Origin of the sequence: Euzebya rosea, from assembly GCF_003073135.1 — a bacterium.
GTDB lineage: Bacteria > Actinomycetota > Nitriliruptoria > Euzebyales > Euzebyaceae > Euzebya > Euzebya rosea.
The window spans coordinates 1-114,713 of the sequence record NZ_PGDQ01000007.1 but is presented as its reverse complement, the minus strand read 5'-3'; the positions used below and the strand labels follow the sequence as shown (position 1 = coordinate 114,713).

The 114,713-nt window shown below is 71.1% G+C and carries 100 protein-coding genes and 1 pseudogene (1 of these 101 running past the window's edge); 51 read left to right on the top strand and 50 right to left on the bottom strand.

From position 1 onward, the window contains the following. From CUC05_RS11530 to CUC05_RS11510, 5 genes are all read left to right on the top strand, one after another. On the top strand, positions 1-1,040 hold the 3' portion of the coding sequence (locus CUC05_RS11530) for a WS/DGAT/MGAT family O-acyltransferase (RefSeq protein WP_108666262.1). The gene continues 385 nt to the left of window position 1, outside the view; 1,040 of the gene's 1,425 nt are visible here — the last part of the coding sequence; its start codon lies beyond the left edge, outside the window; it ends in the stop codon at positions 1,038-1,040. A 76-nt stretch (positions 1,041-1,116) separates the two neighbouring features. Further along, entirely contained in the window at positions 1,117-2,046 is a 930-nt protein-coding gene (locus tag CUC05_RS11525; RefSeq protein ID WP_108666261.1) for an exopolyphosphatase, read from the top strand. A gap of 107 nt (positions 2,047-2,153) precedes the next feature. Continuing rightward, a complete protein-coding gene (locus tag CUC05_RS11520) occupies positions 2,154-3,545 on the top strand; it encodes an acyltransferase family protein (protein WP_108666260.1) in 1,392 nt (463 codons plus the stop codon). Between the two features lie 26 nt (positions 3,546-3,571). After that, complete coding sequence (locus CUC05_RS11515) at positions 3,572-5,212, top strand: M14 family zinc carboxypeptidase (RefSeq protein WP_108666259.1); 1,641 nt, start codon at positions 3,572-3,574, stop codon at positions 5,210-5,212. 80 nt (positions 5,213-5,292) lie between these two features. After that, entirely contained in the window at positions 5,293-5,745 is a 453-nt protein-coding gene (locus CUC05_RS11510) for a MaoC family dehydratase (RefSeq protein WP_108666258.1), read from the top strand. A 14-nt stretch (positions 5,746-5,759) separates the two neighbouring features. On the opposite strand, the gene CUC05_RS11505 is transcribed toward CUC05_RS11510, so the two are convergent. Together CUC05_RS11505 and CUC05_RS11500 are read right to left on the bottom strand one after the other, a co-directional pair. Further along, the gene (locus CUC05_RS11505; RefSeq protein WP_108666257.1) at positions 5,760-6,716 is read right to left on the bottom strand and encodes a CHAD domain-containing protein; all 957 of its coding nucleotides are present in this window, start codon (positions 6,714-6,716) and stop codon (positions 5,760-5,762) included. A 60-nt stretch (positions 6,717-6,776) separates the two neighbouring features. Then, a complete protein-coding gene (locus CUC05_RS11500) occupies positions 6,777-7,394 on the bottom strand; it encodes a TetR/AcrR family transcriptional regulator (RefSeq protein WP_170127994.1) in 618 nt (205 codons plus the stop codon). 62 nt (positions 7,395-7,456) lie between these two features. Between CUC05_RS11500 and CUC05_RS11495 the strand changes: the two genes are divergently transcribed. Then, positions 7,457-7,678 carry an amphi-Trp domain-containing protein gene (locus CUC05_RS11495; protein WP_170127993.1) on the top strand — a complete coding sequence of 74 codons (222 nt, stop codon included), beginning with the start codon at positions 7,457-7,459 and terminating at the stop codon, positions 7,676-7,678. A 27-nt stretch (positions 7,679-7,705) separates the two neighbouring features. Here CUC05_RS11495 and CUC05_RS11490 read toward each other — a convergent pair whose 3' ends face one another. From CUC05_RS11490 to CUC05_RS11480, 3 genes are all read right to left on the bottom strand, one after another. Continuing rightward, positions 7,706-8,983 carry an O-acetylhomoserine aminocarboxypropyltransferase/cysteine synthase family protein gene (locus tag CUC05_RS11490; RefSeq protein WP_108666255.1) on the bottom strand — a complete coding sequence of 426 codons (1,278 nt, stop codon included), beginning with the start codon at positions 8,981-8,983 and terminating at the stop codon, positions 7,706-7,708. Between the two features lie 40 nt (positions 8,984-9,023). Further along, positions 9,024-10,091, bottom strand: coding sequence for a homoserine O-succinyltransferase MetA (gene metA / locus CUC05_RS11485; RefSeq protein WP_108666254.1), 1,068 nt, complete (start codon positions 10,089-10,091; stop codon positions 9,024-9,026). Positions 10,092-10,185: 94 nt separating this feature from the next. Then, positions 10,186-11,973 (bottom strand): HD domain-containing phosphohydrolase, encoded by a 1,788-nt coding sequence (locus CUC05_RS11480; RefSeq protein WP_108666253.1) that lies wholly within the window; start codon positions 11,971-11,973, stop codon positions 10,186-10,188. 116 nt (positions 11,974-12,089) lie between these two features. Here CUC05_RS11480 and CUC05_RS11475 point away from each other — a divergent pair, with 116 nt between their 5' ends. Together CUC05_RS11475 and CUC05_RS11470 are read left to right on the top strand one after the other, a co-directional pair. After that, positions 12,090-12,875, top strand: a complete 786-nt coding sequence (locus CUC05_RS11475) for a hypothetical protein (protein ID WP_108666252.1) — start codon at positions 12,090-12,092, stop codon at positions 12,873-12,875. Between the two features lie 74 nt (positions 12,876-12,949). Continuing rightward, on the top strand, positions 12,950-14,359 hold the full coding sequence (locus CUC05_RS11470; protein WP_108666251.1) for an NAD-dependent malic enzyme: 1,410 nt from the start codon (positions 12,950-12,952) through the stop codon (positions 14,357-14,359). Positions 14,360-14,375: 16 nt separating this feature from the next. Here the strand turns inward: CUC05_RS11470 and CUC05_RS11465 are convergent, their stop codons facing one another. Continuing rightward, positions 14,376-15,440, bottom strand: a complete 1,065-nt coding sequence (locus CUC05_RS11465) for a pirin family protein (RefSeq protein WP_108666250.1) — start codon at positions 15,438-15,440, stop codon at positions 14,376-14,378. 146 nt (positions 15,441-15,586) lie between these two features. On the opposite strand from CUC05_RS11465, the gene CUC05_RS11460 reads away from it, so the two are divergent. Genes CUC05_RS11460 through CUC05_RS11450 form a run of 3 tightly spaced genes read left to right on the top strand, consistent with a single transcriptional unit; the run spans position 15,587 to position 18,578 of the window. Then, positions 15,587-16,594, top strand: a complete 1,008-nt coding sequence (locus tag CUC05_RS11460) for a FecCD family ABC transporter permease (protein ID WP_205712278.1) — start codon at positions 15,587-15,589, stop codon at positions 16,592-16,594. Further along, positions 16,591-17,655, top strand: a complete 1,065-nt coding sequence (locus CUC05_RS11455; RefSeq protein ID WP_108666249.1) for a FecCD family ABC transporter permease — start codon at positions 16,591-16,593, stop codon at positions 17,653-17,655. Before CUC05_RS11460 ends, CUC05_RS11455 begins: the two co-directional genes overlap by 4 nt. Continuing rightward, positions 17,652-18,578, top strand: coding sequence for an ABC transporter ATP-binding protein (locus CUC05_RS11450; protein ID WP_108666248.1), 927 nt, complete (start codon positions 17,652-17,654; stop codon positions 18,576-18,578). The genes CUC05_RS11455 and CUC05_RS11450 overlap by 4 nt, the downstream gene beginning before the upstream one ends. On the opposite strand, the gene CUC05_RS11445 is transcribed toward CUC05_RS11450, so the two are convergent. The 3 genes from CUC05_RS11445 to CUC05_RS11435 are packed head-to-tail and all read right to left on the bottom strand — an operon-like array spanning position 18,548 to position 21,360. After that, positions 18,548-19,342, bottom strand: a complete 795-nt coding sequence (locus tag CUC05_RS11445) for a siderophore-interacting protein (protein ID WP_108666247.1) — start codon at positions 19,340-19,342, stop codon at positions 18,548-18,550. The genes CUC05_RS11450 and CUC05_RS11445 overlap by 31 nt on opposite strands. Further along, positions 19,339-20,877 carry an iron-siderophore ABC transporter substrate-binding protein gene (locus tag CUC05_RS11440; RefSeq protein WP_205712277.1) on the bottom strand — a complete coding sequence of 513 codons (1,539 nt, stop codon included), beginning with the start codon at positions 20,875-20,877 and terminating at the stop codon, positions 19,339-19,341. Before CUC05_RS11440 ends, CUC05_RS11445 begins: the two co-directional genes overlap by 4 nt. A gap of 39 nt (positions 20,878-20,916) precedes the next feature. After that, entirely contained in the window at positions 20,917-21,360 is a 444-nt protein-coding gene (locus CUC05_RS11435; RefSeq protein WP_170127992.1) for a CBS domain-containing protein, read from the bottom strand. A gap of 73 nt (positions 21,361-21,433) precedes the next feature. Between CUC05_RS11435 and CUC05_RS11430 the strand changes: the two genes are divergently transcribed. From CUC05_RS11430 to CUC05_RS11420, 3 genes are read left to right on the top strand one after another with little or no spacing between them, the layout of a single operon-like run. After that, complete coding sequence (locus CUC05_RS11430) at positions 21,434-21,646, top strand: hypothetical protein (RefSeq protein WP_157965464.1); 213 nt, start codon at positions 21,434-21,436, stop codon at positions 21,644-21,646. 32 nt (positions 21,647-21,678) lie between these two features. After that, a complete protein-coding gene (locus CUC05_RS11425) occupies positions 21,679-21,906 on the top strand; it encodes a helix-turn-helix domain-containing protein (protein WP_108666244.1) in 228 nt (75 codons plus the stop codon). Positions 21,907-21,908: 2 nt separating this feature from the next. After that, positions 21,909-22,397, top strand: a complete 489-nt coding sequence (locus CUC05_RS11420; protein ID WP_157965463.1) for a Clp protease N-terminal domain-containing protein — start codon at positions 21,909-21,911, stop codon at positions 22,395-22,397. Positions 22,398-22,426: 29 nt separating this feature from the next. On the opposite strand, the gene CUC05_RS11415 is transcribed toward CUC05_RS11420, so the two are convergent. The 3 genes from CUC05_RS11415 to CUC05_RS26030 form a co-directional block, all read right to left on the bottom strand. Next, positions 22,427-23,416, bottom strand: a complete 990-nt coding sequence (locus tag CUC05_RS11415; protein ID WP_108666242.1) for an NAD(P)/FAD-dependent oxidoreductase — start codon at positions 23,414-23,416, stop codon at positions 22,427-22,429. A 58-nt stretch (positions 23,417-23,474) separates the two neighbouring features. Continuing rightward, a complete protein-coding gene (locus CUC05_RS11410; protein WP_108666241.1) occupies positions 23,475-24,149 on the bottom strand; it encodes a hypothetical protein in 675 nt (224 codons plus the stop codon). A gap of 82 nt (positions 24,150-24,231) precedes the next feature. Continuing rightward, entirely contained in the window at positions 24,232-25,491 is a 1,260-nt protein-coding gene (locus CUC05_RS26030; RefSeq protein ID WP_108666240.1) for a methyl-accepting chemotaxis protein, read from the bottom strand. Positions 25,492-25,574: 83 nt separating this feature from the next. Between CUC05_RS26030 and CUC05_RS11400 the strand changes: the two genes are divergently transcribed. Continuing rightward, entirely contained in the window at positions 25,575-25,886 is a 312-nt protein-coding gene (locus CUC05_RS11400) for a GNAT family N-acetyltransferase (RefSeq protein ID WP_108666239.1), read from the top strand. Here the strand turns inward: CUC05_RS11400 and CUC05_RS11395 are convergent. Further along, positions 25,870-26,547: a DedA family protein gene (locus tag CUC05_RS11395; protein WP_205712276.1), complete on the bottom strand. Its 678-nt coding sequence runs from the start codon at positions 26,545-26,547 to the stop codon at positions 25,870-25,872. The two genes, CUC05_RS11400 and CUC05_RS11395, sit on opposite strands and share 17 nt — an antisense overlap. Before the next feature lie 113 nt (positions 26,548-26,660). Here CUC05_RS11395 and CUC05_RS25605 point away from each other — a divergent pair. Then, positions 26,661-27,887, top strand: a pseudogene (locus tag CUC05_RS25605) (DUF2142 domain-containing protein); the annotation flags it as partial. 265 nt (positions 27,888-28,152) lie between these two features. Here the strand turns inward: CUC05_RS25605 and CUC05_RS11385 are convergent. Further along, a complete protein-coding gene (locus CUC05_RS11385) occupies positions 28,153-29,133 on the bottom strand; it encodes a ketopantoate reductase family protein (protein ID WP_108666237.1) in 981 nt (326 codons plus the stop codon). Between the two features lie 4 nt (positions 29,134-29,137). Beyond that, positions 29,138-29,689: a DUF427 domain-containing protein gene (locus CUC05_RS11380; protein ID WP_108666236.1), complete on the bottom strand. Its 552-nt coding sequence runs from the start codon at positions 29,687-29,689 to the stop codon at positions 29,138-29,140. 71 nt (positions 29,690-29,760) lie between these two features. Between CUC05_RS11380 and CUC05_RS11375 the strand changes: the two genes are divergently transcribed. Beyond that, a complete protein-coding gene (locus tag CUC05_RS11375) occupies positions 29,761-30,168 on the top strand; it encodes an MmcQ/YjbR family DNA-binding protein (RefSeq protein ID WP_170127991.1) in 408 nt (135 codons plus the stop codon). 36 nt (positions 30,169-30,204) lie between these two features. Here CUC05_RS11375 and CUC05_RS11370 read toward each other — a convergent pair whose 3' ends face one another. From CUC05_RS11370 to CUC05_RS11360, 3 genes are read right to left on the bottom strand one after another with little or no spacing between them, the layout of a single operon-like run. Next, entirely contained in the window at positions 30,205-30,984 is a 780-nt protein-coding gene (locus CUC05_RS11370) for a sulfite exporter TauE/SafE family protein (RefSeq protein ID WP_108666235.1), read from the bottom strand. Then, the gene (locus CUC05_RS11365) at positions 30,984-31,376 is read right to left on the bottom strand and encodes a DUF302 domain-containing protein (protein WP_108666234.1); all 393 of its coding nucleotides are present in this window, start codon (positions 31,374-31,376) and stop codon (positions 30,984-30,986) included. The genes CUC05_RS11370 and CUC05_RS11365 overlap by 1 nt, the downstream gene beginning before the upstream one ends. Before the next feature lie 59 nt (positions 31,377-31,435). Continuing rightward, the gene (locus CUC05_RS11360) at positions 31,436-32,830 is read right to left on the bottom strand and encodes an MBL fold metallo-hydrolase (RefSeq protein WP_108666233.1); all 1,395 of its coding nucleotides are present in this window, start codon (positions 32,828-32,830) and stop codon (positions 31,436-31,438) included. 76 nt (positions 32,831-32,906) lie between these two features. Between CUC05_RS11360 and CUC05_RS11355 the strand changes: the two genes are divergently transcribed. The 8 genes from CUC05_RS11355 (at position 32,907) to CUC05_RS11315 (ending at position 43,076) form a co-directional block, all read left to right on the top strand. After that, positions 32,907-33,176: a metal-sensing transcriptional repressor gene (locus CUC05_RS11355; protein ID WP_108666232.1), complete on the top strand. Its 270-nt coding sequence runs from the start codon at positions 32,907-32,909 to the stop codon at positions 33,174-33,176. Between the two features lie 329 nt (positions 33,177-33,505). Continuing rightward, a complete protein-coding gene (locus CUC05_RS11345) occupies positions 33,506-33,826 on the top strand; it encodes a DMT family transporter (protein WP_108666230.1) in 321 nt (106 codons plus the stop codon). 80 nt (positions 33,827-33,906) lie between these two features. Continuing rightward, on the top strand, positions 33,907-35,652 hold the full coding sequence (locus CUC05_RS11340; RefSeq protein WP_108666229.1) for a cell wall-binding repeat-containing protein: 1,746 nt from the start codon (positions 33,907-33,909) through the stop codon (positions 35,650-35,652). 59 nt (positions 35,653-35,711) lie between these two features. Further along, the gene (locus tag CUC05_RS11335; protein ID WP_108666228.1) at positions 35,712-37,061 is read left to right on the top strand and encodes an SWIM zinc finger family protein; all 1,350 of its coding nucleotides are present in this window, start codon (positions 35,712-35,714) and stop codon (positions 37,059-37,061) included. Continuing rightward, entirely contained in the window at positions 37,058-38,563 is a 1,506-nt protein-coding gene (locus CUC05_RS11330; protein ID WP_108666227.1) for a DUF5691 domain-containing protein, read from the top strand. Before CUC05_RS11335 ends, CUC05_RS11330 begins: the two co-directional genes overlap by 4 nt. Continuing rightward, on the top strand, positions 38,560-39,660 hold the full coding sequence (locus tag CUC05_RS11325; protein ID WP_108666226.1) for an ATP-binding protein: 1,101 nt from the start codon (positions 38,560-38,562) through the stop codon (positions 39,658-39,660). The genes CUC05_RS11330 and CUC05_RS11325 overlap by 4 nt, the downstream gene beginning before the upstream one ends. Continuing rightward, positions 39,661-41,850 (top strand): DUF5682 family protein, encoded by a 2,190-nt coding sequence (locus CUC05_RS11320; RefSeq protein ID WP_108666225.1) that lies wholly within the window; start codon positions 39,661-39,663, stop codon positions 41,848-41,850. Next, a complete protein-coding gene (locus CUC05_RS11315; protein ID WP_108666224.1) occupies positions 41,847-43,076 on the top strand; it encodes a VWA domain-containing protein in 1,230 nt (409 codons plus the stop codon). The genes CUC05_RS11320 and CUC05_RS11315 overlap by 4 nt, the downstream gene beginning before the upstream one ends. 6 nt (positions 43,077-43,082) lie before the next feature. On the opposite strand, the gene CUC05_RS11310 is transcribed toward CUC05_RS11315, so the two are convergent. Both CUC05_RS11310 and CUC05_RS11305 read right to left on the bottom strand, forming a co-directional pair. Beyond that, positions 43,083-43,754, bottom strand: coding sequence for a hypothetical protein (locus CUC05_RS11310; RefSeq protein ID WP_108666223.1), 672 nt, complete (start codon positions 43,752-43,754; stop codon positions 43,083-43,085). A gap of 56 nt (positions 43,755-43,810) precedes the next feature. Continuing rightward, the gene (locus tag CUC05_RS11305) at positions 43,811-45,784 is read right to left on the bottom strand and encodes a CASTOR/POLLUX-related putative ion channel (RefSeq protein ID WP_170127990.1); all 1,974 of its coding nucleotides are present in this window, start codon (positions 45,782-45,784) and stop codon (positions 43,811-43,813) included. 106 nt (positions 45,785-45,890) lie between these two features. Between CUC05_RS11305 and CUC05_RS11300 the strand changes: the two genes are divergently transcribed. Together CUC05_RS11300 and thrC are read left to right on the top strand one after the other, a co-directional pair. After that, on the top strand, positions 45,891-47,105 hold the full coding sequence (locus CUC05_RS11300) for an MFS transporter (protein ID WP_205712275.1): 1,215 nt from the start codon (positions 45,891-45,893) through the stop codon (positions 47,103-47,105). Between the two features lie 45 nt (positions 47,106-47,150). After that, a complete protein-coding gene (thrC, locus tag CUC05_RS11295; protein ID WP_108666220.1) occupies positions 47,151-48,563 on the top strand; it encodes a threonine synthase in 1,413 nt (470 codons plus the stop codon). Between the two features lie 21 nt (positions 48,564-48,584). On the opposite strand, the gene CUC05_RS11290 is transcribed toward thrC, so the two are convergent. Beyond that, positions 48,585-51,755 carry a cell wall-binding repeat-containing protein gene (locus CUC05_RS11290; protein ID WP_108666219.1) on the bottom strand — a complete coding sequence of 1,057 codons (3,171 nt, stop codon included), beginning with the start codon at positions 51,753-51,755 and terminating at the stop codon, positions 48,585-48,587. Positions 51,756-51,920: 165 nt separating this feature from the next. Here CUC05_RS11290 and CUC05_RS11285 point away from each other — a divergent pair, with 165 nt between their 5' ends. Further along, a complete protein-coding gene (locus tag CUC05_RS11285; protein ID WP_157965462.1) occupies positions 51,921-52,442 on the top strand; it encodes an SRPBCC family protein in 522 nt (173 codons plus the stop codon). 13 nt (positions 52,443-52,455) lie between these two features. Here CUC05_RS11285 and CUC05_RS24685 read toward each other — a convergent pair whose 3' ends face one another. Continuing rightward, complete coding sequence (locus tag CUC05_RS24685) at positions 52,456-52,623, bottom strand: hypothetical protein (RefSeq protein WP_157965461.1); 168 nt, start codon at positions 52,621-52,623, stop codon at positions 52,456-52,458. Continuing rightward, positions 52,620-53,120 (bottom strand): glutathione peroxidase, encoded by a 501-nt coding sequence (locus CUC05_RS11280; protein WP_108666217.1) that lies wholly within the window; start codon positions 53,118-53,120, stop codon positions 52,620-52,622. The genes CUC05_RS24685 and CUC05_RS11280 overlap by 4 nt, the downstream gene beginning before the upstream one ends. A gap of 185 nt (positions 53,121-53,305) precedes the next feature. Here CUC05_RS11280 and CUC05_RS11275 point away from each other — a divergent pair, with 185 nt between their 5' ends. The 3 genes from CUC05_RS11275 to CUC05_RS11265 all read left to right on the top strand — a co-directional run bounded on the left by CUC05_RS11275 (position 53,306) and on the right by CUC05_RS11265 (position 56,170). Further along, the gene (locus tag CUC05_RS11275; RefSeq protein WP_108666216.1) at positions 53,306-54,247 is read left to right on the top strand and encodes a DUF808 domain-containing protein; all 942 of its coding nucleotides are present in this window, start codon (positions 53,306-53,308) and stop codon (positions 54,245-54,247) included. A 26-nt stretch (positions 54,248-54,273) separates the two neighbouring features. Next, complete coding sequence (locus CUC05_RS11270; RefSeq protein ID WP_108666215.1) at positions 54,274-55,545, top strand: hemolysin family protein; 1,272 nt, start codon at positions 54,274-54,276, stop codon at positions 55,543-55,545. A gap of 61 nt (positions 55,546-55,606) precedes the next feature. Next, positions 55,607-56,170 (top strand): nuclear transport factor 2 family protein, encoded by a 564-nt coding sequence (locus CUC05_RS11265; RefSeq protein WP_108666214.1) that lies wholly within the window; start codon positions 55,607-55,609, stop codon positions 56,168-56,170. A 69-nt stretch (positions 56,171-56,239) separates the two neighbouring features. Here CUC05_RS11265 and CUC05_RS11260 read toward each other — a convergent pair whose 3' ends face one another. Together CUC05_RS11260 and CUC05_RS11255 are read right to left on the bottom strand one after the other, a co-directional pair. Continuing rightward, the gene (locus CUC05_RS11260; RefSeq protein ID WP_108666213.1) at positions 56,240-57,613 is read right to left on the bottom strand and encodes an NAD-dependent succinate-semialdehyde dehydrogenase; all 1,374 of its coding nucleotides are present in this window, start codon (positions 57,611-57,613) and stop codon (positions 56,240-56,242) included. A gap of 135 nt (positions 57,614-57,748) precedes the next feature. Continuing rightward, positions 57,749-58,828 carry a cell wall-binding repeat-containing protein gene (locus CUC05_RS11255; RefSeq protein WP_170127989.1) on the bottom strand — a complete coding sequence of 360 codons (1,080 nt, stop codon included), beginning with the start codon at positions 58,826-58,828 and terminating at the stop codon, positions 57,749-57,751. A 219-nt stretch (positions 58,829-59,047) separates the two neighbouring features. Between CUC05_RS11255 and map the strand changes: the two genes are divergently transcribed. Further along, positions 59,048-59,818: a type I methionyl aminopeptidase gene (map, locus tag CUC05_RS11250; RefSeq protein ID WP_108666211.1), complete on the top strand. Its 771-nt coding sequence runs from the start codon at positions 59,048-59,050 to the stop codon at positions 59,816-59,818. 21 nt (positions 59,819-59,839) lie between these two features. Here the strand turns inward: map and CUC05_RS11245 are convergent, their stop codons facing one another. Both CUC05_RS11245 and CUC05_RS24680 read right to left on the bottom strand, forming a co-directional pair. Beyond that, a complete protein-coding gene (locus CUC05_RS11245; RefSeq protein ID WP_108666374.1) occupies positions 59,840-60,790 on the bottom strand; it encodes a class II glutamine amidotransferase in 951 nt (316 codons plus the stop codon). A 160-nt stretch (positions 60,791-60,950) separates the two neighbouring features. Further along, positions 60,951-61,748 carry a hypothetical protein gene (locus CUC05_RS24680; RefSeq protein WP_157965460.1) on the bottom strand — a complete coding sequence of 266 codons (798 nt, stop codon included), beginning with the start codon at positions 61,746-61,748 and terminating at the stop codon, positions 60,951-60,953. 102 nt (positions 61,749-61,850) lie between these two features. Here CUC05_RS24680 and CUC05_RS11240 point away from each other — a divergent pair, with 102 nt between their 5' ends. Next, positions 61,851-63,467, top strand: a complete 1,617-nt coding sequence (locus tag CUC05_RS11240; RefSeq protein ID WP_157965459.1) for a CocE/NonD family hydrolase — start codon at positions 61,851-61,853, stop codon at positions 63,465-63,467. Between the two features lie 24 nt (positions 63,468-63,491). On the opposite strand, the gene CUC05_RS11235 is transcribed toward CUC05_RS11240, so the two are convergent. From CUC05_RS11235 to CUC05_RS25120, 5 genes are all read right to left on the bottom strand, one after another. Then, on the bottom strand, positions 63,492-64,733 hold the full coding sequence (locus tag CUC05_RS11235) for an alkaline phosphatase family protein (protein ID WP_108666209.1): 1,242 nt from the start codon (positions 64,731-64,733) through the stop codon (positions 63,492-63,494). Between the two features lie 20 nt (positions 64,734-64,753). After that, positions 64,754-65,398, bottom strand: a complete 645-nt coding sequence (locus CUC05_RS11230) for a hypothetical protein (RefSeq protein ID WP_108666208.1) — start codon at positions 65,396-65,398, stop codon at positions 64,754-64,756. A 93-nt stretch (positions 65,399-65,491) separates the two neighbouring features. Further along, positions 65,492-67,000 (bottom strand): serine/threonine-protein kinase, encoded by a 1,509-nt coding sequence (locus CUC05_RS11225; protein WP_108666207.1) that lies wholly within the window; start codon positions 66,998-67,000, stop codon positions 65,492-65,494. A 115-nt stretch (positions 67,001-67,115) separates the two neighbouring features. After that, positions 67,116-67,817, bottom strand: coding sequence for an NAD(P)H-hydrate epimerase (locus CUC05_RS11220; protein ID WP_205712273.1), 702 nt, complete (start codon positions 67,815-67,817; stop codon positions 67,116-67,118). Continuing rightward, positions 67,814-68,929, bottom strand: coding sequence for an RNA polymerase sigma factor (locus CUC05_RS25120; RefSeq protein ID WP_114476313.1), 1,116 nt, complete (start codon positions 68,927-68,929; stop codon positions 67,814-67,816). Before CUC05_RS25120 ends, CUC05_RS11220 begins: the two co-directional genes overlap by 4 nt. A gap of 127 nt (positions 68,930-69,056) precedes the next feature. Here CUC05_RS25120 and CUC05_RS11210 point away from each other — a divergent pair, with 127 nt between their 5' ends. Continuing rightward, positions 69,057-70,001: a hypothetical protein gene (locus CUC05_RS11210; RefSeq protein WP_108666205.1), complete on the top strand. Its 945-nt coding sequence runs from the start codon at positions 69,057-69,059 to the stop codon at positions 69,999-70,001. Between the two features lie 22 nt (positions 70,002-70,023). On the opposite strand, the gene CUC05_RS11205 is transcribed toward CUC05_RS11210, so the two are convergent. Both CUC05_RS11205 and CUC05_RS11200 read right to left on the bottom strand, forming a co-directional pair. Continuing rightward, on the bottom strand, positions 70,024-70,578 hold the full coding sequence (locus CUC05_RS11205) for a hypothetical protein (RefSeq protein WP_108666204.1): 555 nt from the start codon (positions 70,576-70,578) through the stop codon (positions 70,024-70,026). Positions 70,579-70,581: 3 nt separating this feature from the next. Then, positions 70,582-71,052, bottom strand: coding sequence for a heme-binding beta-barrel domain-containing protein (locus tag CUC05_RS11200; protein ID WP_205712272.1), 471 nt, complete (start codon positions 71,050-71,052; stop codon positions 70,582-70,584). A 330-nt stretch (positions 71,053-71,382) separates the two neighbouring features. Here CUC05_RS11200 and CUC05_RS11195 point away from each other — a divergent pair, with 330 nt between their 5' ends. The 11 genes from CUC05_RS11195 to CUC05_RS11145 all read left to right on the top strand — a co-directional run bounded on the left by CUC05_RS11195 (position 71,383) and on the right by CUC05_RS11145 (position 85,567). Further along, positions 71,383-72,168, top strand: a complete 786-nt coding sequence (locus tag CUC05_RS11195) for an ABC transporter ATP-binding protein (RefSeq protein ID WP_108666203.1) — start codon at positions 71,383-71,385, stop codon at positions 72,166-72,168. Positions 72,169-72,218: 50 nt separating this feature from the next. After that, positions 72,219-73,049 carry an ABC transporter ATP-binding protein gene (locus tag CUC05_RS11190; protein ID WP_108666371.1) on the top strand — a complete coding sequence of 277 codons (831 nt, stop codon included), beginning with the start codon at positions 72,219-72,221 and terminating at the stop codon, positions 73,047-73,049. Next, the gene (locus tag CUC05_RS11185) at positions 73,046-75,031 is read left to right on the top strand and encodes an AMP-dependent synthetase/ligase (protein ID WP_205712270.1); all 1,986 of its coding nucleotides are present in this window, start codon (positions 73,046-73,048) and stop codon (positions 75,029-75,031) included. The genes CUC05_RS11190 and CUC05_RS11185 overlap by 4 nt, the downstream gene beginning before the upstream one ends. Further along, positions 75,028-75,915, top strand: a complete 888-nt coding sequence (locus tag CUC05_RS11180; RefSeq protein ID WP_108666202.1) for a branched-chain amino acid ABC transporter permease — start codon at positions 75,028-75,030, stop codon at positions 75,913-75,915. Before CUC05_RS11185 ends, CUC05_RS11180 begins: the two co-directional genes overlap by 4 nt. A 5-nt stretch (positions 75,916-75,920) precedes the next feature. Then, positions 75,921-77,045, top strand: coding sequence for a branched-chain amino acid ABC transporter permease (locus CUC05_RS11175; protein ID WP_108666201.1), 1,125 nt, complete (start codon positions 75,921-75,923; stop codon positions 77,043-77,045). A gap of 104 nt (positions 77,046-77,149) precedes the next feature. Continuing rightward, on the top strand, positions 77,150-78,601 hold the full coding sequence (locus CUC05_RS11170) for an ABC transporter substrate-binding protein (protein WP_157965458.1): 1,452 nt from the start codon (positions 77,150-77,152) through the stop codon (positions 78,599-78,601). A 121-nt stretch (positions 78,602-78,722) separates the two neighbouring features. After that, positions 78,723-79,964: a glucose-1-phosphate adenylyltransferase gene (glgC, locus tag CUC05_RS11165; protein ID WP_205712268.1), complete on the top strand. Its 1,242-nt coding sequence runs from the start codon at positions 78,723-78,725 to the stop codon at positions 79,962-79,964. A 201-nt stretch (positions 79,965-80,165) separates the two neighbouring features. Continuing rightward, entirely contained in the window at positions 80,166-81,860 is a 1,695-nt protein-coding gene (locus CUC05_RS11160) for an alpha-amylase family glycosyl hydrolase (RefSeq protein WP_157965457.1), read from the top strand. 102 nt (positions 81,861-81,962) lie between these two features. Further along, a complete protein-coding gene (locus CUC05_RS11155) occupies positions 81,963-83,336 on the top strand; it encodes an ABC transporter substrate-binding protein (protein WP_108666198.1) in 1,374 nt (457 codons plus the stop codon). A 69-nt stretch (positions 83,337-83,405) separates the two neighbouring features. After that, positions 83,406-84,593 (top strand): carbohydrate ABC transporter permease, encoded by a 1,188-nt coding sequence (locus CUC05_RS11150; protein WP_108666197.1) that lies wholly within the window; start codon positions 83,406-83,408, stop codon positions 84,591-84,593. A gap of 119 nt (positions 84,594-84,712) precedes the next feature. Beyond that, complete coding sequence (locus tag CUC05_RS11145; RefSeq protein WP_420810903.1) at positions 84,713-85,567, top strand: carbohydrate ABC transporter permease; 855 nt, start codon at positions 84,713-84,715, stop codon at positions 85,565-85,567. Positions 85,568-85,607: 40 nt separating this feature from the next. Here the strand turns inward: CUC05_RS11145 and CUC05_RS11140 are convergent, their stop codons facing one another. The 11 genes from CUC05_RS11140 to CUC05_RS11090 all read right to left on the bottom strand — a co-directional run bounded on the left by CUC05_RS11140 (position 85,608) and on the right by CUC05_RS11090 (position 100,837). Beyond that, positions 85,608-87,338 (bottom strand): glycerol-3-phosphate dehydrogenase/oxidase, encoded by a 1,731-nt coding sequence (locus CUC05_RS11140; protein WP_108666367.1) that lies wholly within the window; start codon positions 87,336-87,338, stop codon positions 85,608-85,610. A gap of 91 nt (positions 87,339-87,429) precedes the next feature. Continuing rightward, positions 87,430-88,896, bottom strand: a complete 1,467-nt coding sequence (locus CUC05_RS11135; RefSeq protein WP_108666196.1) for a pyridoxal phosphate-dependent decarboxylase family protein — start codon at positions 88,894-88,896, stop codon at positions 87,430-87,432. 27 nt (positions 88,897-88,923) lie between these two features. Beyond that, positions 88,924-90,852: a M14 family zinc carboxypeptidase gene (locus tag CUC05_RS11130; protein WP_108666195.1), complete on the bottom strand. Its 1,929-nt coding sequence runs from the start codon at positions 90,850-90,852 to the stop codon at positions 88,924-88,926. Between the two features lie 152 nt (positions 90,853-91,004). Beyond that, positions 91,005-92,945, bottom strand: coding sequence for a M14 family zinc carboxypeptidase (locus tag CUC05_RS11125; RefSeq protein WP_170127986.1), 1,941 nt, complete (start codon positions 92,943-92,945; stop codon positions 91,005-91,007). Between the two features lie 92 nt (positions 92,946-93,037). Continuing rightward, positions 93,038-93,526: an HNH endonuclease gene (locus CUC05_RS11120; protein ID WP_108666366.1), complete on the bottom strand. Its 489-nt coding sequence runs from the start codon at positions 93,524-93,526 to the stop codon at positions 93,038-93,040. A gap of 247 nt (positions 93,527-93,773) precedes the next feature. Further along, positions 93,774-94,418 (bottom strand): TetR/AcrR family transcriptional regulator, encoded by a 645-nt coding sequence (locus tag CUC05_RS11115; protein WP_108666193.1) that lies wholly within the window; start codon positions 94,416-94,418, stop codon positions 93,774-93,776. A gap of 49 nt (positions 94,419-94,467) precedes the next feature. Further along, on the bottom strand, positions 94,468-95,808 hold the full coding sequence (locus CUC05_RS11110; RefSeq protein ID WP_108666192.1) for an ABC transporter ATP-binding protein: 1,341 nt from the start codon (positions 95,806-95,808) through the stop codon (positions 94,468-94,470). Continuing rightward, positions 95,805-96,806 (bottom strand): ABC transporter ATP-binding protein, encoded by a 1,002-nt coding sequence (locus CUC05_RS11105; protein ID WP_108666191.1) that lies wholly within the window; start codon positions 96,804-96,806, stop codon positions 95,805-95,807. Before CUC05_RS11105 ends, CUC05_RS11110 begins: the two co-directional genes overlap by 4 nt. Continuing rightward, entirely contained in the window at positions 96,803-97,954 is a 1,152-nt protein-coding gene (locus CUC05_RS11100; RefSeq protein ID WP_108666190.1) for an ABC transporter permease, read from the bottom strand. The genes CUC05_RS11105 and CUC05_RS11100 overlap by 4 nt, the downstream gene beginning before the upstream one ends. A gap of 1 nt (position 97,955) precedes the next feature. Beyond that, positions 97,956-98,987, bottom strand: coding sequence for an ABC transporter permease (locus tag CUC05_RS11095; protein WP_108666189.1), 1,032 nt, complete (start codon positions 98,985-98,987; stop codon positions 97,956-97,958). 137 nt (positions 98,988-99,124) lie between these two features. Further along, positions 99,125-100,837, bottom strand: coding sequence for an ABC transporter substrate-binding protein (locus CUC05_RS11090; RefSeq protein ID WP_108666188.1), 1,713 nt, complete (start codon positions 100,835-100,837; stop codon positions 99,125-99,127). A gap of 375 nt (positions 100,838-101,212) precedes the next feature. Between CUC05_RS11090 and CUC05_RS11085 the strand changes: the two genes are divergently transcribed. From CUC05_RS11085 to CUC05_RS11075, 3 genes are read left to right on the top strand one after another with little or no spacing between them, the layout of a single operon-like run. Next, the gene (locus tag CUC05_RS11085) at positions 101,213-102,178 is read left to right on the top strand and encodes an AAA family ATPase (protein ID WP_108666187.1); all 966 of its coding nucleotides are present in this window, start codon (positions 101,213-101,215) and stop codon (positions 102,176-102,178) included. A 34-nt stretch (positions 102,179-102,212) separates the two neighbouring features. Further along, positions 102,213-103,463 carry a DUF58 domain-containing protein gene (locus CUC05_RS11080; RefSeq protein ID WP_108666186.1) on the top strand — a complete coding sequence of 417 codons (1,251 nt, stop codon included), beginning with the start codon at positions 102,213-102,215 and terminating at the stop codon, positions 103,461-103,463. Next, entirely contained in the window at positions 103,460-105,781 is a 2,322-nt protein-coding gene (locus tag CUC05_RS11075) for a transglutaminase TgpA family protein (RefSeq protein WP_108666185.1), read from the top strand. Before CUC05_RS11080 ends, CUC05_RS11075 begins: the two co-directional genes overlap by 4 nt. Here the strand turns inward: CUC05_RS11075 and CUC05_RS11070 are convergent. Then, on the bottom strand, positions 105,771-106,724 hold the full coding sequence (locus tag CUC05_RS11070; protein WP_240606247.1) for an aldo/keto reductase: 954 nt from the start codon (positions 106,722-106,724) through the stop codon (positions 105,771-105,773). The genes CUC05_RS11075 and CUC05_RS11070 overlap by 11 nt on opposite strands. Before the next feature lie 141 nt (positions 106,725-106,865). On the opposite strand from CUC05_RS11070, the gene CUC05_RS11065 reads away from it, so the two are divergent. Then, complete coding sequence (locus tag CUC05_RS11065) at positions 106,866-107,732, top strand: LysR family transcriptional regulator (RefSeq protein ID WP_170127985.1); 867 nt, start codon at positions 106,866-106,868, stop codon at positions 107,730-107,732. Here CUC05_RS11065 and CUC05_RS11060 read toward each other — a convergent pair. The 3 genes from CUC05_RS11060 to dinB form a co-directional block, all read right to left on the bottom strand. Then, positions 107,729-108,097 (bottom strand): DUF3040 domain-containing protein, encoded by a 369-nt coding sequence (locus CUC05_RS11060; protein WP_157965456.1) that lies wholly within the window; start codon positions 108,095-108,097, stop codon positions 107,729-107,731. The genes CUC05_RS11065 and CUC05_RS11060 overlap by 4 nt on opposite strands. 177 nt (positions 108,098-108,274) lie before the next feature. Further along, complete coding sequence (locus CUC05_RS11055) at positions 108,275-109,069, bottom strand: enoyl-CoA hydratase/isomerase family protein (RefSeq protein WP_108666182.1); 795 nt, start codon at positions 109,067-109,069, stop codon at positions 108,275-108,277. 90 nt (positions 109,070-109,159) lie between these two features. Continuing rightward, the gene (gene dinB, locus CUC05_RS11050; RefSeq protein ID WP_108666364.1) at positions 109,160-110,323 is read right to left on the bottom strand and encodes a DNA polymerase IV; all 1,164 of its coding nucleotides are present in this window, start codon (positions 110,321-110,323) and stop codon (positions 109,160-109,162) included. A gap of 127 nt (positions 110,324-110,450) precedes the next feature. Between dinB and CUC05_RS11045 the strand changes: the two genes are divergently transcribed. Both CUC05_RS11045 and CUC05_RS11040 read left to right on the top strand, forming a co-directional pair. Next, positions 110,451-112,013, top strand: coding sequence for a sensor histidine kinase (locus tag CUC05_RS11045; RefSeq protein WP_114476312.1), 1,563 nt, complete (start codon positions 110,451-110,453; stop codon positions 112,011-112,013). A gap of 105 nt (positions 112,014-112,118) precedes the next feature. Further along, positions 112,119-113,453 carry a hypothetical protein gene (locus tag CUC05_RS11040; protein WP_108666180.1) on the top strand — a complete coding sequence of 445 codons (1,335 nt, stop codon included), beginning with the start codon at positions 112,119-112,121 and terminating at the stop codon, positions 113,451-113,453. Positions 113,454-113,615: 162 nt separating this feature from the next. Here the strand turns inward: CUC05_RS11040 and CUC05_RS11035 are convergent, their stop codons facing one another. Continuing rightward, a complete protein-coding gene (locus CUC05_RS11035) occupies positions 113,616-114,593 on the bottom strand; it encodes a hypothetical protein (protein WP_108666179.1) in 978 nt (325 codons plus the stop codon). Positions 114,594-114,713 lie beyond the last annotated feature (120 nt).

Genomic DNA, 114,713 nt, shown 5'->3' with positions numbered 1-114,713 from the left:
GGATGGTCGCCATCTACAGCAAGAACCACCACGCGACGATCGACGGCGTCTCGGGCGTGGACATCCTCGGCGTCGTCTTCGACCTCGAGCCCACGCCACCGGTGCCGGGGCACCGCGAGGCCATGAAGGGCGAACGACCCCCGTCGGACGCGGAGATGCTGCTGCGTTCCGCGCAGGGCCTGGTCAAGCTGCCCGGCCGGGCGGGCCGGATGGCCGTTCGTGCCGCCGGGGCCCTGCCGCTGCTGGGCAGGATGGCCGAGCAGGCCGCGCCGTCGAGGATGCGGTCCCGCATGGGGGAGGGGTTGCTGGGCAAACCGCACCTCCAGGCACCGCCCTCACCGTTCAACGGGACGATCTCGCCCCACCGCCGGTGGGCCTACGCCTCGATGCCCCTCAAGGACATCAAGCGGCTCAAGGACGCCTACGACTGCAAGGTCAACGACGTGGTCATGGCGCTGACCGCCGGTGCGCTGCGCCGCTGGCTGGCCCGCCACGATGCGCTGGGGGACCAGGCCCTCCAGGCGATGGTGCCGATCTCGATGCGGACCTCCGACCAGAAGGGCGACGCCGGGAACCAGGTCAACGCCCTCATCGCCCTGCTGCCGACCGACGTCCCGGATGTGGAGGATCGCCTGCGGAGCGCGTCGTCGTCCATGGACGTGGCCAAGGGCGGCAACGCCGTCCCGGCCAGCGTCCTGCGGGACTTCACCCAGTTCGCGTCCCCGGCGCTCGCGGCCAGCGCGGCCAGGACCATCGCCAGGCTGGGCTGGGCCGACCACATGCGCACCCCGTTCAACGTCGTCGTCTCCAACGTCCCGGGCCCACCCGTGCCGCTGTACCTGGGAGGGGCCCGGATGGAAGGCATCTTCCCGGTGTCGGCGATCTACGACGGCATGGGCCTGAACGTGACCCTGTTCAGCTACCGCGACGAGCTGCAGTTCGGCCTGGTCGCCGACCGCGACATGGTGCCCGACCTCTGGGAGATGGCCGACGACTTCACCGCGGAGATGGCGGAGATGGCGGCGCTGCTGGAGGGTTGAGCACGCGGGCTAAGGGCCGGACCGAGCTTGCCGACTGGAAGGACGACCGGACCCCGACCACTGGTGCCCAACCCCAATGTCCTACCGCCTCGTCACCCGTTCGGACTTCGACGGCCTCGTGTGCGCCGCGCTCCTGGAGGAGCTCGGCCTGATCGACGACATCCTCTTCGTCCATCCCAAGGACATGCAGGACGGCGTGGTGGAGATCACCGACCGGGACATCACCACCAACCTGCCCTTCGTCGAGGGGGCACACCTCGTCTTCGACCACCACCTGTCGGAGACCCGACGGGTGGGTGACCGGGCCAACCACATCATCGACCCGGATGCCCCGTCGGCAGCTCGTGTGGTCTTCGACCACTACGGCGGCACCGACGCCTTCCCGCGGATCAGCGGGGAGATGATGCGCGCCGTCGACCAGGCCGACTCGGCCCAGTACTCCCTGGAGGAGATCCTGCATCCCACGGGCTGGACGCTCCTCAACTACCTGATGGATGCCCGGACCGGCCTGGGTCGCTTCCGCACCTTCCGGATCAGCAACTACCAGCTGATGATGGAGCTGATCGGCGCCTGCCGCGAGCTGACCATCGAGCAGATCCTGCAGCTCCCCGACGTGGCCGAACGCGTCGAGCTGTACACCGAGCAGGCCGAGGCATTCGCCGACCAGCTGCGGCGTTGCACGACGGTGCGTGGCGAGGTGGCCGTGCTGGACCTCCGGCAGGAGGAGACCATCCACGCCGGCAACCGCTTCATGATCTACGCCCTCTTCCCCGACACGACCGTCTCCGTGCACGTGCTGTGGGGCAAGGGCCAGCAGAACACGGTGCTCGCCGTCGGAAAGTCGATCCTGAACCGCACCAACGACGTGTCCATCGGCGACCTGATGCTGGCCCACGGCGGCGGCGGTCACCGCAACGCCGGCACCTGCCAGGTCGCCCACGAGGACGCCGTGGCGACGCTGGACACGATCGTCGACGCCCTCAACGGCGCGGTCGTCCCCGCCTGACCGGCTGACCACTCGGGGGTGACCCCGAGACGACCCCGGGGTGGGTCGGGGACGATACGGGGGCTGCCCCCGATTCGCCCGGCAGCCCCGCGGGCGACGCTCGGGTCATGTCAACGACCGAGTCGCTCCAGCCGGCCGCCACAGCCACCCCGTCCACTCGCCACGAGGCGACCACTGACCCCCGACCGACCACTCGACTCCGCTGGGTCGACGCCGTCCGGGCCGCCTCCCTCCTCGTGGTCGTCCTCGGCCACTACCTGATCGCCGTGGTGGTCCTGCGGGGCGACGACCTCACCGTGTCGGCCCTGCTCGACATCGCCCCCTGGACCCACCCCGTCACCTGGGTCGTCCAGGTCATGGCCTGCTTCTTCGCCGTCGGCGCCGTCGTCGCGGCGCCACGCCTGGCCGACGCGCTCGGGTCGCCGGGGTCGGCCCACCGGCCGGCCTTCGGCGACGTCTGGCGGGACCATGTCGCAGGGCGAGCCCGCCAGCTTGTCGTGCCGACCCTGCCGCTGCTGGCCCTCTGGACGATCGGCGGTCCCCCCCTCGGTGGGAGCTTCGGTGTCGACATGGTCGGGGTGGCGTCCCAGGCCGCCCTGGTGCCGTTGTGGTTCCTCGCGGTCTACCTGCTCGTGCAGGCGCTCCTGCCGACGGCGGTTGGCATGGTCCAACGACACGGGGTCGTCCGGCCGGTCGCCGCGCTCCTCCTCGCTGCGGCAGCCGTCGACTCCCTGCACCTCGCAGGCGTGCCGTTCGCCGGCTGGCTGAACTTCCCCATCGTCTGGATGATTCCCTCCACCATCGGGGTCGCCGTCGGGCTGGGATCGCTCGACACCCGAGGACTGTGGCGGGCCGGCGCCGCAGCGCTGCTGGTGGCGTTCGGGCTGGTCGTCGTGGCCGGCTACCCCGTGCCCGTCGTCGGCGTCACCGACGCGGCGAGGTCCAACAACTCCCCGCCGAGCCTGCTGCTCGCGGTCCATGGCCTCTCCTACGCCTGCATGGCCCTGTCGGTCGGGCCGCGCCTCGAGGGGTGGCTCGGCCGGACTGCGCCTCGTCGTCGGGTCCTGGAGGCCGCCGGCAGGTGGAGCATGGCGGTGTACCTGTGGCACATGACCGGGCTGGTCGTCCTCGTGGCGCTGGCCGTTCGCCTCGTCCTGCCCGTCATCGACGCCGTGCTGGCCGTCGAACCCCTGACCACGACCTGGTGGCTGGTCCACCCCGTCCAGATGGTCGCCGCCCTGGCCGTCACCGTCGCCCTGATCGCCGTGGTCAGCGGGCCCACGACGCGGCTGGTGCGTCTGTCCGCTGCCCGTCCGCTGCCCGGCACGTCCCGGACGCTCGTCGCCACGGCGCTGGCGAGCGGGGGGATCGCCGACGTCGTCCTGCACGGGACCGCCGAGGGGCGCGTGTGGGGGCCGTTCGCCCTGCTGGCCGCGACGGTCCTGCTGCACGGCGCCACGGCCGAAACACGATCGTCACGAAACATGGGAAGGACCTGAGCAGGGATGCGGCGAACCTCGCGGCCATGCACTCCCTCACCCGTCGTTCGTTGCTCCTCGGGGCGGCCGCATCCAGCGCGGTCGCCCTGCTCCCGCCGACCGGCGCTGCCGCGCTGTCCCGCGACCTCGTCTCCCGGGCCAGCCGGACGGAACCGACCGCGCTCGTCAGGGTCCTCCTCACCGATGCGTTCCGGGACGTCATGGCAGAGTTCGACCTGACCGAGCACGTGCACGACGGGCACGTGGAGGTCGTCGCCTGGCCGGGGGACCGGGCCCGGCTGCGTGCCGCCGGCATCACGTGGGAGGAGGTCGAGCCCGACCTCGGCGCCCGCTTCGTGGCCGATCGGCTGGTCGAGGCCGCCCACGCCCGGAGGCGTCCGCAGGAACGCACCGGGTACCGCGTGCTGGAGGAGTACATCGGCGACATGGACCGGTTGGTGCAGCTCGCCCCGGACCTTGTCAGGCCGCTGGTCCTGGACAGCCCGCTGACGCACGAGGGCCGGACCATCCACGGCCTGGTGATCGGCGCCGACGTGGCGGTGGCCGACACCGACGGCCGCCCCCAGGCGATGATGTGCGGCCTCCACCACGCCCGCGAGTGGCCGTCGGGCGAGCTGACCATCATGTTCGCCGAGGCGCTGGTGGAAGGATGGCTCGACGTCGACGCCGAGGTCACCGGCCTGCTCGAGCAGCTGTGCGTTTTCGTCATCCCGGTCAGCAACCCCGACGGGTTCGTCCGGTCCCGGGAGACGGTGCCCTACGTCGAGGAGGCCGCGTTCGTCGAGGGGCTGACCCTCCTGGCCCAGGAGGGGCCCTACCACCGCAAGAACCTGCTGAAGCACACCCCGCTGCCGGGCGCGTTCGAACCCCAGCAGGGCGTCGACATCAACCGCAACTACCCCTACAGGTGGGGCGGTGTCGGCGCGTCGGCGACCACGACCAGCCAGACCCACTTCGGCCCCGGGCCCGGATCGGAACCGGAGATCGAGGCCCTGACGTCGCTGTTCCGCTCCACCCAGATCCTCGCGGCGATCTCCAACCACACCTCCGGGGACCTCGTCCTGCGACCGTGGGGCTGGACCCCCGCCGAGCCACCGGACGAGGCCGCGCTCGCCGCCCTCGGCGACGACATGGCCGACCCGATGGGCTACACGTCGGGCTCGTGGAACGAGGCGCTGTACCCGGGGACCGGCATCATCGACGACTGGATGTACGGGACCCTGGGGACCTACTGCTACACCCTCGAGCACGGGTCGTCCTTCCATCCCGTGTACGGCGACAACGTCCCCGGCTACTTCGCCGACAACTGGCAGGCCCACCTGAAGATGCTGCACGCCGCCCTCGACCGCGCCCAGCACGCCGTCCTCGTCGGAACGGCCGCCCCCGGCACCGTCCTCACCCTCGTGAAGGACGTCAGCATCCCGATCTCCCGGGCCGTCGACGGCGACACCCGGCACCAGGAGCACCTGGAGGCGACCATGGTCGTCGGTGCCGACGGCACCATCGAATGGCACGTCAACCCCTCGGTCGTGGCCGAGACGCTGGAGGCCGGCGGGCCCCCCGAACCCTACGTGCTGACCGCCGAGGCCCCGGACGGCACGGTCCGGACGTGGACCGGTGTCGCTCGTCGCGGCGACGTCATCGAGGTGCTGCCGGCCGAGGGCTGACCCTGCGGGGTCCCGGCTGGCCGGCCGGCAGACGGGTGTGCGATCCTGCGCCGCACACCCACCGAGCCGAGGAGCGAGCGATGCCCACGACCATGACCCTGACCGAGCTGGCCGAGGCCGGCGAGATGGACCTCGGGACCAGCGACTGGCTGGAGGTCACCCAGGAGATGGTCAACCAGTTCGCCGACGCCACGCTGGACCACCAGTGGATCCACATCGACGTCGAGCGCGCGACGGCCGGTCCGTTCGGTGGCCCCATCGCCCACGGGTTCCTGACGCTGTCGTTCCTGCCGCACCTCGTCGGCCAGATCCTCCAGGTCACCGAGGCCAGCGCCGGCGTCAACTACGGCCTGGACAAGCTGCGCTTCACCAGCCCGGTTCCCGTCGGGGGTCGCGTTCGCGCCAACGGCCGGCTGCTGGAGACCGCCGAGAAGGGGAGCGGGGTCATGGCCACGGTCGAGGTCACGGTGGAGATCGAGGGCAGCGACCGGCCGGCGCTCGTCGCGACCTGGCTGATCCTCCGGTACCCGTAGGCGGGTCGACGGGGTCAGTCCAGCGCCAGCCCGTGGGCGGCCCAGCCGATCACGCGCGATGCGAAGGCGGCGGTCGGTTCGGCGTACACGAGCGGGGCCAGCAGCATCGCGTCGTGGCGCAGCGCGTGCCGCTGGGCGTTGATGGCCCCGGCGGCCTGGGTGGTTCGCGCCGGATCCAGCAGCTGTTCGTCCCGGAGGACGTCGACGAGGACCGCGAGGTCGTGGTCCTCCCCGAGCGCGTCGGTCAGGTCGTGGAGCAGCGACTCGGTCGCCGACATGACCTCCGGCCAGGCCTCCTCCAGCAGCAGCACCTGGTAGCGCAGGTACTTGACCCGCTTCCGCCAGTCGTGCCATTCCTCGGTGGCCTCGTCCGGGTCGTCCTGCAGGGTGTCGCGCAGCGCCAGCCAGCGGTCCCGCCCGCGGCCGTGCACCCGGGCGATGCTCGGTTCGAGGTCTGCGGCGGTCATGCCCGCGGACAGCGGCCAGCGGTCGATGTCCGCGGCAGCGTCCCGCAGGGCCGAGTGGGCCTCGGCCGGCAGCCCGGACTCCGCCGCGGCGGTGCGCACCCGGTGGTAGCGGTCCACCACGGCACGCCGGATGTCCCGGGCGACCTCCTCGGGGCACAGGTCGTCGTCGTCGCGGGACGCGAGCAGGTCGACGGTCTCGACGAGGGCCCAGGCGTCGCGCGCGTCGGCGACGATCCGTGCGGCGTCCCGGAAGGCGGCGTTGATGGGGGAGTAGCCATCGCCGAGGGCGTCACGGCAGAGCCGTGCGACGGCGCGGACCTTCTTGCACCGTTTCCGGGCGTCGTGGACGCCCTCGTCCCACGCATCCTCGCCGTGGGGATCGATCGCGTCGGCCGGGTGGGACATCCCCGTGGACAGGGCGTCGAGGCCGCGGGCTGCCTGCTCACCGGCGATGCGGCGCAGGGCGTTGGCCAGGTCCTCTCCATGCTGGATCGCGAAGGGCATGCGCGTCTCCTACCCCCGCAAGGCGGCGGGCACACCGGGCCGCCCCGGACGCGGTAGGGGTCAGCGCACCCCGGCGTCGGCCGCGTCCAGCAGCTCCTGCCCGTGGTCCAGGGCGGCCAGGGCGATGGTCGCGATGCGGGTCGCCGTGACCCGCCTCGAGGGACCCGGCTGGAGGAGGTGGCTGACGAAGAGCCGGATGGCCAGCTCGGCGACGATGGCCACGGCTGCCCGGTCGTGGTCCGGCCATCGCGCCATCAACATGTGGGTGATCGCCCCGCCAGCCGTCTCGAGGATCTCCGAGGCGTCGGTCGTCACGACCGTCAGCAGGCCGTTGCCCGACTGGCCCGTCAGGACGGCATGGACCAGCGGCGTCTCGTCGGCGTGCTCGAACGCCGAGACGAGGCCGGCCGCAAGCGCCCCGTGCAGGTCGTCCTCGGTGGCCGCAGCCTCGGTGAAGTCCTGCAGGAGCCGCTGGGCGACGACCAGGGCGATGGCCCTGGCAAGTCCCTGCTTGTTGCCGAACTCGTTGTACACCGTCTGCCGGCTGACCCCGGCGGACTCGGCCAGCTTGCTCATCGTGACCTCGTGCCAGGCAAGGCTCTGGGCCATGGCCTCGGCACGGGTCAGGAGCGCGGCACGGGTCGCCGACATCTCCGCAGGATGTGAAGGGTTCTGCATGACCCCACGAACCCTAGCGGCCATCTCGCCGCTGTCGGCCCGTACCGATCTACGCTGTCCGCATGACCACGTTGTTCGAATCGAAGTCCACGCAGCGGATGAGTCGGGAGGATGCGGCGACGCTCCTCCGGGACCTCGCCGACGCGCTCGCCCGCCACAACTCCGTCGGCGTCGAGCAGGACGGACGACGGGTCACCGTCGCCGTACCCGACGAGGTGAGCGTCGAGTTCGAGGTCGAGGTCGGGCCCGACGGGTCGGAGATCGAGCTGGAGATCTCGTGGTGACCCGACGGGCCCGCGGCTGACGTCGTCCTAGCCCTGCGCGGCCTTCAGGGCCTGCTCGAGGTCGGCGAGGATGTCGTCGATGTGCTCGATGCCGACGCACAGTCGGACCATGTCCGGCGTGACCCCGGCGGTGGCGAGCTCCTCCTCCGTCAGCTGACGGTGCGTCGTCGAGGCGGGGTGGGCCGCCAGCGACTTGGTGTCCCCGATGTTGACCAGCCGGGTGAACAGCTCGAGGGCGTCGTAGAACCGCTCGCCGGCCTCGCGACCGCCGGTGATGCCGAACGACAGCAGCGCCGACGGCTTGCCCCCGGTGTACTTCTTGGCCATCTCGTGGTGCGGGGAGGACTCCAGGCCTGCGTACTCCACCCACTCGACCAGCTCGTGGCCCTCGAGGAACTCCGCGACCGCCTGGGCGTTCTCGCAGTGCCGCTCCATGCGCAGGGGCAGTGTCTGGATGCCCTGGATGATCTGCCAGGCGTTCATCGGGGAGATCGCCGCGCCGGTGTTGCGCAGCGCGACGGTCCGTGCCCGACCGATGAACGCGGCCGGGCCGAGCGCCTCGGTGTAGACCACACCGTGGTAGGCCGGCTCGGGGTTGTTGAGCATGGGGAACCGCTCGGCGTTGGCGACCCAGTCGAAGGTGCCGCCGTCGACGATGACCCCGCCGAGGGTCGTGCCGTGACCGCCGATGTACTTGGTCAGGGAGTGCACGACGATGTCTGCGCCCCACTTCAGCGGCTTGATCAGGCTCGGCGTGGCGACGGTGTTGTCCACGATCACCGGGACGCCGTGCCGGTGCGACGCCTCGGCGATGGCCTCGATGTCGGGGATGTTGCCCGCGGGGTTGCCGATGGACTCCAGGTAGACCGCCACGGTCTTGTCATCGATCAGCGCCTCGAGGTCCTCCGCGCTGTCGCTGGCGGCGAACCGCACGTCGATGCCGAGGTCGGGCAGCATGTGCTGGAAGAGCGTGAAGGTGCCGCCGTACAGCTGCGGGACCGTGACCACGTTGTTGCCGGCCTTGGCGATGGTCAGGATCGCGTAGGTGATCGCGGCGCTGCCGGCGCTGGTCGCGAGCGCCGCGACCCCGCCCTCGAGGGCGGCAAGGCGTTCCTCGAGGACCGCCTGCGTGGGGTTCATGATCCGGGTGTAGATGTTGCCCGGGACGGCGAGGTCGAACAGGTCGGCGCCGTGCTTGGCGTTGTCGAACTCGTAGGCCACCGTCTGGTAGATCGGGACCGCCACGGACTTGGTGGTGGGTTCGGTCTCGTAGCCGGCGTGGATGGCGAGGGTTTCGTCGCGCATGTCAGGTTCTCCTAGCTGAGCGGGTGGTCGGTCGGACGGTTCAGAGGGATGCGAGGGGGTTGTCGGGGTCGACCCCGGACATGAACGGCACACCCCGTTCGTGGTCGGTGAGGCGGTACACGAGGCCCAGCCAGTTGTTGAAGATGGCCTTGCCGGTGTCGGTCCAGGTGTTGTCCAGCTCGCCGGACAGCGCGGCCTCGGGGAAGGGGGGCACCGGGTGGCCGGCCTCGACCGCACGGCCGGCCCGGTCGACGTGGTCCCAGGCGAACCGGGCCGCCGCGGGGGTCAGGTAGTGGTCGGGCAGCGGCGGCGCGCCGACGATCTCACCGGCGAGGTACAGGTCCACCTCGCGCTTGAACTCCTTCAGCAGGCTGACCCGGTCGTACTCCGGGTGGCCCTGCAGGTAGACGGTCCGGATGCCGTCGGCGGAGGTCCCCATGTGGAAGTCGCCGTCGAGGGACTCGATGAGGATGCGGACCCCGGCCTCGCGCAGCTCGCGGCTGCTGACGGCGTTCCACCGTGAATGGGGGACGTCGAACCGGCTGTTGGTGTCCAGCAGGAGCGGATGGCCGTCGTCGACCACACGATGGGGGAACACCCCCCAGCGCTTGTTCAGCAGCCTCCGGCGACGCACGCCGTAGCGCTGCTGCACCATCGCGTGGGTCGCGAGGCACGAACAGAGGGTGGAGGTGACGTGTTCGTCGGCCCACGCCATCACCTCGCCGAGGGGTTCCCAGAAGGGTTCGTCGGCCAGGTCGGGGTTGCTGACGTTGGCCCCGGTGACGATCAGCGCGTCAAGCCCCTCCTCGCGGAGCTTGTCGAACGGCTCGTAGTACTCGTCGATCCAGGCCTGCGCCTCGGCGCTGCGGTCCAGTCCCGGCACGGTGAACGGGTGCACGTAGAGCTGCACGATGGCGTTGGACCCGCCGACCAGCCGGATGAACTGCTGCTCGGTCACCTTCAGGGCGGCGTCCGGCATCATGTTGAGCAGCCCGATGTGCAGCTCACGGATGTCCTGGGTGAGGGCGTCCTTGGCGGAGAGGACCGGCTGTCCGGCCTCCGCGAGCGTGCGGAAGGTGGGCAGTCCGGAGTGGGCAACGATCGGCATCGGCGTCCTTGGTCTGACGGGCGCCTGAACCTAGCCCGCCGCCGACCGGGTCACCACAGTGGCGAACGGTGACAACCGTCGGCGGTCGGACGAATCAGCCGCCACCGAGCAGTCCGTCGACCACGCCGCCGACCGTGTCCACGACATCGGTCACCACGTCGGGCACCGTGGTGCCAGCGGGTGCCGGGGCCGGTGGTGGCGGCGCGGGGGCGACCGGGGGTGGAAGCGGTTGTGGGATCGGAACCGGCACGATCGTCTCGACCAGGTCCTCCACGGTGTCGACCACCGTCTCCACGACCGCTGCCACGGTCGGGACCGTCGATGCGACCGGGGGAGGGAGGACCTCCTGCACCTGCTGCACCGTGGTCTCAAGGGTGGTCGCCAACGTCTCCTGTACCTGGGTGACCGGACCCGCCAGCGGGTCGGGCAGCGCCTGGACGACCGGGCCGAGCGGCCCGCCGCTGGGCTCGGGGACCGGCGCGGGCGCCGCGCCGGGCGTGGGCAGGGCGGTCGCCGGTGCGGAGGGTGTGGCCGACGGTGTCGGCGGCATCGTGCTGGGCACGGGGGACGGCTCGGGCGTCGGGTCGGGGGTGACGCTCGGCTCGGCGACCGGGCTCGGGGGGCGGTCGCCGTCATCAGGATGGACGGCCACCGTCTCCAGCAGCCCCGCGGCAGCCGCCGCGATGGGTCCCTCGGCGACCTGGGTGACGTCACGGCCCGCCACGGTCAGGGTCGTTGCGTCGGCGCGCACCACACTCGACTCGTCGACCTGCTCCACGGGCCCTGCTCCGGCGACGGCCGCAACGACGCCGGCCCCGGCCAGCAGGCCGGCGGCGCCGACCCGTCCGAACGCCCGCCCGAGCGTGCGCAGGGGCGTCGCGGCGTCGAGGAGCCCTGCGGCGACCCCGCTGGCGGACAGGCCCGCCGACGGCAAGGCGATGCGGGACAGCCGGTGCACCGGCACGGCGAGGAACGCACGGACGACCGCCGGATCGAAGTGGGTTCCCGCGGAGTCGGCCAGCTCCTGCCGGGCGGACTCGAGCGTCCGAGGGGTGTTGTAGGTCCGCCTGGCCGTCATGGCCTCGAAGGCGTCGGCCACCGCGACGATGCGACCGCCCAGGGAGATGTCCTCGCCCGCCAGGCCGAAGGGGTACCCGGTGCCGTCGAACCGTTCGTGGTGGTGCAGGATCGCCTTGCCCCAGTCGCCCAGCCACGGCACGAGGGGCTCGGCCATGCGGAAGCCGGCCACCGGATGCTGCTGGATCTGTCGGTGCTCGTGCACGTCGAGGCGTCCCGGCTTGGTCAGCACCTCCGGCTCGACGACGAGCTTGCCGACGTCGTGCAGCAGCCCGGCCCAAGCCAGCTTGTCCAGCTGCGTGCCCCGAAGGCCCATGGCCTGTCCCACGACGCGGGTGTAGGCGCGCACCCGCTCGCTGTGCCCCCGTGTCCGGCGGTCGTGGGCGGCGATGGCTGCGGCCAGGACGAGGATGCGCTCCGCCGCCGTGCGTTGATCCGCAGGGGTCTCCGGGGACCGGGCCAGGGTGACCAGGTCCTTGGTGCGGTTGGCTCGCTGGGCCAGGGCGAAGCGGCTCGGTGCCACGTCGGGGAAGGCGGTGTCGATGCGCAGCAGCCACGCGAGCGGGGCGAGCTTCGCGGCGAGACGGGTCACGCCGAGCGCCACCGCGACGCCGACCGCCAGCAGGAGCGCACCGGTGGTCAGTCGTCCGAGGGTGTCGACGGGTGCGGGCAGGACCTGCCGGAGCCCGGTGCACACCACCCATGCCGCGACGGCCGGTCCGACGATGGCGAGGGCGCGCAGTGCCCCCGCAAGGGCGGCCCGTCCACCCCAGCGTTGCCCGTCGTCTGCGTCGCCCGCCGTCATGTCACCGACAGTAGGCGGACGGTGACGTAGGCGGCCATGCCGAAAATCGACTAGTCCCCGCTGTCCCAGAGACAGGGGGGGTCAAGCCGGGCCACGCGCGTGCCGACAGGAGGGGAGTGGAGGTCCTCGAACCGGTCTGGGACGAGCAGCCGGCCGCACGGTCCCGGACGGGCTGGCGTGTCGGCGCGCTGGTCGTCCTCGGGCTGCTCGCGATCGCGGCGACGGGAGTCCTCCCCGGCCTCGCCATGGGAGGTCCGTCCGTCAGGGACACCCTGGTCGTGTACGTGGCCGCGCCTCCGGGCAGCGACTTCGACGCCCTGACCGCCGACGCGGCGCTCCACGAGGCGGACCTCGCCATCGGCTGGATCGAGGCGCAGACCGGCAGGCGGTTCCGCCGTGGACCGGGTTTCGCCGAGATCGTGCGGGTGCCGGTGGGCCCCGACAGCTGGGTGGGCGACCCGGACCGCGCCTACCTCCGGATCCACGAGGCGATCACCGCTCGCGTCGGGCCCGAGGTGTTCCCGCTTGTCCTGGCCGACATCACCACCGACCACGACGGCGCGGTCAGGCGGACCTGCGGCATCGGCGGTCCGGACGGGGTCGTGCTGCTGCTCGGCAACTGTGCCGGCGACGACCTCCGTCGCAGCGCCGTCTGGCCGTCGACCGCCAGCTGGACGATCGCCCACGAGCTGGTCCACGGGCTCGGTGCGGCACGCGACTGCGCGCCCCACAGCACCGGCGACGGGCATGTCACCGACGACCCGTGGGACATCCTGACCGCCGACCGGCCCGCGTCGGCGATCGGACGAGTCGTCACCCTCGACGCCGACCGGGACGACTACTTCGAACACGGGATGCCCGGCTGCCCCGACATCGCCGACAGCCCCCTCTGGGCCGACTGAACCGGTACCGACCCGGACCCGGAGGTCTCGGTGGGCTTTGCGTTGCCCCATGGTCACCGAAGTAGCCTGCGCCGGTGACCATCCCCACCGCCGCGTATTCCGTCCGCCTCCGCGTCCGCCTCGACAACGTGCCCGGCACGTTGGGCCGCCTTGCCATCGCCGTCGGCGAGGTGGGCGGCAACATCATCGCGCTGGAGGGGTTCGAGGCGAAGACCACACACCTCGACGAGGACCTCATCGTCAACTGCATCGACGCCGCACAGATGCAGGCCGTCCACGATGCGCTGCACGGCCTGGACGGGTGCGAGGTCCTGGAGTTCGAGGACCGCACCTTCGGGTTCCACGAGGCCGGCAAGATCGAGGTCACCTCGACCATGCCGCTGCGGGACATGCACGACCTGTCGATGGCCTACACCCCGGGCGTCGCCCGTGTGTGCGAAGCCATCGCGGCCGACCCCGGCATGGCCTTCACGCACACGATCAAGAAGAACAGCGTGGCCGTCGTGTCCGACGGCACCGCCGTCCTCGGCCTGGGCGACATCGGCCCACACGCGGCGATGCCGGTGATGGAGGGCAAGGCGCAGCTGTTCAAGACGTTCGGGGGAGTGGACGCCTACCCGATCTGCCTGGACGTCCCGAAGGGTGACGTCGACGCGATCGTCGAGGCGGTCCAGCGGATCGCCCCCGGGTTCGGCGGCATCAACCTGGAGGACATCGCCGCCCCGCACTGCTTCGAGGTCGAGGCCAGGCTGCGCGAGTCCCTGGACATCCCGGTCTTCCACGACGACCAGCACGGCACCGCCGTCGTGGTCCTCGCCGCGCTCGAGAACGCCCTGAAGCTGGTCGGCAAGTCGATGGAGTCCCTGCGCGTGGCCGTCCTGGGCGTCGGCGCGTCGGGTACCGCCATCGCCAAGATCATGCTCGCGGCCGGGGTGGGCGACATCGTCGGCGTCGACCGGGGCGGCATCATCCACCCCGGTCGCGACGGCCTCAACGCCGCCAAGCAGTGGTTCGTGCAGCACACCAACCGCGATGCGCTGACCGGCACGATCACCGACGCGCTCCGCGGAGCGGACGTCTTCGTCGGCGTCAGCGGACCGGGACTGGTCACCGCCGAGGACATCGCCGGCATGGCCGCAGACCCGATCGTCTTCGCCCTCGCCAACCCCACGCCGGAGGTCCTCCCGTCGGAGGTCGGGCACCTCGCCGCCGTCATGGCCACCGGCCGCAGCGACTACCCCAACCAGATCAACAACGTGCTGGCGTTCCCGGGCATCTTCCGTGGCGCGCTGGACGCCCACGCGCACTCCATCACCGAGGGCATGAAGATCGCCGCCGCCCGAGCCATCGCCTCCTGCGTCCCCGAGGACGTCCTGACCGCCAGCGAGGTCATCCCCAGCGCCCTGGACACCCAGGTCGCCCTCGCCGTGGGCCGGGCAGTGGCTGCAGCCGCCGTGGCCGACGGGGTCGCCCGGGTCCGCTGACGCCGCGGCTGCGCGCTCAGGTGGCGGCGAGCTCCTCCACCCGACCGTCGGCGTGGCGGGCGAACCGCTTCACGTCGTGGCCGTGGTTGGGATCGTTGACGTCCCACGGCCACCCGCCGAACCCGGTCTCGTTGTAGTCGGCGTAGGCCTTCTGGATGTCAGCCTTCGACGTCATCACGAACGGGCCGTACTGCACGACGGGTTCGCCGATGGGTCGGCCCTGGAGGACCAGCACCTCGGTGGTGTGCCCGTCGTCGGTGCTGCGCCCGCCCGGCGTGTCGTCGGCGATGGTGATCGGCACGTCGCAGCGGACGACGGCGCCCTCACCACCCTGCACCTCGGTGTCGCCGATGCGCACGGACCCGTCGCCGAAGACGTAGACGACCCGCACGGAGTCGGGGTGGCCGGCCACCGGCATGGTCCACGTCGACCCCTCCGACATGCCGAGGTGCCAGATGTTGACGTCGCTGTCGGCGCGGGAGGCGTAGGAGTGCGGGGGAGGGGCCGGCGCCCTGTGGCCCTCGACGACCTGTCCGGCGACCACCGTGACGTGCACCGGCCGTCCGGCGTCGTCGAGGAGCGTGTGCTTGGGGATCTCGTGGTCCCACAACATCGAGAAGTGCGGCTCGACCATCTTGTCGCTGGCCGGAAGGTTGATCCAGATCTGGAACAGCTCGGTTTCGTTGTGCCGGTCGTTGCGCAGCAACGGGAACATCTCCGCATGCACGATGCCGGAACCCGCGGTCATCCACTGGACGTCCCCGCGCCCGAAGCGCGCGGCGGCGCCCAGGGAGTCGGAGTGGTCCATGTACCCCCGGCGCATGAAGCTGATCGTCTCGAAGCCCCGGTGCGGGTGCTGGGGGAACCCGGGGACGAGGGAACCGTGGTACATCGACCAGCCGTCCCGGCCGGAGAAGTCCATGCCGATGTTGCGACCGACCAGCGGCGCGCAGGGCCCCAGCTCCTCGTCGCCCTCGGGATAGTCGTCGTCGTGGTGGACGCAGAACAGGAACGGATCGACGGTCTGCCAGACCCGTCCCAGCTCGACCTTCTGGATGACCGCGTCGGATGGGGTGTGCACGGGAGCGCTCCTCGGTGTCGGGTTCGGCTGTGCCGAGTGTGCGCCACGTCATGGCGCCACGCCAGCAATAGTACAAATCCCAACAACAATGTGCAGCGGTGAGGGCGACTTGGACTTAGGTCAACCTTTCCTTACCATCGTTCCCCGTGTCCGTCGCCCTGTCCCGCCGTCAGGTGACGCTCCTGTCCGGGGGCCTCCTGCTGCTCGTCGTCGTCGTCGCGGCCAGCCTCGCGCTGGGCGCTCGCCCCATCCCGCTCGGACAGGTCTGGGGATCGGTCGTCGACCACGATCCCACGTCCAGGGACCAGCTCGTCGTGCGTTCCCTGCGCCTCCCCCGGACGATCATCGGCCTGGCCGTCGGCGGGGCCCTCGGCCTGGCCGGCACCATAGTGCAGGGCATCACCCGCAACCCCCTGGCCGACCCGGGGGTCCTCGGGGTCAACGCGGGCGCCGCCGTCGGGGTCGTCGTCGCGATCAACGTGTTCGGCATCGCCTCGCCCCTCGGGTGGATGGCCTTCGCGATGACCGGCGCCGCGGCCGCGTCGCTGCTCGTGTACCTCCTCGGAGCCCGCGGCAGGTCGTCCTCCCCGGTCACCCTGGCGCTGGCGGGAGCGGCGGTCGCCGCCATGCTCGTCGCGATCACCAGCGCCATCCTGCTCCTGGACCAGCGGACCCTGGACCAGTTCCGGTTCTGGGTGGTGGGGTCGCTCGTGGGGGGAGAGGTCGACGTCCTCACCGCGGTCGGCCCCTTCCTGCTGACCGGCACGGCCCTGGCGTTGCTGCTCGGACCGGTGCTCAACGCCCTCGGCCTGGGCGACGACGTGGCCACGGCGCTCGGCCACCGAGTGCGCACCGGCCGGGCGGTGGGGCTGGTGGCGATCGTCCTGCTCGTCGGGTCGGCGGTCAGCATCGCCGGCCCCATCGGCTTCGTCGGCCTGGTGGTGCCGCACGTGGCCCGCGGACTGGGGGGTCCGGACCATCGCTGGTTGCTGCTGGCCTCGCTCGTGTTCGCCCCGCTGCTCCTGCTCGGAGCCGATGTCGTCGGCCGTCTCGTCGTGCGTCCGGCAGAGCTGCAGGTCGGCGTCGTCACTGCCCTCGTCGGCGCCCCCTTCTTCGTCGCGTTGGTTCGCCGGCGCCGGCTGGTGGAGACGTGACGCCCGTCCTCGACGCAGCGACGCTGGAGGACCGCTCGCGGGTCGCCGTCCGGGTCGGCTCGCTGTCCTGGCGTGTCGAACGGCGCGTCGTCGCCGCGACCCTCGCCCTCGTCGCCGCGCTGGTGGGCCTGTTCACCCTGTCCATGGTCCTCGGCGACTACCCGGTCCCACCGTCGGCGATCCCGGCGGCCGTGCTCGGACGGGGGCCGGAGGAGCTGCAGTTCGTCGTGCACACCCTCCGGCTGCCGAGGGCGCTCGTCGGCATCATGGTCGGGGCGGCCTTCGGCCTGTCCGGTGCCGTGCTGCAGCGCGTGACCGGCAACGTCCTGGCCAGCCCCGACATCATCGGGATCACGGCCGGCGCGTCCGCCGCAGCCGTCGCGCTGATCGTGCTCGGGACCGCCAGCGTCCTGCTCGTCACCCTCGGCGCCCTGATCGGGGGGATCAGCATGGCCGTGCTCGTGTACGTGCTGTCGTGGCGTGACGGCCTCAGCGGCTACCGGATGGTCCTGATCGGCATCGGGTTGTCCTCCGCCGCCACCGCCGTCGTGCAGTACCTCCTCACCCGCGCGGACCTGTCGGATGCCAGCCAGGCGATGGTGTGGCTCACCGGCAGCCTGAACGGCCGCAGCTGGGCTCACGTGGGACCGGTCGCCGTCGCGCTCGCGGTCGTCGTGCCACCGACGCTCCTGGGAGCCCGGGCACTCCGTGCGCTGCAGCTCGGTGACGACGCCGCCCGCCAGCTGGGCACCCGCGTCGAGTGGTCCAGGGCCCTGCTCGTGCTGGCGAGCGTCCTGCTTGCTGCCGTCGCCGTCGCCGCCGCCGGCCCGGTCGCCTTCGTCGCCCTCGCGGCACCCCCCATCGCCGCGCGGCTGTCGCGAACCGGCGGTGTGGCGCTCGTCCCCGCCATGGCGGCCGGTGCCTGCATGCTGCTTTCGGCCGATCTCGTCGCCCAGCACCTGATGGGCGGCCTTCCCGTGGGCGTCGCCACCGCCCTCGTCGGCGCTCCCTACCTGCTGTACCTGCTCGGCCGATCCCACCGCATCGGAGCATCGCGATGACCCCGACACCCGCGTCCACCCACCCCCGCACACTGCCCGACCCGCGTTCTCGCCGTGACCAGGCCGATGCCGCGGATGCAGCGCTGACCGCCACGGGGGTGTCGCTCGCCTACGACCAGCGGCTGGTCGTCGACGACCTGGACGTGGCCGTTCCCCGCGGGAAGGTGACGGTGATCGTCGGGGCCAACGCCTGCGGCAAGTCCACGTTGCTCCGTGGCCTCGCCCGTCTGCTGCGCCCGACCACGGGGACGATCCACCTCGACGGGCACGACATCCACCGGATGCCCACCAAGGCGGTCGCCCGGCGCCTCGGCCTGCTGCCCCAGTCGCCGATCGCCCCGTCGGGCATCACGGTCGGTGACCTGGTCGGCCGTGGCCGGCAGCCCCACCAGCGCTGGTTCGCCCAGTGGAGCGATGCCGACGAAGCGGCGGTGATCGAGGCCCTCGAGGCGACCGGCACGTCCGAGCTCGCCAGCCGTCCCGTCGACGAGCTGTCCGGTGGCCAGCGCCAGCGTGTGTGGATCGCCATGGCGCTCGCCCAGCGGACCCCCGTGATGCTGCTGGACGAGCCGACGACCTACCTCGACCTCGCCCACCAGATCGAGGTGCTGGACCTCCTGCGCGAGCTGAACACGAGCCACGGGCGGACCATCGTCCTAGTGCTGCACGACCTCAACCAGGCCGCGAGGTACGGCGACCACCTGATCGCGATGCGTCACGGACGGATCGTGGCCGAGGGCCCTCCGGTGGAGGTGGTCACCGCCGACCGTGTGCAGGAGGTCTTCGGCCTGCCCTGTCGGATCATCACCGACCCGGTGTCGGGCACCCCGCTGGTGCTGCCGCTCGGGGCAGCCCACCGAACGGGGGCGACGCCGGTCGCCCACGGTGGCTGTCAGGTGGTTGGGGCCGACCTGCGCCAGTAGGCCAGCAACGAGCGGTGGGCACGCCGGACCCCGGCGGCGGCGACGATGTCGCGGACGGCGGCCACCGCCTCGTGCTCGGCGGCCGCCCAGACGAACGCATCCGGGCCCGGGGACTCGTCGGCCAGCGCATCGGGCAGCAGGGTGGTCGATCCGGCCGGCCTGCCCCGGCGGTAGCACCAGCGCACCTCGACGTCCGGCAGGTCGCCGAGCGGTTGGCGGGTCGCGGGGGTGTCGGTCTCGAGGAGCAGGATCGCGGGCGTGCCCGGTGGCCGGGCCCGGAGGACGCCCGCGGCGGCCGGCGTGCCCGTCTCGTCCGCGCACAGCACCCACCTGCTGGCTGCGGGGGGCGGCGCGAACGCGGTCCGAGGGCCCCAGATCGCGACGGGGTCCCCGGGGTTCGCCCGCGCGGCCCAGGCCGACGCGGTCGCCACGCCGCCGTGCAGCACCACGAGGACGTCGATCTCGGCGCTGGCCGGCCGGTGCTCCCAGACGGTGTAGTACGCACCCCGAGGGCGGTCGCCCTCGGGGGTGGCCGCGTACGCCTCCCACGTGAACGAGGTGTCCACGGTCAGCGTCGCCCGCCCCGGGGGCGGCAGGAGCAGGTGGAAGAACGCCTCGGGGCCGGGCAACACGAGGTCGCCGATGGCCGGCCCCGTCAGCGTCACCCGGCGAAGGGCCGGGTGGACGTCCTCGACGCGGCTGACCGCGGTGATCATCGTCTGGATCGGCGTCGCGGCCCCCGGCTGGACGGTGCCCGTGCTCATCCCTGCTCGCAGGGGACTCGGGCGGAGGCCATGAACGCGCACAGCGCCTCGGTCGGCACCGTCCAGGTGTCGTCGGTCCGGACGAGCGAGCCGGTCTGGTCGGTGTAGGCCGGGCGACCCGAGAACAGGACGTCGTAGGTCACCGTGGCCGAGTCCGCGTCGATCGTGACCGCCGTCGGCTGCAGCACGATTCCCCCGACACCGTCCCCGGCGTCGGCGTAGGCCCGGAGGGTGCCCGTCACGGCATCGCCGTCCTCCAGGTGACCCACCTTGTCCTCGACGGGGGCGGAGGAGTCGAACACCAGCTCCCAGACGGCGGCCGCGGCGGCCTCGTCGGGATCGGCGAAGGCCACGGGCTCCGGCGTCTCGTCGACGTCGCCGGTGTCGTCGGTGGGGTCAGCCGACTCCGCAGGGGACGCTGCGCCGAAGGACGATGCGGGCACGGCCGTGGCCGGGTCACCGTCGACCGCCGCCTCGAGCTGCGGGACGAGGCTGTCGAGGAGCGCCGGCAGGCTCAGCAGGCTGCCGAAGGAGAAGGCGCCGGCGGTGACGGTGTCGAGGAAGACCTCTCGGCCCTCCTGGACGGCGGTGAGGGTGTCCCGCAACGGCATGTCGCGGATCGCGGCCTCGGCCTCGGCCCCCGAGGAGACCCAGACGATGACGTCGGTCTCCAGCAGGTCGGCATGTTCGGCGGAGAACGATGCGTAGAACTGGTCACCCGCCAGGTCGTCGTAGGCCTCGGGAGTGACGAACCCCATGTCACCGAGCAGCCGCGCACGGCCGTCCTCGCTGGCGTACGCACCCGGCTGGTCGTCGTAGGTGAAGGCGACGGCGGCGGTGGCTCCCTGGAACTCCGGGTGGTCATCGCGGATCTCCGCGAGGCGGGCCTCGATGTCGTCGACGCGCTGCTGGGCCTCGTCCAGCCGTCCGACGGCCCGACCGATCCGGAGGGCGCGGTCCTGCCAGGGGGTCCCGTACTCGACGAAGTCTGCGGACTGGGCGATCGTCGGCGCGATCGCGCTGAGCAAGCCGTAGTCCTGGTCGGTCATGCCCGAGGAGACGCCGATGATGAGGTCGGGGTCGAGTGCGGCGATGGCTTCGAAGTCGAGCTCGGCGGGGGACAGGACCTCCGGCTCGGCGTCGCCGAGGGCTTCGGTCGCCCACGGCCACACGGCGTGGGGTTGGTCCCCGTACCAGTCACGGATGCCGACCGGCACCACACCGAGGGCCAGCAGGTCGTCCTGATCGTTGAACCCGACCGTGACCACCCGTTCGGGCTCGGACGGGACAACGGTCTCACCGAACTGGTGCTCGATGGTCACGGGGAACAGCGCGCCGTCGTCCTCGGCCGGCCCGGTCGCGGTTGACGAGGAGGACGAGGAGGACGAGGAGGACGAGGAGGTCGTTGCCTCGGACACGGCGTCGGTCGAGGCCGTGGTGACGGCGTCGGGGGACGTTCCGCAGGCGGTCAGGACGATGACGACGAGGGCGGCGGCGGCGTGCACGGGGACGCGGCGGTGGCGGGTTGCGTTCATGCACCCGTTGTAGCGTATGAAGTTAGCCTTACCTAAAATTCAGGGAGCTCGTGACCCAGCGCCGGATCCCAGGTCGGGGTCCGCCGTCAGGGCGGCGAGCAGGCAGTCGGTGGTCGTGATGATGCCGACGAGCCGTCCGTCCTCGACGACCGGAACGGCGCTGATGTGTCGTGACATCATCACGCGTGCGGCGTCGCCGACGCTGGCGTCCGGGCCGATGTGGTGGACCGAGGTGGCCATGACCGACGACACCTCGCGTCCGTGGCCGGACACGTCCTTGACCCCCTCGATGGATCCGCACGCCTCGAGTGACCCCGCGTCGATACGGACGTCGCGATCGCTGACGATGCCGATCAGGACGCCATCCCGCACGACGGGGAGGTGGCGGATGCCGTTGCGCTGCATCGTCGCACGGGCCTCGTGCACCTCGACGGTCGGGTCGACCACCACCGGGTCGCTGGCCATCCACTGCCGCACGGTCATCGCTGCGTCGCCTCCCTCGGCGTCGGTAGGATCGATCGGCTGGAGTATCACCCATCGCCGGGGAAGGACGGGCATGGCGGGGCTGGGAATGGACCTCCACGGGTTGTACGACGCCGCGGAGCGTGTGGAGGTGCATCGCGGCCTCGAGCGGGCCGGGCTCGTGGCGGCGTGCAGCCGGGAGGGCCTCGCCGACCGGGGCTTCCACGAGTGCGATGCCGACCTCGAGCACGAGCTGCGTCGCGCCGTCCTGGAAGCGGGCCGGGAACGGGCCGTCAACCAAGGTTGACACGTCCGCACGGTGTCAACTACGGTTGACGCATGCCCGATGTGATCGTGGTGCCGGACGCGACAGACCCGAACCTCGCCCTCGCGGCGGTGGTCGCGCTACGTCGACGAGCCGACCGGCTCGAGATCGCCGCGGTCGACGAAGCGGTCGCGCAGGGGTGGACCTGGGCCGCGATCGCCGAAGCCCTCGGCGTCAGCCGGCAGGCGGTGCACAAGCGCCATGCGCGACGCGTGGCGCGAACCCGAACCGAAGGAGCCTGACCGTGCTGGCCACAATCATCCGCCGCCTCGGCGACACGAGGACCGTCACCCGGCTGCTGAGCGGCGCCGAGGCCGCCGCCAACGCCGACGGCCAGGAGCTGCCCGACGTCGAGCATCTCGTCCTGTCCGCCTGTGCCCTGCCCGACGGAACCGCCGCCAGGGCCCTCCGTGCGGCTGGGCTGGACCCCGAGGAGCTGCCGGCCGCCATCCGCCGCACCCACAACGCGGCGCTGGGCGCCCCTGCCGACGACGGCGAGCCGACGCGACCGGCCCAGCCCTTCCGTGGGTTGTTCCGGATGTCTGCGGGCGCGGATGCGGCCTTCCGTCGCACCCGCGACCTGCACCAGCAGACCGGTGGCCGGCTGAGGGGCGCCCACGTCGTCCTCGCCGCCAGCGAGCAGACCCGCGGGACCTGGGCGCGCACGGTGGCCATGCTCGAGGTCGATCCCGAGGCCGTCGCCGCAGCCGCTCGCGCCCAGCTCGGCGACTGATCACGAGCCCCGACCACCGGTCGGGACGGTCAGCCCGCCTGCCTGGACACCGCCCGCGCGGTCTGCTCCGCCACGACGTCGGCGATGATGGCCGCCCCGGCCCGCACTCCGGCGGCTGCCGCCGTGATGACCTGCGCCATGGGGTCGGTCACGTTTCCGGCGAGCCACACCCCCGGCACCGACGTCGCACCGGTGGCGTCGGAGGGATACACCTCGCCGATGTCCACCCCGAACGCCTCGATCGGTTCGGCGTGGATCCCGAGCGCGTCCAGGACGGGTGATCGCGCCACCATGCGCTCGTGGGCGACCAGGGCGTCGCACGGCACCACCCGGCCGTCCGCCAGCCTGACGCCGGTCAGGATGTCGTCCTCGATGGCCAGGCCGATCGCCGGACCGCGAAGGACTCCTACGCCACGTGCGGCGAGCGGGTCGAGGTCATCGCCGGCCGCCGCCAGCCCACCCTGGTCGATCAGGGTGACGTCGTCCGTCCACTGCCGCCAGAGCAGCCCGCGGTGCACCCCCGCGGGCGAGCTGGCGAGGACCACGACGCGACGGTCCCGCACCTCCCATCCGTGACAGAAGGGACAGTGCAGGACGTCGCGACCGAACCGTGCATCGAGACCGGGGACGTCGGGCAGCTCGTCCCGCAGGCCGGTGGTGACGAGCAGCCGACGAGCACGCAGGCGCCGACCGTCCTCGAGGGCCACCTCGACGGTGCTGTCAGCCTCCTGGCGAGCCGTGACGGCGCATCCCTCGACGATGCGACCCCCATAGGAGGCCAGCTCCCGCCGACCCAGCGCGAGGAGTTCGGCTGGCGACCTGCCCTCGTGGCCGAGGAAGCTGTGGACGCCGTCGGCGGGGGCGTTGCGGGGACTGCCAGCGTCGACGACGAGCACGGACTGCCTGGCCCTGGCGAGCGTGGTGGCCCCGGCCAAGCCGGCGGCGCCGCCGCCGATGACGAGGACATCCACCGCGGGCAGCGGTGTGGTCGGACCGGAACGCGATGTGGTGGTGGTCATGGGACCACGGTGACGCAGGGATGTCCGTGGCGCACTGGTCCTTGCGTAAGCGGCAAGATCAGTCAGGGGCGACCACCTGGAGGGTGGGCCAGTCGAACCCGAGGCTGCGACGGACCCCCTCGATGCCGACCCCGTCCTCGCCCCGAACCTCGAGGCGGAGCGCACTGCCGTGGTCAGCCCACCCGCCGACGTGCACGGTGCGGACGCTCGCGTCGCGGCCGAGGGCGGCGGCCGTGGCGAGCTGCTCGTCGGTCATGCAGAACCCGACGGTGACGGTGTCGGGGAGGTACCGATCGGGGGGTTCCTCCGCGGGGTCCATCATGCTGATCGGCGCGTCGGCGAGGACGCCGAGACGACGCGAGATCCGCTGCCACTGGTCGAGCTGCAGCGCCCCGGCCCCGATGAGGTGAAGCGGCACGCCGGCGTGGGCCAGCAGGATGTCGGTGACCCAGCGCTGCATGGCCACGGGGACCACCAGGAGCACGGGCCCGCCTCGGGCGGCCCGGGCACAGGCCGTGCCGAGCGCCCAGCCGGCCTGCAGGGCCACGGGACCGCCGAGGGCGGTCACGCCGACGGGCGGCCACCAGGGCCACCAGTCCGGGGGTATGGGGGCTCGGGGCTGCCAGACGTCGACGGTGTATCGGGCGAGCGGACCGGTCCGCTCGGCGCGGTGCTCCAGCTCGTCGAACGCCCTCGCGAGGTGGAGTCGGAGTCCCCGAACGGCCTTGACCATTCGGGGAACGCTACAGCCTGCCTGCGACATCGTCCGGGCGGTGATGGGGCACGGCGGCGACCCGGCCGACGTGGGCCCGGCGTCAGGCCGAGGTGAGGACCGGTGGGCGAGCGGGGGCGACCTCGCCCGGGACGGTGTCGTCGAGCAGACGCTCGCTGGACATCTCGGCCACGAGGCCCTCGGCCCGCGCGATCAGGGCCCCGATGGCGGTGCATGCGTCGCGCTGCTGGGCGATCGCGTCCAGCAACGTCTGCTGGGCGTCGCCCACCTGACCGAGTCCTGCCAACGTGTCCGACATCATGGTGCTCACGGCAGACGTGACGTCGTCCACCTCGGCGACCTTGCCGATCACCTCGACGGTCAGGTCGGCGCTCTGGCGGGCGAGGTCCTTCACCTCGTCGGCGACGACGGCGAAACCACGTCCCGCGGTGCCGGCACGGGCGGCCTCGATGCTGGCGTTGAGCGCAAGCAGGTCGGTCTGGGCGGCGATGCGTTCGATGTCGCCGATGGCGTCGCGGGCCTGCGTGGTCGCGGTCGTGAGGTCGCTGACCCGGTTCACCGCTGCGCTGACGTGCTGACGGGAGACGGTGCTCTGTCGCACGACCTGCTGGGTGATGTGGTCGACCTGCGCCACCGACCCGAGGACGGTCTCCGCCGCCCGGGTCACCTCGGTCAGCTCCTGGACCAGCCGTGCTGCCAGCGCGGCCTTGCGACCGACTTCCTCGTCCTGCCGCTGCTGCTGGCGGAGCTCGTCGCGGTGCCTGGCGGTGGCCACGGCCACCACGCGTTCCTCGGCAGCCTCCTGCGCCTCGGCGACCAGGCGCCACAGCAACATCTGGGCAGCGACCGCACCGAGCACGAAGCCGGCGTGCAGCAGCACCGTCGGCAAGGGGTTGTCACCCGCCGCCATGCCCTGGAAGACGTGCTCCGGCACGAGGAGGCCGAGCACCAGGTGGTGGCCGACCACGAAGGCCAGGGCGATCGCGTAGGGGCGCCAGTCCTGGTACAGCGCGACGAAGGCGAGGACCACGAAGAAGTGGAAGTGGCTGTCGATCCTGCCGGCCGTGAGGTGGACGAGGACCGCGGAGCAGGTCAGTAGTCCCGCAGCGACCGCGGCGGAGCGGGTGAGCTGTCCCTTCCAGAGGACCGCACCTGCCACGAGGGCCAGGATGATGGCCAGCTCGGACACGAGGTGCGAGGGGGCCACGCCCTGCACCACGCCGACGAGACCGAGCGCGGGCACGTGGAGGCCCAGCAGCCGGACGAGCAACCGATGGCGCCGGTCGAAGGTCGTGTCGTCGAGGGTCTGGCTCGGCAGCCAGCTGGCGATGGTCTCCCGCATGTGGGTTCCTTCCGTGCGGCCGGGATCGACAGGCCCATCGGCCGCCCCGTACGAATTCTGAGGAACTGTCGTAGGCTCCACGCATGGCTGAACCGACGGTCACCCACGACGAGGAGCATCACCGGTACACCGTGCTGGTCGACGGCGAGGTGGCCGGGCTGGCCGTCTATCACGACCGGGGCGGTCGACGGCTGTTCGTGCACACCGAGATCGCCGACGAGCACGAGGGCAGGGGCCTGGGGAGCGTGCTGGTGCGGGGAGCCCTCGAGGCCACCGACCGTGACGGCCTGAAGGCCGTGCCGATCTGCCCGTTCGTCGCCGGGTGGCTCGAGCGGCACCCCGAGATGCAGGGCGTGGTCGACGAGGACCGACGCCGGCTCATCGAGTCCGACTGACCTCGCCGTCGGTCCACGGCAGCCGGCCCCGCCGACGCCACACGTACCGACCGATCAGCACGACGGCCACGACGGCAGCCGCCAGGTTCATCCAGTCGGAGTACTGACCGGCCGTCGTCCAGCGCTCGCCGATGGCGGCACCGGCCCAGAGCCACACGGCGTTCCAGATCCCGCTGCCGAGCGCGGTGAGCATCCCGAACCGACGCCGGCCCATGCCCTCGGTGCCCGCGGGCAAGGAGATCACGCTGCGCACGAACGGCACGAAGCGGCCGGTCAGGACGCTTGCCGTGCCGTGACGCCCGAACCAGTCCCCGGCGCGATCCAGGTCGTCGACCTCCGTCAGCGGCAGGCGGGCCAGGGCCGAGCGCGCCCGTCGGTGCCCGAGGCGGCGCCCGATCTCGTAGTAGACGTACGCGCTGGCGGTCGAGCCGATCGTGGCCGCGACCAGCACGCCCCAGAACGACAGGTCCCCGGTGGACGTCAGGTACCCCGCGAAGGGCAGGACGACTTCGCTGGGCACGACCGGCAACACGTTGTCCAGCGCGAGCAGCAACGCCACCCCGACGGGTCCGCCGGAGGCGACGACGTCGACGACCCAGCCGACGAGGCCCGTGAAATCCGACGGATCGGCGGCAGCAGCGAGGAGGGCGGTCGAGGTCACATCGCCACGCCTACCCGGGATCGCCGGCACGGAACCCGCCGTACCGGCTCATCGCCCGACGGGACATGGACCGATGCTGCTCCCTCGGGTCGAGGTGACCGGAGAATGGCGGAATGGACCGCAGGGGGTATCGGGGACCGGCAGGTGTGCTCGCGTGGCTCGGCTACGCGCTGCTGCTCGTCGGGTGGCTGGCCGCGACGCCACCGTTCCAGGCGCCGGACGAGGTCGCCCACTACGTCAGGACGTGGGGACTGGCCGACGGACAGGTGCTCGGGCTGGCGCCGCGGCCCCCGACACCCCCCGATGACGTCGCGGCCGATCCCGAACGCCTGGCCGCCTTCTGGTGGGCCCACGAGACCACGACCTTCGTGTCGATGCCCGAGCACCTCGTGCCGCACGGGCGAGACTGCGCACGCAACGCCGACGAACCCGCGACCTGCATCGACGTGCCACCCGATCCGAGACCGGATCGCCGCAACGCCTCCACCAACACCGGCACCACATCCCCGACATCCGTGGCGGCACCGGCGGCTCTCGTCCGCCTGGGCGACAGCGACACCGAGGCGCTGACATGGGCGCGGATCGGTGAGGTGCTGGCCGTGCTCGTCACGCTCGGGGCCACGCTGGCTGCCCTCGCGCCGCTGGGCCGTCGGGTCCTCCCCGGTGTGGTGCTCGGCCTCACCCCCATGGCCGTGTACCTGGGCGCCGTGCTCAACCCCAGCGGGCAGGAGACCTGGCTGACCCTCGCCTGCCTCGCGCTGTCGTGGCGCATGCTGCGAGCCGACGCCTCGACGTGGTGGGCGGTTGCTGCGGTCGTGCCGGCGCTGCTCCTCCCGCTGGGACGACAACCCGGCGTGGTGTGGGCCCTGCTGGCCCTGGGATCTGCGGTCCTGCTCCAGGCCGATGTGCGGGCCGTCGTCGCCACCCGCTGGCGGTCGCTGCTGCTCTGGGGCGCCGGGTACGCCAGCGGGCTCGTGCTCGGCATCATGTGGAACGCTCGGGCCCTGGTCGACACCCCGGTGGGAACGGACGACGTCGCGCCCGCCGTGGCCGAGTTCCTCGACCGGGTCCCGCTCCTGCTGCGACATGCCGTCGGGGAGTTCAACCTGTTCGAGTTCTCCCTCCCACGGACCATGACCCTCGGGTGGATCCTGCTGGTGGTGGGCGTGGTCGGATGGAGCGCGCTGGGCCCGGCGACGCCAGCGGGAACCGAGCGGGTCCGGGCCCGGTTCACCGCACCGGCGGTCGTCGTCGGCACGCTGGCGTTCGGGGCGGCCTTCTGGGCGTTCAGCTACCAGCACACCGGGTTCGACCTGCAGGGCCGACACCTGCTGCCCGGCCTCGTGCTGGTGCCGGTCGTGGCCGTCCTGGCCCGGCCCCTGCCCTCGTGGGCCGTCAGCCCGGTGGTCGTCGCCTGTGCAGGGGGACAGGCGATCGCGTGGTACCTCACGGCGCGGCGGTTCGGGGTGGGGACCAGCGGCCCCCTGGTGTTCTGGACCGACGCCGCGTGGGACCCGGTGGCGGGATGGTTGCCCTGGCTGGCGGTCGTCACCGCCGGGGTCGTCCTGCTGGCCGGTGCGGGCCTGACGGTACCGTCCGGGGACGTCAGCCCAGCCGGCGCAGCAGCGCCGCCTGGTCCCGCGAACCCACCGGGTCGCCGTCCCGCAGCAGCCTCAGCGTCTCGGCCTGGACCAGGTCGTTGGCCGGGGTGGGGATCCCGTGGAGCCGTCCGGTCAGGACGATCTCCCCGTTGAGCATGGTGACCTCGGAGTCCGAGTGGCCGCGTACGGCGCTCTGCCACGTGGACCCCCCGGGACGCCGGTCGGCCCCGATGTCGGCCCGGGCCACCATCGCGGCTCGACGATGCTGGACCTCCAGGTCCGGGACGATCCCGGCAGCGGCCAGGACCGCTTCGGCCTCGGCGCGCACCACGCCGTAGAGCTCGTCGAAGGATTCCCTCTCGGTGCCGCAGAGGACCTGCAGGGCGTTGCCGACGTTGCCGAGCAGCTTGGCCCACTTCCGGGCGACGATGTCGTCGGTCGCCTCGGAGAGGAACCCGGCCGCGGTCCACGACGCCGCCAGCCGGACGCTCAGGTCGTCGCGACCCGACAGGTACCGCCCGACGTCGAGGACGCCTCGGGGTTCGTTGGCATGGACACGCACGATGCCCGGCTCGAGGTGCACACCGGGGACGTTGATCAGGACGCCCTGGACCCGACGGAACCGGCGAAGTGCCAGGCGTTCGCCCTCGATGCCGTTGTGCATGCAGGCGACCGGGACGTCCGGTCCACCGTGGGCGAGCAGGTCATCGAGCACCGGCTCGACCTGATGGGCCTTCGTGGCCAGGACCACCACGGTGTCCTCGCCGATGGTCGTGTCCGACACGTGGCCGTGGGCTTCGATCGTGACCGTGGTCGAGCCGTCCGGGGCCTCTCGCGTCAGCCCGCCGCTGCGGATGGCGTCCAGGTGTGCCCCCCGGGCGACCACCGACACCTCCTGGCCGGACTCCGCCAACCCCACGGCGAGGGCGCCACCGATGGCACCCGCCCCGACGACGACGGTCCGGATGTCGGTGCTCGTGGTCATCGCCCTACCAGCCCTCGGAGCCGGGTTCGCCCTTGAAGGGCCCGACCACGTCGTCGGTGATCCAGCCACCGTAGAACCCGCCGGCCTGCGGGCGGACCTCCTCGCCGTCCACGGTGCAGCGGACCCGATCCGGGTAGAACGACACCCACCCGGCATGGTCGGCGAACTCCGGATAGGGGGAGGGGTATCGCCAGCCGACCGGCTCGGCCGATCCAGCGAGGGCGACGTACTCGGCCCGTCCCTTCCACTCGCAGTGGCTCGAGCCGGCAGTGGCCTCCAGCGCACCCGCCACGACGCCGTCGGCGGGCAGGTAGAACGCCGGCGGATGGGAGGTCTCCAGCACCCGGACGGTGTGGTCGCTGCGGGCCAGGAGGGTGCCGTCGCCCGCGCGCACCTCGACCGTCCGGTGGTCCGGGACGACGGCCGGTGGCCGTGGGTAGTCCCACACCGACTCCTGCCCGGGACCCGGGTCGACCGCGAACGACGGGCGGGACGACCCCCGGTTGGTCCACTTGTCGCGGGCAGCCTGCAACCAGTCCGGTACGGATGCGCTCATGCCCCGATACTGCCTCGGACCGCGGCGGGCACCACGCGCCGGTTCGGCAGCCTGTGGAACACTCCCGGGCGATGCCCCATCCGCAGATGTTCGACGACGACGATCCCGTGCTGGCCCGAGTCCGTGACCTCGCGCTGGCCCTGCCCGACGCAGCGGAGAAGGTCTCCCACGGCCGTCCCGCCTTCTTCACCACCAAGGTCTTCGCCTACTACGGCGGCGCGGTCAAGGTGGACGGCGAATGGGTGCAGCACGAGCAGAGCGTCATCGTCCTGCCCGAGCCGACGGACCACGAGTCCCTGCGGCAGGACGCCCGGTTCTTCGTGCCGGCCTACCTCGGGCCGTCCGGGTGGATCGGCCTCGACCTCGACGAGGACAGCGACTTCGACGAGGTGGCCGAGCTGCTGGAGGACTCCTACCGCAGGACGGCCGGCGTGCGACGCGTCGCGCGGCTGGACGCCGACCGGTCCACGAACCGCTAGCGGCCCGTCACGGGCGTCATCCAGCGGCCGGTGGGATCAGGCCGGGCTGCCGCCCGACACGACCTGCCACGCCATCAGGCCGCCGACGGCGATCGCGATGCCAGCGAACCCCTGGCGCAACGCATCGTCCGGTGCACGGTCTGCCAAGCGTGCGCCGACGGCGGCGCCCGCGAGGCCACCGAGGCCGAACAGCAACCCCAACGACCACTGGACGGTGTCGCCCGTCGCACGCCCGGCGAGGCCGGCCAACGCGCTGATCAGCACGACGAGCTGGGAGGTGCCGACCGCCATGGACATGCGCATGTCCCTGGTGAGGAGGAGGGCAGGCACGATCAGGAAGCCCCCGCCCACGCCGAGCAGCCCCGTCAGGACTCCGATCCCGCCACCGGCCGCGGCGGTGGCCACGACGCCCCCTCGCGCGTCACGCTCCGCTGACAGGGCGGGGTCCTCGTCGGCCGTCGAGGGCCGGGTGAGCAGCCACACGGCGGTCCCGACGAGCAGCACGACGAACGCCCCGGTGAGCAGTCGTTCGGGCAGGCCGCTGGCCGCCCAGCCTGCAGCGGCGGCCGTGCCCGCGGCCGCCGCGCCGAAGGCCAGTCCCTCCTTGCACGAGCACCGACCGGCCTTGCGGTGCACGACGAGCCCAGCCACGGCCATCAGGGCGACGGCGACCAGCGACGTGCCGGTGGCCTCGCGCGTCGACAGGCCGAGCAGGAAGATCAGCGCAGGGACCGTCAGCAACGACCCGCCGGCCCCGAGCAGGCCAAGTACCGCCCCGACCAGCGCACCGATCGGGACGGCGACGAGGTGATCCACTACTGGGTCAGCCCCTCGAGGGCGCGTTCGAGGCGCTCACGTGCGTCGCTGCCCACGTCGGACAGCGCGTCGCCGGCCATGCGCAGCATGGCCATGGGGTCGGCCGCGACGACGTCCGTGCCGCCGTCGGCGTTTCCACGGAGCAGGACGTTGCAGGGCAGCAGCGCGCCGATGTCCGGGTCGGCCTCGATGGCCTGCCGTGCGAGCGGTGGGTTGCATGCGCCGAGGATCCTGTAGGGACCGACGTCCTCGCCCAGCTTGTCCTTCAGGGCGGACTGGACGTCGATCTCGCTGAGGATGCCGAAGCCCTGCTCGGCCAGGGCCGCGCGGACCTTCTCCTCCGCGTCGGCCGGGGCGATGTCGAGGGTGACGGTGATGGTGTAGTCGCTCATTGCTGGCACTCCTGTGGTGGTGCGTGCGTTCGGTGTGTGTGCTCGAGCCCGGTGGTCGATCAGGCGTCGTCGGAGGTCGTCGGCAGGTCCGCCGCGTTCCATGCGCTCATGCCGCCGAGCAGGTTGGTGATGTTGTCGCGGCCGTGGTGCCGGAGCAGCGCTGAGGCGACCGTCGACCGGAAGCCGCTGCCGCAGACGACGAGGACGTCACGGTCGGCAGGCACCTCGTCGATGCGGGAGGGCAGCTCTGCGCCGGTGATGAACTGGGCACCGGGCGCATGCCCGTCCGCCCACTCACCGGGCTGGCGGACGTCGAGGACGTGGTACCGGTCGAGGTCGTCGGCGAGGTCCTGCACGGTCACGGTCGGCAGGCTGGCCATCGGGCGGCCCGCCGTCCGCCACGAGAACATGCCGCCGCGCAGGTGCCCGACAGGACGGTCGTAGCCGATCCGCAGGAGGTCCCACGTGATCTCCTCGAGCTGGTCGGTGTCGTCGACGACCACGAGCGTACGGGCCCCCTCGGGCAGGACGGTGCCGGCCCAGGTGGGGAACGAGGAGCCGTAGCCGACGTTGAGCGCACCGGGGATGTGTCCGCTCGCGTAGGCCTCCGGCTGGCGCGTGTCGAGGACGATGACGTCGCCGTCGAGGTCCACGTCGTCGACGTTGACCGGCGGCGGCAGGTCCACGGTCCCGACCGGCTCCACGCCCTCGGCGTTGCGTCCACGCATCCGCGGCCAGTACGGCGGCACGGCCGGCAGGTTGTCCAGCCGCAGGCAGTGCTCGACGAACTGGTCCTTGTCCGACACCTCGCGCAGGATCGCGTTGGTCCGGCGCTCGTAGCCGACCGTGGTCACGAGACGTGAGCCGATGTCACCGCCGCAGAGCGACCCGGCGACGTGGGTCGGGTACACGAGAACGTGGTCGGGGAGGGTCAGCAGCTTCTTCTGGATCGTGTGGCAGAAGGACTCGGCCGACGCCTTGGTCTGCTCCTCGGTGCCGAGCAGGTCGGGCCTGGCCAGGTCACCGACCAGCAGGGCTCCACCCGACAGCAGCATCGCCGGCTCGTCGTCGTCGAGCTGGCCGTCGGTCAGGAGGAAGCTGATGTGCTCGGGGGTGTGGCCCGGCGTGTGCAGCACGGTGATGCCGACCTCGCCCATCTCGAGCTGATGGCCGTCCTTGACGGGTTCGTGGTCGTAGCCCAGGTGGTCGGTGTGGCCCGACCCGAGGGCCGTCGCGCCGGAGCGCTCGACCAGCTCGTGCAGGCCCGAGAGGTAGTCGTTGTGCTGGTGGGTGTCGACGACGTAGCGGATGCGGTAGCCCTCCCGGGCCGCCAGGTCCAGGTACGCCGACACGTCGCGCCGGGGGTCGACGACGATGGCGTCGCCCGTCTGCTCCGAGGCGATCAGGTAGGACGCGTGCCCAAGGGACTCGTGGTGTAGCTGTTCCAGCTGCATGTCCTGCTCCGTTCCTTCTTCGAGGTCCGACTGCGTTGGGTGCCAACATACCCCCCGGGGTATATACTGCAAGCCCATGAACACCGATCGGATACCCACCGACGCACGGGACGACGCCATCAAGCGCCTCCGTCGCGCCGCCGGCCAGCTCCAGGCCGTGGCCCGGATGCTCGAGGACGGCGCCGACTGCGTGGCCGTCCTGCGCCAGCTGGCAGCCGGAAAGGCTGCGGCGGAGCGTGCAGGCGTGAAGCTGCTGGCGGCCGGGCTCGCAGAGTGCCTGACCGAGGCTCGCGAGGACGACCTGTCCACCGAGGAGTTCGAGAAGCTGTTCATGACCCTGGCCTGACCGTTCGGTCGGCCACACCCAACCAATCCATCGATGACCGGGAGGTCTCATCCATGTGCGCACCCGCACGATGCTCGAACTGCTCGAAGACGACCTGGAGTGGCTGCGGCCAGCACGTCGATCAGGTCATGCGCGGGGTCCCCAAGGACAACCGCTGCACCTGCACATCCGAAGAACGCGCGCAGGCGCGCCGGTCGGGTTCCCTGATGTCACGGCTGTTCGGCGGGCGATAGGCACGTCGCTACCCTGTCGGTCGAGGGCCGGTCACCGCGGCCCTCCCGACGAGGGGCGCCCGTACCGGCCAGCACGACGGGCGCAGGGAGATCGTCATGCCATGGTTCGTGTTGGTCGTCGCGGGGTTGTTCGAGGTGGTCTGGGCCAGCCTGCTGGAGGAGACCAAGGGGTTCACGCGCGTCGTGCCGACCGTCGGATTCGTGCTGTCCCTGGCGATCAGCATGTACCTGCTGAGCGTCGCCACCCGGACGATCCCGGTCGGAACCGGCTACGCGGTCTGGGTGGGCATCGGCGCCGTGGGGGCCTTCGTGGTCGGCGTCGTGTTCAGGGACCAGGCCACCAACGGACCGCAGGTCGCGGCCGTCCTTGCGCTCGTCGCCTCGATCATCGCGGTCAAGCTCACGGCCGCCGGCTGACACGTCTCACCTGACGTCACCTGACGAAACACCTACGGAACGGGAACTCCCCGGGTCGGTGTGCTTGACTCCCCGGCGTCATGAACTCACCCCGCGTACTCACCGCCGTCCTTGCCGTCCTCTGCCTGCCGTTGCTGGTCGGGCTTCCCGCCACGGCCCAGCCGGGCCCGATCGACTTCGACCTCCGCCAGTGGGAGCCCCTCGGACCCGATGGCGACTGGGAGGTCTCCGCCGATGGGCTGGAGGTCGTCCAGCGGACCAACGCCGACCCGTTCTTCTTCGTCTCCCCTGACAGCGTCATCGACGCCACCATCAGCGGGACGTTCGAGGTGGAGACGACCAGCGACGACGACTACGTGGGCTTCGTCCTGGGCTACACCGGCCCGACCCTCGCCGACGAGCACGACTACGACTTCCTGGTGCTGAGCTGGAAGCAGGCCGACCAGTCCGGCTTCGGCGGCTGCACCGCACGGGCGGGGTTCACCCTCGCCCGAGTCGACGGGCGCCTCCTGGAGCAGCCCGACGAACGCGGCGACGGCAGCGACTTCGTGCTCGACACCTTCTGGTGCCAGGAGCAGGTCAACGACGATCCGCGCTACGAGGTCCTGGCCACCGCATGGGACCCCGACGGTGGCTGGGAGGACAACACCGAGTACGCCTTCGAGCTGACCTACACCTCCACCCGGTTCGAGCTGCGGCTGGACGACCAGCTGGTGATGGCCGTCGACGGCACGTTCCCCGCCGGCAGGTTCGGGTTCTACAACTACTCCCAGCCGAACGCCCGCTACTCCGGGTTCGCCCAGCAGGACACCCCGCCGAGTCCGACGCCGACGCCGACGCCGACCCCCAGCCCCGGTGAACCGGGCACCAGCCGGCTGCCGGGGAGCAGCGCCGGTGACGCCGAGGACGTCGCCAACCAGGTGTGTGAGTTCCTCGTCCCCGACGGGACCGGGACCCAGGTGGCGATCGCCCGCAACGACGACTTCGCCGACGCCCTCGCCGGGTCACAGCTGCCGTTCGTGCAGTGCATCCTCTTCACCGACGGCGGTCCCGACGCCGACCTCGACCCCCGGACCAGGGCGGCCGTCGACCGGGCGCTCGGTGGCGACGGGGTCGTCTACCTGCTCGGAGGGACCAACGCGGTGTCGGTGGCCGTCCAGGACGAGCTGGACACGGCGGGCTACGAGACCCGGCGCCTGTTCGGACCCACTCGCTTCGAGACCGCGGAAGCCGTCGCCCAGGAAACGATCTTCGACCTGATCCAGGAGGGCCTGCCGCCGCGTGACGTCGTGGTCGGGTACGGCCTGAACTGGCCGGATGCCATCACCGCCGGGGCATGGGTCCACGCCCGTGCGGGCGCCCTCCTCGTCCTCACCGACACCGGCACGCTGCATCCCGCAGCTGCCCGCATCATCGACCAGGCGGCTCCCGACCGCACCGTCCTCGTCGGCGGGGAGGGTGTTGTCGGCCCGGCCGTCGAAGCGGTCGTCCCCAACCCCCAGCGGGTCGCGGGGATCAACCGGATGGACACCGCCGTGGCCATCGCCGAGGACCTGTGGCCCGACATCCCGGCATCCGGCGAGGACTTCGTCTTCGTCAACCTCGACCGGGCCGACGCCTGGACCCTCGCCCTCGCCGCAGCCCCGCTCGCCGCAGCCATCGACGGCCCGCAGCTCGGGGTGCGGACCAGCAGCCTGCCGGCGGAGACCGAGCAGTACCTCATCGACTCGGGCCTCACCACGCCGCCCAGCCGGGTGGTCCTCGGCGACCTGTCGTTCATCGACAACGACGTCGTGTCGTCCATCGAGGTGATCACGGGCGGCTGACCGCCCCCGGGCGGCCGGCTCGGAGCGGTGTCGCAGGGGAACCGTAGGATCGCTCGTCGATGGTCGACGAGCGATGGGGACCCCAACGGGTGCGGGACTACGCACCCGATGCCAGCTCCTTCGCGGCCGCGAAGAAGCTGGCTCGGTCGGCTGCGTGGTCGGGCCTCGGACGGCTCGACCAGCTGCTCTGGGGCCGATGCCAGGGCTCGGGCGCGACGCCGTACCGGGTGAGCGTCGACCTGTCGGGGCCTTCCGTGACGTGCACGTGCCCGTCACGGAAGCAGCCGTGCAAGCACGGGCTGTCGTTGTTGCTGGTCTGGCTGGCCGACGTCGACGGGTTCGGCAGCACCACCGACGCCCCCGAGGACGTGCTGGCCGCCGCCCGGCAACGGGCGTCCCGGGCGGTCACCGAGGACCGACGGGCACCCGTCGACCCCGAGGCCCGGGCCCGGCGCGTCGCCAAGCGGCTGGCCCTCATGGACGGCGGCATGGTGGAGCTGCGCCAGTGGTTGGATGACGTCATCGTCGACGGGCTGGCCGCCACCCGGTCCAGGCCCCACGCCTGGTGGGACCTCGTCGGTGCCCGCCTCGTCGATGCCCAGCTACCGGGCCTTGCCGACCGTGTGCGGGCGTTGCCGACGACGATCGCCGGACGGGACGACTGGGCGTCGGTCCTCCTCTCCGAGCTGGGGCGGCTCCACCTCACCGTGGCCGCATGGGAACGGCGGGGCGATCTGCCGCAGGCCGACGCTGCGGACCTCCGCACGTTCCTCGGGTGGGCACGACCGACCGCCGAGGTGCTCGACGGCGAGCGCCTGGCGGGGGAGTGGACGGTCCTCGGCATCGGCACCTCCGACACCGGCCGGGTGGTGGAGCAGCGCACGTGGCTGCACCATCCCGTCGAGGGCCACGTCATCCTCCTCGACTTCGCGGGCGGTACCGCCACCCCGCCCACACCGCAGCTGCTCGGCAGCATCCTCGAGGTCGAGATGGCGATGTACCCCGGACGGCCACCCCGGCGGGTCCGGTTCGCCGACGACCCGGTGACGGTCGGCGAAGCCGACGAGCTGCCGGTGTCGGAGGAGGGCTGGGCTGCCGCACTTCGGTCCGTCGCGGACCTGGCCGCCGATGCGCCGTGGCAGGACCGGTTCCCGTGCACGGTCGCGGGTGTCCGGCTGGTGGACGCCGACGCCGACAGCCCACGCGTCGTCGACCGGGCCGGCGGTGCGCTGCCCGCGGTCGGGCTGGACCCGTGGGCCACGCTCGCCATCACCGGCGGGCGCCCCGCGACCATGTTCGGCGAGGTGCTCCACGACGCCTTCCGACCGCTGACCGTCGCCATCGACGGACGGCTGCTCGCCGTCCCGGTCCTGCAGGACACCGCTCGCTGGCAGGACCGAACGGCATGACCGAGGACTGGCGGTGGAACGACCTGGTGGCCCATGCCACGCTCGGCACCGGTCGTCGTGGGGACCTGCCCCGGCGGACGCTCGTCGGCCTCGACCTGCCCGTCGACGGCACGGTCGAGGATCGGCTCCTGCGGACCGCAGCGGCCGCGTGGGCCGCCCGCCGGACGAGCCTGCGGCCGCAGCCGGTCGGATCCGTCGACCCGCGGTGGGCGGCCCCGACCGAGGAGTCCCTCACCGTGGCCCCCGGCCCGGCGCTCGAGCTGCTCGACGCGATCCTGTCCGGCCTGGTGGCCGGTCCCGACCGGGGGGCACTGCTGACCCGCTGGTTGGCGGAGGCGGCGAGCGCCGGCTGGCGCATCGCCAGCCACCACCTCACCGACGTGCTCGACGAGGTACCGCGCCCGGTTCCCGCCGAGGCGGTCGCCGCCGTCGGCCGGCAGGGCCGCTGGTTGGCGTCGCTGGGCCGGAGCCGCTGGGCCGACGCCCTGATCGATGTCGCCACCGCGGAGGAGCAGCTGGCGATCGGAGGACGCCAGCGCCGCGTGGCGGCCACCCGCCTCTGGTCGGCCGCCCCCGACCGCGGCCACGCGATCGTGTCGCAGCGATGGGGCCACTGGCCAGCGGCCGTGCGCACCGACGTGCTCGAGGCCGTCGATCACCTTGTCGGCCCCGACGACGAGGCGTGGCTCGAGGCGGCCCTCGGTGACGAGACGCCGCGGGTTCGCCACGCCGCCGCACGGGCCCTCGCCACCCTGCCCGGCAGCCGCCGAGCCGACCGCATGGCCGACCGCCTCCCCGGCATGCTGCGGGTCGAGCGGCGTCGGCTGCGGACCGACACGGTGGCCATCGTCGACGTCAGGCCGACGGCCGCCGACCTCACCGATGCGACGGCAGCACCCCCTCCTGTCGGGCTGACGGCCTGGTGGCATGCCCAGGTGCTGTCGGCCGCGCCCCGTCGGGCGTGGGAAGGCGTCGTCGGATCACTCGACGGGGCCGTCGCGGTCCTCGGTGACCACCCGCTGCTGCTGCTCGCGGCGGCTCGCGCGGCCGCCGACCAGCGGGACGACACCTTCGCCGATCGCCTCCGCCCGTTGCTGCTCGCGACCCACGAGGCGCCCCTGCCCCCCGGATCGGTCCTGCCGCCCGGCGGCGATCGGTGGATGGAGGGGCTACGGGACCTCCTCGCGCTCGTCGCCGGGCCGTGGCCGGCGGCGCTGACCGACGAGGTCGTCAGCTGGTGTGCGACCCACCCCCGACCGGGGACGGCGCTGGGGACCATGGCCACCCTGCTGGTCACGCGCGCCGGCCCCACGCTGGACGACCGCCTCGCCACGGCCAGGCCCTCCGGCCCCCACGCCCGGATGGTGGCGTCCGCCATCGACCGCATCCGGCTCAGCCGTTCGTTGCACCGGGCCATCGACACGATGACGTCGGACCGAACGGCGACCGCGGAACCCCACGCAACCACTCCAGACACGATCCCGACCGGAGACGCCAGATGACCGACCGCCCCACGCAGCCACCGACGGCCCAGCGTGCGCACGCCGAGGACGCCTTCGCCGACGAGCTGGCCGCCATCGCGGCAGCAGACGACCGGCCTCGTCCGCCGTCGTGGCAGCTGTCCCCGTGGGCCGTCGCCCTCTACCTGCTCGGCGGCACCCTGCCCGACGGCACCGCCATCGAACCCAAGTACATCGGCCGGCGGCGCCTGGTCGAGGTGGCCATCGCCACCCTCGCGACCGATCGCGCCCTGCTGCTCCTCGGCGTGCCCGGCACGGCCAAGACGTGGGTGTCGGAGCACCTGGCGGCGGCCATCTCGGGCCGGTCGACGCGGATCGTGCAGGGCACCGCCGGCACGCCGGAGGACGCGATCCGCTACGGCTGGAACTACGCCTCGTTGCTGGCCAAGGGACCGTCGGCGGAGGCGATGGTCCCCTCGCCGGTCATGCGGGCCATGCAGGAGGGATCCGTCTGCCGCATCGAGGAGCTCACGCGCATCCCGGCCGACGTGCAGGACGCCCTCATCACCATCCTGTCGGAGAAGTCGATGCCCATCCCCGAGCTCGACACCGAGGTCCAGGCGGCCCCCGGATTCAACGTCATCGCCACCGCGAACGACCGGGACAAGGGCGTCAACGACCTGTCCTCCGCGCTCCGTCGCCGGTTCAACACCGTCGTCCTTCCGCTTCCCGACACCGTGGAGGCGGAGGTCGACATCGTGCGAGCCCGTGTCACCTCCCTCGGTGCGTCACTGGCCCTCCCGGCCGACCTCGACGCCCTTTCGCAGATCCAGCGGGTCGTGACGATCTTCAAGGAGCTGCGGGAGGGACGGACCGTCGATGGTCGCGCGACGGTCAAGACTCCCTCCTCGACCCTGTCGACCGCAGAGGCGATCAGCGTCATGACCAACGGGCTGTCCCTCGCGGCCCACTTCGGTGACGGCCGGGTCTCGGCAGCTGACATCGCCGGCGGGATCCGCGGGGCCGTCGTCAAGGACCCTGTCCAGGACGCGATCGTGTGGACGGAGTACCTCGACACCGTGGTCCGGGACCGGGACGGCTGGGACGACCTGTACGCCGCGTGCCGGGAGCTGGGCTAGGTGCCGACCGACGACGTCGTCGTCTGCGGCGTCCGCCACCACGGGCCCGGTTCGGCACGGTCGGTCCTGACCGTGCTGGAGCAGGTCGCACCCGCGCACGTCGTCATCGAGGGCCCACCGGAGCTCGACGGCATCGTCGGGTGGGCGGGGGACGCGGACCTGGTCCCGCCGGTCGCGGCCCTGGTCTACCGGCCGGACCTGCCGTCGCGGTCGTCGTTCTACCCGATGGCCACGTTCAGCCCGGAGTGGAACGCGCTGCGCTGGGCGGTCCGCAACGACGTGGCCGTCTCCTTCGCCGACCTGCCGGCAACCCACGAGCTGGCCGACAGCTACGACCGCGACGACGAGCCCGAGACGTGGATCGACCCCATCGGACAGCTCGCCGCTGCCGCCGGGTACACCGACGCCGAGCGCTGGTGGGAGGACGCCGTGGAACACCGCCACACCGCGGCGGAGGGGTTCGCCGCCATCACCGAGGCCATCGCCGCCATGCGTGCCGGCCACACCGACGACCCGCACCTGCGACGCCGCGAGGCCGCCATGCGCCGGGTGCTGCGCCAGGTCATGGCGTCCGGGGAGGGGCCGGTCGTCGTGGTCTGCGGGGCCTACCACGCGCCGGCGCTGACCCCCGACCGGTTCCCGACCAGGACCGCCGACACCACGACGCTCAAGGGGCTCCGTCGGCAGAAGGTCGCCGTGACGTGGGTGCCGTGGACGTCGGGACGGCTGGCCGCGGGATCGGGGTACGGCGCAGGGGTCACCTCACCGGGCTGGTACGCGCACTGCTACGCCACCGACGACGACCAGCGGGTCGAACGCTGGATGGTCAAGGTCGCGCGTGCGCTGCGGGACGCCGATCTTCCGGCCCCCACCGCCTCGGCGATCGAAGCGGCGCGCCTGGCCAACAGCCTCGCGTCCCTGCGAGGCCGTCCCCACGCCGGTCTCGTGGAGTGCACCGACGCGGCGCTGGCCGTGCTCTGCGGTGGACGGTCCGAACCGCTGCAGGTGATCCACGACGAGGTCGTGGTCGGCCACGAGATGGGGAGCGTGCCCGACGGGGTCCCCCAGGTCCCGCTCGCCAGGGACCTGGACGCCGCGGCCCGGTCGGCCCGCCTGCGACGGACCGCGGAGGCGAAGACGATCGTCTGTGACCTGCGCACACCAGCTGGTGCCGCCAAGTCCATCCTGCTGCACCGCCTCCTGCTGCTCGGCATCCGCTGGGGTCGGCACGCTGACGCCGGCGGCACGACGGGAACCTTCAAGGAGGGCTGGACGCTGCAGTGGACGCCCGAGCTCGCCGTGGCCGTCATCGCCGCGTCGGTCCACGGCGGCACCGTCGAGCAGGCCGCGACCGTCCGGGCCGTCGAACGGGCACGGAACGCCGAGCACCTCGTCGACGTCGTCGACCTGCTGCACGAATGCCTGCCCGCGGACCTGCCCGAGGCGACTGGTGCCCTGGTGGAGGAGGTCGACCGCCGGGCGGCCACGACCCACGACACGTTGCACCTCATGCGCGCCACCGAACCCCTCGCCAGGGTGTGCCGCTACGGCGACGTGCGCCAGCTCGACACCAGCCGGCTGCGTGACGTGCTCGACAGCTTGGTCCGGCGGATCTGCGCCGGCCTCTCCACCGCCGTGGTCGGGCTCGACGACGACGCGGCCCTGCAGGCCCGCAGGGGCATCGACGCGGTGATCGCCGCCGTCAGGATGCTCGACCATCCCGCGCTGACCGGCATGTGGGTCGAGGCGGTCGCCAAGCTGGTGGACCGGCGCCGGGTCCACGACGGCATCGTCGGGCGCACGGTCCGCTACCTGCTGGACGGCGGGCACCTCCCGGCCGAGGACGTGGCCGCGCGGGTCTCGCGTGCCCTGTCGCCGGCCCGCCCCGCTCGCGACGCGGCCTCGTGGGTCGACGGGTTCCTCGACGGCGACGCCGCGCTCCTGCTGCTGGATCCGACCCTGCTGGGCATGCTCGACGGATGGATCAGCTCCGTCGACGTCGAGGTCTTCGACGACCTGCTGCCGTTGCTGCGCCGCACGTTCTCGCGGTACACGCCGACCGAACGCAACCACATCGGCCAGCGCGTCCGACACGGCACGACCCGTGTGGCGGAGGAACGACCGCTCGACCCCGACGTGGCACCGCGGGCGATCCGCCGAGTGCTCGAGCTCTACGGGGCCGCCACGTGACCCCCGACCACACGCCCGACCAGCCCACGCCCGACCAGCCCACGCACGACCGGGACACAGGCGACCCGGCTGCCCAGGACCGGTTGCGGCGCTGGCGGCTGGTGCTGGGGTCCGACGACGGCGCCGACGGTACCGGGGTCGACCTGGCCGGCCCCGACATCCAGCGCGACAGCGCGCTGGAGGCCCTGTACGGCAGCAACACCCGACGGCAGGGCGGCCTCGGTGGGTCCTCACCGCGGGTCGCCAGGTGGCTCGGGGACATCCGGACCTTCTTCCCCTCCACCGTGGTGCAGGTCATGCAGCGCGACGCCATGACACGGCTGGGACTCGCCGATCTGCTGGTCGAGCCGGAGATGATCGACGCCGTCCAGCCCGACCTGGACATGGTCACCACCCTGATGGGGCTGTCCGGCGCCATCCCCGACCGGTCCAAGCAGGCTGCCCGCCTGCTCGTGCGGGCGGTCACCGACGACCTGGTGGCCCGGCTGGAGTCCACCACCCGACAGGCCGTGAGCGGGGCGATCAGCCGGTCGACCCGTACCCGCCGGCCCCGGCACGGCGACATCGACTGGCCGGCGACGATCGCCGCGAACCTGGCCCACTACCAGCCCGAGTACCGCACCGTCATCCCGCATCGGCTGGTCGGCCACGCACGCCGGCGCAGCCACATCGACCGACGCATCGTGCTGTGCCTCGACCAGTCCGGCTCGATGGCCGACAGCATCGTCTACGCCTCGGTGTTCGGTGCCATCCTCGCGTCGCTGCCGGCGGTCGACGTCCGCCTGGTGGTGTTCGACACGACGGTGGTCGACCTGACCGATCGCGTCGAGGACCCCGTCGACGTGCTGTTCGGCGTCCAGCTGGGCGGTGGCACCGACATCAACGCCGCCCTCGCCTACTGCCAGCAGCTGATCGACCAACCCAGCGACACCGTGTTCGTGCTGGTGTCGGACCTCCACGAGGGCGGGGTCCGCACCGAGATGCTGCGCCGCTTCGGACAGCTGGTCACCTCCGGGGTGACCGCCATCGCCCTGCTGGCGCTGTCCGACATCGGCACGCCCTCGTGGGATGCCGACAACGCCGCGGCGCTGGCCGAGCTGGGGGTGCCGGCGTTCGCCTGCACCCCCGAGTTGTTCGCCGACATGATGGCCGCCGCGATCAACCGCGACGACGTCGGCCGCTGGGCCGGCGACAACGACATCGCCGTGGCCCAGCCGACCGACTGAGGATCCCTACGGGGTGGTCGTCACCTCGTAGTAGGGCAGGCGGATGTTCGACCCGCCCTTGCCGTTGAAGAACCCGGTCGACGCGGCGCTGATGGCCCCGAAGGTGACCTCGGTCCCGATGCCGTCGATGACCTTCTTGTCCAGGGCCGGATCGATGGTGAAGGAGAAGGTGTAGGTGCCGTCGGTGTCGAGCGGCTTGTTGACGGTCCCGCTGCCGATGACGGTCCGCTGGAAGGAGGGAGTCCCCTCGACATGGGCGGACACGGTGAGGGTCACCGAGGAGTCCGCTGCGACGACCGGGCCGAGGAACCCGGTGTACTGGATGGTGGCGGTCAGCGGGGTCCCGTCGGCGCGCAGGACGTAGGTGGCCGGAACGCTGGAGTCGGCCGGGAAGGACAGGGTGTTGCCACCGTTGACGTAGCCCAAGGGGGTGAAGTCGAGGCTGCTGCCGACGTTGTTGTTCCCGACGTTGCGGCCCAGCCAGTAGCTGGTGGTGTCGCAGGTGGTGCCGTCGGACCCCTGGACACATCCGACGTTCATGTTCAGCGTGTGGGTCTTCTTGGTGTAGGTGACGTTCTGGGCCGACGCGAGCGCGGGGGTCAGGACGGCGAGGGCCACTGCGACCACGAGGGTGAGCAGCCGGACGGGGAGGGACGAGCGAGCAGTGAAGGTGGTCATGGCAGGCCTGTTCGCCACGGGTCCCCCCAACTCCTGCTCGACGCGCGCCGCTTCGTTCAGCCCTCGGCGAGGACGATCACGCGATCACCCCGACCGAGCCGCACTTCGGTGGACCGGCCCGGGTTGACCACCACCCCGTGGGCACGTGCCGGGTCGTCGCCGAGGTCGACCAACCGGTACCCGATGGCTGTCTCGCCCCGGGCAGCAGCGGCCGCCACAACGGTGCTGAACGGCGTCGCGACATCCGGCTGGACGTAGTGGTGCGCGGGCCGCAGGTAGATCTCGGACCCCTCGGGGTCGAACAGCTGGGTGAAGACCGTCTCGAGGGCCGGGGTCTCGGAGACCTGGCTCATCAGGAGGCTGATCAACCGCTCGGACACGATGAAGTCATCGGCCGACGTCGTGCGCAGCAGCTCACGGTTGCGGCTGTCGAGGACCTCGGTCACGACCGCGAAATGACAGTCGTGTCGGGCCGCGAGATCGCGCAGGTGAAGCAGGGTGATCATCGTGTCGGTGTCCGCCTCGTCCCGCCCGGCCGCATGGGCATCGGCAAGGATGATGACGTGGTCGATCGCGCCCAGGGCCATCTCCTCGAGGACCGTCCGCCGGGTGATGTCAGCCGTCCGAGTCGTGAGGGTCATCGTGCGCAGCTCGGCACCGAGCTCCTCGAGGGCGGGCTGCACGTCCGGATGGCTGGTCACCACCTCGACCGTCGAATTGTCGGGTACGTAGGCGTCGAGGTTGCGCAGGAGCACCGTCCCCCGGTCGTTCCAGCCGAGGACGAGGGTGCGTTCCGGAGGCATCGACGTCGCGGTCGGTGACTGGATGTGGACCTCGATCGGCGAGGCGACCGGCGCGTCGGGCAGCACGACGCGGTCGTCGTCTGCCGCGATGGCGATCACGACGTCGTCGGCTCCGAGTACGAGGTCGGCAGGGGGGTTGAGGGCGATGGTTCCGTCGACGTGGCGGAGCCCGATGGGGCTGCACGTCTCGAAGGACAGCAGCACCTCGCGCCAGGTGCGCCCGGCCAGCGCGGGGACGGCGGAGAAGTAGATCTCGTCGCCGTCGAAGTCCAGCAGCTCGTGGATGACCACCGACAGGCCCGACTGGCGACAGGTCTGTGCGGTGATCCGCGCGATCAGGTCACCGACGCCCAGGAGCCGCACGTCGTCCCCGCCGATGATCCGCGCAACCTCGCGGTTGGCGGGGTCCTCGATGGTGGCGACGATGTGGTTGCTCCCGGGCGGACGCACCGACGGATCGCTGAGCGCAAGCAGCCCGCGGAGCACGAAGCGGTCGCGATGGTCCTCTTCCGGAGCGACCAGCACCACCGATCGGGCGGTGGCAGGGCTGACGATCGCGAGGTCCGTGATCGACATCGGGTTGCCCGACCGGCAGATGACCCGGGTGTCGCCGAGCAGATCGCCCAGCTGCTCGCGGATCTCGTCCTCCATCTCCACCTTGTCGCGCTCCGCCATGACCACGACCCTCGGCCTGGCGACGTTGGCGTTGGCCACCGCGAGCTCCGACAGGATGACCAGCACCTTCGGCGACCACCCCAGGATCAGGGAGTGGCCGTCCTCCACGACGACCGACCGGCCCTTGCGCAGCTGCTCGAGCCGGCCCTCGATGCCGGTGGTCAGCACGCCGATCAGGGTCGACAGGATGAACAGCCCGCCGATGGTGACGAGCAACATCACCGCACGGAACGCCCAGCCCACGTCCGCCCCGACCGCACCCGCATCGAGGGCACGCATCAGGGATTGCCACACGGCCTCTGCCGCGCCGATCGACTCCGCGTCCTCGGGGTGCAGCCCGAGGAGGACGAGGATGGTCGCGCCCAGCACGACCACGGTCACCGAGAGGACGCCCAGCCAGCCGATCAGGGCCACCGATCCTCGGGACAGCGAGCGGTCGAAGGCGTAGGCCGAGCGGGTTCGTAGCGACCGATGGGGCCGAGCGGGGGGAGCGGTCCTCACCGGGGGCGACGACGGGGGGAAGCGGCGGGCACGCACGACACGGGCGGACATGGCTCTCTCTTCTTCACCTGGGCCCGTCATCGGGCCGAAGGCTGGAAGCTACTCCTCCGTGGCCTCGTCGTCACAGAGCGCATCCGGTCCCGCTAGCCTCGGGCCGGTGACCACCGCCGCCCCTCGTGTCCGGGCGTTGCCCAGCACGGCGCGAGGACTCGCCTTCGTCCTGTTCGCCGTCGCGTTCGGGACCAACGTGTCCACGCCGCTCCTGCTGCTGTACCGCGAACGGCTGGACCTGTCCGCCACCTCGGTCACCATCATCTTCGCCGTCTACGCCGCCGGACTGCTGCCCGCCCTCTTCCTGGCAGGGCCCGCGTCGGATCGGCTCGGACGGCGACCGGTGGTCGTGCCGTTCGTCGTCGTGTCCGTGCTCGCATCGGCCATGTTCCTCGGGGCCTCGGCAGGGCTGTGGGTGCTCCTGCTGGCACGGCTGGCCCAGGGCATGGTCTCGGGGGCCGTGTTCAGCGTCGGCAGCGCATGGATGGGCGAGCTGGTCCCCGACCAGGGGGCGGCGAGCAGGGCGGCCGCGACGGCGCTCAGCCTCGGCTTCGGGCTTGGCCCCCTGACTGCGGGGGCCCTGGCGCAGTGGGCGCCGGCCCCCGCGATCACCCCGTTCGTGGTGCACCTCGTCCTGATGGCGGCCGCGTTGGTCGTCATGCGTGGCGTCCCCGAGACGCTCCTCCACCCACGGGGCACCGGACCGTTGATCGACCTCGGCGTCCCACCGGCAGCCCGTCAGCCGTTCCTCCGGTTCGTCGTCCCCGCAGCCCTGTGCGTCTTCACCTTCCCGTCGGTGGCAGCGGTCACGCTGCCGCTCCGGCTGCAGGCGGCCATGCCCGGGATCGCCCTGGCCGTCACCGGGGCTGCGGCCGGTCTGGCCCTGACCACCGGGGCGTTCGTCCAGCGGCTGGAGAAGCGGCTGGGGCCGGCGCGTGCCGCCCCCGTTGGCGCAGCGGCGGGTGCCCTCGGGTTGTCGCTCGGCCTGGTTGCCGCCGCCGTCGACGCCGCCTGGGTCCTGCTGCCCGCCGCCACGTCGCTGGGGGTCGGGTACGGGCTGACCCTGGCCGCCGGGTTGACCGCCACACAACGGCTGGCCGACCCGGCCGCCCGCGGCGCGCTCGTGTCGACCTTCTACGCCGTGGCCTATCTCGGCTTCGGTGCCCCGGTCGTGATCAGCCTGGTGGGGGAGGGGACCAGCTTCGACAACGGCCTCAAGGGGCTGCTCGCCTGCACGGTGGCGATCACGATCCTGCTGTCGCTGCGGCTGGACCGCGCCACGGTCGACCGTCCCCGGCCGGCCGTGACGCCCACGAGCTGATCCCGGATCTGTTGGAACGGCGCCGGGAACCTACGATCGGCGACCATGAAGTACGTCAGCACCCGCGGCGACGCGACCCCGCAGCCCTTCTGCGACATCCTCCTGGAGGGGCTCGCACCCGACGGCGGCCTCTACCTGCCGGAGACCTATCCGACGGTGGACGACGCCACGCTGACGCGTTGGCGAGGGTTGGGCTACGCCGAGCTCGCCACCGAGGTCCTGTCGTTGTTCGTCGACGACATCCCGCACGACGACCTGCGCCGGATCGTCGGCGAGACCTACACCTCCGAACGCTTCGGGACCCCGGAGATCACGCCGCTGCGGCCCCTCGGGGACACCGGGATCCTCGTCCAGGAGCTGTCCAACGGGCCGACGCTGGCGTTCAAGGACATGGCGATGCAGCTGCTGGGCGCGCTGTTCGAGTACGAGCTCGGCCGCCGCGGGGAGACGCTGAACATCCTCGGCGCGACGTCCGGCGACACGGGCAGCGCCGCGGAGTACGCCATGCGCGGCCGCGAGGGCATCCGTGTGTTCATGCTGACCCCGAAGGGCCGGATGAGCCCGTTCCAGCAGGCGCAGATGTTCAGCCTCACCGACCCCAACATCCACAACATCGCCGTCCACGGGGTGTTCGACGACGCCCAGGACATCGTCAAGGCCGTCTCCAACGACCTGCCCTTCAAGCGCGCCCATCGCATCGGCACGGTCAACTCCATCAACTGGGCACGGCTGGTCGCCCAGGTCGTCTACTACGTCGCCGGCTACCTGCGAGCCACGACCGACAACGACCAGGTCGTCAGCTTCACGGTCCCCTCGGGCAACTTCGGGAACGTCTGCGCCGGCCACGTCGCCCGGTCCATGGGCATCCCGATCGACCGGCTCGTGGTCGCCACCAACGAGAACAACGTGCTTGCGGAGTTCTTCGCCACCGGGACCTACCGGGTCCGCAGCGGCGCGGAGACCCACGAGACGTCCAGCCCCTCGATGGACATCTCCAAGGCGTCGAACTTCGAGCGGTTCGTCTTCGACCTCGTCGGTCGTGACGGTGATCGGGTCCGCAGCCTGTTCGGTGATGCGCTGTCCACGGACGGTGCCTTCTCGGTCTCCGCCGAGGAGTTCGACCGGATCGAGTCCTTCGGCTTCCTCGCCGACACCAGCACCCACGCCGACCGGGTCGGCACGATCCGCAGCACATGGGAGCAGCACGGGTCCCTGGTGGACCCCCACACCGCCGACGGCCTGACGGTCGCGGCTCGTCACCGGGTCGACGGCGTGCCGATGATCGTGCTGGAGACCGCCCTGCCGGCCAAGTTCGCCGACACCATCGTGGAGGCCATCGGGACCGAGCCCGAGATCCCCGAACGGCTTGCCGGCCTGCTCGACCTGCCCCATCGGGTCCGGGTCATGGACGCCGACGTGGCGCAGGTCAAGGACTTCGTGGCCGCCACCTGCGCCTAGTCCCTCGCTCCAGCAGCCCCGTCACCCGCCGCCGGGGCAGGTGAGGTGGCGTTGCACGACGGTGTCGGACAGCTCGGCGGTGTCACCGAGGACGATGGCTGTCGCCGGCCGGGTGCCGCAGCCCAGCAGCCGGGCGCTGCCGATGGCGAGCCCGTCACGGTTGAGGGGCAGGAGGGGCCGGGCGTCGGTTGCGGACAGCGAGCTGCCGGCGAGTCCCCACGCCCAACCGTCGTCGGCCCAGCCGTCGTGGACGTGCAGCTGCCGTCCGGCGCTGGCCTGCGACACACCCAGCAGCTCGCTGCTGATCAGCGCGGCGGTCTCGTCGCGCGTCGTCCCGCCGATCCGGCTGACCGTGCTGCCGTCGGGCAGCGCCGCGGCCACCGCGGGCGACAGGGCAGCGTCGCCGCCGAGGACGCTGATCGGGCGTCCGCCGGTGTGGGCATCCAGCCAGCCGGCGGTGGACGGATGCAGCCCCGCACGGTCGGTCAGGAGGATCGGCCAGCCATGCAGCGCGGCAGCCGACGACGCGCCGATCGCGTCTGCCCATGCGCTGGTCGGGTTCTCCGGCGTCCCGTACGCCCTGGCGAGCAGGTAACGATCGGGCGTGCCGAGCAGCTGGGTCACGGTGGCAGCCACCTCGACGGCGGTTTCGATGCGGGTGGGACCGGCGATGCGGCGGGTCACGAAGCCGAGCGCCCGGACGTCGTCCGCCACCGCCTCCGACAGCGCAGCCGTGCCGCCGAGCAGCCGCACGTCGGCCCCATCGACCATCAGCTCCCGGAGGGCTGCGGCCACACGGTCGTCGAGCCCGTCCGGGCCGGTCAGCAGCAGCGGACCGGCGGCTGCCAGGGCCGATCCGGTCGTGGCGTCGGCGAAGTCGACGGTGGTCGCCAGGGTGGCGCTCGTGGCGCTGGCCCCGTCGACGCTGGCGCGGGCCGCGAGGATCGACAGGGCAACGGGGTCCTCCGCGCCCAGCCGCTGGATGCCCGACCCGGGACAGCCGGCCAGGACGACGTCGAGGGGGCCGTCGCTGTCCACGACGAGCTCGACCGCGCAGGTCACCCCAGCACGGGTCGGGTCGATGGTCACCGAGGCGATGTTGGTCGCGGTGATCTCCAGCCGGTCGGCCGGCGGTGTCGCTTCACCCTCGGCCTGCTCGACACCGCGTTCGATGTAGCTGATGGGGCCGGCGTTGCCACCCACGAGCGCCCCTCCACCGGGGCTCGTGTCCGCCGCCGTGCGCCGGCCGGTCCCGTGGGCAGCCGAGTGCACCTCGATCGTGCCGGTCGGTGCGGCGTCGGGGTCCGCCAGGCGCAGCCGGGACAGCCAGTAGGCGTGGTCGGCGAGGACGTCGAGGGCGTCCTCGCTGGGGTCCAGGACGTAGCGGATCGTCGCCGGGTCACGGTCGACCTCGGCGTCGCCCATCCAGTCCGCACCCGGGGTGTACTCGTCGTTGCCGGCCAGGGTCAGGTGGTCGGCGGTGGTGAACAGGTCGTAGACGTGGGCGATCCCCGCCTCGACCAGGCCCGCGTGGGCCTCCTCGGCGTCGCCGATGTTCACCAGCTCGTCGGCGGCAGCGTTCCACGCCAGCAGCGGTGTGTTGTGCAGGGACGCCAGCTGGTCGGCCACGGTGCCGGGCGCGCCGACGACGGAGAACCCGAGGGCGAACAGGTCGGGGTAGCGGGCCATCAGCCGGTAGGTCCCGAACCCGCCCATGGAGTAGCCGGACACCGCGACACGATCGGCATCGATGGTGTGGTGGCGGGCGGCGTCGGCCCAGACCTCGAACGTCTCGGCCTCGGGCACGCCGGTGTAGAAGCCGTCCGGGCCTCGACCCTCGGGGGTGATGACGATGTGGCCCTCGCCCCGTTCGCCCAGCTGGACCTGGTTGTTGGTCGACAGGTACTGGTTGTGGTTGGCCGACAACGAGTGCAGGAGCAGGGTCAGCCCCCACCCGTCCGCCGGCGGGTCGCCCTCCGGGACGTGGATGGCGTAGGGCTGCAGCTGTCCGACGTATCGCCCGTGGCAGCTGGTACCGGGGGTGCTCGGTGTGCTGGAGATGGCGAAGCAGACGTTGTCGGGTTCGATCCCCTGTCCGGCGACGTAGCGGCTGGCGTGGATGCGGTTCATCGGGCCGCTGGTCGGGAGGGTGGACTCGTCGGTGACCCCGGCCGCGCCGAGGTTGCCGAAGTCGACGCTGGTGGAGAAGGGGGAGAGGTCCCGGGCGGTCAGCTGCAGCGACTGCTGTCGCTCGCGCCACCAGGGGGCCAGCGCGCGGGCGCCGACGGCGGTGTCGGCCATGGTGACACCGGCGATGAAGGGGGTCGGTTCGTCCAGCCGGGGACCGACGTTGACCAGCGCGCTGCCGAGGACGCTGCCGCCGCCGGGGGTGTCCTCGGTGGCGGGCCCGGGCTGCGGGGCCAGGTAGGTGCCTGCTTCGACGTCCCACAGTCCCACGCCGACCGTGACGGGGACCTCGACTGCCCCCGGGTTCCATGCGGCGTCTGGGATCCGCAGGTCGAGCTGCCGGCGTTCGAGGTCGACGGTGACCGTGGGGGAGGGGCTGAGGGCCTCGCCGGTCGCGGCGTCGAGGAGCTCGGCGGTCCCCCCGTGCGTGGTCAGGAAGACCTCGGCGAGGGAGGCCGCCCCGGCGCCGTGCGGCCAGTCATGGCTGCCGGTGTCGCCGAGCGCGATGGTGACGGCGGTCAGGGCCGGGTCGACGAGGGTGTTGAGGGTGACCCGCAGGGCCGTGGCGTCGGCCACGCGGGTGATCCGCAGCTCGACGAGGTCTGCGGCGTTGTGCCGGTAGGCCTCGGCGGTCGGATAGGTGAAGGTGCCTGCGGAGGGGGAGTAGAGGTTCGTCGAGACGCCGTAGGGGTCCTCGGGATCCGGGACGCCGGTGGCGCCGTGGTCGTCGAACAGGAAGTCCTGGTACAGCCACTCCCCGTCGCGGTAGGCATGTGCGCCCGAGATCAGCAGCGGATCGGCCTGCCACGGCCCGGTGTTCTCCAGCTGCGGTGCGCGTGGGGGCGGGAGGTGGAGGGCGTCGGGCCCGGGCCGATGGCCGGTCACGACCGACGGCACCCCGCTCCCAGCCGCCGTCGAGGCCGTTGCGGGCCCCGTGGTCGCCACGGCCATCGAGACCGCGATCGCGATCAGCAACGCCAGCTGCCCCGTCCTGACTGCACTCATGACTGCGCCTCCTCAGCGGACCCGTGGCCCGCATCCGCGTCCGGCTCTGGACGCGGAGGCGCTCACGCTAACCCAGGGTGTGCAGATCGCGTCCCAGCGTGGCCACGAGCTGATACCGGGTCTCACATGTGTCGGGTCGGGCGGGTCGGGGGTACATGGAGCGCCATGACTTGTTTCGCACAGCGCGTGATCGCCAACGACGTCCTCGACGTCGAGCACGACCGGGTCTTCGACGTCCTCGCCGACCCCGACTGCCTGGCCACCCTGACGCCGCTCGTGGCACGGATCGACACCAACGGCGATCGGTGGACGTGGCAGCTGGTGGAGGTCTCGGCCCTGGGTGTGACGGCCACGGCCCGGTTCACCACGCTGATGGACATCGGCACCGACGCCATCCGGTTCCGTCCCGCCCCCGACGTCGACGAACGGGCGTCGGCGACCGGCCACCTCGAGGTCACCCCGGAGGCCGACGGTCGGACCAGGGTCGCCATCGACCTGACCGCGACCGTCGAGCTGCCGCTGCCCCGCATGATGTCGCGGCCGGTCACCGCCGTGATGTTCGCCACGATGCGTGGGGGTGGCAGTCGGTTCGCCGACAACCTCCTGGACCACCTGGGCAACCCGGGCCGTCGGGGCATGGAGGTCCGGGCGGCCGACCCCGTGTCGGGCCGCACGGTCGCCGCCTAGCTGGACACACCATCTAGCCGACGGGCTCGTCGAACAGCTCGCAGTCGGGGTTCTCGCAGCGGAACCCACCGTCGGGATCGGCGACCTCCTGGGGCAGGGTGGTCACGCCGCACGCCGGGCAGACGGGCGCCCGGCGTTCGTGGCGACGAGGATCCAGCCCGTGGTCGTCGGCCACGCTCACGTCTGCGCGTCGGGCAGCACGGCTTCGATGGCGGACAGGACACGTTGGTCCAGCGGTTCGACCTTCGGGCCGAAGCGGTCCACGATCGAGCCGTCGGGGGCCACGAGGAACTTCTCGAAGTTCCAGCGGATGTCCCCGTCGTGTCCCTCGGCATCCGCGGCTGGGACGAGCGCCTCGTACAGCGGGTGCCGCTCCGCACCGTTGACGTCCACCTTCTCCGTCAGCGGGAAGTCCACGCCGTAGGTGGTGCTGCAGAACTCGAGGATCTCCTCCGGCGTCCCCGGTTCCTGCCCCATGAACTGGTTGCACGGCACACCGACCACGCCGAACCCACGGTCGCCGTAGCGGTCGGCCAGCGCCACGAGGCCGTCGTACTGCGGGGTCAGGCCGCACCGGGAGGCCACGTTCACGATCAGGGTCGCCCGGCCGCGCTGCTCGTCGAGCACTGTGGCGGGGGAACCCTCGAGGCCGGCGATGGCGATGTCGTAGACGTTCATGGCCGGCACGCTAGCCCGGTTCGGTCGGGCCGTCAGCCGGGGCGTGCGGCGTCCTGGCGGCTGTCCGGACGCCGGACGGGATGGAATACTGCGGGCCAACGCCCCCCGACGATCCCAACCCCGGGAGCCACGATGTTCGTTGCCTGCCGCGAGTCCCACCGTTCGACCACGGGCGGGGTTGGCTGATGGCCGGTGGACTGGTCGGGCTCCTCGACGACGTGGTGACGCTCGCCAAGCTGGCCGCGACGTCCCTGGACGACATCGGCGCCGCCGCGGGTCGCGCAACGTCCAAGGCGGCGGGTGTGGTGATCGACGACGCTGCGGTGACGCCGCAGTACGTGCACGGCCTCGCGGCCAACCGTGAGCTGCCCATCATCAAGAAGATCGCGAAGGGGTCGTTCCGCAACAAGCTGCTGTTCGTCGTCCCGGTCCTGCTGCTCCTCAGCGAGCTGCTCCCGGTCCTCCTCACACCCCTGCTGATGCTGGGCGGGGCCTACCTCTGCTACGAGGCGGTGCACAAGATCTGGGCGGTCGTCGCCGGGCACGACCACGGCGAAGCCACCACCGAGAAGATGAAGTCCGAGGACGAGGTGGTGTCCGGCGCCATCCGCACCGACCTCATCCTGTCCGCGGAGATCATGACGATCGCGCTCAACGAGGTGGCCGACGAGCCGCTGGTCAGCCGGGGCCTGATCCTCGTCGTCGTCGCGATCGGCATCACCATCCTCATCTACGGCGTCGTGGCGCTCCTCGTGCGCATGGACGACGTCGGCCTGCACCTGGCCGAGACCCGCGAGAACGGCATGGCCACGTTCGGCAGGCGGCTGGTGGGCGCCATGCCCAAGGTCCTGTCGGCGCTGGGCATCATCGGCACCGCCGCCATGTTGTGGGTGGGCGGCCACATCGAGCTGATCGGCCTGGAGGAGCTGGGGCTGACCGCCCCCTACGACCTCGTGCACGGCTGGGAGGAGTCGGTCCACGAGGCCGTCGAGGGCGGGCTGGGTGGTCTGCTGGCCTGGCTGGTGAACACCGCCGGATCCGCTGTGCTCGGCCTGGTCTTCGGCGCCGTTCTCGTCGGTGGCCAGATGACCTGGGCCAAGCTGCGGGGCGAGGCACCGAGCCACTAGGCGCAACCCGCCGCATACTGGCGGCGATGAACTCCATATGGCTACAGCTCGGGCTGGTCGGCGTGCTGGTCACCCTCAACGCCTTGTTCGCCGGCAGCGAGATGGCGCTGGTCAGCCTCCGTGAGGCCCAGCTCGCGAAGCTCGAGCAGCAGGGTGGGCGGGGCGCGCTGCTCGCCCGGCTGGCCCGGGAACCCAACCAGTTCCTCGCGACGATCCAGATCGGCATCACGCTTGCCGGCTTCCTGGCATCCGCCACGGCGGCGGTGTCGCTGGCCGAACCGCTCCAGGCCCCGCTGGAGGCCGTCCTCGGTGCGGCCGCCCGGCCCGTGTCCATCGTCCTGGTCACGGCAGCGCTGACCTTCCTCACCCTGGTGTTCGGCGAGCTGGCGCCCAAGCGCGTCGCGCTGCAGCGCACCGAGTCGTGGGGACTGCTCGCGGCGCGTCCCCTTGCCGGACTCGCCACCGTCACCCGACCGGTGGTGTGGCTGCTCGGCATCTCCACCGACCTCGTGGTGAAGCTGCTCGGGGCAGATCCCGCACAGCAACGCGAGGAGCTCACCGAGGACGACCTGCGAGACATGGTCGCGGTGCAGCCGGAGCTCACCGAGCACGAACGTCGCATCATCGACGGCGCCTTCGAGTTCGCCGACCACACGCTGCGACAGGTGATGGTGCCGAGGGTCGAGGTCGTGGCCCTTCCACACGACCACGACGCCGCTGCGGCCTCGGCCGTGATGGCCGAGAGCGGCCACACCCGAGTCCCGGTGCACACCGGCGACCTCGACGAGGTCATCGGTACGGTCCACCTGCGTGATCTCGTAGGGGCCGAGGGGCTGCTGGCCGACCACGTCCGGGAGGTCCTGGTGCTGCCCGAATCCGTCGGCTGCCTCGATGCCCTCCACCGCATGCAGGAGGAGCGCCAGCAGATGGTCGTCGTCATCGACGAACACGGGGGTACCGCCGGCATCGTCACCGTCGAGGACCTGCTGGAGGAGCTGGTCGGCGAGATCTGGGACGAGGCCGATCCCGATGTCCGGGGCGTCGAGATCGACCCGGACGGGTCGATGCTGCTGGAGGGGTCCTATCCGGTGCACGACCTCGTCGACATCGACGTCGACCTGCCACGGGGGGACTACACCACCATCGGCGGGCTGGTCCTGGCCGAGCTGCACCGCATCCCCGAACGTGGCGACCGGGTGCGGGTCGGGAGCTGGGACATCGAGGTCGTCGACGCCACGACGCGGCGCGTTGAGCGGGTCCGGCTCGTGCCCGTCGAGGAATCACTCGACGAGGACTAGTGCAATCCTCCGGGCTGCCGTAGGGTGCGGGCTATTCATACGCATAATACGGAGGAACATCATGGTCAACGTCCGGTACCGCCCGCTCGCGCTGCTTGCCCTCGCCATCGTCGCGAGCCTGGCCCTCCTCTTCGTGGTCGTCCCGCCGACGGCCGAGTCCAGCACCGCCGACCGTGGCGGACACGGCCAGTCCCAGGCGCAGGGCCCCAAGGTCGACAGCCAAGCCGTGCTCGACACGCTGTACCAGTGGGCCGAGGCCTACGACGAGAACGACCCCGAGCTGATGCGTGACGCGTTCACCGACGACGCCACGTTCGTCTACGCCTCGCCCGCCTTCGACGAACCGCTCGTGTTCGAGGGCATCGAGGAGGTCATGGGGCTGTTCCTCGACGCGCTGGAGTCCCAGGACGACCAGCGTCGCCACGTGATGAGCAACAGCCAGATCGACCGGATCGATCGCACGACGGTCCAGGTGACGTCCTACCTGACCCTGCTCGTGGTCGCCGATCCGGCCGACGGGCCGATCGTGCAGAGCACCGGGGTGTACCGGGACACGATGGTCCTGGAGCGCGACGGGAAGTGGCGCATCCAGGTTCGTGACCTCCGGCTGGACACCGCGGCCTGACGACAGGCGCGACAACACGCACAGGGCCCCGGGGGATACCCCGGGGCCCTGTGCTGCGTCCGCTGACGGCTACTCGACGATCATCACGGCCTTGGCGTTGACGAACTCGCGGATGCCGAAGCCGCCGTGCTCCCGGCCGTAGCCGGAGTCCTTGACCCCGCCGAACGGCAGGTTCGGCTTGGCCAGGTTGTAGCCGTTGATGTTGACCATGCCGGTGTCGAACTCCGTGCGGGCGAGCTCGATCGCCCGGTCGACGTCAGCGGAGAAGATGCCACCTCCCAGTCCGTAGCGGGAGTCGTTGGCGACACGCATCGCCTCGGCGTCGTCCGTGACGCGGATCAGCGCCGCGGCGGGGCCGAACAGCTCGTCGTCGTAGGCGGGCTGACCCGGGGCGACGTCCTCGAGGACTGTGGCGGGGTACCAGGCCCCGGGACGGTCGGGGACCTCGCCGCCGACCAGCAACGTCGCGCCCTTCTCCACGGATTCGGTGACCTGCTGGTGCAGGGTGTCCCTCAGCTCGGTTCGGGCCATCGGCCCCAGCTTGGCCTTCGGGTCGGTGGGGTCGCCCGGCTCGATGGCGGACATCCGCTCGACGAAGGCGTCGCGGAAGGCCTCGTAGACGTCGTCGACGACGACGAACCGCTTTGCCGCCACGCAGGTCTCGCCGTTGTTGACGATCCGACCCTGGACGCAGGTCTTCACGGCCTGCTCGACGTCGGCGTCGGACAGCACCACGTAGGCGTCGTTGCTGCCGAGCTCCATCACGGTCTTCTTCAGGTGCTTGCCGGCGACGGCGGCGACGTGGCGCCCGGCCCCGTCGGATCCGGTGAGGGTGACACCCCGGACCTTCGGGTTGGCGATGACCTCGTCGGACTGGTCGTGGGAGATCTTCAGGGCGGTGAAGACGCCCTTGGGCAGCCCAGCCTCCTCGTACAGCTCCTGCAGGCGCTCGGCCATGCCCCACACGTTCTGCGCGTGCTTCAGCAGGACGGTGTTACCGGCCATGATTTGCGGGACGGAGTAGCGGATGACCTGGTAGATCGGGAAGTTCCACGGCTGGATGCCGTAGATGACGCCGACGGGCTGGTGGGTCACGATCGCCCGGCCGCCGTCGAGCTCGCGGTCCTCGTCGGCGAGCATCGCCGCGCCGTTGTCGGCGGTCCAGTCACAGATGGCCGCGCACAGCTCCACCTCGCTCGGGCCCTGGCGGATGACCTTGCCCATCTCGGTGGACATCAGCTGCGACAGCTCGTCGACGTTGTCGCGGAGCAGCTGGCCGAGCGTGCGGAGCGCGGTGGCGCGGGTCTCGAACGACTCGCGGCGCCACTTGTCGAAGGCGTCGTCGGCTGCGTCGATCAGCTGGGTCAGCTCGGCGTCGGTGTGGTGGGTGTAGGTCGCGATGTCCTCGTTGGTGGCGGGGTTCACGGTGGTGCTGGTGGCCATGGGGTCTCCTGGGAATCGGCGTGTGCCGCTGTGCTGCCCGCTGCAGGGGCCGGCAAACGCGCCGCGCCCAATGGACGGTCACACCCGGGACCGGGGCCCGGTGGTCACGGGTACACGCGACCACCGGACGTCAGGTCACGATTCCTTGCTGATGACCTCACCGGCAAGGACGCGGGCCTCAGCGGCCGTCTCGTCGCTCACGCGCTCGCCCGGGCCGAACACGAGGATGGACGCGGGCTTCTGGGTGTCGAGGAACCGGGCCACTGGGTCACCGATGCCGTCGGCCTGCACGTACAGGATCGGGGCGTTGGTCAGCGGCGAGACGGCACCACCGATCAGGGCGTACGCCCAGCCGTCGTCGGCGAACCCGTTGACCAGGCCGACGGCGTTGGAGACCTCGCCGTCCGGCCGGTGGTGTCCGACGAACCGGTCAGCGATCACCGTCGAGGTCTCGTCCCGCGTCGCACCTGCCGTGCGACCGACCGAGTTGCCCGGCAGGTACTGGTTGAGCTCGTCCTCCACGGCCTGCGAGATCGCCCCGGTGCCCCCAAGGATGTTGACGCTCCCGTCCCAGACCTCACCCTCTCCGCTGTCCGGTGGGTAGATGTAGTCGTACACAGCCTGGTGCACGCTGTCCTGTGGCGTCAGCAGGATGGGGAGTCCGATGAGCGCCCCGAACGCACCGGCGGCGGCGGAGTCGGCGAAGTTGTCTGCTCGCGCCAGGAAGAAGTGCTGTCCTGCACCCAGCGCCTGCATCTGCTGGGCGACCGCCACGGACGTTTCGACCCGGCTCGCGCCCTCGACGCGCGCCGGGCAGTACCCGTCCAGGGCGAGCTCCTCGACAGCGCCCACCGACACGGCGTTCTCGCCGCCGAGGACGTACACGTCGACCGGATGGTGGTCACAGTTCACGAGGCCCTCGGTGCGGGGGACCAGCGTTCCGACGGCATCCAGGACCTCCGGGCGCAGCGCCGCATTGGGCCCGCCGTCGGTCAGCAGCAGCGGCCCGCCGAGCATTCCTGCGAGCGCCGATCCGCCGAGGTTGTCGGCGAACTGGTCGTTGCGACCGAGCACGAGCACGTCGACGCTGCCGGGCGCGAACATGTCCAGGGCCAGCTCGACGGAGGCGATCGTCGGATCGAGGGAGTCGGCCAGCCGCGCATCATCTGCGGCTGCCGGGCTGGCGAGAAGTCCCGTGAGAAGTGCACAGGACACAGCGGAGCCAAGCAGCCGCCGAGAGGGGGTGAACATGTGTGTGGGTCGACTTTCGTAGAAAGGGAACTGGCCGTATCGCGGACACTAGTCCTTTCGAACCATGCCCATGGCCGTCCGGACCTGTCCGGGACCTGTCCGGGTCCCGCTGCGACGACACCCACACATGGAGGCCTCCATCGGGGACGGCTACGATCCCCGTCCGCCTGAAGGGGAACGTGGATGCTCGAGATCATGACCGCCAACCAGCTGACCCGTGCCCGTGACACCGGTGCGCTGGTCGCCGAGATCCTGCAGACGATGAAGGCCCGGACGGCCGCGGGCACGAACCTGCTGGACATCGACCGGTGGACGAAGGCCATGATCGAGGACGCCGGTGCCGAGTCGTGCTACGTCGACTACGAACCGTCCTTCGGCCGGGGACCGTTCGGCCACTACATCTGCACCTCGGTCAACGACGCGGTGCTCCACGGCCTGCCGCACGACTACACCATCGCCGACGGTGACCTGGTGACGCTCGACCTTGCCGTGTCCCTCGCCGGTGTGGTGGCGGACTCCGCGATCAGCTTCGTGGTGGGGGAGCAGCGGCCGCCCGGCGCCGACGCCATGATCGACGCCACCAGGCGGGCGCTGGATGCAGGCATCGCCGCAGCTGGGCCCGGTGCCCGGATCGGCGACCTCGCCCACGCGATCGGCACGGTCCTCACCGAGGCGGGCTACTCGATCAACACCGAGTTCGGCGGGCACGGCGTCGGGTCGACGATGCACCAGGACCCGCACGTCCCCAACGACGGTCGGGCGGGACGGGGCTACAAGCTGCGTCCCGGGCTGCTGCTCGCCCTCGAACCGTGGGTCATGGCCGACACCGACGAGCTGGTCACCGACGACGACGGCTGGACCCTCCGCAGCGCGACCGGCTGCCTCACCGCCCACAGCGAGCACACCATCGCCATCACCGACGACGGTGCGGAGATCCTGACTCTGCCCAAGTGACCCCGTTGCCCGACCAGCCGGCTACAGATCCAGGTCCACGATGCGCCGGCGGAGACCGTCGCCCGTGCGCTCCACCGAGACCATCTGCCCGAACTCGATGTGCGTCCAGTCCTCGGCGGTGTCGGTGAGGGGCTCGGAGGCGAAGATCGCCGACGTCGCGTCCTCCGGTGGGGTCGGGTTCACGTCGTAGGAGTTCTCGTAGTCCTCGAAACCAGTACCCGTCAGCAGGTACAGGGGCTCGAGGACCATCGACAGATCGTGCTCGGGGGTGCCGGCGTCTGCCGTGCGCAGGTCGCGCCAGTCGGCGTCCATCTCGGTCTCGCCCTCGTGCCCGAACCCGAGGTTCACCCCGATCATCCGGTTCGGTGCGATCAGGGCCATCTTCATCTTCGTCAGGGCGACGAGGTCCAGCTTCCGCATCGCGCCGAGGATGAGCTGCAGCGACGTCTCGAAGGCAGCCTGCACGTCGTCATCGCCGTCCCCCTTCATCAGCGACGCGAGCAGGACGTAGAGGAACTCGGTGTCGGTCGTGCCGCGCATCTGCTCCAGGAAGCGGTCCTCGCAGTGCGCCAGCAGCTCCCGCTGCAGAAGCTTCCAGCCGGGAAGGACGCCGTTGTGGGCCACGAGCCACGGCGCACCCCTGAAGGAGAAGGGATGGCAGTTCTCGTCCACGAGTGCCACCCCGGCGTCGTAGGCGGCCGCGCGCACGTGCGCGATCAGGGTGCTCGCCGAGAGGCTCGGGATGATCCCTTCGACGTTGTCGTCGTAGAACGCCGCCATCGGCCGTCGGTAGCGGAAAGGTTCCTCGGGCCGCAGGAGGTGTTCGCTCCAGCCACCGAAGCCCCAGCCGGCGAGCTGCAGCAGCGGATGTGCCTCCGGATCCAGCGCTTGGTTGATCAGGCTGTTCTCGGGATCCACGAGGAGGCTCTGGACCGGCAGCTCGGAGCCCACGTAGGCAAGGATTCGACACATGTCGGTCATCATGGCATCACTGGGCTGCTGGCAAACCCAACACCCCGCAGCGCACATAACATAGATTATGTAAATTGCTACGCATGGAGGCGAGGCGCGTCTCGCCGTACAGGCATCAGCCGGAATGATGCGGTGAGGCGATCCGACCGACGTCTCGTGGTCACCGAGACGACGGCTGGGGGCGGAGCTCGAACTCGAGGGGGCCGACATCGACCCCGTCCGTTTCCACACCGATCCCCACGGCGTCGCCGTCGCCGGCGGTCGTCGCCGGGGCCTGCCGCGCCACGAGGACGACGACCTGCTCGCGCAACGGCTCCACGCTCGCGCTGCCGATGACGTCGGAGACCGGAATCCGGCGCCCACCGAGGGTGAACGTCGAGCGCTCGGGGACGATCGTGACCGCCTGCGGACCCGCGGTCACCGAGATGGGCAGCAGGACGACGTCCTCAGCGGCGTCGGTCAGCAGCACGGTGGCGTGGATCGACGCCACATCGACGCCATCGAACGCCAGCTGGTGCGGACCCGTGGTGACGTTGTGGAACAGCTCGGCGGTGTTGCGCCCGTCGCGGTCGTAGCCGTCGACCTTCCAGCCATCCGCGGTGGCCAGCATCGTGATGGTGTCGATCCGCAGCGGCGCGCCGCTGATCCCCTTCGTGGAGAGCTCCAGCTCGCCGTCCAGGACCGTTCCGTCCCCTTGGTCGGGAACCATCAGCGGCTCGAGGACGACAAGGTCCCGGGAGCTGAACGCCTCGGGGTCGGCCAGCAGGACCTGCTGCCCGTACCGGGCTGCGTCGTTGGCCGATCCGGTCGAGACCGACGCCATGGTGTCGTAGTCCGCGGCGGCGAGGGCCTGCACGTAGGTTGTCGCGGCAGCGACCGCCTCGGTGGTGTCCGGCCCGCCGATGCAGCCAGTCAGGGCAAGCGTGGCGGCGATCAGGACGGCCAGCATGCGCGACATGCTGGCGATCCTACGACCGACGGCGTCGCACCGGCGGCGCGGAAGGGATTTCCGGGATGTCGTGCCGCCCCGCGGCCTGCCGAGCGGCACGATGGGCCCATCGTGCAGCGTCGGATCTTCGGCTCGCTCCTCCCCCGCCCGGCGGGGCAGGCCCTCGCGCGGGTGCGGCGTGCGTCGACCGTTCGGATCCGAACCCACGACGGCCACCATCTGGCCACCGACGTGCACCGACCAGGCACGGACGCGCCCGTCCCGACCGTCCTGATCCGCACCTCCTACGGACGCAACGGCCTGACCGGCATCCCCATGGTCGCCCAGGCCAAGGCGCTGGCCGCCCTCGGCTACGCCGTGGTCCTCCAGGACGTCCGAGGCCGGTTCGACTCCACCGGCGAGTTCGTGCCGATGGTCAACGAGGTCGCCGATGCCCGGGCGACGATCGACTGGATCACCGACCAGCCGTGGAGCGACGGGACCATCGGCGCATGGGGGTTGTCCTACCTCGGCGGCACCGCGTGGGCGGCGGCCGTCGCCGCACCCGACCGGGTGCGGGCCCTCTCGGTCGGCATCACCCACTCCGCCGTCGGCCTCCCCGAGACCACCGGCCTCGTGTACGTCGACACCGGCCTGCGCTGGCTGCGGTCCCTGGACGCCATGGCACGCCTGGACGACTCCGCCGCACGCCGGCTGGCCAACCTCGTCCGGTTCCGCCTGCCCGGGGCCAGCGACGACGAGGCCTTCAGCCACCTCCCCCTCCTCGAGCTCGACGAGCGGGTCCTGGGCAGCCCCTCCCCCATCTGGCGGACCTGGGCGGAACACCCCGACGCCAACGATCCCTTCTGGCAGCCGGGAAACCTCAGCGCGGCCGTCACCGGCGTCGCCCCCACCAGCCACCTCACCGGATGGTGGGACCTGTTCGTGGACCGCCACCTGGACGACGTCGACCGCCAGTCGTCGGCCGGACGGGTCGACCGGTTGGTCGTCGGCCCGTGGGGCCACCTCGACGGCGCCGTCCAGGTCAGGGCCTTCGCGGAGATGCGACGCCACTTCGACCGCCACCTCCGCGGGATCGACCGAGCGGGACCCGCCGTGGAGCTGTGGATAGCCGGCGCCGAACGCTGGTGGACGGGCGACCGCTGGCCGGCCACGACGACCCGGACCATCCCCTTCGACGATCTCCGATCGCCGACCGACCGCCTGGTGTTCGACCCCTCCTCCCCCACCCCCAAGGCGGGCGGCCGCATCCTGTCGGTCGACGCCGGCCCCGTCGACTGCACCGACCTGGCGGCCCGAGACGACGTGGTCACGCTCACAGGGCCACCGCTCCCCCATCCCCTCGTCGTCGTCGGGCGACCGACGGTCACCGTCGACCTGCTCGCCGACACCGGTCACACCGACCTGTGGATACGGCTCGCCGAGGTCGACGTCAGCGGCCGGGCCCGGTCGATCAGCGACGGGTTCCTCAGACTCCGCGACCTGCGCGGCCGTCACACTGCCACGGTCGAGCTGCACCCGGTCGGCCATCAGCTCCGGGCCGGCAACCGCCTGCGGGTCCACGTCGCGGGCGGGGCCTTCCCGCACCACGACCGCAACCTCGGCCTGGACGGCGATCGGCTGCACCTGACCGACCACCGCCCGACGACGGTCCGGATCCACGACGGACGGCTGGAGCTGCCGGTCCACGTCCCCGACGACGGCTGGATCGCCGCCACCGGGCCCTGAACAACAGGGCGGCGTCGAGCCGGCTCAGGCGCCGTACTTCGCCAGCCGTCCCGCCGCGCCGAGGGCGATCGGCAGCAGGTGCTGGGTGGGGCGCAGGCCCAACAGGCCCCCGGCGCACGCCCGCTCACCGAAGGTGGCCACGTCGTCCACACCCGCGGATCCGCCGGCGACCAGCGTCGGCACGGGGTGCCACGAGTGGCCCGACGCCGCCGCTGGTGATGCGTGGTCCCCGCTGACGGCCACCACGTCGGCATCGGCAGCCTCGAGCAGGGCGGGAAGGTCGACGTCCAGCTGCTCCAGCGCCTCGACCTTGGCCTCCCGGTTGCCGTCGTGACCGGCGGCGTCGGCGTACTTGTAGTGCACGAACAGGAAGTCGTGGGTCCGGCGCGCACCTCGGGCCAGCTCGATCTGCTGGGCCATGCTGGTCGGGGGGCCGTCGGGACCGTGCAGGATCTCCATGCCGACCAGCTGGGCGACCCCGCGGTACATGGGGTAGCTGGCGATCGCGGCAGCGCGCAGTCCGGTTCGTTCGCCGAAGTCCGGCATCTCGCGCAGCCCGTCGAAGCCCCGGAACAGCGCGACGTCCGGCATCCGCTCGTCGCCCTCCTCGGCCGCGAGGGCCGCCCGGACCGCCGCGTCGACCGCGTCCACGACCGCTGCCGTGGAGCCGTCGGCCGAGCCGAGCGCCCGTGCCGACAGCGGCGCGAGGCCGGTGTCCTGGGGGTCCATGTCGGCCAGCCGGGCGTCCAGCCCCTCCCCCCGGAGCACCAGCAGGACCCGGTGCTCGCTGACGTGCCGCAGGAACACCTCGACCCCGTCGACCGGCGGGTCGGCGTCGAGTCGTTCCTGCACTCGCTGGGTGAGGGGTTCGGCGCGGTGGTCGCTGATCCGCCCTGCACGGCGATCCTCGACCAGCCCGTCGGCGTCGAGGAACGCGAGGTTGCCGCGGGCAGCCACGTCACCGGGCTGCAGCGGGAAGCCGGTGCCGACGGCAGCCAGGACCCCGCGTCCGAGGTCGTAGCGCCACGGGTCGTAGCCGAAGAGGGCCAAATGGCCCGGGCCCGACCCGACGGTGATGCCCGGTCCGGCCGGCTCGGTCAGTCCGGTGATCCCGCTGGCGGCAAGCGCGTCGAGGTTGGGCGTGTGTGCGTCCTCCAGCTCCGACCCGCGGTCGGCCTCGGGATACCCCCCGAGGCCGTCCACGACGAGGAGGAGGATGCGGCCACCGTCCTGCAGCAGCGGTGTGTAGCGGTCGAAGTCGATCATCGACGACGACCCTACCGAGATCAGGTCAGCTGGTAACGCTTCGGCGCGCGACCGGCGGTGCCGGTGTCCAGCGGTGCGAGCTCCTCGAGCTTGCCGGCTTCCTCGAGCTTGTCGAGCACGGCACGAACGGTGGAGCGGCTGGCGTCGGCCCGGTCGACCAGGTCGTTTATCGTGAAGGGTTCGGTGCCGATGGCGTTGTAGACGCTCTCCATCGCGCTGCCCTCCTCGAACAGGGGGCCGTCCTCGTCGGACTCCGAGGCGGCCGCGGCAGCCGGAGCGGCCGGGGCGTCGTCGTCGGCGAGGTCCATGTCGTCGTCGCCGTCGGCGTATGCACGGGCTTCCTCGGAGATGCCGAGGCCGGCCTCGCGGAGCACCTGCAACGGGACGCCCTCGTAGAAGAAGTCGTCACCGGTCACGCGGTTCGCCTGGGCCCACTGCGCCGCGAAGGCGATGTAGTCGGCCTCGAGGTCGGGCATGTAGGTGGCGGGGTCGGACGCCCGGCGCCACTCCGCACGAAGGAGCACACGACGGACGGGGTCGGTCGCCTCGGCGATCTGTGCCGCGAGCTCCTCGACCTCGTCCCAGTCCACGGCCGTGTTGGGGTCCTGCAGTGCCTCCATGTAGGCACGTACGGCCTCGTCGGCGACTCGAGCTCCGCGAACCATCTTTTCCTCCTGAAATCGACACCACCTCGGTCGAGGTGGCGCCCGGGATGCTAGCAACCGGCCGGTGGTAACCGCCGTACCTTTTACCCCGGTTCACTCGGGTGGGTCGGTTCCCGACGCCTCGGCCCCTGCCAGGAGCTCGATCTCGCGTGTCAGGTCGCGCAACGCCTCGAGGAGCCCGTTCAGCGCGACCGGTTCGATGTCGAGGGTGTCGATGGCATCACGGGTGGCGCTGGTCATGGCGACGACGCCGAGCAGGGCGCTGTCCCAGCGGTCCTCGTTGACGGACTCCACGATGTTGTCGGCCAACGAGACCAGCTCGCGCTGCAGGGAGGGGTCGGCGGCCCGCAGGCGTTCGGAGGCGTCGAGGATGGCCAGCACCTGACGGGCGGCTTCGTCGACGGCATCGGTGCCCGTCACCATGTCGGTCTCGTCGACCGGCTGGACCAGGCGGAACACACCGAAGCCACCAAGGACGACCGCGACGCCGAGCAGCAGGCCGACCAGCAACGCCCTGGACCTGATGGCGTCCATCCCCCGTCGCGGGAGGTCCTCGAGGAAGGGTGCGGGGGCCGGCACGGTCGGATGCGGCGGTGTGGCTGCCTCGGGGATGCCCAGCGCGGGTGTCGGCGGCGGCGTGGGTGGCACGACCGCCACGGACAACGCCGAGTCGCTGCTCGGCGGTTCCCACGGTCCGGACCCGGAGGAGGGTCCGTCGAAGGGTTGGGAAACGGCGGTGGGATCCTCGTCGGTGTTGCGCGGCCCGCCGGTTCGGGAGGCGATCTCCTCCTCCGGCACGTCGGGGGCGGGCAGCTCGCCACGGATGATCAGCTCGACCTCGGCGGCGGTCGGCCGCAGGGTCGGGTCCCTGCGTGTCATGGCCACGAGCAGCGGCGTCCATGGCTCCTGCAGGTCGTCGGGGACGACCGGATCGCGGCTGAGGCGGGCCATGGCGGCTTCCACGCCGGTGCCACGGAAGGCGCGGGTGCCCGTCAGGGACTCCAGCATCACCAGGCCGAAGGAGTAGACGTCGGCAGCTGGCCCCACCTGGGAGTCCTGGAGCTGCTCGGGTGCGAGGTAGGCGGCGGTGCCGATGGTGGTCCCGGCGCGGGTGACGAGCGTCGCATCGGCCAGTCGCGCGACACCGAAGTCGGTCAGGTAGGCGCCACCGTCGGTGTCGATGAGGATGTTGGCGGGCTTGATGTCGCGGTGGATGACGCCCATGTCGTGGGCGTGGGCGAGGGCGCTGGCCACCCGGGCGCCGATGTCCTCGGCGTCCTCGTCGGCCAGGGGCCCCTCGGCCCGGAGGCGGGCCGACAGCGACTCGCCGTCGACCAGCTGCATGACGAAGTAGGGGCTGGCCTCGTCGGTGGTCCCGCTGTCGAAGAGCCGCACGATCGCGGGGTGCGACAGCCGGTCGAGGATGCGCATCTCCGAGGCGAACCGATCGGGGTCCGCCTGCTCGCCGACCCGCATGATCTTGACCGCGACCATGCGGCCGGAGCTGGTGTCCTCAGCGGCGTAGACATCGGCCATGCCGCCTCGACCGATGGAATCGGTCAGGCGATATCGATCGGCGAGCACCGCGCTCTCGGTGCTCACCGGGCGATTCCGACCGGTCGATCCCACGTAGACATCCGTGACAGTCTCGCACGCCAGCCGCCCGTCGGTGCGATGGCGTGTCGCAGGCCGTGGACGGAGGGTGCCCGAACCGGTCTCAGACCAGCTGCAGGACCTGGCCCGGCGCGAACAGATCGCGCGGGACGTCCAGCGCCATGTCGGCCCAGACGATGGGCGGGACGGAGATGTCGGCGAGGTACAGCCGACCGGCTGCGGCGTTGCCGACCAGCCCGGCCTTGGGCAGTCCGAGCGTGACGGTCGCCGCGGCCGTGATGTGGGGCGAGGCGGTCGTGCCGCTGGCGGCGGAGAACCCCGTGGGCACGTCGAGGGACAGCACGGGTGCCTTCTGCGCGCCGGCCCAGCCGACCAGCTCGGCCACACGGCCGCTCGGGGAACCGGACAGGGAGTACCCCACCATGCCGTCGATGACGACGTCACAGGACGGCGGCGTCCGCCCGGCCGACTCGAGCACGCCCATGCGCTCGAGGATCGCGTGCTGCACCGCCGGTACGGGGGTCAGGGCGCCGCTGCTGGGCACGAGGGTGACCTCGACACCGCGGTTGACGAGGTGGCGGGCGGCGACGAGGGCCCCTCCCCCGTTCCCGCCGCTGCCGTACAGGACGACCACGTGGCGTGGGGCGAACATGGTGACGGCGACGTCGGCGAGGTGCCGGCCGGCGTTCTCCATCATCCGTGGCAGGTCGATGCCGACCTCCTCGACCATCCGACGGTCCACCTCGCGCATGGCCGATTCGTCCACCGCCGGCAGGTCGGCGGCGTCTCTCCGGGGATAGCTCACTGGCTCACCACACCGATCGTCGTGCAGAGGGCCCCGCGCACGGCCGAGCCGCATCCACCGATGAGCTCGGGGACCGACTGGGGATCCTCGGGTGCGGACGGCGACTCGGGCTCCGCGCCGCGATCCAAGGGGGTGTCGTCCAGCGGCGGCGCCACGGGACGTTGGGCGCCAGCGTCGGCAGCAGGGACGTCGGGTGCCACCGGGGCCGGTCGCCCGGCGCCGCTGGGCGGTGCGGGCGCCGGTGCACCGACCGGTGCGGCCGCCGCCTCGACGGTGTCGCCGACGTCGGACACGGCCGACGGCAGGGCGGCCGTCGGTGCGTCGGGGGCCGCGGTCGTCCGTTCGACGCGGTCCACGGGTGCCTCGACCACGGTCCGGGGCGCCGGGGCACCGGTCGGCCCGACGGCGACCACGGCACCGATCGCGACCGATGCGGCAGCCACCTCCAGCACGCGGGGCCCGGCAACGCCGAGGCGCCTGACCGCGTTGAGGGCCCGGGCGAACGGGCTGGCCAGCATCGCCAGCCAGATGAACCCGGCGGCACGATCGCCGCCGTCGTCCTGGCGCACGTAGGCACGCCGCAGGTTGCGGCGGGCACGGTGCAGCAGCTGCTCGAAGGCGTTGCTGCCGACGCCGAACTGGTCGGCGACGTCCACCGGCCGCCATCCCTCGACGTAGCACTTCTCCAGCGCGTGGCGCTGGCGGTCCGGGACTGCCTCCATCGCCCGCGCCATCACCTCGCGTTCCCCGAAGTCGGGACCCTCGTGGGTGCGCGCGGGTTCGAGGGAGAGGGTGTTGACCAGCATCCGCGCACGGGTCGTCGACCGCGACCAGTCGATCGCGGCGTTGGTCGCGATCCGGCGCAGCCAGGGCCACACGGGACGGGAGGTGTCGAAGCGCTCGAGGGCGTGCATGGCACGGATGAGGGATTCCTGGGCCAGGTCATCGGCCGTTGCGGCGTCCCCCACACGGTGGGTCAGGTAGGTGACGAGCCGAGGGTGGTAGCGACGAAAGAGCTCGTCGAAGGCCCCCTCGATGCCGATGAGATGCGCCTCGATCAGGCCGCTGTCGTCGTCGGGCAGGGTGTGCTGCCCTGGATGAACTGCTGTCACGTTGGCCCCACCGCGTCGACTGCCTTCCCGCAGGAGTGGTTCCGGATGACCACTCCGCCAGCTGTCATGATAAGGGGGACGAGGCCATCATTGCCATGATCGGTGGCCGGGACCGTTGGTGGGACAGATGAGCCAGGACGTGAACCGGGACAGGCTTGAGCGCCTTCGCAGCGACCTCGCCGCCTTGCGCGCTGCCGCAGACATCGAGGACGTCGCGCCGCCGGAACCCGCTGCCGTCAACGGCACCAGCAACGGCAACGGCCGCGCCGGCCACGGCGTGGAGGCACCGGAAGCCACCCCCGCCCGCTCGCAGGAGCCCGCCGCCGCGCGCAGTCCAGCAGCCGCGGCCGCGTCGTCCGGCAGGACGTCGAGCACCGGCCCGTCGGCGGATGGGACGACGTCGGAGGCCGCGCACCGTCCGGCCACGACCAGCACGACCGCACCCACGGGCCTGCTCGGCCGTCCACGGATCCCCAAGCCCCCTCGGCGGAATCCCTTTCGTCGTCGGGCCCGCCGCCCATCGAAGCGACTGGCCGTGCCCGCACCCATCCCCGTGACCCGCCGACCGGTCTGGCTCGCCGCACCCCGCTGGCCGGTGCCCGACGCCGTGTCCACCACGGTCATCGTCCTCGTGATGGTGCCCGTGATCGCGCAGATGGCCAGCCGCCTGTGGGTGGCCACCAACGAGACGTCGGTGCTCCTCGGGGCCGATCCCAGCCGGGCCGACGCGCTCCGGGCTGCTGCCGGGGTGGCCGGCGGCGGCATCACCGTTGCCCTCGCGGTCTTCGCCCTCGCGATCGTCCGGGGACGTCCGGGGTACATCGCCGGTGGCGTCGCCGTGCTGCTGCTGTTCGTGGCGTTCCCCTACGTCGCCTACACCGCCAACGCCGGCATCGTCTCCGCCCCCATCCCCACCCTCGGCGAGATGGTGGTGCCACGTGGATGGCCTCGCGCCAACCAGCTCGGCGCGGTGTTCCTGCTGACCGCCGGTGCCCTCGTCGCGGCCCTGGTCGACCTCGCCTACCGCAGCGTCCTCGCGCTCCGCGAAGGGGTGCAGCAGAGCCGCCGGTGACCGTCCGGGCGAACGGGATCGCTCAGCGAACGGCGAACCACACGGCGCCGCCACCGGTGCCGCCGACCCGCAGGGCCACCTTGTCGACCTCGGCGACCGGGACCCGCCAGCACCACTCGCCGTCGAGGACCTCGCCCTGGGCCAGCAGCCGTTCGGCGTCCACGGGCGCCGAGATGACGCCGCAGTCGCTGCCGAGGGCGAACGCCCGACCGGCCGGCGTCACCAACGCCGGCGCCACGGAGCCGCGGAGGATGCCCGGCCCGGCGGCTCGCCTCGTCAACGACACCTCGACCGTGACGTAGGTCTGTCCCTCCGCCGGCTCGACGTTGAACTGGTTGGCGGCCAGCACCCGGTCGATGGCGTCGGGGTCGAAGCCGGTGACCTCGACCTCCCACGGGCCCACGGCGGCCGGGGTGCCCAGCTCGATGGGATCGGCCTCGCTGCCCGGCCGCGTCGCGGCGGCGTCGGGATCCACGGCAACGTCGTCCGACGGCCTGGACAGGCTGGCCCGACCCGCGACGAAGCCGGCCAGGAAGACCGTGGTGACCAGCGCCACCACGAGGACCACACGACCCATGTCCTAGCCCTCGACGCGGTGCAACGTCGCCCGGAGGTGCAGCTGCCGGGGATGTCCGACCGCACCCATGTGGAGCTCGTAGTGCAGCTCGTCGCCCTCGACGACGACCTCTCGACGCACCTCTGTCACCCTGTGTGACTCCGCGGTGGGGGTCATGGCGACCCTGTGGGAATCCCAGACGACACGTTGTCCCTCCAGCTGGCCGCGATGGGCCTCCACGATGCCCGTGGGCTGGCAGATGACCAGCTCGGGCCCGTCGGCAACCGGACGGACGAAGCCGGCCTCGGCGTGGAGCGGCTGACCGTCGTCGGCGCGCTTCGTCCGCTGTTGATAGGCGAGGAAGGGCTTCGGCATGGTCGAGAAGCTGATTTCCTCGAGGTAGTCGAAGCCCTCGATCGTCGGGTAGTCCCCTCGACCGCGGCCACGCCACGTGCCGACGAGGAACTCCAGGGGGGCGATGTCCGGATGCGTCACCTCTACACCATACGTCGCCCTGACGAGGCCCCGGTTCGGCAGCCGAGATCCGGTCTCATCTCGTGTTTTCGACAGGTTCTGGACCCGAAAATGGCGCAGCTTTCGCCCGAACCTCGACGACACGGACACGGATTGTGATTAGGTTGTGCTTCACCCGAACACGACAGGGCGTCACCGCCGCGACCACCCCTTCGCGGACGGGCCATCCCGCTCCCGCACCACGGGACGGACCGGGCCGCTGACTGCCTGGACAGAGCCACCCACCCGACACGCGCCGAAGCCGAAGGCGTCGTGATCGACGTACACACGACAAACCGAGTTGGAGGGCACATGCTCGAGGTGTCGAACCTCGAAGTCGTCTACGACGACGTCGTCCTGGTGCTGCGCGGCGTGAGCCTGCAGGTACCCGAAGGGCGCATCGTCGCGTTGCTGGGCGCCAACGGCGCCGGCAAGACCACCCTGCTGCGGGCCATCTCCGGCCTGCTCGACGTCCACGAGGGCGAGGTGACGAAGGGATCGATCACGCTCGACGGGACCCCGATCCACGACCTCCCCCCGGAGCGGATCGTCGCCGCGGGGGTGAAGCAGGCCCTGGAGGGCCGCCGGATCTTCTCGGAGTTCACCGTGGAGGAGAACCTGCGGGTCGGCGCCCACACCGACCCCAGCGTCATGAAGCCGAACATGGAGCGGGTCTACGACCTCTTCCCGGTGCTGCGGGACCGCCGAAAGGCCACCGCCGGGTACCTGTCGGGCGGTGAGCAGACCATGTTGTCGATGGGGCGGGCCCTGATGTCCAACCCCAAGTACCTGCTGCTGGACGAGCCGAGCCTGGGGCTCGCCCCGCAGCTGGTCGACCAGATCAGGGACCTGATCATCGAGATCAACCAGCAGGGCGTCACCGTGCTGCTGGTCGAGCAGAACGCCGCGATGGCGCTGGGCGTGGCCGAGCACGGCTACGTCATGGAGACGGGAAAGGTCGTGATGGACAAACCAGCCGCCGAGCTGCTGGAGGACGACGACGTCAAGGAGTTCTACCTGGGCCTCGCCGACGAGGGCCACGCGAAGTCCTTCCGTGACGTCAAGCACTACAAGCGGCGGAAGCGGTGGCTGTCGTGACGGCGACCGACCTGCCCGGTGCCGGCGATCCGGCGGCGTCCCCGCACCACCTGCCCGGCGGGCACGTCGAGGACACCGGTGCGCCGATCATCGAGTTCGACTCCGTCCGCCTGTCCTTCTCCGGGGTGACCGCCATCGACGGCGTGTCCTTCCACGTGGGCCCGCGTGAGCTGTTCGCGGTCATCGGCCCGAACGGCGCGGGGAAGACCTCCATCTTCAACGTGCTGTCGGGCGTCTACCGCCCGCAGGAGGGCGAGGTGCGGTTCCGCGGCGAGAACATCCTCGGCCAGAACCCCCACCGCATCGCCGAGAAGGGCCTCGCCCGCACGTTCCAGAACATCGAGCTGTTCGAGAACCTCACCGTCCTCGACAACCTGATGCTGGGGCGCCACAAGAAGGTGAAGTACGGCTTCCTGGCCGGGATGTTCTACGTCGGCAGGGCCCATCGCGAGGAGATCGCCAACCGGGCCGTCGTCGAGGACATCGTCGACTTCCTCGAGATCGAGGCCTACCGCAAGCTGCCGGTGGGCCTGCTGCCCTACGGCATCCAGAAGCGCGTCGAGCTCGGCCGGGCGCTCGCCATGGAACCCAAGCTGCTGCTCCTCGATGAGCCGGTGGCCGGGATGAACGTGGAGGAGACCGAGGACATGGCCCGGTTCATCCTCGACATCCGCGACGAGCTGGACATCCCGATGATCCTCGTCGAGCACGACATGGGCCTGGTCATGGACCTGGCCGACCGCGTGATGGTCGTCGACTTCGGCCAGCACGTCGCGACGGGACTGCCCGCCGAGGTGCAGCGCAACCCCGACGTCATCAAGGCCTACCTGGGCAGCGACCAGGTGACGGCCCCCGCCGACACCCCCGAGGAGCAACGATGAGCCCCCTCCCCCTCCCCGACCCCCTCGCCGGCCTGGGCACCGCCAGCGTGGCCGGCGCCACCATGGAGCGTCCGGGCGCCTCGGGCACCGGGACGACCACGATCGTCACCCGCGTCCGGGACTGGGCCGACCGCCTGCCCGATCGCGTGGCCCTTCGCGAGAAGGACTTCGGTGTCTGGCAGGAGGTGACCTGGCGCGAGTACTACGACACGATCCTGGATGTGGGTCACGCCCTCATCGCCCTCGGCGTCGAGGCGGGCGACCGCGTCGCGATCCACTCCGAGAACCGACGCGAGTGGATGTACAGCGACCTGGCCACCGTCGCCTGCCGGGCCATCACGGTCGGCCTGTACCCGACCAACCCGGCGGAGGAGGTCCGCTACCTGCTCAGCGACTCGGGCGCCAAGGTCCTGATCGCGGAGGACCAGGAGCAGGTGGACAAGGCCCTGGAGGTCAGCGACGACCTGCCCGACCTGTCCCACATCGTCTACATCGAGCCGCGCGGCATCCACCACCGCTACGACGACCCGCGGCTGATCAGCTGGACGGACTTCCTCCAGCACGGCCGGGAACACCGGGCCGCCAACGCCGGCATGGTCGAGCAGCGCATGGCCGCGGCCGAGCCCGACGACGTCATGACGCTCGTCTACACCTCCGGCACCACCGGCCCGCCCAAGGGCGTGATGCTGACGATCGCCAACTGCGAGTTCGCGATCACCACGCTCGTGGACGGCGGCGGGTTCACCGACCCACCGCCGACCGAGGACGACATGGTGCTGTCCTACCTGCCGTTGTGCCACGTTGCCGAACGGATCTTCACCGTCTGGTTCAACGCCGCGGTGGGCGTCCAGGTCAACTTCGCCGAGTCCATCGAGACGGTCCAGCAGAACCTCAAGGAGGTCCAGCCGACCATCCTCTTCGCGGTGCCCCGCATCTGGGAGAAGATCCTGGCCGGGGTCAACATCCGCATGCAGGGCGCCAGCCGCGTCAAGCGAGCCATGTTCCGGTTCTGGATGCGCATGGCCGACCGGATCGGTGACCAGCTGGTGGCCAACGGTGGGGAGCACACGACGCAGACCCGGATCCTCTACGCCGTGGGATGGGTGATGATGTTCCGTGCACTGCGCGAGCGCATCGGGATGCGGCGGGTCCGCTACGCGGCGTCCGGTGCCGCACCGATCGCCCCAGAGGTGCTGAAGTTCTTCATGGGCATCGGCGTGCCCATGCACGAGGTCTACGGCATGAGCGAGAACTCCGCCGTCGCCACCGCCAACCGCCCCGGCCGCATCAAGCTCGGCACCGTCGGTGAGGCGCACCCGGGCGTGGAGGTGCGGCTCGACCCCGAGACCAACGAGATCCTCACGCGGCACCCCGGCACGTTCGCCGGCTACTGGGGCAAGCCCGAGGCGACCGCCAAGGTCATCGACGCCGACGGGTGGCTGCACACCGGCGACGTCGGCGAGTGGGTCGACGGCACCCACCTGCGCATCGTCGACCGGATCAAGGACATCATCATCACGGCCGGGGGAAAGAACATCTCCCCCAGCGAGATCGAGAACTCCCTCAAGGCCTCCGAGTACATCAAGGAAGCCGTGGTCATCGGTGACAAGCGCAAGTACCTGACGGCGCTGATCGGCATCGAGCTCGACACCGTCGGCGACTGGGCCCAGCGCCAGGGACTGCCCTACACCACCTACCGGGACCTCGCCGAGAAGCCGGAGGTCGTGGCGCTCGTCGCCGACCTGGTCGAGCGGACCAACGAGAAGTTCTCCCGGGTCGAGGGCATCAAGAAGTTCCGCATGCTCCCCAAGGAGCTGGACCACGAGGACGGTGAGATGACCGCCACGCAGAAGGTCAAGCGCAGCGCGCTGTACGAGATCTTCACCGACCTGGTGGAGGGCATGTACGGCGGCCCGCCCGCCGGCACCGGTGCCGACGGCAAGACCTACGTGACGGCCGCCCCGGCCGAGGTGGCTTCGTGACCCAGTTCCTCCAGGCGATCATCTCCGGGCTCGGACAGGGCTCCATCTACGCGCTCGTCGCCCTCGGCTTCGTCATCATCTACAAGTCGACTCGCGTCATCAGCTTCGCCCAGCCGGCGCTGATGATCACCGGCTCGTTGTTCGTGGTCTTCCTCCACGACGTCATCGGCTTCTGGCCGGCCCTTCTGCTGGCCATCATCGGCACCGCCGGCGTGGCCATGACGGTCGAGCGGACCACCCTGCGCCCGATGATCGGCCAGCCGCCGTTCGTCGTGGCGATCATCACCATCGGTGTCGACATCGTGCTGCGGGTCATCCAGAACCGCCTCATCGGGACCAACCTGCGGTTCGTCGGCGACCCCTGGGGGCTGCAGAACTTCCAGGTGGGCGACCTGCTGGTCAACCAGCGCGACGTCGCCCGCTTGTTCACCGCCTTGCTCATCCTCGCGCTGCTGTCGGCGTTCTTCCGCTACAGCCGCTTCGGCCTCGGGATGCGCGCGGCCGCCTTCGACCAGGAGACGGCGCTCGCACAGGGCATCGACGTCGGTCGGGTCTTCATGGTCTCGTGGGCGCTCGCCGGGGCCCTGGCTGCCGTCGCAGGCATGTTCGTCGACGGCGGTGGAGGGATCAGCCAGCAGACCTGGATCGTCGCCCTCAAGGCGTTGCCGGCGATCATCATCGGTGGCCTCGACTCGGTGAACGGCGCGGTCATCGGCGGCCTCGCGGTCGGGGTGGTCGAGGCGCTGGTGGCCAGCTACCAGACCGAGTACTTCCCGTGGATGGGCAACGGCTTCGCCGCGGTGTCCCCCTACGTCCTGCTGCTGGTCGTCCTGCTGGTGCGGCCCTACGGCCTGTTCGGTACCCCGGAGGTGGAGCGAGTTTGAGCAGCATGTTGTTCGGAGGTTCCGGCGTCGGAGGACGTCCCGAGCTGTACACCAGCTACGACGCCGACATGGCGCTGTTCAACACACGGGCCAAGCTGTGGAGCGTCCAGGGCCTCGTCGTCCTCGCCGCGCTGCTGCCGTTCGTCCTCGCCGACGACCTGCTCGTCCTGCTGTCCCGGGCGTTCGCCTTCGCCGTCGGCGCCATCGGGCTGAACCTCGTGACCGGCTACGCCGGCCAGGTGTCCCTGGGCCATGCCGTCTTCGTGGGCATCGGGGCTTTCACGGCCGCCACCCTCAGCGGCGACCCCGAGGCGCGGACGCTCGGGTTCGGCCTGCCGATGATCGTCTGGCTGCCGGCCGCGGCGTTGCTGCCCGCGGCGGTGGGTGCCCTGGTCGCGCCGCTGGCGACACGGCTGCGCGGGTTGTACCTGGCGATCGTGACCCTCGGCCTGGTGTTCATCGGCGACCACGTCTTCCGCGAGGCGGACTTCATCACCGGTGGGTTCGGCGTCGGCCGTCCCGGCGTGATCGCGTCGGTCTTCGGCATCTCCCTGACCGACAACGGTCCGTCCATGACCGGTCAGCAGAAGACCTACTGGTTCGCCCTGGTCATGCTGGTCATCGTCGCCATCCTGGGACGCAACATCGCCCGTACGGCGGTCGGACGTGCGTTCCAGGCCGTCCGTGACCGCGACATCGCGGCGGAGGTCATCGGCGTGGAGCTGACCAAGCACAAGGTGCTGGCCTTCACCGTGTCCTCGGCGTTCGCCGGGCTCGCCGGCGCCCTGCTGTACACGATCACCCGACAGGTCGTCCCCGAGACGTTCAACCTCGTGATGAGCGTGCAGTTCATCGCGATCATCCTGATCGGTGGCGCGTCCACGATCAGCGGGTCGATCGCCGGTGCGGTGTTCCTGACCGTCGTGTTGCGCTTCGCCGAGGAGCTGAGCCGCTTCTTCAGCTTCATCCCGAGCCCCGGCCAGCAGGGCGGCCTGCTCAACACCGCCCAGGTCTCGACCATCCTCTACGGCTTCCTCATCGTCGGATTCCTGCTGTTCGAGCCCCGGGGGCTGTTCGGCGTGTGGATCCGCATCCGCAACTACTGGAAGGGCTGGCCCTTCAGCTACTAGGGCCGGCGCAGTTGAACCCCCGAACACACGCGACACCCCTGCTACTTCGGTAGTAGGTTTCACCTTGCGGCGTCCACCGCGACGCCATGAACAGGAGACACACCATGAGGTTGCAATCCCGCTGGGCCAGGCTGGCCCTGATGTTGTCCGTGCTCGCCCTCCTCGCCGTCGGTTGCCGCGGCGACGAGACAGCCGACGACGCGCAGGACGCGGTCGACGACGCGGTGTCGGATGCCGAGGACACCGCCGATGACGCCGCCGACGAGGTCGACGAGGCCACCGACGACGCCGAGGAGACCGCGGACGACGCGACGGACGAGGCCACCGACGAGGAGGGGGACGACGCCGCTCCCGCCGGTGACGTCGCCTTCGACGTCGGCGTGACCGAGGAAGCCTGCCCCGACGCGGTGAACGCCGACAACGGCTGCATCTACCTCGGCACCATCTCCGACCTGACGGTCGGTCCCTTCGCCGCCCTGGCGGTGCCGATCACCGACGCACAGACCGCGTTCTGGCGTCGCGTCAACGAGAACGGTGGGATCGGCGGCTTCGACGTCAACACCTCCGAGTACACCCGCGACAACCAGTACAGCCCGGAGGTCCACTCCCAGCAGTACGAGGAGATCAAGGGTTCGGTCCTGGCGCTGGCACAGTCGCTGGGCTCCCCCACCACGTTCGCCATCCTCGACGACCTCGAGGCCAACAACGTGATCACCGCCCCCGCGTCGTGGACGTCGGCCTGGCTGTTCAGCGACGTGATCGTCGAGTCCGGCAACACCTACTGCGTGGAGTCCCAGAACGGCCTGGACTACCTGGCCGAGCAGGCCGAGATCGGCACGGTCATGGCCGTGCACTACCCCGGTGACTACGGCGACGACGGTGCAGCAGGTGCAAGCCGTTGGGCCGAGGCCAACGGTGCGGAGTTCGTCGACGTCCCGACCACCCCCGGTCAGGACAACCAGGGCGAGGCCGTCAACCAGGTCGTCAGCGGCGGCGCCGACGTGGTCGTGATCACGACCGGTCCTGCCGACGCCGGCACCATCGTCGGCCAGGCGGCCGCCGGTGGGTTCCAGGGACGGTTCCTGTTCAACAGCCCGGCCTTCAACCCCGGCCTGCTGCAGTCCCCTGCTGCCCCGGCGGTCATCGCCCAGGTGACCGTCGCCGGGCCGTGGGAGCCGTTCCAGACCGACACGCCCGGCCACCAGGCCATGCGCGAGGCGCTGGGCGACGTCACCGGCAACGACGGCTACACCTCCGGTTGGGCCTGGTCCTACCCGCTGCTGGCTGTCCTCGAGCAGGCCGCGGCCAACGGCGACCTGACCCGTGAGGGCATGGCGACCGCGCTCGGCCAGATCACCGAGGTCGACTACGAGGGCATGGTCCCTGCTGGTGCCGGCAACCTGTCGGGCGACGCCAACGCGGCGGCCGTCCGTGCCACGTCGATCGGTACCCCGTCCGACGCCGTCCCCAGCGGCCTGGAGAGCCAGGGCTTCTACGAGGGCGAGACCGCGGCCTCCTACGAGTTCGACGCCCCTTGCTACGAGGGCGGCGTGTGATCTCCTGATCGGCTGACCGACGCAGCCGACACCGCCCGGTTCGCCGGGCGGTGTCGGTGTTTCCGGGGAGCTTCGTCGGATCGAGTTTCCCTCTCCGGTCGGCGCGGTAGGGTCCACGCCGATGCCCGACAACCTCGTGTCCAAGCGTGTCCTCGCCATGGTCCTTGCTGGAGGTGAGGGCAAACGCCTTGCCCCGCTCAGCGCCGACCGGGCCAAGCCGGCGGTGCCGTTCGCCGGCATGTACCGGATCATCGACTTCGTCCTGTCGAACCTGGTGAACGCCGACTTCACCAAGATCGTCGTCCTGACGCAGTACAAGAGCCACAGCCTCGACATCCACCTCAACCAGACGTGGCGACTGTCCCCGCTGCTGGGGCACTACGTGACGCCCGTACCCGCGCAGATGCGGCGGGGCAAGCACTGGTACGTCGGGTCCGCGGACGCGATCTACCAGAACCTCAACATCCTGGGTGACGAGAAGCCCGAGTACGTGATCGTCTTCGGGGCCGACCACATCTACCGGATGAACCCCCAGCAGATGCTGCGCCAGCACATCGAGTCGGGCGCCGGCGTGACCGTCGCCGGGATCCGCGTGCCGCTGGACGAAGCGACGGAGTTCGGAGTCATCGAACCCACCAGCGACGGACGGACCATCCAGGCGTTCCGCGAGAAGCCGTCGGACCCCAAGCCCACCCCGGACGACCCGTCCGTCGCCTACGCGTCGATGGGCAACTACATCTTCACGACCAAGGCCCTCGTGGAAGCCGTCACCAAGGACTCGCGCAACGACGACTCCAACCACGACCTCGGCGGCGACATCATCCCGATGATGGTCGAACGCGGCGAGGCCGGCGTCTACGACTTCTCCGCCAACACGTGGCCGGGGCAGACCGAGGGCGATCGGGGGTACTGGCGGGACGTCGGGACCATCAAGGCCTACATGGACGCCTCCATGGACCTGATCTCCGTCAGGCCGACGCTGAACCTCTACAACCAGCAGTGGCCGATCCTGTCGTGGTCGCCACCCATGCCGCCGGCCAAGTTCGTGCACGCCGAGGAGGACCGCACGGGGCGTGCGATCAACTCGATGGTCTGCCCGGGCGTCGTCGTCAGCGGTGGCTCGGTCACCGGGTCGATCCTCTCCCCCGGTGTGCACGTGCACTCCTTCGCCCAGGTCGAGGGGTCGGTGCTGATGCACAACGTCAACGTCGGGCGCCACGCCGTCATCCGAAACGCCATCATCGACAAGAACGTCAACGTGCCGGCCGGGGCGCAGATCGGCGTGGACCTCGACGCCGACCGGAAGCGGTTCACGGTCACCGACGAGGGGATCGTCGTCATCGGCAAGAACGCCCAGCTGTAGGCATTCCCTCACGCGACGTGCACCGCGTCGAGCGGTGCAACCGCTTGCAGCGCCCCGTTGCACGGAGTGCCTGACCGGTGACAGAGAAAGGTCGCCGAAAACGCTTGCACAACGTCGCGCAACGCGGTTGACTCAACCGACATCCCGTACTACCGCGATGGGAGTGTTGGTTTGCCAGAGCCGAAGCCGCAGGGTGGGGCCTTGCCCCGTCCCCAGGAGGACATGCCGTGGTGGGCGCACGCCGTCACCTACCAGGTCTACCTCCGGTCCTTCGCCGACAGCGACGGGGACGGGATCGGTGACCTGGCGGGCGTCCGCAGTCGACTCCCCTACATCGCCGCCCTCGGGGCCGACGCGATCTGGCTGAACCCCTGCTATCCCTCACCGCAGCGGGACCACGGCTACGACGTCACCGACTACTTCGACATCGACCCTGCCTACGGCACCCTCGCGATCTTCGACGACTTGGTCGAGCAGGCCCGCCAGTACGGGATCCGGGTGCTGATGGACGTGGTCCCCAACCACTGCAGCAGCGACCACCCGTGGTTCCGCGAGGCGGTGGCCGCCGGTCCGGGGGCGGCCGCACGCGAGCGGTTCTGGTTCCGCGACGGACGTGGCGAGGACGGGGCACTGCCGCCGAACGACTGGACGGCGATCTTCGGCGGGTCGGCCTGGACTCGCGTCACCGAACCCGATGGACGTCCGGGGCAGTGGTACCTGGGGGTCTTCACCCCCCATCAGCCCGACCTCAACTGGCACCACCCCGACGTCCCCGAGATGTTCGACCGGATGCTCCGGTTCTGGTTCGACCGCGGCGTGGAGGGGTTCCGCGCCGACGCGGTGACGTTCCTGGGCAAGACCGAGGGGCTGCCCGACCACGGGGCGGAGGTGCCGTTCGGGAAGGGCAGCCACCTGTTCACCCACCACCCCGACGGTCACATCGCGTGGCGGCGATGGCGACAGCTGGTCGACGAGTACAACCGGACCAACGACCGCGACGTCCTGCTGCTGGCCGAGGCCTGGACCGCCGACGATCCCGGGGCATTGGCCGACTACGTCAACCCCCACGAGTTCCACCAGGCCTTCGCCTTCGACCTGACCACCGCCGCGTGGCGGGCAGACGCGTGGCGTCGGGCGATCGACGACACCCTCGACGTGCTGCGACCCGATGGGCTGTATCCGGCATGGACGCTGAACAACCACGACGTCGAACGCGCGGTCACTCGCTACGGCCGTGCCGATGCCACCCAGGTCGACGATGCACACCGCAGCAACATCGTGCCGTCCGAGGCGCATGTCGACGAACGCCTCGGACTGCGTCGGGCTCGTGCCGCGGCGCTGGCGATGCTCGCGCTCCCCGGATCGGTCTTCCTCTACGCCGGGGAGGAGCTGGGCCTGCCGGAGGTGCTCGACCTGCCCGACGAGGTCAGGACCGACCCCGTGCACGAACGCTCGGGCGGTCGGGTGAAGGGCCGCGACGGGTGCCGGATCCCCCTTCCGTGGACCGTCGCCCCGACGGGAAGCCATGGCTTCTCCCCCGGACCGGGATCCGCCGCACCCTGGCTCCCGCAGCCCGAGGGCTGGGGCAGCCACAGCGCCGAGGCCCTGGAGTCCGACACCAGCTCCATCCTGCACCTGTATCGCGACGCCGTCGCCGTCCGCCGCAAGCTGACCGATCTCCGGGGACTGGACCTGGAGTGGCACGACGTCGGTCCCGACGCCATCGCGTTCTCGCGTGGGCAGGCCGTGGTCGTGCTGAACCTCGCCGACACCGACCTGCCGGTTCCTCCCGGGTTGCTCGAGGGACGCCGCGTCGTGCTGGTGTCCGATCCGTCCCGCCGGTCCGTCGACCGCGGCGTCGTCCCGGGCGACACCTGCGTCTGGTTCGCTCGATGAGGCGATCCGACCCTCTGCTCCCCTGACGTCCATCCCCGGGCGGGATGCCAGCTCCGCCCCCCAACCCACGAGCCCGCTGGCCCAACACATGGAGACAGGCACATGACACGCAACAAGCTCTTGGCCGCGCTATTCCTGGTGCTCGCGATGGTCGCGGCGGCATGCAACGGCGGTGACGACGGGGGCGGCGACGCCTCGGAGGACGCCGGGGACGCCAGCGGCGACACCGGCGGCGACGGCGAACTCAGCGGCGAGGTGACGATGCTGCACGCCTTCACCGGTGAGGCCGACGTCGCCGGCCTTGCCGCCGTCATCGACGCCTTCGAGGAAGCCAACCCCGGGGTGACGGTCAACGACGAGGGGTCCAACGACTTCGAGTCGCTGGCCCGTACCCGCATCGGGTCCGGCACGCCGCCGGACGTCATCCTGCACCCCCAGCCCGGCCTGCTGGAGGACTTCGTCAGCCAGGGCGCGGTCCAGCCGCTGGACTTCCTCGACGAGGAGGCCCTTCGCGGTGACCTCGTCGGCGGCCTGCTCGACCTGACGACCTTCGACGGCACCAACTACGGCCTGCCGCTGCGACTCAGCTTCAAGAGCCTCGTCTGGTACAACCAGCCGGTCTTCGAGGAAGCGGGCTACGAGATCCCGGAGACCTGGGACGACATGATGGCCCTGACCCAGCAGATCGCCGACGACGGCACCTACGCCCCGTGGTGCATCGGCATCGAGTCCGGCGACGCAACCGGGTGGCCGTCCACCGACTGGGTCGAGGACGTGCTGCTGCGCACCATCGGTCCGGACGCCTACGACCAGTGGGTTGCCGGCGACCTCGCCTTCGCCTCCCCCGAGGTGCAGGGCGCCATCGAGGAGTACATCGTCCCGATCTGGACCAACGACGACTTCGTCAGCGGTGGTCGGGCCAACATCGCCCGCGAGAACTTCGGTACTTCGGTGATCGGGATCCTGGGGGGTACCGACGGCGACTGCGTCCTGCACCGCCAGGCCACCTTCATCGAGGGCTTCATCGCCGAGAACGACCCGGACGCGGAGTTCGGGACGGACTACAACTTCTTCTACCTGCCGCCGATCGACGAGTCCGTCGGCTCGCCCGCCCTGGGCGCCGGTGACATCGCGGCGCTGTACACCGACAACGAGGCGGCGAAGGCCTTCATGGAGTTCCTCGCCACGCCCGAGTCCGGCGAAGGATGGGCAGCGCAGGGTGGATTCCTGTCACCGTTCACGAGCTTCGACACCTCCATCTACCCGACGGAGTCCGCACGTACCGCAGGCACGCTGCTGGCCGAGGCCGACTTCTTCCGCTTCGACGGTTCCGACCTGATGCCCGGTGATGTCGGGTCGAGCTCGCAGGAGGGTTCGTTCTGGCTGGAGATGACCGAATGGATCTCCGGTGACCAGGAGCTCGAGGAATCCCTCACCAGCATCGACGAGCTGTATGCCGAGGTGAAGGAGGGCTAGCCAGGCGGTCGGCCCCGGACCGGTCAACCAGACCGGCCCGGGGCCTCGAGCACGAGCGAGGAGGGTCAAATGGGCGGCACACTGCTCAGAGCACTGGTCATCATCATCATCGGCGTGGGTGGGGCCGCGGCGTTCTACTGGGTCGGCAACCTGATCACCGAACGGGTCCTGCCGAAGGAGGCCGGCGAACGGGTACGTCCCTACGTCTTCATCCTCCCGGCGCTGTTCGTCGTGACCGTCTACCTGCTGTACCCGATGATCGACACCATCAGGCGCAGCTTCTACGGCGACCGGTTCGTCGACGGCGAACGACCGTTCGTCGGACTGGACAACTACGCCGACGCGATCACCGGGGACGGCATCCCGCCCATCGCGATCATCCTTGCGGTGGCGGCGATCGTCATCGGCGTCGTCGTGGGGATCACCAACCGCATGCCCCCCGGCGACGCACGGGGCGCACGCATGCGCACCTGGACCTTCGCGGTCCTCGGCCTCGGCCTGCTCGCCACCTTCGTCATCAACGTGGTGGACGAGGGGTCCCTGACCGGGGACAGCCCCGTCTGGGCAGCCATCTACAACAACGTCCTGTGGATCCTCGTCGTGCCGTCGGGCGCCGTGGCCATCGGCTTGCTGGTCGCGGTGCTGGCCGACCGGTTGCCGCCACGGCTCGAGAACGTCTCCAAGTCGATGATCTTCATGCCGATGGCGATCAGCTTCGTCGGCGCCTCCGTCGTCTGGCAGCTGGTCTACGCGATCGAGACCACCGGCGAGCAGACCGGCATCCTCAACGCCATCGTCGTCAACCTCTTCAACGCCGAACCCATCGCCTGGCTGGAACGCGAGGCGTTCAACGACTTCGCCCTGATGGTCATCATGATCTGGCTGCAGGCCGGGTTCGCGATGGTGCTGCTGTCGGCGGCGATCAAGTCGGTCCCCGAGGACACCATCGAGGCGGCACGCATCGACGGTGCCAACGAGTGGCAGATCTTCTGGCGTGTGGTCGTCCCGCAGATCCGCTCGACGATCGTGGTCGTCCTCACGACCATCCTCATCACGGTGCTGAAGGTCTTCGACATCGTGCGCGTCCTGACCAACGGTCGCGACGACACCCAGGTCGTCGCCAACCTGTTCTTCACCAACTTCGAGAACGGGGCCTACGGCAGCGCCGGCGTCCTCGTCGTCCTGCTGGTCCTCGCGACCATCCCGTTCATGTTGATCAACGTCAAGCGGTTCCGCGAACAGGAGGCTGCACGGTGAGTACCACAACCACCACCCCCGACAGCCCCACGGTGCCCAGCAAGTCACCGGGGTTCCTCACCAAGGCCTTCACCGCGAAGGGCCCCGGCGAGGAGAACTCCGGCGGCTGGTTCACCCGCATCGTCCTGCTCGCCGTCGTCGCCATCTGGCTGCTGCCCACCGTGGGCCTGCTGGTCACGTCGCTGCGGACCCCCGCGGCCGCCAACGACTCCGGCTGGTGGACCGTCTTCTCCGAGGGCGGCCTGCAGCTCAGCAACTACAGCGAGGTGCTCAGCGCCACGTCCGGTGGGTCGACGCTGGCCGAGGCGTTCGTCAACTCGATCGTCGTCGCCGTCCCGGCGACCGTGATCCCGATCCTCATCGCGGCGTTCGCCGCCTACGCGTTCTCGTGGATGGAGTTCAAGGGGCGCGAGCCGCTGTTCATCCTCTTCGTCGCGCTGCTCGTCGTGCCGCTGCAGGTGGCCTTCATCCCGATCATCCAGCTGCAGGTCCAGATCGACTCGTTCCTGCAGGGCACGCTCGGGCTGTCCAACTTCACCCTCAACGGCAGCTTCCTGGCCATCTGGCTGGCCCACGCCGGGTTCGGCATGCCGTTGGCCGTCTACCTGCTGCGCAACTACATCGGTGCGCTCCCCAAGGAGGTCATCGAGTCGGCCAAGGTCGACGGGGCGGGACACTTCCAGACGTTCTGGCGCCTGATCATCCCGCTGTCGGTGCCGGCGCTGGCAGCGTTCGCGATCTTCCAGTTCCTGTGGACCTGGAACGACTTCCTCGTCGCGCTGATCATGCTGAACAGCGCCGCCGAGGGGCAGGTGGCAACCACCTACCTGGCCGGCCTGCAGGGCACGTTCGGTGAACAGCTGCACCTGCTGACCGCCGGTGCGTTCATCACCATGACGATCCCGCTGGCCGTCTTCTTCGGCCTGCAGCGGTTCTTCGTCCGTGGCCTGACCGCAGGCTCGGTCAAGGGCTGATCCCAGCGGGGGTGGGCCGACGCCGTCGGCCCGCCCCCGGTCAACGCTGCGTGGCGAACCCCGTCCGCACGTCCGGGGCACCGAGGCGTGCGGCGTCCGCAGTGTGGTCGTCGGCCATCGTCTGGGACTCGCGTTCGGCCTCGACCCGCGCCTCGTAGTGCGACAGCTCGCGGACACGGGTTTCCTCGTCCCATCCGAGGACCTCGCCGACGATCCCGACGACGGCCTTCGCCGCGGTCAGGCCCCGGTCCCACGTCTCGATGGAGATGCGCATGCGACGCGTCAGGACGTCGTCGAGGTGCAGCGCCCCCTCCCACGCTGCGGCGTACCACGCCTCGACCATCAGGTGGTCGGCCGCACCGTCGATGGGCGCGCCGAGCTCGGGCCGTTCGGCGATCGCCTCGAGGAGTCGCGGGACCTCCGACCCGTAACGCCGCAGCAGGTGCTCGATCCGGGCGACGTGCAGACCGGACCCGGCAGCAAGGCGTTCGCGCTGGTTCCAGGTGGCATGGAAGCCGTCGGCGCCGACGAGCGGCAGGCGATCGGTCGGGGTCTCGGGGACACGACGGTTCATGCTGCGGGCGGCCGCGTCGATGGCGTCCTTGGCCATGACCCGGTACGTCGTGTACTTGCCGCCGGCGACGGTGATGAGGCCGGAGACTCCCTGGACGACCGCGTGCTCGCGGGACAGCTTGGAGGTGGCTTCCGACTCGCCGGTCAGCAACGGCCGGAGCCCCGCGTAGACCCCCTCGACGTCCTCCCGGGTCAGCGGGATGTTGAGCCACTTGTTGGCCTCGCCGAGCAGGTAGTCGATGTCGGCGGAGCTGGCCGCAGGATGCGCCTTGCCGAGGTCCCACTCGGTGTCGGTGGTGCCGATGATCCAGTGGCGGGTGAACGGCGGGGCCATCCACGGGATGACGAACAGCACCGACGACGCCGTCCGGGTGATGAAGCCGGCGTCGGAGTGGATGCGGTCGCGCGGCACGACGAGGTGGACACCCTTGGACGCCCGCACCTTGATGCGGCCGCGGCCGGCGAACGCCTGCACGTCGTCGGTCCACACCCCGGTGGCGTTGATGACCTGGCGGGCCCGGACGACGAACTCCTCGCCGCCCTCGAGGTCGCGCACCCTCGCACCCACGATCCGCTCCCCCTCGGTGACGAAGTCCACGACCCGGCACGAGGTGGCGATCGCCGCCCCGTGACGTGCGGCCGTCCGAGCCACCGCAAGGGTGTGCCGGGCGTCGTCGACCTGGGCGTCGTGGTACTGGATCGCCCCGACGAGCTTGTCGGCCCGCAGCGACGGGGCGATGCGCAGCGCCTGGGTGCGGGTCAGGTGGCGGTGGCGCGGCATGCCGGTGCGTCCGGCCATCGCGTCGTACAGCGCGATCCCGGCCCCCACGTAGGCGCGTTCCCACACCCGGTTGGTCAGCGGGTACAGGAACGGGATCGGCCGCACCAGGTGGGGGCACAGCCGGTCGAGCATCAACGTGCGTTCGTGGAGCGCCTCGTGGACCAGCGCGAAGTTCAGCTGCTCGAGGTAACGCAGGCCACCGTGGATCAGCTTGCTGGACCGGCTGGACGTGCCGGCGGCGTAGTCCCGTGCCTCGACCAGCCCGACCGACAGCCCCCGTGCGGCCGCGTCGAGCGCCGTGCCGGCACCGGTGATGCCGCCGCCGACGACGAGGACGTCGAGCTGCTGTGCGGCCATCGTGCGCAGCGCCCTGGCGCGCTGGGCCGGATCCAGGCGACCGTCGGCGCTTCCGGACATCGGGGCGGGCAGGTCGGTCACGGGCGCGGGCACGAGGTCAGCCATCGGTCCCGCATGGTCGCACGCACGAGCCCCCGCTGCACACCGCCGATCAGGCCGTCCGGCCCTCGATGCGCCGCGCTGCCGCCACGAGGTCGTCCCACGCCCGACGGACGTCCTCGAGGGACGTGCGCCAACCCCCGATCGCGACGCGGACGACGTACCGGTCGTCGAGGCGGGTGTGGGTCAGGAACGCGCTGCCGCTGGCGTTGACGACCTCCATGGCCCGGGCGGCGACGTCGTCGTCGCGACGGTGGCGCAGGCAGACCAGCGACAGCGGGTGGGGCGCCGCCAGCTCCCAATCGTCGCCCTCGGCCACCCAGCCCGCCAGCTCCTGCGCCATCGCCACGTGGGCGCGGATGTGCGCCCGCAACCCCTCGATGCCGTACGTGCGCAGCACCCACCACAGCTTGAGCGAGCGGAACCGACGCCCGAGGGGGATGTGCCAGTCCCGGTAGTCGATGACCTCGCCGCTGGCCGTGGCGGCGTTGGCGAGGTACTCGGGGAGGATCCCGAGGGCGCCAGTGAGGGCGGCCGCGTCACGAACCCAGAAGGCGGTGCAGTCGAAGCCGACCAGCAGCCACTTGTGGGGGTTCATCACATAGCTGTCGGCCCGGTCCAGCCCGGTGATCATGTCGCGATGCTCGGGGCAGACGGTGGCGGACCCGCCGAAGGCCCCGTCGACGTGCAGCCACACCCCGCGGGCGCTCGTCACCTCCGCGATGGCGGCCACGGGATCGATGGCGGTGGATGAGGTCGTCCCGACGGTCGCCATGACCATGACGGGCCGCAGGCCGGCCGCCAGGTCGGCGTCGATCGCCGCGGCGAGCGCCACGGGGTCCATGCCGTGATCGGCGTCGGTGGCAACGCTGCGCAGCGCCGCCGAGCCGAGCCCGGCCACCCGGGCGGCCTTCTCCAACGACGAGTGCGCGTGGGCGCTGGCGTACACCGTCAGCCCGCCAGGTGCGCCGTCCCGGTTGCCGGCGCCCTCGAGGACCCGTTCGCGTGCGGCGAGCAGCGCGCACAGCGTGGCCGAGGACGCCGTGTCCTGGATGACCCCTCCCCCAGGCCCGTCGCTGCGGAAGGCGTCGGGCAGCCCGAGGGCGTCGACCAGCCAGTCCAGCACCACCGTCTCGACCTCGGTGACGGCCGGCGAGGTCGACCACAGCATCCCCTGTGCGCCGAGGCCGCTGGAGACCAGGTCGGCCAGGATCGACGGCGGGCTGGCGTTGGCGGGGAAGTAGGCGAAGAAGGAGGGATGCTGCCAGTGGGTCATCCCGTCCATGACGACGTCGTCGAGGTCCTGCAGGAGGGCGTCGAACGGTTCCCCCTCCGCGGGGGCGCTGCGGGGCAGACGCGCGGCGACCTCCCCGGGCTCGACGCGCGAGCGGACGGGGAGGTCGGCGATGCCGGCCATGTGGTCGGCGAGCCAGTCGACGGCGGCGTGGCCGTGTCGTCTGAACTCCTCCGGTGACCAGTGCAGGGCGGCGGGGTCGTGGGGTGGGGTCGGCGTGCTCATCGCGCGCCGACCCTACCCGTGGTTGCCTCAGACGGTGATGGTGCCGAGGTCCTGCACGTCACCGCGGGACAGGTACACCAGCTGCTCGGTGGCGCCCGATCCGTCGGGCCGTTCCGCCCGGATGGTCACGCGCTCCTCCTGGCCGACGAACTCCAGGGCCGGGCGGGTGGTCGGGTAGACCGTCCACTCGAAGACGCCGTCCTCGTCGGTCTCGATGGTCGAGTTCCACATCTCGCCCCAGGTCTCCTGGCTGATCGGGTTGCCGGGCGACAGCGGGTTCTGGAACGCCTTGATGTTGGACACGAGCCCCTTGACGCCGTTGCCCTGCCCATCGACCAGCTGGCCCTTCACCACGCAGTTGTGGCGTGCCGTCACGTCGATGAACGCGTTTCGGTAGTCGTAGTCGGTGTTGGAGATCTCCTCCTGGAACGGCCTGTTGAGGTACAGGTCCAGGTCGGAGTCCGACGCGATTGCCTGGTGCAGGAAGCCCCGGTCCTCGTTGCCGAAGCAGACCAGCTCGACCATCATCATGAGGGCTTCGCGGTTGTTGGCGTAGAACTGCGGGACGACGCTGTCGTAGCGGGGGTGGAAGCTCGATCCGGCGTGCTCGAAGGTGTAGGAGATCGAGCCGAAGGTGCCGTAGGTGTAGTCCGAGCAGGTGCCCGTGGTGACGTACAGGTCGATGGACTTGGTGGGCCGGTACCCGTTGAAGTGGCCGCTGGCGAAGCCGATGCGTGCCAGCAGCGTGTCGTCGGGGGCGTCGTCGTGGGTGTCGCCCCAGGCCCACAGCACCAGGTTGCCGGAGGTGTGGTGGGTGATGCCCGCCACGCACTGCCAGGTCTGGTGGATCCACTGGACGTTGCGGGACTCCGGCTCGGAGAACGGCTCGTGGCCGCGGTAGGTCTCGGAGTTGAGGCTGGCGGAGGACCCGTTGCCGCCCCAGCGGTAGGAGTAGTTGCGGTTGCAGTCCACGCCCAGGGCACCGGGCGTGGTGGGCAGCACGCCGTTCTGCGGGATCTGGTGCTCGAAGCCGGGGTTGAAGGAGCTGCCGGCCACTCGGGCGCCGCGCATGTTCTTGCGCCAGTACTGCATGGACGCACCGGGGGCGAGGCCCGTCAGCGAGGTGTCGGCCACGTCACGGCCGGTGCCGGCAGGACCGGTGCGGGAGTAGTCGTAGCCGTCGGGGTTCACGACGGGGACGATGATGTTGCGGCACTTCTCCACGATCGCCCGCATGCGGGCGTCCTGGGGGTCGGGCTCGCTGGAGGAGTAGGCGCGCTGCGATTCGCCGGTGGCCCGCCGGTAGGAGTCGATCAGGTCGAAGGCCCACATGATCGGCATCTCGGCCGCCGGCCACTCGCGGGCGTGGTGCACGCCGTCGTTGTAGTAGACGGGCCGGCCGTCGTTGCGCTCGACGTCGGTGCAGATCTCCAGCCCGTAGACGGTCCGTCCCTGCAGGGACGTGAACGGCAGCTCGAGGAGCTTGCAGATGTCGGGGTTCTCGCTGGCCAGCATCTGCATGTCGGCGTTGTGCATGGCGAGGTTGCGGTAGCCACCGTCGGTCTCGCCCGGCTGCGGCTTGAGCGTGGCCGAGCGTGCAGGGGCTGCCGCCCACTCCTCGGCGTCGCGCTTGGCGAGGTCGGTGACGGTGATCTCGTAGGGCAGGCCCGTGAGGATCAGGCGTCCCAGGTCGCCCGGCCACAGCAGGATCTCCACGGACCCGTCGTCGAAGACGTTGTGGGTGTCGTCGAGCTCGCCGATCAGGTGGGCGTTCTCGCGGGTGACCCAGACGCGGGCCAGCTGCAGCGGCAGCTCGCTGGCGGTGGCGATCCGGTCGGTGGCGAGGGCGTCGAGGGCCGCGGCCGGGCCGGCGACGCCGACGCCGACGCCGACGGCGAGCGCACCAGCACCGAGGCCTGAGGTGCGAAGGAAGTGACGACGGGACGAGCGATGCACGAGCAGTTCTCCAGGGTTGGACGGGTCGTGCCCGAGCAGTTCGACGCGGGGGCCGGGGATTCCTCCTCCGCGTCAACGAATCCGGTCAGGAACATCCCGGAACGACGACAGCCGGCCCCGGTGGGGACCGGCCATCGTGGTGGGGGATCGGATCAGGCGACGACGACGTCGCCGAAGTCGTGGACCTGACCGCGACGCAACGTCAGCTCGCGAGCGGCCACCGTTCGGGCCTGGCCAGCGGCTGGTGCGTTTCCCGTCCTGAAGGTGACGGTGTACAGCTCCTCGTCGTTGAACGTGGGGTCGTCGGCGTAGGCCGGACGGCTGGAGGGGTTGACGTACCAGCGGAACGTCCCGTCCTCGCCGACGTCGATGCTCCACAGGCCCTGCTCGGGCCAGTGGCTCGTCTCCAGCGGGTTCTGCCCGCCGCCGAGGAACCAGAGGAAGTTCTTGAAGTCCTTCTCGACCTGCACCGTGCCCGACACGGGGTTGCCGTCGCCGTCGACCAGGCGGCCGGTGAGGACGCAGTGGTAGCGGGCATCGAGGTCGACCACGCGGTCGGCGTCGGTGGAGTACTCGTACAGGCGACCCTCGATGACACGGGAGAACTCGCCCTGGAGGGCGTCGCGCAGCCCGTCGTTGGCGGCCACCTCGTCGCGCAGCAGGCCGCGGTCCGCCGGCTCGAGGCAGACGACCTCGGCCAGCAACGTCAGCGCCTCGCGGTTCTTGGCGTACATCGCCGGGACCGTCGTGCCGTACCCCGGGTGGAAGGAGTCACCCGCGTGCTCGAAGGTGTAGCTGATGGACCCCCACGTGCCGTAGGTGTAGTCCGAGCAGGTCCCCGTGGTCACGTACAGGTCGATCGACTTCGTCGGCTGGTAGCCGTTGTAGAACGTCGAGGCGATGCCGAGGCGGGCCAGGAGCACGTCGTCGGGCGCGTCTGCGGAGGTGTCGCCCCACGCCCACAGGACGAGGTCGCCGGAGGTGTGATGGGTGATCTCGGTCAGGCACTGGTAGGTCTGGTGCACCCACTGGACGTTGCGGCTCTCCGGCTCGCTGAACGGTGCTTCGCCGCGGTAGGTGCCGCTGGTCTCGGAGTTCGACGAGCCGCTGCCGCCCCACTGGTAGGAGTAGTTGCGGTTGGGGTCGACGCCGTAGGCGGTCAGGCCGTCGGGGGCGTTCTGCTCCCGGGCGATCCCACCGTCGGTCAGCTGGCGGCGGTTCTTGCGCCAGTACTGCCCGAACCCGTTGCCTGCCGCCGTCGCGGAGTTGCCGCCGAGGATCGGGATGCTGACGCCGACCTGGTGGGTCCCGGCCTCGACGGGGAACTCGCGGGAGAAGTGGAAGCCGTCGACGTTGACGATCGGGACGATGACGTTGCGCACCTTGCGGACCAGGTTGGCGATCCGCTTCTGGGCAGCGTCTGCCTCACCGGCCTCGTCAGCGCGGTAGCTCTCGACGAGGTCGTGGGCCCACATGATCGGCACCTCACCGGCCGGCCACTCGCGGGCGTGGTGCACGCCGTCGTTGTAGAAGACGGGACGGCCGTCGTTGCGGTCGACGTCGGTGCAGATCTCCAGGCCGTAGACCGTCCGTTCCTCGATGGACTTGTAGGGCAGCTCGATGAGCTTGACCAGCCCGGGGTTGTCGTCGGCCAGCGCCTGCATGTCGGCGTTGTAGTCGGCCAGGCGGCGGTACTCCCCCGTCGCCGTCTCACCGGGCTGCAGGTCGACGGTCCGCGCCGCGCTGGAGTCGGACCGGGCACGGTCCCGGGCGACGACATCCTCGACGGTGATCTCGAACCGCAGGCCGGTCTGGAGCAGACGGCCCAGGTCTCCGGGCCACAGCAGGAACTCGTAGGACCCGTCACCGAACGAGCGGTGGGTGTCGTCGAGGCCGTCGACGAGGTGCGCGGTGTCAGGGGCCAACCAGACCCGGGCCATGCGGAGGGGCTCACCGGCCAGCATGGCGGCACGGTCGGTGCCGGTGCTGTCGAGGGCGCCGAGGGCGCTGGCTGGCCCGGCGAGGCCCACGCCGAGGGCCCCGGCGGTGAGGCCTGCGGTGCGGAGGAACTGGCGGCGACTGGAACGATGCAAGGGGATGGCTCCCGGGTATCCGACGATGGGGGTTGTCGGACACGTTCGACCCCAGCACCCCGGATTCCTGCCCGGCCCCGAGGATCCCGGGGTCAGCTCGCCGCGCGCTCCGGGCGGTGCACGTCGCCGAGGTAGACCTCCCACTCGGGCCGGACCCGGCCCACCGCGACCACCATCCAGAAAGCCGCCCGGGGGGCGAACGGCTGGCGGACGAGCGCCATCCCCGCCTCGGAAGGGGTCCGGTCGCCCTTGCGGGAGTTGCACCGCATGCATGCAGCGACCACGTTCTCCCACTCGTGCGCGCCGCTGCGGCTTCGTGGGTGGACGTGGTCGATGTTCTCTGCGGGGGCACCGCAGTACTGGCACGTGTGGCCGTCGCGTATGAACACGCCGCGACGCGTCAGGGTGGCCCGCCGGCGGTACGGCACCCGTACGTATCGGCGGAGCTGGACGACCGAGGGGACGGACAGGTCGAGGCGTTCGCTGTGGAAGACATGCACCCCCTCGTGGACCATGTCGGCCTTGCCGGTCAGCAGCAGGACGAGGGCGCGTCGACCGCTGACCACGCACAGGGGTTCCATCGAGGCGTTGAGCACGAGGGCCTTGCCCGGCCCGCTGGTGGGCGCCACGGGCGGAGGCGATGGCGACTCCCGCGTCCCGTGGGGCGCGGGGTGGGGGGCAATCAGCGCACTCAACCGTTCACCTCCGACCAGCCGTCCCCGAGGCCCGCCCTGGCAGCGGACGATCGGTCCGGTTCCGGTCGCGGTCACCCTACCAGCGGGCCGTCGGCCGGACGACGCACCCCTCGCACCGCGCCGGCAGGTCGGCTCAGATGGCGTGGCGGGGGGCGGTGTCGATGATCTCGAACCCGGCCATCCCGTTGATCGCGCCGCCCCACACCATGAGCAGGGCATCCAGCGCGGCCTCGCGGCTGTGCTGCTCGCCCAGGACCGTCCGGCAGTAGGCGAAGTGCTCCACCATGGCAGCGAGGACGGAGGCCACGGTCTCCGGCGGCGGGACCTTGCTGCGGCGTCCCGCCGCATCGGTGACCAGGTCGAGCTGCTCGGTGATGCGGTCGACGAACCGCTGCCGCAGGTCCAGGTACAGCTCGCCGAACTCCGCGTCCTCCCGCGAGGCCTGCATCCACGTCTTCATGACCGCTGCGTCGGCGGAGTAGGTGTCGAGCACACCGCCCACGATCCGCTCGACCTCCGCCCGCGGGTCCTCGCTCTCCCACGGCTCCGACACGAGGTTGATGAAGGCCGCCATCGTGTCGGTGACGAGGTCGATGAGGATCGCCGACCGGTTCTCGTAGTAGGTGTAGAACGTCCCGTGGCTGACACCCGCCCGTTCGGCGATGTCCTGGACCCGGGTCTCCTGCCAGCCGAGGTCGGCGAACGCCTCCTGCGCGGCCACGCGCAGCTTGGCCATGGTCTTGCGGCCGCGCGGGGTCACGTGCTGGGGATCGATCACGCCTTGATCCTGCCAGAGTTGACGCCCACGTCAACTCCGAGTCGGCGGTTCACTCGCCGGGACGTCGGACGATGCCGTGCAGATGGCAGGCCACCATGCGTCCCTGGACCTGCTGCAGCGCCGGCGCCGGGCCCTCGCCGAAGCGGACGACGACGTCGCCCCCCTCGGTCGCCACGTCGGAGACCCCGGAGAAGATCCGGTGCCGGTCCGAGGCCCTGAGGTCCTCGATCAGCGCCAGCAGGTCGGGGTTGTGGCCGTCGGTGAACCGGGCCTCGTGCCGGCTGGTCCGCACGGCAGTCAGGGGCCCGGTCGCCCCGATCTCCTTCTCGAACGTGTCGGCGTCCACCTCGGTCCAGCGCTGCTCGAGGAAGTCGACGAGGTCGTCGCCTTCCCAGCCGCACGGCTCGAAGGCACGGGGGCACCGCGGGTGGAACTGGCAGCCCGACGGGGGATCGAGCGCGTCGGGGATCTCCCCGGACGGCAGGTTCTTCTCCCGCCCCTTGCGCGACGGGTCGGGCAGCGGGACCGCGCCGAGCAACGCGTCGGTGTAGGGATGCTGCGGATCGTCGTAGATCGCCGCCGCGTCGCCCCACTCCACGAGCTCGCCGAGGTACATGATCCCGATCTGGTCGCACACGAACCGGCCGGAGGTCAGGTCGTGGGTGATGTAGACGTAGGTCAGGCCCAGCTCGTCCTTGAGGTCGAGCATCAGCTCGAGCACCTTGGCCCGGATGGACATGTCGAGCGCCGCGACCGGTTCGTCGGCGACGACGAGCTCTGGTTCGGTGATGAGGGTCCGGGCGATCACCACGCGCTGCTTCTGGCCACCCGAGACGTCCTCGGGATAGCTGTCGAGGTACCGCTCCGCGGGGGTCAGGCCGCACCGCTCCAGCATCGCGGCGACCTTCGTCCGCACCTCCGCCCGGCTGGAGGCCAAGCCGTGGATCCGCAGCGGGTGGCCGACGCCCTGCACGATCGTCATCGCGGGGTTCAGCGAGGCGTTGGGGTCCTGGAACACCATGCCCATCTGCCGGCGCAGCGGCCGGAAGCGCCGCTCGGACAGCTCGGCCAGGTTCTGGCCCCGCCACCACACCGCCCCGTCGGTCACGGGTGCCAGGCCGAGGATGCTGCGGCCGAGGGTCGTCTTGCCCGAGCCGCTCTCCCCCACCAGGCCGAAGATGTCGCCCTGCTTGAGGTCGAAGCTGACGTCGTTGACGGCCTTGACGACCTTCTTGTCGCCGCGGCTGAAGATGCCGTGGGACGTGCCGAAGTGGGTGTGGAGGTTGCGGACCCGCAGCAGGATGCCGTCGGTGTCGGTGGTGTCGACCCCGGGCGTGGGGTCGTCGAGGGTGCCGGTCGTGGGGGACTCGCTGGGTGACGTCACGCTCATCGGGCCATCTCGTGGGTCGCGTCGGTGCCGGCTTCGGCACCCGGGTACAGCAGGCAGGCCGCGCGGGTGGCGTCGCTGACCGGCGTGAGGCTCGGGTCGACGGTGGTGCACGGCTCGAACCGCTGGTCGCAGCGGGGGGCGAACCGACACCCGGTCGGGGGGTCGAGCAGGTTGGGCGGGAAGCCGTCGATGGACGCCAGCTCCTCGGTGTCGACGCTGATGACCGATCGCAGCAGCCCCTGGGTGTAGGGGTGCTTGGGGTCGGTGAAGACCTCCTCGACCGGGCCGACCTCGACGATCCGTCCGGCGTACATGACCGCCACCCGGTCGCAGGTCTCGGCGACGATGCCGAGGTTGTGGGTGATGAGGATCAGCCCGAGGTCCTCCTCGCGGCGAAGGCGGTCGAGCAGGTCCAGGATCTGGGCCTCGACGATGACGTCGAGCGCCGTCGTCGGCTCGTCGGCGATGACGAGGTAGGGGCGCATGACGATCCCGAGGGCGATCATGATGCGCTGGCGCATGCCGCCGGAGAACTCGTGGGGGTAGTTGTCGGCGCGGGTGGGCGGGATGCCCATCTGCATCAGCGCCTCACGGGCCATCGCCCGGGCCTCGTCCTTCTTGGTGCCCGGCCGGTGTGCCCGGATGGCCTCCACGAAGTGGTCGCTGACGCGCATGAGCGGGTCGAGGCGAGTCATGGGTTCCTGGAAGACCAGGGCCATGTCCTCGCCCCGGACCTTCCGGAGGGCGCGGGGGCTGATGCCGACGAGCTCCTCCCCCTGCAGCTTCACCGAGCCGGACATCTCCGCACCGGGCGGCAGCAGCTGCATCAGCGCCTTGCCCATCGTGGACTTGCCGCAGCCGGACTCGCCGACCAGGCCGAGGGACTCACCCGCGGCGACGTCGATGGAGACGCCGTCGACGGCGTGCAGCATCCCTGCCGGGGTGCCGTAGGCGACGCGGAGGTCGCGGACGGACAGGACTGGTGTTGCGTCGGTCATCGGACGTCCCCTTCGGCCAGCACGGTCGACTCGGCGTCCAGCGGCTGCTCGCGGCGGTCGCCCGCGGCCTTCATCGCGGCGCGGGCCCCCTTCACCTTGCCCTTGAAGCCCTTCACGCGGAGCAACGGGTTGACGATGTCGTTGAGCCCCTCACCGATGAGCGAGAGCCCGGTGACGAGCAGCGTGATGGCCACACCCGGCCAGAAGGCGGTCCACCAGAAGCCGCCGACGGAGTCGGCAAGGCCCAGGTTGACGTCCAGCCCCCACTCGGCGGTGGGGAACTTGATGCCGTACCCGAGGAAGCCCAGCGCCGCCAGCGTCAGCACGGCATCGGCGGCGTTCAGGGTGAACAGCACCGGGATGGAGGACACGACGTTGAAGAAGATGTAGCGGAACACCACGGTCCGCCGCTTGGCGCCGAGCGAGCGCGCCGCCTCGACGAAGGGTTCCTCCTTGACCGACAGGGTGTGGTTGCGGATGACCCTGAAGTACTGCGGGATGTAGACGGTGCCGACGGAGATCGCCGCCGGCACGAACGGGGCATCGATGCCCCACTGCTCCAGCCGCAGCCGCAGCGCGAAGGCGATCAGGATGGCCAGCAGCAGCGACGGGAAGGCGTAGATCGTGTCCATGATCAGGACCAGGACGCGGTCGAGCCGGCCGCCGATATAGCCGCTGAACAGCCCGAGCGGCACCCCGATCAGCATGGCGAACGCCGTGGAGAACGCCACGACGAGGAACGCGATCCGCGCGCCGAGGATCACACGGCTGAGCACGTCGAACCGGGTGTCGGTGGTGCCGAACGGGTACTCGGCGCTGGGTGCGACCCGGGCCGGGATCTGGGCGTCCGGCGGGGCCCCGATGCAGGTGCCCGTCGCGCCGACGGTCGGGTCGAAGAACTCGTCGGGGCAGTACTGGCTCTCGCCGAAGGGCGCGACGCTGTCGGCGAAGACCGCCATGACGAGGAACACCAGCGTGATGACGGTGCCCGCGATCACGAGGTAGCGGGCACCCGGGTTGGCCCGCCGCCACGGCCGCAGCGCGTGTTCGATGCGGGCGCGGACGCCGCTGCGCGGGGACGCGGTGTCGGTCACGTCAGTCGTTCCGGTCTCGGTCGAGTCGGTCCGGGTGGGGTCAGGGGTTGCCATGTCAGTACCTCACCCGCGGGTCGATGAGCCCGTTGAGGATGTCGATCAGGAGCGAGGTCACGGTGATGAGCATGGCGATCACCGTCACCAGGACCTGCACGCCGACGTAGTCACGGGCGTTGATGAAGTCCACGAGCTTGCTGCCGATGCCCGGCCAGGAGAAGGTGGTCTCGGTCAGGATCGCCCCGCCGAGCAGCAGCGCGAACTGCAGGCCCATGATGGTGATGACGGGCACGAGGGCGTTCTTGAAGGCGTGGCGGAACAGCACCGGCCGTTCGTGGACGCCGCGGGCATGGGCGGACTCGACGTAGTCGGCGCGGAGCGTCTGCAGCATGTTGACGCGGACGAGCCGGATGAAGATGCCCGAGATCACGAGCCCGAGCGTCGCTCCCGGGAGGATCAGGTGCTTGAGTGCGGTGATGGCGAACTCGGAGTTGCCGGCCAGGAACCCGTCGAGGACGTAGAACCCGGTCGGCCCGTTGACCGGGACGATGCGCCCGCTTATCCGGTTGCCGGTCGGAAGCCATTTCAGCCAGACCGAGAAGATCAGCTGTGCCTGGATGCCCAGCCAGAAGACCGGCAGGGAGAAGCTGACGATGCCGAACAACCTGGCCGCCCCGTCCAGGGGCGTGTCTCGGAACCTCGCCGACAGCGCCCCGAGCACGATGCCGAGCGGGATCGCGATCAGCATCGCGACGATCGTCAGCTCGAAGGTCGCCGGCAGCACGTCGGCGAGCAGCTCGCTGGTGCTGCGCGGGTCGGTCAGCGGCTGCCCGAAGTCACCCCTCGCGAGGTCCGTCAGGTACTCCACGTACTGCACCGTGATGGGCCGGTCGACACCAGCCGCCTGCCTGGCCTGCTCGATGCGTTCCTCGCTGGCCCGACCGGCCAGCGACGCGGTGACGATGTCACCGGGGAGGATCCTGAGGAGGATGAACAGGACCGTCAGCAGCAGCAGCAGGAACACGGGCGCCAGGGCCACACGTACCGCGATGTACTTGCCGAGGCTGGATCCCGAGGTCTTCGTTGACATGGGCATGTCCTCGTGGGGGGAGTTGGCCGGTCCTGGGCCGAACCGGCCGGCGGGCGGATCATCGTACGGGACACAAAACACCGGCAGCCGGGCTCCGAGGAGCCCGGCTGCGGGCGTTCAGGTCACCTGGCTGGCTACTAGCTCAGGGAGAGCACGTAGAACCAGGTCTGCTGCGCGGCACCGAGGGTGTCCTCGACGCCCTGCACGCGCTCGTTGAAGTAGGCCTCCTGGCCCTCGGAGTACAGCGGGATGAACGGCATGTCGGTCGCCGCCAGCTGCTGGATCTCGTCGAAGATCTCGGCACGCTCCGGGGTACCCGGCTCGGCCTCCTGCTCCGCGGTGATCAGCGAGTCCATCTCCTCGGAACCGTAGAAGCCGATGAAGGTCTTCTCGGAGTGGTAGAAGGGCTCGATGTAGTCGTCGGGGTCCAGGTAGTCGGGGTACCAGCCGAGCAGGTAGATCGGGTAGGCACCGTCGTTGAGGTGGGTGGAGTACTCCGTGGCCCACTCGGAGGTGTTGGTGGTCACGTTGAACAGGCCGGACTCGTTGAGCGAGCGGCTGATGATCTCGGCCACCTCGGCCTGGTTGGTGTACCGGTCGGCCGGGTACCACAGCTCGAACTCGATCGGGCTGTCGGTGGTGAGCTCGACCTCGATGTCGGAGATGTGGTCAGCGGAGACGTCGAAGTTCTCGGGGATCATCGAGAACAGCGGGGACGCCTGGCCCTCGAAGGCCTCGTCGACGATGCGCTGGCGGTCGATGGTGGCGGCGACGGCGCGGCGGACGGCCGGGTCGTCGAACGGCGGCTGGGTGACGTCGACCACCATGTAGGAGGTACGACCACCGGCGTCGGTCAGGATCTCGATGCCCTCTTCGCCCTCGAGGGAGGACGTCTCGGTCGGGTCGAGGTCGTTGACGGCCATGTCGATCTCACCGGCAGCCAGGGCGTTGCGCATCTGGGTGGTGGACTCGTAGAACACGATGCGGACCGTGTCGATGGCGGGGGCCTCGCCCCAGTAGTCCTCGAAGCGCTCCAGCGTCATGGAGACGCCGGGCTGGTAGTCGGTCATCTGGTAGGGACCGGTACCCACGATCTGGTCGGAGACGATGTAGGACTCGGCCTCCTCCAGCAGGGTCTCGGCACCGGCGTCGTCGTCGGAGGGGGCCTCCAGCTTGGCGTCCGGCGCGGTGTAGACGTCGGAGTCCGACGGCAGCACCGTGGCCACGGTGTAGTTCAGGCGGGCCAGGAACGTGGAGTTCGGCTCGGAGATGGTGATGACGACGGTGTAGTCGTCGGGGGCCTCGATGGAGGTGATGGAGCCGATCAGGAACGACGCACCGTCGGGGTGCGCGATGTTCAGCGACCGGTTCAGCGACCAGACGACGTCCTCGGACGTCATCTCGCTGCCGTCCTGGAAGACGACACCCTGACGCAGGTTGAACGTGTAGGTCAGCCCGTCCTCGGAGATGTCGTAGGACTCGGCGAGGCCTGGCCCGATCTCGTTGGTCTCCGCGGAGAACTCCACCAGGCGGTTGGTGGTGTTGAACAGGATGTCGGAGGCCAGCTTCTCGTAGACGTCGGCCGGGTCGATGGTCGAGGGCTGCTCGGTGGTACCGAACACCAGGGTGTTGTCACCCGTGGGCTCGCCTTCGGCCGCGTCGTCCTCGGTCTCCTCCACCTCGTCGGCGGGCTCCTCCTCGGTGTCCTCGGCGTCCGCGTCGTCGGCGGGCTCCTCGGCGTCGGTTTCCTCGGTGTCGGACACGGTGTCGTCAGCGGTGTCCTCGGTGGACGATTCGCTGCCGCCACAGGCCGCTGCCGCGAGCGCCAGTACGGCGATGATCGCCAGCATACGCAACCACGATGCGCGCATGGGTGTTCCTCCCTTGGGTTGGAATGGGGGTGTGGCCAGCCGGTCGATCCGGATGTCGCTGTCGAGCGGCCTGGCCGGGGTGTGATCCGTTCGGACCACGAGCGCGGCTGAGTCTAGTCCAACGTACGACCGTTGTCGTACGACTCTCACCGGACCGGGTCCGCGCAGATGGAGTTGGTGCTTCGCGACGAGTTGACCATGTTCCTGCACGTCACGGCCAAGAACTTCGGCATCGCTTGACGCGCGGGACCGTGGCAGGGTTGGGAGGGCGCATGTCGAGGCCGATCCTGCGCAGGGGACCGGGCGCATCCACAGGGCGCCGAACACATCGACAGGGTGAGGAGAGCACGCGACGTGTCAGCAGGACCAGCGGCACCGGCGGTCGAAACCGTCGCCGCCACCTACAACCGGATCGAACAGCACGTCAGCGGGGTGGTGCAGGGCAAGCCACAGGTGATCCGCCTGGCGCTGATCGCCCTGCTCGCCGAGGGACACCTGCTGGTCGAGGACGTGCCCGGTGTCGGCAAGACGATGCTGGCCAAGTCGATCGCCCGCTCGATCGCCTGCTCGGTGCGACGCGTCCAGTTCACCCCCGACCTGCTGCCCAGCGACATCACCGGGACGACGGTCTACAACGCCGAGACCCACGACTGGGAGTTCAAGCCCGGCGCGGTGTTCGCCAACATCGTCCTCGGTGACGAGATCAACCGCGCCGGCCCCAAGACGCAGTCGGCGCTGCTGGAGGCGATGGAGGAGCACACCGTCACCGTCGACGGCACCACCCATGCGCTCGCGGTGCCGTTCATGGTGGTCGCCACCCAGAACCCCATCGAGCTGGACGGTACCTACGCCCTGCCCGAGGCCCAGCGCGACCGCTTCATGATGCGGGTGACGATCGGGTACCCCTCCTCCGACGCGGAGCTGCAGGTCCTCAACACCCACGGGGCCGGGGACGCCGCAGCGGCGCTGCAGCCCGTCGCCACCGCCCAGGAGATCGCCGGCCTCATCGACGTCGTCAAGCACCTGCACGCTGCCGACGCCCTGAAGGAGTACGTGGTCGGCATCGTGCGGGCAACCCGCGAGCATCCGGCGGTCGAGCTCGGCTGCTCCCCCCGTGCGGGTCTGGCGCTGCTGCGGGCGGGCCGGGCCGCAGCCGCCTGCCTCGGCCGCGACTACGTCGTCCCCGACGACGTCAAGGCGCTGGCCCCGCACGTGCTGTCCCACCGGCTGATCCTCACCCCCGACGCCCGCATGGCCGAGGTCACCCCCGAGTCCGTCATCGCCGACGTGCTCGGCCAGGTGCCCATCCCCCGCCGATGACCGTGTCCGTGCCCTGCTGCCCCGGGACCACCCGATGCTGACGGGCCGAGGGGTGTCGGTGGGCCTCGCGGCAGTCCTGTCGTGGTTGGTCGGCCGCATGCTGGGCATCGCGGAGCTCTACGCCGTCGCCGTGGCCAGCGGGGCCGTCCTCGGCCTCGGCGTGCTGTACGTGCGGCAGACCACGTCGTCGGTCGCCGCACGACGGCTGGTCGAGACCGACCGCGTCGTCGCGGGCGGCGAGGTGCACGCCACCATCGAGCTGCGCAACGACGGTCGCGTGCCGACCCCGACGTTGCTGGTCAGCGAGCACCTGCCCGAATCGCTGTGGGCCGCCGACCAGCCGCTGCCCGGGGAGGCCCGCTTCGTGATCGGCGGGCTTGGACCCGGGCGGGTCGCGACCGCGCCGTACCGGGCGCAGGCCGACGCGCGTGGTCGCCACGAGCTGGGTCCGGTCACCATCCGGATCCGCGACCCGTTCGGGGTCGCCGAGCGGATCCGCCGCTACACCGCGGTGCAGGACGTGCTGGTCTACCCCCGGATCGAACGGTTGCCCGACCAGCAGGTCTCCGGCACCCACATGGGCTCGGGGTCCAGCGACAGCCGACGGGTCTTCGCGACGGGCGACGAGTTCTACACGATGCGCGAGTACGTCCGCGGCGACGACCTGCGGATGGTCCACTGGCCCTCCACCGCCCACCGGCAGACGATGATGGTCCGCCAGATGGAGCAGCCGTGGCAGGCCCACGCGACGCTGCACCTCGACACCCGACGCGCCAGCCACACCGGCGGCCCCGACGGGACCCTCGAGCACGCCGTGTCCATCGCCGCATCGCTCGTCTACCACCTGGCCGACCGCGGCTACGCCATCCGGCTCGTCACCGACACCGACACCGGTCGTGGCGGCCCCCAGCCCTGGGCACAGAGCCTGGACCGCCTTGCGCTGCTCGACCCGTCCGACAACACCGGGATGGGGCCGTCGGTGGCCGCCACCCGCGGGGGCGAGGGCCTGTTCGTGTCCGTGGTGGGCGTGCCCGACGGCCGCGAGGACCCCAGCCACCATCCCGACATGCGTGCGCTGTTCGGCGTCCGCGGGTTCGGGCAGCGCCTGGCCTTCGTGACCGGGCCGCGGGACGACGACCCGCGGGCGATCCGGACCGTCCAGCTGCTCGTGGCCGCCGGCTGGCAGGCCACGCTGATCACCCCGGGCACCCCGCTGGCGCCACGCTGGGTCGAGCTGATGACGCCACGGTCGCGCCACGGTGCCCGGGCCGGAGCCACCGGATGAGCACCCCCACCCTGCGCCGACCCGCCTCCACCGCACGGCCGCCGTCCCTGCCCGACCCCTTCCCGACCTCGGGTCCGGCCGAGCACCGGCCGGTGTCGTCACGGCCCGCGGTGTCCGACGACCTGCTGACCCTCGGGTTGTCCCTGCTGGTGCTGGCCGCCCTGCTGCCGCTCCGCCGGGTCTTCATCGGCACCGAGTGGGTCCGACCGGTCATCGGCAGCGCCGTGCTGGCGCTGGGCATCGGCTGGGGGTCCCGCCGGCTGCGTGTCGGTCCGGTGACCCACCTGGCGATGTCGATCATCGGCCTGCTCGTCTTCGTGACGATCGCGTTCCTGCCGGCCACCGCGGCGGCGGGGCTGCTGCCGACGCTGCGAACCCTCGACGCGCTGCGGGACCTGTTCGTCTACGGGCTGGAGCTCGTCAGCCTGCGCCCCTCCCCCACCTTCGCCGAGGCCGGGCTGCTGCTGCTCGCCGTGACCGGCGTGTGGCTCATCGCCTACCTCGCCGACGGCATGATGTTCGTGCTGCGCTCACCGCTGGCGGCCATCACCGCCACCCTGGTGCTGTGGTGCGTGCCGCTGGCCGTGGCCCCCGGCGGGGAGTCGATCGTCGTCCCGTCCCTGGCGATGCTGGGCGCGGCCGGCCTGCTCCTGCTGCTCGGCAACGCCAACGCAACGGGCACCTGGGGCACACCGGTTTTCGCCGGTACCTCGTCGGCCCGGTCCGGTCCGGTCCCCCTGATGGGATGGGCGATGCTGACGGCCGCCGCGCTGTGCGGGGTCCTGCTGGCCGGTGCCCTCCCGGGGTTCCAGGAGCGCCCCGTCTACAACGTGCGGGGCGGCAGCGGCACGACGATCACGACCAACCCGATCGTCAACATCCGGGACCGCCTGGTCGCCACCAACACCGGCCCGGTCCTGCGCGTGGACGCCGACCGGCCCGTCTACATGCGCACCACGGCCCTCGACACGTTCAACGACCGCGAGGAATGGGGCATCGACGGCACCATCGGCGGCAGCAACGTGCGCGGGACCGTCGCCGACCCGCCGGCCATCCCGACCGAGACGGTGCAGGTCGAGGTCCTGATCGAGGGGATCGAGACCGGTGCGATCCTGGCCCCCACCCCGTACCTGACCACGGAGGTCGCGGGGTCACGGGCCAGCGACATGCGCTACGACGCCGACCTCGCGACCCTCACGGTCCCCGGTGACACCCCGCTGGTCCGGGGTGACCGCTATCGCGTCACCGCCTCGTTGCCGCAGCCCGACGCGGAGGTCCTCCGCGCGGTGCAACCCGATCCGAACAGCCCCCACACCGCCCTGCCGGCCAACGTGCCGCAGCTGGTCAACGACCTCGCCGAGCAGATCGTCGCGGAGGCAGGCGCGACCACGATGTTCGACCGTGCCCTGGCCATCCAGAACCACCTGCGGACGTGGAGCTACTCCACCCAGCCGCAGCTCGGCAACGGCAGCACCTTCATCGAGCGCTTCATCAACGGCCAGCAGGGGTACTGCGAGCAGTTCGCCGGGACCATGGCCGTGATGCTCCGCACGATGGGCATCCCGAGCCGCCTGGCGGTCGGCTACACCCCGGGCACGCAGGGCGACGACGGACTGTGGGAGGTCACCAACGCCAACGCCCACGCCTGGGTCGAGGTCGACTTCGGCGACCTGGGCTGGGTGGCGTTCGAGCCGACGCCCCGCACCGACGGCAACGTCCTGGTGCCCGACGGCGAGTCGGTGGTCCCGACCCGGACCGTCGCGATGGCGCAGGCCGAGGGCGAGGGTGTGCCCGACCCGGTCGGCCCCGGCGAGCTGCCGCAGTCCCGGCAGACCGAGGACCCGCGCACGGCGGAGGATCCGCTGGTACCGCTCGGCAGCGAGGCCCCCGCGAGCGTCGGGTCGGGGTCGGGCGGCGCCGAGGACGGTGGGGTGCCGTGGCTGCTGGTCCTGCTCGCCCTCGCGGGCGTGGGCGTCGTGGCCCTGATCGGCGCACGTGGCCGCATGGCCCCGCAGCGCCCACCGGAGGAACGCATCGAGCGTGCCCGGCTGCGGGCCGAGCGCGTCGGTGCGGCCGTCGGGCGTGCCCGTCGGACCGGCGAGACCGACGCCGAGTACTTCGTGCGGCTGGCCGACGGGCATCCGTCGGGGGCGGCCCTCGCGGGACCCTCGACGCGGGCGGACTTCGCGCCGGCCGTCACCGTGGCCGACGCGCGTACCGCCGAGGGCGCAGCGGGCACCATCCGGTCACGACTGCTGGGCCGGGCCAGCCGGACCGCACGGGCCCGGCTGGCGATCCTCGAGGCGCTCAGCCGTTGAGGATCCGCATGGCGCCTGCCGGATAGCGGTCACCCGCGGCCACGCCCATGGGCGCGATCCGGTCGAGGGCCGCGAGGTCGTCCCCGGTCAACGGCACCTCGAGGGCGGCGACGTTCTCGCTGACCCGCTCCGGCCGGGTCGTGCCGGGGATCGGCACGATGTCCTCACCCTGTGCCAGCACCCAGGCGAGCGCCAGCTGCGCCGGTGTCGTGCCCTTCGTCTCCGCGAGGGCGGTGACGGCGTCCACGAGGTCGAGGTTGCGCTGCAGGTTGTCACCCCGGAACCGCGGGTTGGACCGGCGCCAGTCGTCCTCGGCGAGGTCCTCCAGCGAGGTGATGGTGCCCGTCAGCATGCCTCGACCGAGCGGGCTGTAGGCCACGAGTCCGATGCCGAGCTCGCGGATGGCCGGCAGGATCTCGGCCTCGATGTCGCGGGTCCACAAGGAGTACTCGGTCTGCAGCGCGGTGATCGGGTGGGTCGCGTGGGCACGTCGGATGGTGTCGGCCGAGGCCTCCGACAGGCCGAGGTGGCGGACCTTGCCGGCCGTGACGAGCTCGGCCATCGCGCCGACGGTCTCCTCGATGGGCACCGACGGGTCGACGCGGTGCAGGTAGTAGAGGTCGATGACGTCGGTGCGGAGCCGCGACAGGGAGGCGTCGCAGGCCCGCCCGACGTACTCGGGACGGCCGTCGGGGCTGCGGCCCTCGATCTCGAGTGAGTAGGCCCCGAACTTCGTGGCCAGCTGCACGTCGTCACGGTGCGCGGCGAGCCACCCCGACAGGAGCTCCTCGTTGGTGCGGGGACCGTAGATGTCGGCGGTGTCGAACAGGGTGATGCCCTCCTCGAGGGCACGGTCGAGGGTCCGGAGGCTGCGGTCGCGGTCGACGGTCCCGTAGGCGAAGGTCATGCCCATGCAGCCGAGGCCGAGGGCGGAGGTGGACATCGTGGACAGTGTGGTTCGGTGCATGTCGGGCAGTCTTGTCGTCGGATGCTGCGCCATCCATGCCGGTCGTCGATCATCGATGCCCCCGACGCATCGATCGGGACGACTTCTCCGCGACGCGGGGGGCGTACGATGTCCGGCGTGGAGCTCGATCTGGGGTTGGTGCGGACCTTCGTGGAGGTGGCCGACACCGAGCACTTCGGTCGGGCAGCAGGACGGCTCCACCTGGCCCAGTCCGCCGTCAGCCGGCGCATCCAGCGACTGGAGTCCCAGCTCGGGGTCGCCCTGCTGGAGCGCACCAGCCGCTCGGTCGTGGTGACCGACGCGGGCAAGACCTTCCTCGCCGACGCGCGGGCGCTGCTGGTCGCGGCCGAGGCCGCGCGACGGCGGCTGACCGCCCACCAGCGGCTGGAGGTGGCGTTCGTGCCCGGGGTCAGCCCGAGTCCCGTGGTCGCCGCGCTCCGGGCGGACGGCCACGAGCCGGACATCGGCATGCGTCGCGTGCAGTGGTACGAGCAGGGCGACGTGCTCAGGACCGGCGCGGCCGACGTGCTGCTGGGACGCCTGCCCATCGTCGGGGAGGGGCTCCGCGTCGAGCCGCTGTGGACGGAGTCACGCATGGTGCTGCTGCCCACCAGCCATCGGCTGGCCCGTCGATCGACGGTGCAGCTGGCCGAGCTGGCCGACGAGCCGATGGTGCGTCATGACGGGCCGGTGGCGGTCAGCTGGGACGCCGAGCACAACATCGACCCCAGGCCCGACGGCAAGCCGGTGCCGACCGGGCCGATCGTGCGGACCCTCGAGGAGAAGCTGGAGTACGTCGCGACGGGGGTCGCCCTGACGATCCTGCCGTCGTCGGTGTCGACGTTGTTCGAGCGAGACGACCTCGTCGTCGTCCCCGTCGTGGATGCGCCCCCAGCCACCGTGGCGCTGGCGTGGAACGATGATCGTCAGCGCCTGCCGGCCCGCGATGCCTTCCTGGCCGCAGCCCGGGCGATGGGACGCTAGGCCCGGTCGTCCCCGTCGTCGGAGTGGCGCCGTCCCTCCATGTACCGGCTGAACCCTCCCTTGAGCTGCCCGCCGAGGTTGCTGTCGCGATCCTCGCCCAGCGTCTTGAGCTGGTTGCCGGCTGCCACGGCGCTGACGAGCATCAGCACGAACCCGGCGAAGGCCACGAAGGGCCCCCACGGGTTGATGGCGATGGCCAGCAGCATGACCAGTCCCACGACCAGGCCGATGATCGCGTAGCGCAGGCGGACACGACCGAGGCTCGCGGGGGTCCGACGGATGCGCTTGACGAACTTGGAGTCCTCGTTGGCGAGCTGGGACTCGATCTCGGAAAGGATCTGTTGTTCTCGATCCGAGAGGGGCATGGTGGCGGTCTCCGCTGGGGTGGGTGGGTGTGTCCGCAGCCGCATGGATCGGCGTCGGAGGCGTGGACCGATTGTGGCCCACCAGCGCCCGTGGCGCAGCCCCATTGTGACGCTGGCTGCACCACCGGGCCAGCCCGGGCCGAAACTCTGAACGCTATTCAGTACGTGGGGCGTCGGTCAACGTCCGGTGAACGCCGGGGGACGACGCTGCATCGCGGCCGTCGCGGCCTCGACGAAGTCCGCCGAGGCGAGGCATGCCTGCTGGTGCTGGCGCTCCGCGGCGAGCATGTCCTCGCGCTGCGCACGGTAGGACCGACGGAGCAATCCGGGGACGGCGCCGATGGCGACCGTGGGACCGGCGGCCAGCTCGGCAACGAAGGCACGGCTGGCCTCGTCGAAGTCCTCGGCGGGCAGCACGCGGTCGACGAGCCCCCACGCCAGGGCCGTGGCGGCATCGACCCGGCGGGCGGTCATCGACATGTCCGCCGCACGGCCCAGGCCGACGACCCGCGGCAGGCGGGTCAGGCCACCGAGGTCGGGGACGAGCGCCCACTTGGCCTCCAGCAGCGCGATCTCGGCATCCGGCGCGGCGAGCCGCATGTGGGCCGCGAGGGCCAGCTGGCAGCCCGCCCCGAAGGCGACCCCCCGGATGGCGGCGACGACGGGCACGGGCAGGTCCTCCAGGCCGGTGAACGCCTGCTGCAGGTAGGCGATCCAGTCGTCGGCGGGGGTGTCGCCCGAGGCCTGCTGGCCGAAGAGGCTGACATCGAGCCCGCTGGAGAACGCCCGCCCCTCGGCACGGACGAGGACCGCCCTGACCGTGCCCGCGTCGATGGCCTGGCGTGCCCGATCGGTGGCGTCGTGCAGGCCGTCGAAGACCCCCTGGTCCATCGCGTTGAGCTTGTCGGGGCGGTTCAGCGTGACGGTGCCGACACCATCCTCGGCGGCCTCGAACACAACGCGATCACTCATCTGGGGGCTCCTCGGGACGGGGGCGCCCGAGACTACCCCCGAGCCGTGGGACGGACCCCATCGGGGCCGTCCCGCCCCCTCGGGACGGCCCTACTCGTCCAGCAGCGCGCCGCGGGTGACCGACCCGTCACCGAACCGATCGCGGGCGGAGTCCGCGGCCCGTTCCAGCTGCTGCCACCGGTCGTCGGCGGTCATGCTGAGCTGGCGGGCCGCGCCAGCGGGCACGAGGTTGGTGACGCGCACCCCGACCAGCCGGACCCGGACCCGTTCCAGGCGGAGGGCGTCCAGCAGCTGCGCGACGGTCCGGTGCAGCTGGGTGGCGTCGTCGAGGGGGCGATCCACCGTCTTGCTGCGGGTGATGGTGGAGAAGTTGGCGTACCGCAGCTTCAGGGTGACGGTGCGACCGGCGACCCCGTGCTTGCGCAGCCGGCGCGACACCTTCTCCGACAGGCGCAGCAGCTCGCGTCGCAGGACGTCGGGGTCGTCGATGTCGGCGTCGAAGGTCTCCTCGGCCCCCATGCCCTTGGTCGACTCGTGGCGCGACACCGTCCGCGGGTCCCGGGCCATCGCCAGGTCGGCGATGTGGGACGCCCCGACCTCACCGACGATGCGCACCATCGTGTCGCGCGGCACCGCCCGCACCTCCGCGACGGTACGGATGCCGAACTTCTCCAGCCGTTCGGCGGTCCTGGCGCCGACACCCCAGAGGTCGCGCACCCCGAGCGGCGCGATGTAGTCCAGCGCCGCCTCGGTCGGCAGGTGGAGCAGGCCGTCGGGCTTGGCCTTGCCCGACAGCAGCTTGGCGAGGAACTTGTTGTGGGCCACGCCGACGCTTGCCGGCAGCCGCAGCTCCTCGCGGATCCGTTCGCGCAGCATCTCGCCGATGGTGACGGGTTCGCCGAACAGCCGGATGCTGCCGCTCACGTCGAGGAACGCCTCGTCCAGCGACAGCGGCTCGACCATCGGGGTGACCGATTCGAAGATCTCTCGCAGCTGGGCGGACACCTCGCCGTACAGGTCGAAGCTCGAGCCGACGACCACGGCGTGGGGGCACAACCGCAGCGCCCGCGCCATGGGCATCGCCGAGCGGATGCCGAAGGCCCGCGCCTCGTAGGACGCGCTGGCCACCACGCCGCGTCCGCCGGTACCGCCGACGAGGACCGGCCGTCCGGCCAGCTCGGGGCGTTCGCGGACCTCCACCGACGCATAGAAGGCGTCCATGTCGACATGGAGGATGGGTTCAGCGATGGACATGGCGACCCCCCATTGTGCGTGTCGGGTTCCCGATTCGGGACTCGTCACGGATTTCTCCTACAGACGGGGTCCCGGCGTACCGACACCTCAACCACCGCTGCTTCTCCGTTCGCCAGGCCCCTACTCCATGCCGTCCTCCGTTCCCGCATCCGTCGACCGACGGACGCTCGCGCGCACCGCGGGCCTGCGACAGATCCATGTGCCGCGCCTGGAGGAGGTGGACCGTCGACGGGCACAGCTCTGGGGGTTGTCGTTGCTGGTCGCCGTCGGCGTGCCCGCGATCATGGTCGCCGTGGGACTCGATGGGCTGCCCGACGTCCTCCGACAGACCGTCGACCTGCGCACGGCACGGCTGGCGATGCTGGCGATGCTGGTCGTCGTCATGGGCTATGTCGCCGAGCGGGAGATCACCCTGCGCCGCCTGACCTCGCTGCTGGTGGAGGAGCGCGTGATGACGGCGTCGCTCGTCAACCGCGTCGAGGAGCTGAACCTGCTGCTCCACGCCACCCGGGCCATGAACGCGGCGCTGGACCTGCCGCACGTGCTGGCGGAGATCTCGCGTTCCGCCGCGGGCCTGCTTCGTGCCGAGTCGGTCGTGCTGTACCTGCTGGACGGCTCGCGTCCCGACCAGCTCGCAGCCGTCGCCGTGCACGGCCCCGCGGGTGTCGACGTCGGGACCGTCGAGCCGGTGGATGCCGGCCTCGCGGGCCGAGCCATGCGCGAACGCGATGCCCTGCTGTCCACCGAGGACCATCCCCGCGGCCGTCGGACCGGGGTCACGGGTGGGATGATCGCCGTGCCGATGGAGGTGCGGGGGCAGCTGGTCGGGGTGCTGCAGGTGGCGGCGGGCACGGCCCGCGAGGCCTTCACCGAGTTCGACCTGCGGGGCGTATCGGTCTTCGCCAACGCCGCGGCCGCCGCCATCGCCAACGCCCGGTCCTACGAGGACCAGCTCGGCCGTGTGGCCAGCCTGCTGGATGCCGACCAGGCCAAGGACGAGTTCCTGACGCTGGTCACCCACGAGCTGCGGACGCCCCTGACGTCGATGATCGGCCTGCTGAGCACGATGTCGACCCGGGCCTCCTCGCTGACCCCCGACCAGATCACTGAGTTCGCCGGCATCGCCCAGACGCAGGGCTGGCGCCTCGACCGGCTGATCGGCGACCTGCTGGACTCGTCCCGGTCCCAGCGGCGCGCCCTGGAGATCCATCCGGAGATCACCCCCGTCGATCGTGTCGTGCGCTCGGCCGTCCGCGCGATCGACCAGTCGACCCCCGATCGTGCGGTGCGCTGCGAGGTGCCAGACGGCCTCGTGCGCGTGCTCGACTCCGACGTGCTGCTCCGCATCGTCGACAACCTGCTGTCCAACGCCCTGAAGTACACGCCGGCGGACTCCCCCATCACCGTGCGGGTCTCGGAGGAGGCCCGTGGGCTGCGCATCGACGTGGTGGACCACGGCGAGGGGATCGACCCAGCCATGCGACGGGCGCTGTTCGACAAGTTCACCCGGGGGGCCGACCCCTACGAACGTGGCGGGTTGGGCCTCGGGTTGTACGTGGTCCAGGCGCTGGCCGAGGCCCACGCCGGCCGGGTCGAGGTGACCGAAACACCCGGGGGTGGCGCCACGTTCAGCGTCTGGCTGGCGGCGTGGTCGTCGATGGAGCAGGCCCCGGCGGTTGCCGCCGAGTGAGCCCTCGGGCGTCGGTTGCCCGGGCGCAATGAAATCGTTCCCCACCCCGGCCCCACGCTCTTCTACGCTGCATTCACCGCGTGGGAGCAGAACAGAGGGGACGGCATGTCGAACAACCCGTGGCAGGGGCCTCCCGGCCAACCCGGACAGGGTGGTCCGCAGGGCTGGCAGCAGCCACCCGGGCAGGGCGGGCAGCCCGGGTGGGGCGGCCAACCGGGCCCGCAGGGACAACCCGCACCTCCGAGCCAACCCGGCCCCCCGGCACAGCCCGGCTGGGGCGGCCAGCCCGGCTATCAGGGCCAGCCCGGCTACGGCAGTCAACCCGGCTACGGCGGCCAGCCCGGACCCGCGGGATTCCAGGGTCCCCCGGGACTCGGTGGTGGGGGTGGATGGCAGCCGCCGAAGAAGCCCCTGATCCAGCGACCGGCGTTCTTCGTGCCGCTCGCGTTGGTCCTGATCGTCGGGGTCGGCGTGATCGTGTTCCTGCTCGCCCGTGACGGCGGGGACGGCGAGGTCGCCCTCGGCGAGGGAACCGACGCGACGCAGGACGAGGGCCAGGACGGCGGGCAGGACGAGACCGACGACCTCGTCGACGCCATGTCGTCGGTGGAGCCGACCGAGGCTGCCAACGCCGGCAGCATGGCCGAGTCGATGACCGATGCGCTGGCAACCCCCGATCCCGAGGCGGCGCAGACCGAGGCCGTGCGCCCCGAGCCGCTCGGCGCGATGCCCGAAGCACCGCCCGAGCCGGCCCCGTTCGAGCCAGCCGCCACTCCCCTGCCCCAGCCGATGCAGGACGCCGGGATGAGCGACGGCGACCTCAGCGACCTTCGGGCCATCGCGCTTCCGGTCGCGCCGTTCCAGGAGGCGACGCTCGACGTCGGCGTCGACCAGGTCGCGGTCGTCGTCTTCGACCTCCAGGTCGGTGACACCGTCAGCGTGAGCGCCGTCGGCGGGCAGGACCCCGACCTGTTCGTGTTCGGGCCCGACGACGCCCTCGTCATCGAGGACACGATGATGGGACCGGGCTCCAACGCCCTGGCCAACGTCATCTCGGCCCCGGTGGCCGGGCAGTACCTGGCCGCTGCGCTCAACGCCACCGGTGCCCCCGGGCAGATCTCGATGACGTTGCAGACCTTCGCGGAGTTCGAGCTGCTCGACGTGCCCAGCGGCACGGTCGCCCCGCAGGACATCACCACCTTCGAGCTCGAGGCCTTCGCCGGGGAACGGATCCACGTGCTGGTGGCCTCGTCCACGTTCGTGCCGACGATCGGTATCGGCCAGAACGGCGACATCCTGGCGTTCGGCAGCATCGTGGCCGACAACGTCCAGCTGGTGGAGCTCGACGTGCCCGCCGACGGGTTCTTCGACGTGGTCGTCTTCGGCAACGACACCGGCGGCAGCTTCGTGATGTACACGACCGTGCAGGTCGGCGGCTGAGTCGGTGAGCCGGCCGGACGTGGCCGGACGTCCCGGACCGACATCCGGGTGGTGCGTGGGGGCGTCATCCGGATGGGTCGCCGGGCAGCGAGGCCATCGTCGGGGACCGGCCGGGAGCGGCACGCGGGGCGGGGCCGAGCCGGGGCGGGGGACGGTCGACACCTACCGACCCGCCGATCCGCCGGAGGAGTGCCACAGCTTCCGTGGTGGCTCGGGGTTGCTGGCCCGGTCGGGGTCGGCGTTGTCGGGGTGGCGTGGGTCGTTGCGCGACAGCCGCCGGGTGTCCCCCGGATCGACACCGGGATGCCGGCCCGCCGGGTCTGCCCAGGTCGCCCCGTTGGGACCGATGCGCGACGGACGACCCGGGGCATCGTCGGTGTCCTGTGGCCGGTAGGGCACCGTCTCGACCATCTGCAGGTGCTCCCCCTCACGGCCGGGCATGACGATGCCCGACCGGCCGGCGGCGCCGCGGATGGTCTCCGACGGGGCCCCGTCCCCGAAGTCGCGGTGGCCCTGGTCGGTGGGGCGACCCTGCTCGGCCAGCGCCTCGTCCAGCCAGCCCTGCTGCCATGCCGTCATCAGGCGCCGCATGTCCCAGGCCCGGTCGGCGGTGACGGTGACCCCCCGCCTGCCGGTGCGGTGCACGACCCCCTCCACCACCAGCAGCCAGGTGTGGAAGACCGTCCAGGCGCAGCGGTCGTGCACGGACTCGAAGAAGGTGGCGTCGCCGATGCCGGTGGCGTCGTCGAGGGACAGGAAGATGATCCGCTGGCCCGACTTCACCGGCGGGGTCTGGGTGGCGACCTTGACCCCGGCGATGCGGACGCGCTGGTTCTCGCGGCAGTCCAGCAGGTCGCTTGCCCGGGTGACCCCGACGGTGTCCAGCAGCGTGTCGTAGAAGGTGACGACATGGCGGGTGGCGTCCATGCCGACGACCTCAAGCTCCGCCCGGACCCGTTCGCTGGCGCGGTACTCCGGCAGGCCGGGCGCCTCGGCGGGGGCGAGCAGGCCCAGCTGGATCGGCTGCTCGGGCTTGCGGGGGTCGTGCCGCTTCAGCCCGCTCCACCGCTCCCCCACCTCCAGCAGCAGGTCACGCCGCGTCTTGACCCGCCCCCCACCCCCGACCATCAGGCCCTTCACACTGGGGGCTTCGCCCCCAGACCCCCGGCCCTCCGTCCGGTCCTCACCCCTCGCGTGGACGCTCGGGGTTCGATCCTCCTTCAGGCCCTTCACACTGGGGGCTTCGCCCCCAGACCCCCG

What these genes read in the sequence shown, in the direction of transcription:
- CUC05_RS11175 (WP_108666201.1), top strand. Translation starts at nt 75,921, where the DNA reads ATGTTGTTCGGAGGTTCCGGCGTCGGAGGACGTCCCGAGCTGTACACC.
- CUC05_RS11235 (WP_108666209.1), bottom strand. Translation starts at nt 64,733, where the DNA reads ATGATCGACTTCGACCGCTACACACCGCTGCTGCAGGACGGTGGCCGC.
- CUC05_RS11430 (WP_157965464.1), top strand. Translation starts at nt 21,434, where the DNA reads ATGGCGGGGCTGGGAATGGACCTCCACGGGTTGTACGACGCCGCGGAG.
- CUC05_RS11305 (WP_170127990.1), bottom strand. Translation starts at nt 45,784, where the DNA reads ATGTCCGCCCGTGTCGTGCGTGCCCGCCGCTTCCCCCCGTCGTCGCCC.
- CUC05_RS11055 (WP_108666182.1), bottom strand. Translation starts at nt 109,069, where the DNA reads ATGAGTGATCGCGTTGTGTTCGAGGCCGCCGAGGATGGTGTCGGCACC.
- CUC05_RS11105 (WP_108666191.1), bottom strand. Translation starts at nt 96,806, where the DNA reads ATGACCGACGCAACACCAGTCCTGTCCGTCCGCGACCTCCGCGTCGCC.
- CUC05_RS11335 (WP_108666228.1), top strand. Translation starts at nt 35,712, where the DNA reads ATGGTCGACGAGCGATGGGGACCCCAACGGGTGCGGGACTACGCACCC.
- CUC05_RS11170 (WP_157965458.1), top strand. Translation starts at nt 77,150, where the DNA reads ATGAGGTTGCAATCCCGCTGGGCCAGGCTGGCCCTGATGTTGTCCGTG.
- CUC05_RS11070 (WP_240606247.1), bottom strand. Translation starts at nt 106,724, where the DNA reads ATGTCCACCTCCGCCCTCGGCCTCGGCTGCATGGGCATGACCTTCGCC.
- CUC05_RS11380 (WP_108666236.1), bottom strand. Translation starts at nt 29,689, where the DNA reads ATGAGCGCATCCGTACCGGACTGGTTGCAGGCTGCCCGCGACAAGTGG.
- CUC05_RS11275 (WP_108666216.1), top strand. Translation starts at nt 53,306, where the DNA reads ATGGCCGGTGGACTGGTCGGGCTCCTCGACGACGTGGTGACGCTCGCC.
- CUC05_RS11205 (WP_108666204.1), bottom strand. Translation starts at nt 70,578, where the DNA reads ATGGGTCGTGTGGTCCTCGTGGTGGCGCTGGTCACCACGGTCTTCCTG.
- glgC (WP_205712268.1), top strand. Translation starts at nt 78,723, where the DNA reads ATGCCCGACAACCTCGTGTCCAAGCGTGTCCTCGCCATGGTCCTTGCT.
- CUC05_RS11325 (WP_108666226.1), top strand. Translation starts at nt 38,560, where the DNA reads ATGACCGACCGCCCCACGCAGCCACCGACGGCCCAGCGTGCGCACGCC.
- CUC05_RS11440 (WP_205712277.1), bottom strand. Translation starts at nt 20,877, where the DNA reads ATGAACGCAACCCGCCACCGCCGCGTCCCCGTGCACGCCGCCGCCGCC.
- CUC05_RS11210 (WP_108666205.1), top strand. Translation starts at nt 69,057, where the DNA reads ATGAGCCAGGACGTGAACCGGGACAGGCTTGAGCGCCTTCGCAGCGAC.
- CUC05_RS11445 (WP_108666247.1), bottom strand. Translation starts at nt 19,342, where the DNA reads ATGAGCACGGGCACCGTCCAGCCGGGGGCCGCGACGCCGATCCAGACG.
- metA (WP_108666254.1), bottom strand. Translation starts at nt 10,091, where the DNA reads ATGCCGATCGTTGCCCACTCCGGACTGCCCACCTTCCGCACGCTCGCG.
- CUC05_RS11040 (WP_108666180.1), top strand. Translation starts at nt 112,119, where the DNA reads ATGTCGAACAACCCGTGGCAGGGGCCTCCCGGCCAACCCGGACAGGGT.
- CUC05_RS11345 (WP_108666230.1), top strand. Translation starts at nt 33,506, where the DNA reads ATGCCATGGTTCGTGTTGGTCGTCGCGGGGTTGTTCGAGGTGGTCTGG.
- CUC05_RS11400 (WP_108666239.1), top strand. Translation starts at nt 25,575, where the DNA reads ATGGCTGAACCGACGGTCACCCACGACGAGGAGCATCACCGGTACACC.
- CUC05_RS11330 (WP_108666227.1), top strand. Translation starts at nt 37,058, where the DNA reads ATGACCGAGGACTGGCGGTGGAACGACCTGGTGGCCCATGCCACGCTC.
- CUC05_RS11245 (WP_108666374.1), bottom strand. Translation starts at nt 60,790, where the DNA reads ATGTGTCGAATCCTTGCCTACGTGGGCTCCGAGCTGCCGGTCCAGAGC.
- CUC05_RS11495 (WP_170127993.1), top strand. Translation starts at nt 7,457, where the DNA reads ATGACCACGTTGTTCGAATCGAAGTCCACGCAGCGGATGAGTCGGGAG.
- CUC05_RS11150 (WP_108666197.1), top strand. Translation starts at nt 83,406, where the DNA reads ATGGGCGGCACACTGCTCAGAGCACTGGTCATCATCATCATCGGCGTG.
- CUC05_RS11260 (WP_108666213.1), bottom strand. Translation starts at nt 57,613, where the DNA reads ATGGCCACCAGCACCACCGTGAACCCCGCCACCAACGAGGACATCGCG.
- CUC05_RS11270 (WP_108666215.1), top strand. Translation starts at nt 54,274, where the DNA reads ATGAACTCCATATGGCTACAGCTCGGGCTGGTCGGCGTGCTGGTCACC.
- CUC05_RS11425 (WP_108666244.1), top strand. Translation starts at nt 21,679, where the DNA reads ATGCCCGATGTGATCGTGGTGCCGGACGCGACAGACCCGAACCTCGCC.
- CUC05_RS11375 (WP_170127991.1), top strand. Translation starts at nt 29,761, where the DNA reads ATGCCCCATCCGCAGATGTTCGACGACGACGATCCCGTGCTGGCCCGA.
- CUC05_RS26030 (WP_108666240.1), bottom strand. Translation starts at nt 25,491, where the DNA reads ATGCGGGAGACCATCGCCAGCTGGCTGCCGAGCCAGACCCTCGACGAC.
- CUC05_RS11290 (WP_108666219.1), bottom strand. Translation starts at nt 51,755, where the DNA reads ATGAGTGCAGTCAGGACGGGGCAGCTGGCGTTGCTGATCGCGATCGCG.
- CUC05_RS11100 (WP_108666190.1), bottom strand. Translation starts at nt 97,954, where the DNA reads ATGGCAACCCCTGACCCCACCCGGACCGACTCGACCGAGACCGGAACG.
- CUC05_RS11135 (WP_108666196.1), bottom strand. Translation starts at nt 88,896, where the DNA reads ATGAGCACGCCGACCCCACCCCACGACCCCGCCGCCCTGCACTGGTCA.
- CUC05_RS11480 (WP_108666253.1), bottom strand. Translation starts at nt 11,973, where the DNA reads ATGACGGCGGGCGACGCAGACGACGGGCAACGCTGGGGTGGACGGGCC.
- CUC05_RS11520 (WP_108666260.1), top strand. Translation starts at nt 2,154, where the DNA reads ATGTCAACGACCGAGTCGCTCCAGCCGGCCGCCACAGCCACCCCGTCC.
- CUC05_RS11525 (WP_108666261.1), top strand. Translation starts at nt 1,117, where the DNA reads ATGTCCTACCGCCTCGTCACCCGTTCGGACTTCGACGGCCTCGTGTGC.
- CUC05_RS11435 (WP_170127992.1), bottom strand. Translation starts at nt 21,360, where the DNA reads ATGACCGTGCGGCAGTGGATGGCCAGCGACCCGGTGGTGGTCGACCCG.
- CUC05_RS11060 (WP_157965456.1), bottom strand. Translation starts at nt 108,097, where the DNA reads ATGCCCCTCTCGGATCGAGAACAACAGATCCTTTCCGAGATCGAGTCC.
- dinB (WP_108666364.1), bottom strand. Translation starts at nt 110,323, where the DNA reads ATGTCCATCGCTGAACCCATCCTCCATGTCGACATGGACGCCTTCTAT.
- CUC05_RS11310 (WP_108666223.1), bottom strand. Translation starts at nt 43,754, where the DNA reads ATGACCACCTTCACTGCTCGCTCGTCCCTCCCCGTCCGGCTGCTCACC.
- CUC05_RS11195 (WP_108666203.1), top strand. Translation starts at nt 71,383, where the DNA reads ATGCTCGAGGTGTCGAACCTCGAAGTCGTCTACGACGACGTCGTCCTG.
- CUC05_RS11230 (WP_108666208.1), bottom strand. Translation starts at nt 65,398, where the DNA reads ATGGTTCGCGGAGCTCGAGTCGCCGACGAGGCCGTACGTGCCTACATG.
- CUC05_RS11410 (WP_108666241.1), bottom strand. Translation starts at nt 24,149, where the DNA reads ATGGTCAAGGCCGTTCGGGGACTCCGACTCCACCTCGCGAGGGCGTTC.
- CUC05_RS11415 (WP_108666242.1), bottom strand. Translation starts at nt 23,416, where the DNA reads ATGACCACCACCACATCGCGTTCCGGTCCGACCACACCGCTGCCCGCG.
- CUC05_RS11080 (WP_108666186.1), top strand. Translation starts at nt 102,213, where the DNA reads ATGCTGACGGGCCGAGGGGTGTCGGTGGGCCTCGCGGCAGTCCTGTCG.
- thrC (WP_108666220.1), top strand. Translation starts at nt 47,151, where the DNA reads ATGAAGTACGTCAGCACCCGCGGCGACGCGACCCCGCAGCCCTTCTGC.
- CUC05_RS11450 (WP_108666248.1), top strand. Translation starts at nt 17,652, where the DNA reads ATGACCCCGACACCCGCGTCCACCCACCCCCGCACACTGCCCGACCCG.
- CUC05_RS11120 (WP_108666366.1), bottom strand. Translation starts at nt 93,526, where the DNA reads ATGGAACCCCTGTGCGTGGTCAGCGGTCGACGCGCCCTCGTCCTGCTG.
- CUC05_RS11500 (WP_170127994.1), bottom strand. Translation starts at nt 7,394, where the DNA reads ATGCAGAACCCTTCACATCCTGCGGAGATGTCGGCGACCCGTGCCGCG.
- CUC05_RS11045 (WP_114476312.1), top strand. Translation starts at nt 110,451, where the DNA reads ATGCCGTCCTCCGTTCCCGCATCCGTCGACCGACGGACGCTCGCGCGC.
- CUC05_RS11155 (WP_108666198.1), top strand. Translation starts at nt 81,963, where the DNA reads ATGACACGCAACAAGCTCTTGGCCGCGCTATTCCTGGTGCTCGCGATG.
- CUC05_RS11140 (WP_108666367.1), bottom strand. Translation starts at nt 87,338, where the DNA reads ATGTCCGGAAGCGCCGACGGTCGCCTGGATCCGGCCCAGCGCGCCAGG.
- map (WP_108666211.1), top strand. Translation starts at nt 59,048, where the DNA reads ATGCTCGAGATCATGACCGCCAACCAGCTGACCCGTGCCCGTGACACC.
- CUC05_RS11505 (WP_108666257.1), bottom strand. Translation starts at nt 6,716, where the DNA reads ATGCCCTTCGCGATCCAGCATGGAGAGGACCTGGCCAACGCCCTGCGC.
- CUC05_RS11280 (WP_108666217.1), bottom strand. Translation starts at nt 53,120, where the DNA reads ATGAACGTCTACGACATCGCCATCGCCGGCCTCGAGGGTTCCCCCGCC.
- CUC05_RS11360 (WP_108666233.1), bottom strand. Translation starts at nt 32,830, where the DNA reads ATGCAGCTGGAACAGCTACACCACGAGTCCCTTGGGCACGCGTCCTAC.
- CUC05_RS11090 (WP_108666188.1), bottom strand. Translation starts at nt 100,837, where the DNA reads ATGCTGGCGATCATCGCCGTACTGGCGCTCGCGGCAGCGGCCTGTGGC.
- CUC05_RS11365 (WP_108666234.1), bottom strand. Translation starts at nt 31,376, where the DNA reads ATGAGCGACTACACCATCACCGTCACCCTCGACATCGCCCCGGCCGAC.
- CUC05_RS11385 (WP_108666237.1), bottom strand. Translation starts at nt 29,133, where the DNA reads ATGACCACGAGCACCGACATCCGGACCGTCGTCGTCGGGGCGGGTGCC.
- CUC05_RS11355 (WP_108666232.1), top strand. Translation starts at nt 32,907, where the DNA reads ATGAACACCGATCGGATACCCACCGACGCACGGGACGACGCCATCAAG.
- CUC05_RS24680 (WP_157965460.1), bottom strand. Translation starts at nt 61,748, where the DNA reads ATGTCGCGCATGCTGGCCGTCCTGATCGCCGCCACGCTTGCCCTGACT.
- CUC05_RS11110 (WP_108666192.1), bottom strand. Translation starts at nt 95,808, where the DNA reads ATGAGCGTGACGTCACCCAGCGAGTCCCCCACGACCGGCACCCTCGAC.
- CUC05_RS11185 (WP_205712270.1), top strand. Translation starts at nt 73,046, where the DNA reads ATGAGCCCCCTCCCCCTCCCCGACCCCCTCGCCGGCCTGGGCACCGCC.
- CUC05_RS11510 (WP_108666258.1), top strand. Translation starts at nt 5,293, where the DNA reads ATGCCCACGACCATGACCCTGACCGAGCTGGCCGAGGCCGGCGAGATG.
- CUC05_RS11285 (WP_157965462.1), top strand. Translation starts at nt 51,921, where the DNA reads ATGACTTGTTTCGCACAGCGCGTGATCGCCAACGACGTCCTCGACGTC.
- CUC05_RS11340 (WP_108666229.1), top strand. Translation starts at nt 33,907, where the DNA reads ATGAACTCACCCCGCGTACTCACCGCCGTCCTTGCCGTCCTCTGCCTG.
- CUC05_RS11515 (WP_108666259.1), top strand. Translation starts at nt 3,572, where the DNA reads ATGCACTCCCTCACCCGTCGTTCGTTGCTCCTCGGGGCGGCCGCATCC.
- CUC05_RS11490 (WP_108666255.1), bottom strand. Translation starts at nt 8,983, where the DNA reads ATGCGCGACGAAACCCTCGCCATCCACGCCGGCTACGAGACCGAACCC.
- CUC05_RS11095 (WP_108666189.1), bottom strand. Translation starts at nt 98,987, where the DNA reads ATGTCAACGAAGACCTCGGGATCCAGCCTCGGCAAGTACATCGCGGTA.
- CUC05_RS11075 (WP_108666185.1), top strand. Translation starts at nt 103,460, where the DNA reads ATGAGCACCCCCACCCTGCGCCGACCCGCCTCCACCGCACGGCCGCCG.
- CUC05_RS11265 (WP_108666214.1), top strand. Translation starts at nt 55,607, where the DNA reads ATGGTCAACGTCCGGTACCGCCCGCTCGCGCTGCTTGCCCTCGCCATC.